At 51.6% G+C, this 115,343-nt stretch carries 102 protein-coding genes, 2 pseudogenes and 1 riboswitch (2 of these 105 running past the window's edge); of the genes and pseudogenes, 44 read left to right on the top strand and 60 right to left on the bottom strand.

All coding sequences use genetic code 11. From position 1 onward, the window contains the following. Both ddpX and SANT_RS24400 read left to right on the top strand, forming a co-directional pair. A protein-coding gene (ddpX, locus tag SANT_RS22165) for a D-alanyl-D-alanine dipeptidase (RefSeq protein WP_025424416.1) crosses the window boundary here: on the top strand, positions 1 to 167 show its 3' portion. The gene continues 406 nt to the left of window position 1, outside the view; 167 of the gene's 573 nt are visible here — the last part of the coding sequence; the start codon falls outside the window, past its left edge; its stop codon occupies positions 165 to 167. A 1,017-nt stretch (positions 168 to 1,184) separates the two neighbouring features. Further along, positions 1,185 to 4,187, top strand: coding sequence for an inverse autotransporter beta domain-containing protein (locus tag SANT_RS24400; protein ID WP_148296383.1), 3,003 nt, complete (start codon positions 1,185 to 1,187; stop codon positions 4,185 to 4,187). 1,058 nt (positions 4,188 to 5,245) lie between these two features. On the opposite strand, the gene eno is transcribed toward SANT_RS24400, so the two are convergent. From eno to SANT_RS22140, 4 genes are all read right to left on the bottom strand, one after another. After that, positions 5,246 to 6,535, bottom strand: coding sequence for a phosphopyruvate hydratase (gene eno, locus SANT_RS22155; RefSeq protein WP_025424414.1), 1,290 nt, complete (start codon positions 6,533 to 6,535; stop codon positions 5,246 to 5,248). A gap of 16 nt (positions 6,536 to 6,551) precedes the next feature. Beyond that, positions 6,552 to 6,977, bottom strand: a complete 426-nt coding sequence (locus SANT_RS22150) for a universal stress protein (RefSeq protein ID WP_025424413.1) — start codon at positions 6,975 to 6,977, stop codon at positions 6,552 to 6,554. After that, complete coding sequence (locus SANT_RS22145) at positions 6,974 to 7,882, bottom strand: DHHA2 domain-containing protein (RefSeq protein WP_025424412.1); 909 nt, start codon at positions 7,880 to 7,882, stop codon at positions 6,974 to 6,976. Before SANT_RS22145 ends, SANT_RS22150 begins: the two co-directional genes overlap by 4 nt. 77 nt (positions 7,883 to 7,959) lie before the next feature. Beyond that, positions 7,960 to 8,026: riboswitch (Fluoride riboswitch) on the bottom strand. A gap of 415 nt (positions 8,027 to 8,441) precedes the next feature. Next, entirely contained in the window at positions 8,442 to 8,915 is a 474-nt protein-coding gene (locus tag SANT_RS22140; protein ID WP_025424411.1) for a MarR family winged helix-turn-helix transcriptional regulator, read from the bottom strand. A 28-nt stretch (positions 8,916 to 8,943) separates the two neighbouring features. Between SANT_RS22140 and SANT_RS22135 the strand changes: the two genes are divergently transcribed. From SANT_RS22135 to SANT_RS23690, 7 genes and pseudogenes are all read left to right on the top strand, one after another. Then, positions 8,944 to 10,464: a uracil-xanthine permease family protein gene (locus tag SANT_RS22135; protein ID WP_237234706.1), complete on the top strand. Its 1,521-nt coding sequence runs from the start codon at positions 8,944 to 8,946 to the stop codon at positions 10,462 to 10,464. Beyond that, positions 10,461 to 11,090 (top strand): cysteine hydrolase family protein, encoded by a 630-nt coding sequence (locus SANT_RS22130; RefSeq protein ID WP_420480365.1) that lies wholly within the window; start codon positions 10,461 to 10,463, stop codon positions 11,088 to 11,090. Before SANT_RS22135 ends, SANT_RS22130 begins: the two co-directional genes overlap by 4 nt. A 698-nt stretch (positions 11,091 to 11,788) precedes the next feature. Beyond that, positions 11,789 to 12,481, top strand: a complete 693-nt coding sequence (locus SANT_RS23705; RefSeq protein WP_071882093.1) for an Ail/Lom family outer membrane beta-barrel protein — start codon at positions 11,789 to 11,791, stop codon at positions 12,479 to 12,481. Positions 12,482 to 13,507: 1,026 nt separating this feature from the next. Beyond that, the gene (locus SANT_RS24565) at positions 13,508 to 13,768 is read left to right on the top strand and encodes a hypothetical protein (RefSeq protein ID WP_025424407.1); all 261 of its coding nucleotides are present in this window, start codon (positions 13,508 to 13,510) and stop codon (positions 13,766 to 13,768) included. Between the two features lie 97 nt (positions 13,769 to 13,865). Next, complete coding sequence (locus SANT_RS23695; protein WP_420480364.1) at positions 13,866 to 14,033, top strand: DNA polymerase III subunit theta; 168 nt, start codon at positions 13,866 to 13,868, stop codon at positions 14,031 to 14,033. 1,008 nt (positions 14,034 to 15,041) lie between these two features. Further along, positions 15,042 to 16,019, top strand: a complete 978-nt coding sequence (locus SANT_RS22110) for an Rpn family recombination-promoting nuclease/putative transposase (protein WP_025424405.1) — start codon at positions 15,042 to 15,044, stop codon at positions 16,017 to 16,019. A gap of 199 nt (positions 16,020 to 16,218) precedes the next feature. Then, positions 16,219 to 16,717: pseudogene (locus SANT_RS23690) on the top strand (transposase); the annotation flags it as partial. 70 nt (positions 16,718 to 16,787) lie between these two features. On the opposite strand, the gene SANT_RS22100 reads toward SANT_RS23690, so the two are convergent. The 3 genes from SANT_RS22100 to SANT_RS24390 all read right to left on the bottom strand — a co-directional run bounded on the left by SANT_RS22100 (position 16,788) and on the right by SANT_RS24390 (position 18,839). Then, complete coding sequence (locus tag SANT_RS22100) at positions 16,788 to 17,510, bottom strand: hypothetical protein (protein WP_025424402.1); 723 nt, start codon at positions 17,508 to 17,510, stop codon at positions 16,788 to 16,790. 85 nt (positions 17,511 to 17,595) lie between these two features. Further along, positions 17,596 to 18,327 (bottom strand): hypothetical protein, encoded by a 732-nt coding sequence (locus SANT_RS24395; protein ID WP_148296382.1) that lies wholly within the window; start codon positions 18,325 to 18,327, stop codon positions 17,596 to 17,598. Positions 18,328 to 18,575: 248 nt separating this feature from the next. Next, the gene (locus SANT_RS24390) at positions 18,576 to 18,839 is read right to left on the bottom strand and encodes a hypothetical protein (RefSeq protein ID WP_158500182.1); all 264 of its coding nucleotides are present in this window, start codon (positions 18,837 to 18,839) and stop codon (positions 18,576 to 18,578) included. Between the two features lie 121 nt (positions 18,840 to 18,960). On the opposite strand from SANT_RS24390, the gene SANT_RS24385 reads away from it, so the two are divergent. Both SANT_RS24385 and SANT_RS24765 read left to right on the top strand, forming a co-directional pair. Continuing rightward, a complete protein-coding gene (locus tag SANT_RS24385; RefSeq protein ID WP_148296380.1) occupies positions 18,961 to 19,617 on the top strand; it encodes a hypothetical protein in 657 nt (218 codons plus the stop codon). A 298-nt stretch (positions 19,618 to 19,915) separates the two neighbouring features. Beyond that, positions 19,916 to 20,131 (top strand): annotated as a pseudogene (locus tag SANT_RS24765) (hypothetical protein); the annotation flags it as partial. Here SANT_RS24765 and SANT_RS22085 read toward each other — a convergent pair. The 5 genes from SANT_RS22085 to SANT_RS22065 all read right to left on the bottom strand — a co-directional run bounded on the left by SANT_RS22085 (position 20,079) and on the right by SANT_RS22065 (position 24,413). Continuing rightward, positions 20,079 to 21,041, bottom strand: coding sequence for an Rpn family recombination-promoting nuclease/putative transposase (locus tag SANT_RS22085; RefSeq protein ID WP_025424399.1), 963 nt, complete (start codon positions 21,039 to 21,041; stop codon positions 20,079 to 20,081). The pseudogene SANT_RS24765 and the gene SANT_RS22085 sit on opposite strands and share 53 nt — an antisense overlap. A 125-nt stretch (positions 21,042 to 21,166) precedes the next feature. Then, entirely contained in the window at positions 21,167 to 21,550 is a 384-nt protein-coding gene (locus tag SANT_RS22080; RefSeq protein WP_025424398.1) for a MerR family transcriptional regulator, read from the bottom strand. 123 nt (positions 21,551 to 21,673) lie between these two features. Further along, positions 21,674 to 22,114, bottom strand: a complete 441-nt coding sequence (locus SANT_RS22075; RefSeq protein ID WP_040133609.1) for a carboxymuconolactone decarboxylase family protein — start codon at positions 22,112 to 22,114, stop codon at positions 21,674 to 21,676. Positions 22,115 to 22,537: 423 nt separating this feature from the next. Then, the gene (locus SANT_RS22070) at positions 22,538 to 22,777 is read right to left on the bottom strand and encodes a hypothetical protein (protein WP_025424396.1); all 240 of its coding nucleotides are present in this window, start codon (positions 22,775 to 22,777) and stop codon (positions 22,538 to 22,540) included. An 820-nt stretch (positions 22,778 to 23,597) separates the two neighbouring features. After that, the gene (locus tag SANT_RS22065; protein ID WP_025424395.1) at positions 23,598 to 24,413 is read right to left on the bottom strand and encodes a fimbrial protein; all 816 of its coding nucleotides are present in this window, start codon (positions 24,411 to 24,413) and stop codon (positions 23,598 to 23,600) included. 1,580 nt (positions 24,414 to 25,993) lie between these two features. On the opposite strand from SANT_RS22065, the gene vapB reads away from it, so the two are divergent. Together vapB and SANT_RS22055 are read left to right on the top strand one after the other, a co-directional pair. Further along, complete coding sequence (vapB, locus tag SANT_RS22060) at positions 25,994 to 26,224, top strand: type II toxin-antitoxin system VapB family antitoxin (protein WP_025424394.1); 231 nt, start codon at positions 25,994 to 25,996, stop codon at positions 26,222 to 26,224. Beyond that, positions 26,221 to 26,637, top strand: a complete 417-nt coding sequence (locus SANT_RS22055) for a PIN domain-containing protein (protein ID WP_025424393.1) — start codon at positions 26,221 to 26,223, stop codon at positions 26,635 to 26,637. The genes vapB and SANT_RS22055 overlap by 4 nt, the downstream gene beginning before the upstream one ends. Positions 26,638 to 26,705: 68 nt before the next feature. On the opposite strand, the gene SANT_RS22050 is transcribed toward SANT_RS22055, so the two are convergent. Then, positions 26,706 to 27,053, bottom strand: a complete 348-nt coding sequence (locus tag SANT_RS22050; RefSeq protein WP_025424392.1) for a hypothetical protein — start codon at positions 27,051 to 27,053, stop codon at positions 26,706 to 26,708. A 637-nt stretch (positions 27,054 to 27,690) separates the two neighbouring features. Here SANT_RS22050 and treZ point away from each other — a divergent pair. Continuing rightward, complete coding sequence (gene treZ / locus SANT_RS22045; RefSeq protein WP_025424391.1) at positions 27,691 to 29,487, top strand: malto-oligosyltrehalose trehalohydrolase; 1,797 nt, start codon at positions 27,691 to 27,693, stop codon at positions 29,485 to 29,487. After that, positions 29,484 to 32,021 (top strand): malto-oligosyltrehalose synthase, encoded by a 2,538-nt coding sequence (gene treY, locus SANT_RS22040; protein WP_025424390.1) that lies wholly within the window; start codon positions 29,484 to 29,486, stop codon positions 32,019 to 32,021. Before treZ ends, treY begins: the two co-directional genes overlap by 4 nt. A 109-nt stretch (positions 32,022 to 32,130) precedes the next feature. Here the strand turns inward: treY and SANT_RS22035 are convergent, their stop codons facing one another. Further along, positions 32,131 to 33,117, bottom strand: coding sequence for an SDR family NAD(P)-dependent oxidoreductase (locus SANT_RS22035; protein WP_025424389.1), 987 nt, complete (start codon positions 33,115 to 33,117; stop codon positions 32,131 to 32,133). A gap of 59 nt (positions 33,118 to 33,176) precedes the next feature. Further along, entirely contained in the window at positions 33,177 to 33,941 is a 765-nt protein-coding gene (locus tag SANT_RS22030; protein ID WP_025424388.1) for an SDR family NAD(P)-dependent oxidoreductase, read from the bottom strand. Positions 33,942 to 34,104: 163 nt separating this feature from the next. Here SANT_RS22030 and SANT_RS22025 point away from each other — a divergent pair, with 163 nt between their 5' ends. The 3 genes from SANT_RS22025 to SANT_RS22015 all read left to right on the top strand — a co-directional run bounded on the left by SANT_RS22025 (position 34,105) and on the right by SANT_RS22015 (position 37,540). After that, positions 34,105 to 34,704, top strand: a complete 600-nt coding sequence (locus tag SANT_RS22025) for a TetR/AcrR family transcriptional regulator (protein ID WP_025424387.1) — start codon at positions 34,105 to 34,107, stop codon at positions 34,702 to 34,704. 341 nt (positions 34,705 to 35,045) lie between these two features. After that, positions 35,046 to 36,380: a hypothetical protein gene (locus SANT_RS22020; RefSeq protein ID WP_025424386.1), complete on the top strand. Its 1,335-nt coding sequence runs from the start codon at positions 35,046 to 35,048 to the stop codon at positions 36,378 to 36,380. A gap of 347 nt (positions 36,381 to 36,727) precedes the next feature. Beyond that, positions 36,728 to 37,540 carry an SDR family NAD(P)-dependent oxidoreductase gene (locus tag SANT_RS22015; protein WP_025424385.1) on the top strand — a complete coding sequence of 271 codons (813 nt, stop codon included), beginning with the start codon at positions 36,728 to 36,730 and terminating at the stop codon, positions 37,538 to 37,540. Between the two features lie 288 nt (positions 37,541 to 37,828). Here the strand turns inward: SANT_RS22015 and SANT_RS22010 are convergent, their stop codons facing one another. Then, positions 37,829 to 38,179 (bottom strand): hypothetical protein, encoded by a 351-nt coding sequence (locus SANT_RS22010; protein ID WP_040133572.1) that lies wholly within the window; start codon positions 38,177 to 38,179, stop codon positions 37,829 to 37,831. 1,345 nt (positions 38,180 to 39,524) lie between these two features. Next, a complete protein-coding gene (locus SANT_RS22000; protein WP_025424383.1) occupies positions 39,525 to 41,201 on the bottom strand; it encodes a thiamine pyrophosphate-dependent enzyme in 1,677 nt (558 codons plus the stop codon). A gap of 176 nt (positions 41,202 to 41,377) precedes the next feature. On the opposite strand from SANT_RS22000, the gene SANT_RS21995 reads away from it, so the two are divergent. Next, positions 41,378 to 41,842, top strand: coding sequence for an Lrp/AsnC family transcriptional regulator (locus SANT_RS21995; RefSeq protein ID WP_025424382.1), 465 nt, complete (start codon positions 41,378 to 41,380; stop codon positions 41,840 to 41,842). Positions 41,843 to 42,233: 391 nt separating this feature from the next. Here the strand turns inward: SANT_RS21995 and SANT_RS21990 are convergent, their stop codons facing one another. Further along, positions 42,234 to 43,247: an NADP-dependent oxidoreductase gene (locus SANT_RS21990; RefSeq protein WP_025424381.1), complete on the bottom strand. Its 1,014-nt coding sequence runs from the start codon at positions 43,245 to 43,247 to the stop codon at positions 42,234 to 42,236. Between the two features lie 89 nt (positions 43,248 to 43,336). Between SANT_RS21990 and SANT_RS21985 the strand changes: the two genes are divergently transcribed. Beyond that, a complete protein-coding gene (locus SANT_RS21985) occupies positions 43,337 to 43,930 on the top strand; it encodes a TetR/AcrR family transcriptional regulator (RefSeq protein WP_025424380.1) in 594 nt (197 codons plus the stop codon). 206 nt (positions 43,931 to 44,136) lie between these two features. Here the strand turns inward: SANT_RS21985 and SANT_RS24640 are convergent, their stop codons facing one another. Beyond that, positions 44,137 to 44,634, bottom strand: coding sequence for a hypothetical protein (locus SANT_RS24640; RefSeq protein ID WP_200867314.1), 498 nt, complete (start codon positions 44,632 to 44,634; stop codon positions 44,137 to 44,139). A 1,088-nt stretch (positions 44,635 to 45,722) separates the two neighbouring features. On the opposite strand from SANT_RS24640, the gene SANT_RS21975 reads away from it, so the two are divergent. Further along, positions 45,723 to 47,756 (top strand): S8 family peptidase, encoded by a 2,034-nt coding sequence (locus tag SANT_RS21975; RefSeq protein ID WP_025424378.1) that lies wholly within the window; start codon positions 45,723 to 45,725, stop codon positions 47,754 to 47,756. A gap of 148 nt (positions 47,757 to 47,904) precedes the next feature. Here SANT_RS21975 and SANT_RS21970 read toward each other — a convergent pair whose 3' ends face one another. Continuing rightward, a complete protein-coding gene (locus tag SANT_RS21970) occupies positions 47,905 to 48,714 on the bottom strand; it encodes a sulfite exporter TauE/SafE family protein (RefSeq protein WP_025424377.1) in 810 nt (269 codons plus the stop codon). A gap of 105 nt (positions 48,715 to 48,819) precedes the next feature. Here SANT_RS21970 and SANT_RS21965 point away from each other — a divergent pair, with 105 nt between their 5' ends. Further along, the gene (locus tag SANT_RS21965) at positions 48,820 to 49,587 is read left to right on the top strand and encodes an AraC family transcriptional regulator (RefSeq protein ID WP_025424376.1); all 768 of its coding nucleotides are present in this window, start codon (positions 48,820 to 48,822) and stop codon (positions 49,585 to 49,587) included. A 252-nt stretch (positions 49,588 to 49,839) separates the two neighbouring features. On the opposite strand, the gene SANT_RS24380 is transcribed toward SANT_RS21965, so the two are convergent. After that, positions 49,840 to 50,544 (bottom strand): hypothetical protein, encoded by a 705-nt coding sequence (locus SANT_RS24380; RefSeq protein ID WP_148296379.1) that lies wholly within the window; start codon positions 50,542 to 50,544, stop codon positions 49,840 to 49,842. A 731-nt stretch (positions 50,545 to 51,275) separates the two neighbouring features. Between SANT_RS24380 and SANT_RS21955 the strand changes: the two genes are divergently transcribed. The 4 genes from SANT_RS21955 to SANT_RS21940 are packed head-to-tail and all read left to right on the top strand — an operon-like array spanning position 51,276 to position 55,296. Beyond that, positions 51,276 to 52,259 (top strand): TRAP transporter substrate-binding protein, encoded by a 984-nt coding sequence (locus tag SANT_RS21955; RefSeq protein ID WP_025424374.1) that lies wholly within the window; start codon positions 51,276 to 51,278, stop codon positions 52,257 to 52,259. 8 nt (positions 52,260 to 52,267) lie between these two features. Beyond that, a complete protein-coding gene (locus SANT_RS21950; protein ID WP_025424373.1) occupies positions 52,268 to 52,768 on the top strand; it encodes a TRAP transporter small permease in 501 nt (166 codons plus the stop codon). After that, a complete protein-coding gene (locus tag SANT_RS21945; protein ID WP_025424372.1) occupies positions 52,765 to 54,051 on the top strand; it encodes a TRAP transporter large permease in 1,287 nt (428 codons plus the stop codon). The genes SANT_RS21950 and SANT_RS21945 overlap by 4 nt, the downstream gene beginning before the upstream one ends. Positions 54,052 to 54,075: 24 nt before the next feature. Further along, positions 54,076 to 55,296, top strand: a complete 1,221-nt coding sequence (locus SANT_RS21940) for an aspartate aminotransferase family protein (RefSeq protein ID WP_025424371.1) — start codon at positions 54,076 to 54,078, stop codon at positions 55,294 to 55,296. Here the strand turns inward: SANT_RS21940 and SANT_RS21935 are convergent. The 5 genes from SANT_RS21935 to SANT_RS21915 all read right to left on the bottom strand — a co-directional run bounded on the left by SANT_RS21935 (position 55,277) and on the right by SANT_RS21915 (position 61,968). Continuing rightward, positions 55,277 to 56,167, bottom strand: a complete 891-nt coding sequence (locus SANT_RS21935) for a LysR family transcriptional regulator (protein WP_025424370.1) — start codon at positions 56,165 to 56,167, stop codon at positions 55,277 to 55,279. The two genes, SANT_RS21940 and SANT_RS21935, sit on opposite strands and share 20 nt — an antisense overlap. Positions 56,168 to 56,417: 250 nt before the next feature. Beyond that, the gene (locus SANT_RS21930) at positions 56,418 to 57,128 is read right to left on the bottom strand and encodes an SDR family NAD(P)-dependent oxidoreductase (RefSeq protein ID WP_025424369.1); all 711 of its coding nucleotides are present in this window, start codon (positions 57,126 to 57,128) and stop codon (positions 56,418 to 56,420) included. Between the two features lie 261 nt (positions 57,129 to 57,389). Then, the gene (locus tag SANT_RS21925; RefSeq protein ID WP_025424368.1) at positions 57,390 to 58,763 is read right to left on the bottom strand and encodes a hypothetical protein; all 1,374 of its coding nucleotides are present in this window, start codon (positions 58,761 to 58,763) and stop codon (positions 57,390 to 57,392) included. A 248-nt stretch (positions 58,764 to 59,011) separates the two neighbouring features. Next, positions 59,012 to 59,962, bottom strand: a complete 951-nt coding sequence (locus SANT_RS21920; RefSeq protein ID WP_040133606.1) for an Rpn family recombination-promoting nuclease/putative transposase — start codon at positions 59,960 to 59,962, stop codon at positions 59,012 to 59,014. 1,118 nt (positions 59,963 to 61,080) lie between these two features. Beyond that, the gene (locus SANT_RS21915) at positions 61,081 to 61,968 is read right to left on the bottom strand and encodes a LysR family transcriptional regulator (protein WP_025424366.1); all 888 of its coding nucleotides are present in this window, start codon (positions 61,966 to 61,968) and stop codon (positions 61,081 to 61,083) included. Positions 61,969 to 62,557: 589 nt separating this feature from the next. Between SANT_RS21915 and SANT_RS24375 the strand changes: the two genes are divergently transcribed. From SANT_RS24375 to SANT_RS21895, 4 genes are all read left to right on the top strand, one after another. Further along, positions 62,558 to 63,391: a hypothetical protein gene (locus SANT_RS24375; RefSeq protein ID WP_148296378.1), complete on the top strand. Its 834-nt coding sequence runs from the start codon at positions 62,558 to 62,560 to the stop codon at positions 63,389 to 63,391. A gap of 334 nt (positions 63,392 to 63,725) precedes the next feature. Continuing rightward, the gene (locus tag SANT_RS21905) at positions 63,726 to 65,081 is read left to right on the top strand and encodes a lytic polysaccharide monooxygenase (protein ID WP_051440262.1); all 1,356 of its coding nucleotides are present in this window, start codon (positions 63,726 to 63,728) and stop codon (positions 65,079 to 65,081) included. Positions 65,082 to 65,160: 79 nt separating this feature from the next. Then, positions 65,161 to 65,496 (top strand): phage holin, lambda family, encoded by a 336-nt coding sequence (locus tag SANT_RS21900; protein ID WP_025424363.1) that lies wholly within the window; start codon positions 65,161 to 65,163, stop codon positions 65,494 to 65,496. Further along, positions 65,480 to 65,917: a lysozyme gene (locus SANT_RS21895; RefSeq protein WP_025424362.1), complete on the top strand. Its 438-nt coding sequence runs from the start codon at positions 65,480 to 65,482 to the stop codon at positions 65,915 to 65,917. The genes SANT_RS21900 and SANT_RS21895 overlap by 17 nt, the downstream gene beginning before the upstream one ends. 391 nt (positions 65,918 to 66,308) lie before the next feature. On the opposite strand, the gene SANT_RS21890 is transcribed toward SANT_RS21895, so the two are convergent. From SANT_RS21890 to galB, 4 genes are read right to left on the bottom strand one after another with little or no spacing between them, the layout of a single operon-like run. Next, positions 66,309 to 67,178 carry an NAD(P)-dependent oxidoreductase gene (locus SANT_RS21890; protein ID WP_025424361.1) on the bottom strand — a complete coding sequence of 290 codons (870 nt, stop codon included), beginning with the start codon at positions 67,176 to 67,178 and terminating at the stop codon, positions 66,309 to 66,311. Further along, complete coding sequence (locus tag SANT_RS21885; protein WP_025424360.1) at positions 67,175 to 68,275, bottom strand: 4-oxalomesaconate tautomerase; 1,101 nt, start codon at positions 68,273 to 68,275, stop codon at positions 67,175 to 67,177. The genes SANT_RS21890 and SANT_RS21885 overlap by 4 nt, the downstream gene beginning before the upstream one ends. 1 nt (position 68,276) lies before the next feature. Further along, positions 68,277 to 68,990, bottom strand: coding sequence for a 4-carboxy-4-hydroxy-2-oxoadipate aldolase/oxaloacetate decarboxylase (locus tag SANT_RS21880; protein WP_025424359.1), 714 nt, complete (start codon positions 68,988 to 68,990; stop codon positions 68,277 to 68,279). Further along, the gene (gene galB, locus SANT_RS21875; protein WP_025424358.1) at positions 68,987 to 69,727 is read right to left on the bottom strand and encodes a 4-oxalmesaconate hydratase; all 741 of its coding nucleotides are present in this window, start codon (positions 69,725 to 69,727) and stop codon (positions 68,987 to 68,989) included. Before galB ends, SANT_RS21880 begins: the two co-directional genes overlap by 4 nt. Positions 69,728 to 69,894: 167 nt before the next feature. On the opposite strand from galB, the gene SANT_RS21870 reads away from it, so the two are divergent. Together SANT_RS21870 and SANT_RS21865 are read left to right on the top strand one after the other, a co-directional pair. Then, the gene (locus SANT_RS21870) at positions 69,895 to 71,106 is read left to right on the top strand and encodes a LysR family transcriptional regulator (protein WP_051440270.1); all 1,212 of its coding nucleotides are present in this window, start codon (positions 69,895 to 69,897) and stop codon (positions 71,104 to 71,106) included. A gap of 115 nt (positions 71,107 to 71,221) precedes the next feature. Continuing rightward, positions 71,222 to 72,109 (top strand): LysR family transcriptional regulator, encoded by an 888-nt coding sequence (locus SANT_RS21865; RefSeq protein ID WP_025424356.1) that lies wholly within the window; start codon positions 71,222 to 71,224, stop codon positions 72,107 to 72,109. A gap of 81 nt (positions 72,110 to 72,190) precedes the next feature. Here SANT_RS21865 and SANT_RS21860 read toward each other — a convergent pair whose 3' ends face one another. From SANT_RS21860 to SANT_RS21825, 8 genes are all read right to left on the bottom strand, one after another. Beyond that, entirely contained in the window at positions 72,191 to 73,057 is an 867-nt protein-coding gene (locus tag SANT_RS21860) for a fumarylacetoacetate hydrolase family protein (RefSeq protein WP_025424355.1), read from the bottom strand. Between the two features lie 350 nt (positions 73,058 to 73,407). Further along, positions 73,408 to 74,754: a carbohydrate porin gene (locus SANT_RS21855; protein ID WP_025424354.1), complete on the bottom strand. Its 1,347-nt coding sequence runs from the start codon at positions 74,752 to 74,754 to the stop codon at positions 73,408 to 73,410. A 30-nt stretch (positions 74,755 to 74,784) separates the two neighbouring features. After that, the gene (locus SANT_RS21850) at positions 74,785 to 76,062 is read right to left on the bottom strand and encodes a dicarboxylate/amino acid:cation symporter (RefSeq protein WP_040133571.1); all 1,278 of its coding nucleotides are present in this window, start codon (positions 76,060 to 76,062) and stop codon (positions 74,785 to 74,787) included. Between the two features lie 130 nt (positions 76,063 to 76,192). Further along, on the bottom strand, positions 76,193 to 77,101 hold the full coding sequence (locus tag SANT_RS21845) for an amidohydrolase family protein (protein WP_025424352.1): 909 nt from the start codon (positions 77,099 to 77,101) through the stop codon (positions 76,193 to 76,195). Between the two features lie 47 nt (positions 77,102 to 77,148). Continuing rightward, a complete protein-coding gene (gene pckA / locus SANT_RS21840) occupies positions 77,149 to 78,798 on the bottom strand; it encodes a phosphoenolpyruvate carboxykinase (ATP) (protein ID WP_025424351.1) in 1,650 nt (549 codons plus the stop codon). Positions 78,799 to 79,530: 732 nt separating this feature from the next. Then, positions 79,531 to 80,010: a DUF1348 family protein gene (locus tag SANT_RS21835; RefSeq protein ID WP_025424350.1), complete on the bottom strand. Its 480-nt coding sequence runs from the start codon at positions 80,008 to 80,010 to the stop codon at positions 79,531 to 79,533. Between the two features lie 42 nt (positions 80,011 to 80,052). Next, positions 80,053 to 80,634 (bottom strand): TetR/AcrR family transcriptional regulator, encoded by a 582-nt coding sequence (locus tag SANT_RS21830; RefSeq protein ID WP_025424349.1) that lies wholly within the window; start codon positions 80,632 to 80,634, stop codon positions 80,053 to 80,055. 464 nt (positions 80,635 to 81,098) lie between these two features. Further along, a complete protein-coding gene (locus SANT_RS21825; protein WP_025424348.1) occupies positions 81,099 to 82,007 on the bottom strand; it encodes a LysR family transcriptional regulator in 909 nt (302 codons plus the stop codon). Positions 82,008 to 82,107: 100 nt separating this feature from the next. Between SANT_RS21825 and SANT_RS21820 the strand changes: the two genes are divergently transcribed. Genes SANT_RS21820 through SANT_RS21810 form a run of 3 tightly spaced genes read left to right on the top strand, consistent with a single transcriptional unit; the run spans position 82,108 to position 83,973 of the window. Beyond that, positions 82,108 to 82,848, top strand: a complete 741-nt coding sequence (locus SANT_RS21820; RefSeq protein ID WP_025424347.1) for an SDR family oxidoreductase — start codon at positions 82,108 to 82,110, stop codon at positions 82,846 to 82,848. Then, entirely contained in the window at positions 82,845 to 83,735 is an 891-nt protein-coding gene (locus SANT_RS21815; protein ID WP_025424346.1) for an SDR family oxidoreductase, read from the top strand. The genes SANT_RS21820 and SANT_RS21815 overlap by 4 nt, the downstream gene beginning before the upstream one ends. Before the next feature lie 25 nt (positions 83,736 to 83,760). Then, the gene (locus tag SANT_RS21810) at positions 83,761 to 83,973 is read left to right on the top strand and encodes a tautomerase family protein (RefSeq protein WP_025424345.1); all 213 of its coding nucleotides are present in this window, start codon (positions 83,761 to 83,763) and stop codon (positions 83,971 to 83,973) included. A gap of 118 nt (positions 83,974 to 84,091) precedes the next feature. Here the strand turns inward: SANT_RS21810 and SANT_RS21805 are convergent, their stop codons facing one another. Beyond that, complete coding sequence (locus SANT_RS21805) at positions 84,092 to 85,132, bottom strand: zinc-dependent alcohol dehydrogenase family protein (RefSeq protein ID WP_025424344.1); 1,041 nt, start codon at positions 85,130 to 85,132, stop codon at positions 84,092 to 84,094. Positions 85,133 to 85,224: 92 nt separating this feature from the next. Here SANT_RS21805 and SANT_RS21800 point away from each other — a divergent pair, with 92 nt between their 5' ends. Then, complete coding sequence (locus tag SANT_RS21800; protein WP_335328945.1) at positions 85,225 to 86,157, top strand: LysR family transcriptional regulator; 933 nt, start codon at positions 85,225 to 85,227, stop codon at positions 86,155 to 86,157. Positions 86,158 to 86,336: 179 nt separating this feature from the next. On the opposite strand, the gene SANT_RS21795 is transcribed toward SANT_RS21800, so the two are convergent. The 9 genes from SANT_RS21795 to SANT_RS24555 form a co-directional block, all read right to left on the bottom strand. After that, positions 86,337 to 87,035 (bottom strand): HAD family hydrolase, encoded by a 699-nt coding sequence (locus SANT_RS21795; RefSeq protein ID WP_025424342.1) that lies wholly within the window; start codon positions 87,033 to 87,035, stop codon positions 86,337 to 86,339. Between the two features lie 67 nt (positions 87,036 to 87,102). Beyond that, positions 87,103 to 88,014, bottom strand: coding sequence for a tagatose-bisphosphate aldolase (locus SANT_RS21790; RefSeq protein ID WP_025424341.1), 912 nt, complete (start codon positions 88,012 to 88,014; stop codon positions 87,103 to 87,105). Between the two features lie 34 nt (positions 88,015 to 88,048). Then, positions 88,049 to 88,588, bottom strand: a complete 540-nt coding sequence (locus SANT_RS21785) for an ATPase AAA (RefSeq protein ID WP_025424340.1) — start codon at positions 88,586 to 88,588, stop codon at positions 88,049 to 88,051. Then, positions 88,585 to 89,022, bottom strand: a complete 438-nt coding sequence (locus SANT_RS21780) for a PTS sugar transporter subunit IIA (protein WP_025424339.1) — start codon at positions 89,020 to 89,022, stop codon at positions 88,585 to 88,587. The genes SANT_RS21785 and SANT_RS21780 overlap by 4 nt, the downstream gene beginning before the upstream one ends. A gap of 6 nt (positions 89,023 to 89,028) precedes the next feature. Then, positions 89,029 to 89,301: a hypothetical protein gene (locus tag SANT_RS21775; RefSeq protein WP_025424338.1), complete on the bottom strand. Its 273-nt coding sequence runs from the start codon at positions 89,299 to 89,301 to the stop codon at positions 89,029 to 89,031. 65 nt (positions 89,302 to 89,366) lie between these two features. Beyond that, a complete protein-coding gene (locus SANT_RS21770; RefSeq protein WP_025424337.1) occupies positions 89,367 to 90,704 on the bottom strand; it encodes a PTS sugar transporter subunit IIC in 1,338 nt (445 codons plus the stop codon). A 15-nt stretch (positions 90,705 to 90,719) separates the two neighbouring features. Further along, on the bottom strand, positions 90,720 to 91,010 hold the full coding sequence (locus tag SANT_RS21765) for a PTS sugar transporter subunit IIB (RefSeq protein WP_025424336.1): 291 nt from the start codon (positions 91,008 to 91,010) through the stop codon (positions 90,720 to 90,722). Positions 91,011 to 91,019: 9 nt separating this feature from the next. Then, positions 91,020 to 92,000: a 6-phosphofructokinase gene (locus SANT_RS21760; RefSeq protein WP_025424335.1), complete on the bottom strand. Its 981-nt coding sequence runs from the start codon at positions 91,998 to 92,000 to the stop codon at positions 91,020 to 91,022. 853 nt (positions 92,001 to 92,853) lie between these two features. Continuing rightward, a complete protein-coding gene (locus SANT_RS24555) occupies positions 92,854 to 93,036 on the bottom strand; it encodes a hypothetical protein (protein ID WP_158500181.1) in 183 nt (60 codons plus the stop codon). A gap of 61 nt (positions 93,037 to 93,097) precedes the next feature. Between SANT_RS24555 and SANT_RS21755 the strand changes: the two genes are divergently transcribed. The 7 genes from SANT_RS21755 to SANT_RS21725 are packed head-to-tail and all read left to right on the top strand — an operon-like array spanning position 93,098 to position 101,337. After that, positions 93,098 to 94,489 (top strand): ABC transporter substrate-binding protein, encoded by a 1,392-nt coding sequence (locus tag SANT_RS21755; protein ID WP_158500180.1) that lies wholly within the window; start codon positions 93,098 to 93,100, stop codon positions 94,487 to 94,489. A gap of 37 nt (positions 94,490 to 94,526) precedes the next feature. After that, complete coding sequence (locus tag SANT_RS21750) at positions 94,527 to 95,321, top strand: class II aldolase/adducin family protein (protein WP_025424333.1); 795 nt, start codon at positions 94,527 to 94,529, stop codon at positions 95,319 to 95,321. Between the two features lie 23 nt (positions 95,322 to 95,344). Next, positions 95,345 to 96,610, top strand: coding sequence for an acyl-CoA dehydrogenase family protein (locus SANT_RS21745; RefSeq protein WP_025424332.1), 1,266 nt, complete (start codon positions 95,345 to 95,347; stop codon positions 96,608 to 96,610). Positions 96,611 to 96,624: 14 nt separating this feature from the next. After that, on the top strand, positions 96,625 to 97,974 hold the full coding sequence (locus SANT_RS21740) for an LLM class flavin-dependent oxidoreductase (protein WP_025424331.1): 1,350 nt from the start codon (positions 96,625 to 96,627) through the stop codon (positions 97,972 to 97,974). After that, the gene (locus SANT_RS21735) at positions 97,975 to 99,312 is read left to right on the top strand and encodes an LLM class flavin-dependent oxidoreductase (RefSeq protein ID WP_025424330.1); all 1,338 of its coding nucleotides are present in this window, start codon (positions 97,975 to 97,977) and stop codon (positions 99,310 to 99,312) included. It abuts the gene before it with no gap. Positions 99,313 to 99,319: 7 nt separating this feature from the next. Further along, positions 99,320 to 100,522: an acyl-CoA dehydrogenase family protein gene (locus tag SANT_RS21730; protein WP_025424329.1), complete on the top strand. Its 1,203-nt coding sequence runs from the start codon at positions 99,320 to 99,322 to the stop codon at positions 100,520 to 100,522. Between the two features lie 11 nt (positions 100,523 to 100,533). Continuing rightward, the gene (locus tag SANT_RS21725; RefSeq protein WP_025424328.1) at positions 100,534 to 101,337 is read left to right on the top strand and encodes an SDR family oxidoreductase; all 804 of its coding nucleotides are present in this window, start codon (positions 100,534 to 100,536) and stop codon (positions 101,335 to 101,337) included. A gap of 19 nt (positions 101,338 to 101,356) precedes the next feature. Here the strand turns inward: SANT_RS21725 and SANT_RS21720 are convergent, their stop codons facing one another. The 10 genes from SANT_RS21720 to ehuB form a co-directional block, all read right to left on the bottom strand. After that, on the bottom strand, positions 101,357 to 102,988 hold the full coding sequence (locus SANT_RS21720) for an ABC transporter ATP-binding protein (protein ID WP_025424327.1): 1,632 nt from the start codon (positions 102,986 to 102,988) through the stop codon (positions 101,357 to 101,359). A 20-nt stretch (positions 102,989 to 103,008) separates the two neighbouring features. Continuing rightward, positions 103,009 to 104,163, bottom strand: coding sequence for a mandelate racemase/muconate lactonizing enzyme family protein (locus tag SANT_RS21715; protein WP_025424326.1), 1,155 nt, complete (start codon positions 104,161 to 104,163; stop codon positions 103,009 to 103,011). A 63-nt stretch (positions 104,164 to 104,226) separates the two neighbouring features. Then, positions 104,227 to 105,837 (bottom strand): rhodanese-like domain-containing protein, encoded by a 1,611-nt coding sequence (locus SANT_RS21710; protein ID WP_081730529.1) that lies wholly within the window; start codon positions 105,835 to 105,837, stop codon positions 104,227 to 104,229. Between the two features lie 3 nt (positions 105,838 to 105,840). Then, positions 105,841 to 106,710, bottom strand: coding sequence for an ABC transporter permease (locus tag SANT_RS21705; RefSeq protein WP_025424324.1), 870 nt, complete (start codon positions 106,708 to 106,710; stop codon positions 105,841 to 105,843). Continuing rightward, on the bottom strand, positions 106,707 to 107,693 hold the full coding sequence (locus tag SANT_RS21700) for an ABC transporter permease (RefSeq protein WP_025424323.1): 987 nt from the start codon (positions 107,691 to 107,693) through the stop codon (positions 106,707 to 106,709). Before SANT_RS21700 ends, SANT_RS21705 begins: the two co-directional genes overlap by 4 nt. A 121-nt stretch (positions 107,694 to 107,814) precedes the next feature. Next, positions 107,815 to 108,597 (bottom strand): amino acid ABC transporter ATP-binding protein, encoded by a 783-nt coding sequence (locus SANT_RS21695; RefSeq protein ID WP_025424322.1) that lies wholly within the window; start codon positions 108,595 to 108,597, stop codon positions 107,815 to 107,817. Beyond that, the gene (gene ehuD, locus SANT_RS21690; RefSeq protein ID WP_025424321.1) at positions 108,590 to 109,243 is read right to left on the bottom strand and encodes an ectoine/hydroxyectoine ABC transporter permease subunit EhuD; all 654 of its coding nucleotides are present in this window, start codon (positions 109,241 to 109,243) and stop codon (positions 108,590 to 108,592) included. Before ehuD ends, SANT_RS21695 begins: the two co-directional genes overlap by 8 nt. Next, positions 109,233 to 109,907: an ectoine/hydroxyectoine ABC transporter permease subunit EhuC gene (ehuC, locus tag SANT_RS21685; protein WP_025424320.1), complete on the bottom strand. Its 675-nt coding sequence runs from the start codon at positions 109,905 to 109,907 to the stop codon at positions 109,233 to 109,235. Before ehuC ends, ehuD begins: the two co-directional genes overlap by 11 nt. 34 nt (positions 109,908 to 109,941) lie before the next feature. Continuing rightward, positions 109,942 to 110,910: a succinylglutamate desuccinylase/aspartoacylase family protein gene (locus tag SANT_RS23110; protein WP_081730528.1), complete on the bottom strand. Its 969-nt coding sequence runs from the start codon at positions 110,908 to 110,910 to the stop codon at positions 109,942 to 109,944. A gap of 18 nt (positions 110,911 to 110,928) precedes the next feature. Next, on the bottom strand, positions 110,929 to 111,816 hold the full coding sequence (gene ehuB / locus SANT_RS21675) for an ectoine/hydroxyectoine ABC transporter substrate-binding protein EhuB (RefSeq protein ID WP_025424318.1): 888 nt from the start codon (positions 111,814 to 111,816) through the stop codon (positions 110,929 to 110,931). 524 nt (positions 111,817 to 112,340) lie between these two features. Between ehuB and SANT_RS21670 the strand changes: the two genes are divergently transcribed. Further along, positions 112,341 to 113,939, top strand: coding sequence for an ABC transporter substrate-binding protein (locus tag SANT_RS21670; RefSeq protein WP_025424317.1), 1,599 nt, complete (start codon positions 112,341 to 112,343; stop codon positions 113,937 to 113,939). Positions 113,940 to 114,252: 313 nt separating this feature from the next. Here the strand turns inward: SANT_RS21670 and SANT_RS21665 are convergent, their stop codons facing one another. Together SANT_RS21665 and SANT_RS21660 are read right to left on the bottom strand one after the other, a co-directional pair. Then, positions 114,253 to 115,071, bottom strand: coding sequence for a MetQ/NlpA family ABC transporter substrate-binding protein (locus SANT_RS21665; RefSeq protein ID WP_025424316.1), 819 nt, complete (start codon positions 115,069 to 115,071; stop codon positions 114,253 to 114,255). A 19-nt stretch (positions 115,072 to 115,090) separates the two neighbouring features. Further along, a protein-coding gene (locus SANT_RS21660; RefSeq protein WP_025424315.1) for a methionine ABC transporter permease crosses the window boundary here: on the bottom strand, positions 115,091 to 115,343 show its 3' portion. Its footprint extends 416 nt past the window's final position; only the last 253 of its 669 coding nucleotides appear in the window; its start codon lies beyond the right edge, outside the window; its stop codon occupies positions 115,091 to 115,093.

The following is a 115,343-nucleotide window of genomic DNA, read 5'->3' as shown; positions in this document are numbered from 1 at the left end:
TCGCGCAGGAGGCGCAGCGTCATCGTCTAATGTTGAACGCCGTTATGTTGAATGGCGGATTCGTTGGCATGCCGACCGAGTGGTGGCATTTTGAATTACCTGAAGCGGCAGAATATCCTTTACTCCCCGAGCAATTTTCTTGTGTTAGACGTAAAAATAATGTCTAAATTAATCGCTGAAAACCCCTCGATAATAGGGTGTTTATCAGCGATTAGAACTTACGCTTTGGTGATTCCATTCAGAGGCCGATGATGCGTGCGATAGGCTTGAGAAGATAGGGTCATTTGGTTTTATCGTATTCAGAGTCAACCCCAAGACATCTTCACCCGTGTTAAGATACTTTTCCTTCTCCGTCTTGCCCTCCAAAGTCTGTCTTGTTTAACCTTGCCTGCAATCGAATATCAATATGTAGCATCCCATGCGGTGGCCCCTGAATTTACTCACGGTGCTGTGAGGAAAGACATTCAGAATATTTTTGAGCCGAATACGGTCACCTCTATGTCGTCGTTCTTAGATACCGATAATGGCTTTGGGTCTGTTAACATACTGTGGCGGGTGTATGAGGCTACAAGGATGTTATTGGTCTAATATCATTGAGCACCCGCCTGTGACACTGAGCGGTCGAGCTCAAAAATAAACAAACACAACTTTATTGTGAAGAGGTAACAAAAGCGCATATCACCAAAGATATTTAATGTTTATTCATCACGGCGAGCACAATGAAATAAGTGTTTTTTGCAATTAGAGAGCAATAATTTCTTGTATTTTTTTTCGTTAGCGATGATGAAAATATTCCACAGTGTAGTCGCCATACCCGTAAAAAAATTAAGTAACACTCTATTTTAGTTACAATTGTCGAAGTCTTTCTGGTAAATAAAATCATTTAAAACAACGGGTTATTGATGGGTTTCCGCCTGATGGCATTTTAGTATAGGACGGCGCTAGGCCTTGCTTAAGCGCTTTTTTCATCAAAGCGTTATCGCGAGAAACACAACTTAAAAGTACCTTATTTCAATCAATGGAGAGCTCGGATGGATAAATGACAAAACCCTGGTTCGATGGTTATTGGTGAAGCCCTTTTTGGCCGTAATAAAAAAATTACGGACAGGACCGCTTTACTTGTTTTATTTAAACGCATACCGGGTTAACCGGTAATTATCAATTTTTTATAAAAGTCAATAACTATGCGAAAATTTGTAGGATATGTCTCAGCCTTAAGTTTAGCCACCTCATTAATTAGCTGCAATAAATGGTCGAGGAATAGTGAGATCAACGCTACCACTAACCCTAATCAACATAATCATAACGCGTCAGCTGAATCAGGGCGTCGAAAGAATAGCTCGTCTTCCTCGTTGGGTCCTCCTATGCCTCCCGCAGGAAGACCGACGCAACCTAAGGATAAAAGAGCCAACGATAACAAAGCGGCTGGCGAAGCGCGGGTACACCTGCCCTTATCGGATAGTCAAATTTCGAGTGGATCATTGGATTTACTTTATCCCTTATACGAGGACGATAGAAGTTTATTGTTTAATCAGATCGGTTTACGCCGAAGCGAGAACCGCAATGTGCTTAATCTCGGTTTCGGACAGCGGCATTTTGGCGCCGGCTGGCTGGCGGGGTATAATGCTTTCTACGATGCGCAAATATCGGGTAGGGCGCATCAACGTCTCGGATTGGGTTTCGAGTATCGTCGAGACTACCTTCATCTTGCCGTAAATGGCTACTACGGCCTTACCGGCTGGCGCGCTTCACACGCCCTAGCGGAACGCGATGAGCGCGTGGCCCCTGGCTACGATGTTCGAGCGCAAGGTTGGCTCCCTTCATTGCCGCAACTTAGCGGAAAATTGAAATTTGAACATTATTTTGGTGAGAGCGTCGCTTTTGGAAAGCATGCTTCACGTGGCCGCAATCCTTATGCGCTGACGCTAGGTATTGGCTATACGCCGGTGCCATTAATTACCTTTGGCCTTGATAACATCTTCTATCGCTATAACAAGAGTGATACCACTTTCGGGCTGTCGCTGAATTACCAACTCGGCGTTCCACTAGCCCAGCAATTAGACCCTAGCAAGCTGGCAACGAAAGGTAAAGTGGCCGATGGCCGTTACCGTTTAGTGGAGCGCAATAATCACCTCGTTATGGATTACCGTCAGGCGAACCTGCAGCCCGAGTTTGCGCTTCCCCCGACGATAGAGGGATATCCAGGCGAAACGAAACTGCTCAAATACACTTTCCGTAGCGCTTTTAAACTTAAGTCTATTCATTGGGATGACCACGCGTTACGCGCCAGGGGTGGGGATTTAAGGCAATTGGGCCAGCACGCCTATGCCATCCATTTTCCCCATTATCAGCCTGCAGGGAGTAATCAAATAATAGTTTCTGCCGTGGTGGATGATGAGCGTGGCAATACCTCAAACCGCAGTGAGATAACCGTGTCTGTCTTGCCATTACAGCAGCCTGGGCCACTGATACGCAATGACGAGGTTTCTCAGGAGCAGCCGAACAATAGCAGCCTCTCTTCTCATACCCAACACCAATCCAACGGCGGCAATTCCTCAAACCAGGAGCAGCAGACTGACAGCAGCCACACTACTACGCCGACTCATCAGGGCAGCGATAGCACCACCGAGGATCAACCCTCGTATAACGATAGCGGCGAAGAGGCTATGCCCACGCCTGAGGAGGATGTCAGCGCGCAGAGCAATAAGGCAACTCAAGGGGAACATGAAAGCATACTTACTCAAGGAGAAAAGTCCAATGATGACACGCCATCAAAACCGCTCATTTCAGTAAGCAAACCCTCAGCTGTTGGTCCTGCGGAGGATAGCAATGCATCATTAGGCCAGACTCAAAACAGGTCCAATATTTCACCTAATGAACTACCGCCACCGCCACCGCCACCGCCACCGCCACCGCCACCGCCGCCGCCGCCACCACCGCCGGCCCCTATGACACAACAGGCCCCTATGACACAACAGGCCCCTATGACACAACAGGCCCCTATGACACATCAGGCCCCAATGGCACAACAGGCCCCAATGGCACCACCGGCGTCACCTCTCGCTACGGCACTTCCGGCAACTCCAGATGTGAGTTTTGAGATGCCAGAACAAGCAAACCCGCTAAAAAACCCAGCCGATCATAGCGGTCAGAAGCGGCCTCCTGAATCGCTGGCAAATAGTCCCGCACAGGAAGGTGAAATTGAAGCCCGAGATGCCTCTCATCATGGTATGGATGAGGAGAACGGACAAAATAGACCCACCCAAGGGCGAGAGTACACTGATAACGAACCGCTAAATCCGATCCCTTCAGAAAGCCGCCAACCATTAAAAGAAGGTTCTCTGGAGGATAGCCATTCATCATTAAGCCAGCCGCAAAAGCGGTCCGACATTCCGCCTCATGAGCCGCCACCGCCGCCCCCACTACTGGCCCCAATAGCACAGCCGGTATCACCTGTAGCTACGCCACTACCAGCGCCTTCTGAACCAAATCCTGAGCTGCCAGAACAATTAAATACGCTAAAAAAAACAGAGGATCTTAGAGGTCAGAAACAGCCCCCTGAATCGCCGACAGTCGGTTCCTCTATCAGAAACGATCTAGGATCACGGCGTGCCGCGATATATGGTAGCGGAGATGAAGACGATGACAACAGATCCAACCAAGAGCGAGAGTACCATGATCACCTGCCGCTCAACCCTCTCGCTTCAGAAGGCAGCCACGCATCAGAGGCTAATTTTCCGGAGGTTCGCAATTCATCATTAAGTCAAACTCAAAACAGGCCCGATATTCTGCCTAATCAGCCACCGCCACCGCCACCGCCACCGCCACCGCCACCGCCACCGCCACCGCCACCGCCATCGCCACCGCCACCGCAGCGGGCCCCAATGGCACAAGCGAGCTCACAACCGGCTCCCCCTATAGCTGAGACACTACCGGCATCTTCTGCAATAAGTTCTAAGATGCTGCAAGAGCAAATCAATAAACTAAAGAAGCCTGGAGATCGCGCAATTTTGCAACAGTCTACAGGATCACAGAACAGCGCCTTATCAAACCCAAGTCCAAAAAATATTGCCGAAATAATCGCACGACAGGTAGAAGCAAGGGCATCCAACAGTTCAGATGAGGACGGGTCAGATGATATTATCACTGATACCGATGATGCGGAGGAGTGGGACGGTGAATCTTGAGTTAACGCTTAGGCGATATCGAACGCGATTATAAATCAGCGTATTACCCGCTGTCTGTCACTCAGCGGCATCGTCAATACCTGCGATGCCGCCTGGCACAACAGCTAAGCCCCTTTCCCTAAATTTTGATGGGTCATGCTCTCGCTACTTCTCTGGCCTGCGAGGGTAAACCACGCTAAACAGGCAAGGCGGTGGTGACGCATCGATAGAGCCGGAAACATTGTGACAAAGCGAAAAGGGTCACGCTAATGTGTGCTGTCAGCTTTAATAATAGACAGTTACTGTCGTCTGGGGCATAGGCCTCCGGCAGAAGCATGACACACCTATTATGCCCCTCTTGAGATGTGGCAGCCTAAGTATACAAATGTTAATTTCCGCCTAATAGCCGGGTTGTTTCACAGGAGTTGACAGGCGGGTAAAAAACAGTTTATGCGAAAATTAATGACAAAACCTTGCACAAAACAGGGTATAGACGTCGTTACCTTCACATTTACCCACTGCAATCACTGCGAAAATTAGCTGTTCGTCAATCACCAGGTACATCAGACGAAAACCCGAGGCCCGAAGCTCAATTTCGCAGCAGATCTTTACCCTTCGCAACTTTGCCAAGGGCGAGTGTGGGTTTTCACTACATTCTTTCAGTATATTTGAACAGCTGTTGTTCAGGGGCTTTTATCACTGAGTCATGACCCTGATACCTGCAGCAGTCAGGGTTAATGCGCCAATTACGACAACCCGTACGGAAACCGCGCCACCGGTATCGATTCCTGTTTGAGAAGTGCAAAGCTTTTCACGGAAAGAGTCGAATATGTTGTCCGTCCACCGCTAAGGCCGTGAGTTAGCAGCAATCGCTCGGCGGTGCTTAGGCTTACGCTTAGTCCCAGCGAATCATGCAGCTCGATGAAGTGTGATAATACAGGCAAAAAGCGGATTCACAGCAACGACACATCAAAAAAATATCAGTACAAACAGGGAGGCTATGAGCCGGCGATACCTCAGTCAGGTAAAGGTGAAATCGTCATATTAGTGCGATTCACCTTCACCTGAAACTTCTTTGCCTAACCGCGATGGACAAATGTCTGGAAGCCCGCGTAGTGAGCATTATTTCCCAGCGACTGTTCAATGCGCATCAGCTGGTTATACTTTTCAACCCGCTCTCCCCGGCAGGGCGCACCGGTTTTTAGATGACCGGCTCGCAAAGCCACGGTAAGATCGGCAATGAAAGTGTCCGTGGTTTCACCGCTGCGGTGCGACATGAAGGTTCCCCATCCGTATTGATGGCAGAGCGCAACCGCGTCAAGAGTTTCACTAAGCGTACCAATCTGGTTAAGCTTAATCAGTGCGGCGCTGGCAAGCTCTTCTTCAATACCCCGGCGGATGTATTTGACATTAGTGACGAACAGGTCATCTCCGACCAGTTCTGCACGGCTGCCAAGCTGCTGGTACAGATATTTCCATCCTGCCCAGTCATCCTCGGCGAGACCATCTTCCAGCAATACAATGGGAAAATCATCCATCAATCCGGCGTAGTAATCCGTCATTTCTTGTGCGCTGAGGGCACTGCCTTCACTGTGCAGATGATAACGGCCATCCCGGTAAAATTCACTGGATGCGGGATCTATACAGATGCTGATATCCTCACCGGGCCGGTATCCCGCCTTCTCTATGGCATGAACGATAAATTCCAACGGCTCCCGGTTTGACGAGACGGATGGCGCAAAGCCTCCCTCATCCCCTACGGCTGTCGACAGATTCTTTTCCAGCAAAAGCAGGCGCAGCGCCTGATATACCTCATTCCCCTGACGTACGGCCTCAGCGAGCGTCGGCGCGCCGTGGGGCGCTATCATGAATTCCTGGAAATCGGCACCCTGGCCGCGGGCGTGGACGCCACCGTTAATGATATTCATGCAGGGTACGGGTAGCAGATTTGCCTGCAAGCCGCCGAGGTAGCGCCAGAGCGACTGGCGAGTATTCTGTGCAGCCAGTCGGGCCGCTGCCAGCGATACGCCGAGAATGGCGTTGGCACCCAGTCGGCTTTTATTTTCCGTACCATCGAGCGCCAGCAGCAAGTTATCCAACTGACGCTGCTCGCGAACGTCCGTACCCTTTACTGCCCCGCATATTTCCGTGTTCACCGAGTTGACGGCATCCCGTACTCCCTTGCCCCCAAAACGTTTCTTGTCGCCGTCCCGTCTCTCCACCGCTTCGCGGGAGCCGGTGCTGGCGCCGGACGGCACCGACGCCCGGGCCATTTGGTCGTCAGAGGTAAAGGCTTCAATCTCAATGGTGGGGTTACCTCGCGAATCAAGAATTTCGCGGGCTGTCACTTTTTCCAGAACAAAGCTCATGTTTATCTCCTCTGAATCAGTGGTGGAGGTGTCTGATAAGGACGTCCACACTGAGGTGGTTTATATATTCCGCTGAACGGGAGGTAAGTGCTCCCATAAACCGATTTCTGTGGCCGGCGATGACGAGGTCAACGCCGAGCTCGGCAATGCATTTCTCCACATCCTCAAATCGCCGCAGGGTCACCAGTTCACGTGTATCCACTTTTTCAGGCGTGGAGGCGGCCAGCTCGTCGAGCAGCGCTTTAGCTTTGATGATGTCTTCCGACACCACATCGTTCATCACGCTGTCAGACACATAATTCATTACACGATAGTCTTCGCTGACGTGAGCAAGGGTTATTTTCATCTTGAGCGGCTCCGCCAGCGCAACGGCCTGCGCAAGCAGGGGAATACCATCATCCTTACCGTGAACGAGTATCAATGCATGGGTGTAGACTTTCATAAATGACTCCTGCTCAGGTGGAGTTGGGATTCCAGCCACGGCAGAAGCTGCTTCTTTCTGCTGAGCATGCCCGGTACCGAACAGGAGGCCGCGTTAGCACTCTCCCGACCGGCGAAATAAAGTGTTAAAAAATTGTGAGAAATGTCGGTTATCATCAGCACCACAAGGCCTGCACCACTTTGTTCCGCCAGACAGGTCATTGCCTGGTGCAACTCTTTCATTAAGGGTGAAACCTGGTCAGGGGAGTGAACTTCCAACTGGGCAATACGTACATCCGTACCGGCAATCACAAACGCCTTGAGGTCCCTGTTTAGCAGCTCTTCTGCAGACAGGCCGGTGATGTCTGTTTTTGCACTCAGCAGGCGGTAGGCAAAAACTTTGCGGTTCACGCCTGACAGTACGCTGAGCTCCGTGGCCGAGCGGATATCGGCCTGCGTGGTGGTAGGGGAGCGCAGGTTGACCGTGTCGCTGAGCAGTGCTCCCAATAGTAATACAGCGTGTGCGGGCGGAAGTGTTCGCCGGCTGTCATCTTCCATAATCAGCCACAGCTGCGTGGCGCTGCTCCCTACCGGTTTTATCCAGACCTCAGGAGGCATTTGCGTCACGATACCGCCCAGCCGGTGATGGTCGATTATACCGGTGATGTCGCTCTGTAGCAGGTCGACAGGTCCTTGTGCCGGTTCGCTAAAGTCGACCAGCCAGACCTGTTTGCCGTTGAGGGGGATAGTGAGTTGAGGAGGCAAATCCATGCCCGCGAATTCAAAAATAAAGCGGGTTTCTGGATTTGCGCTGCCCAGGCGCCATGCGCTAGCGGGACGCTGCTGAGAGGTAAGCCAGTATGAGGTTACCAGAGCGGTGCAGATGGCATCGCTGTCAGGATGGGTATGTCCGAAAACGTGAATCACGGCTGCGTCCTTCTAGAAGGGAAGTACGCAGGCGGAGGAGACTTCAGACAACCCGACATACCTCCTGGATTTCAAGAGTTATGACAGGCGTCATCAGCCCTGAGGGCGGTTAAGGTAAGGTGGAACGCCATCACCTTATGAAATGAGTTTAAGGTGGAAAAAAAAGAGTGCAAGCTAGCACGCAGTGATGACAGCTAAATTTTTAGGCGAAATGATTTGCTGTGTCGGCTTTCAGGCTGTTGTGCATACCGTTTTAAACGAAAACCGGTTACTCCTGAGCATCTTGTTTACCCCATCGCTGCCGAAGGGTAGGGGTTGTTGAATTGCTGACTGTGCATTTTTGCTCGCAGAAACTACCGAGGAAAGTAGTAGGGATGTTCTCCGTGTTTAGTTACAACACCCTAAAGACGTTCACGCAAATAATTATGCATGGCCGAGAGACATTGCCATCCGTAACGAAAGGAAGCTGCTAAGAGCGATGTAAAAATTAATCTGCTAAAAACGATGTAAAAATTTTATGCTGTAACCGGTAACAAACTAATCGTTTTTTGCCGCGGTGCTACTCGAAATACTTCACCGAAACGCGGGTAATGTGATTATTTCCCTCTACCAGCACCTTCATCATGGCGACAAATTGCCGCCGAGCTTCCGGCGGTAACGGGGCGAGCAATTGCAACTGGGCGTCGTGCATCTGTTGCTGGGTTTTCTCCAGTAGGCGCTTACCTTTGAGCGTGATGTTGACCACCTTTCGCCGTCTATCGCTGAAATGGGTATCCCGTGACAATAGCGCGCGTTTCTCCAGCAACTCAATGGTAGCGGCCAGGGTAGTGCGGTCAGCACCCAGCTCTACGGTCAGCGCGGTCTGATCCAGCCCCTGTTGGGTGTTAAGCACGGTGAGCAGCCCGTATTGCAACGGCGTGATTTCCCCGCTCAACACATCATTGAAAATTGCGTGATGAATCTGGTTCAGTCGGCGAATCAGGTACCCTGGTCGCTGCCAGATATTCGCCATATCCAATTCTTCGTCGGTCATCTTCCATCCTGGTGCAAAGACCGCAGGCATGCATGTTGTCGGTGCATGGCTAGCGTTTAGTCTTCTGGATAATTGCAGTATATCAAATATAAATCATCAGATATCATATAAATATCTACTATTCGTCAGTATACGGCATAGTTTTTGCCTGTCAGAGAGGGCCAGCAACATAACAAAAACCATCGCATCTTTGACAGGTAACAGCATGTTCAATACATCAGAAGAAACATTGTCAGTAGGGATTGAAGATAAGCTGCCTCGCACACAGACCCTCATGCTCGCGCTGCAGCATCTTCTCGCCCTTACCGGTATCTGGGTTTTCCCGGTGATTATCGGCTCAGCTTTGAACCTTAACAGCCAGCAGACAGGTATGATGGTGCAAGCCTGCTTTTTTACCACCGGCATTGTCACTATTTTGCAATCCGGCCGGCTGCTGCGGCTGCCGGTGGTTCAAGGTCCTACGGCGGCTTTTATGGTTGCGGTGCTAGGCTCGGCCCATTCGGTGGGGCTGGGGACGACCTTCGGTTCCATGTTCGTCGCGGCGCTTATCTTTGCCGCGCTCTCTTTGCCCCTAAAGCGCCTGGGGGTTGTCGGCCTGCTTATCCGGTTCATTTCCCCGCCCATCGTCTTCGGTTGCCTGCTGGTCATTATAGGTGCACAGCTGGCCAGCATCGGCCCTGGCGGCTGGTTTAGCACGGCAAGCGGCGGCACTGTTGGCACCAGTGCGATGGCAGCGCTGGTGACGGTATTGACCGTTATCGGCTGCATGGTCTTTGGCCGCCTAGAGGTGATAAAACGCGGGGCGTTGCTGTGGGGCATTATCGTTGGCGTGCTGGCGTTTAATATCCTGACGCCCTGGCAATTGCCGAACTTCGCCCATACGCCGTTGGTCTCGCTCCCCGGTTTCTTCGCCTTTGGCTTTGGTGTTTCGTTTCCGGTGGTGTTGTTGATGATGTTAGCGTTTTTGCAGGCTTCCGCCGAAGCCATGGGAATGTATTCGCTGCTGGCTGACTGGGGAGGGCAGACGCTGACAACTCAGCGGGTTAACCAAGGGCTGTTTACCGAATTTGTGGGCTGTGCGATCGGTGCGGCGGCAGGGGGACTTGGCACCACCTCGTATCCGGAAAACGTAGGAATTATTCGTGTCTCACGTGTAGGAAGCCGCTTTGTCACTTTAACCGCAGGAGTAATGGCTCTGGCGCTGGGGATGTTGCCACAGGTGGGGCTGCTGCTCGCCAGCTTGCCCGGCCCAGTGCTCTCTGCCGCGTCATCCATCCTGTTTGGCATTATCGCCATTAGCGGGGTCCAGATGATGGCACGCATTCATTGGGATGAACTGAATCTTGCCGTCGCCGCGCCTGCTTTTATCCTCTCTATGGGAAGCATGTACTTGCCTGCCAATGTGCTGGCGTTACTGCCGGATGCGGCCAAAGGTATTGTCGCACAGCCGATGATGATGGGTGTTATCCTGCTGATTTTATTGAATCTTATTGTCAATGTTTTTATCCGTGAGAGCCGCGTGTTGATGAGAGATGGAGCAGTAAAATGATGAAGAAAGTGACCTGGGAGATTAATCGTAAACGTACGGCGCTGATTGTAGTGGATATGCAGAGGGTTTTTTGCGTTGAGGGTGAAGGGCTGTACGTCCCGACTACGGCCAACATTATCGATAATATTGCCAGTTTGAGCGCGCTGATGCGCCAGCACGCTATGCCGGTCATATACTTACGCCATGTGGTACGTGGTGACGGCAGCGATACCGGTCGGATGCGGGATCTCTATCCGAACGTGAATGAACTATTGGGGCGTGATAATCCCTCAGTTGAAATAATCGACGCACTTTATCCGCAACCGGGCGATATCGTGGTCGATAAGCTTTTCTACAGCGGGTTTCACAATACGGATTTGGACGCTATTTTGCGGATGAAAGATATCGATACCCTAATAGTGTGCGGTACGGTAACCAATGTTTGTTGCGAAACTACCCTCCGTGACGGCGTACATCGGGAATACAAAATGATTGCGTTGAGTGATGCTAATGCCGCCATGCCTTATCCGGATATGGGGTTTGGCGCAGTCAGCGCTGCGGACGTACAGCGTATTTCGTTAAGTGCGATGGCCTATGAATTTGCCGAAGTCACCACGACGGCGGATATCATGAGCCGTATTGAGTAATCCTATTCATCGGGACGCAGGCACAAGGCGCGTGGCTGTGACAAATAAGCGATGGTAGCATCTTACGTCACGATTGAGCTTTAGGGGTGGCTAAGGCTCAATAGAGCGTAAACTTGCGCTAACGAGCAGGGCGGCAACTGTGTTAATTCGTGATAGAAAGCAGACCCTCATCGGCGACTAACGTGTTAAATCGCCACGGATTTAACATACATCTCATAATCATTTATGGACTGCCCTTATGTCAGTAAATGATCCTGCCGTATATTGGAGTGTCCCAATGAGTGCCGACCACTTCGATATGTGTAGAAATAAAAGTGTATGCGGGTAAATCCCTTAGTTTAGAAAATTTTTTTGTATTCATTAGAATTCAGAAATCATATTCGGCAAATAGAAGTAAATCGAATTGATAGTAGATATGAAATAAATATTTGCAAATCTATGATACTTTGGTAATTTATATATGTTCACAATAACCTAATAAATAATATTTAAAATAATAATTTTATTAGTAATCTCTGCCAATTTCTTAATTTACAATATGACAAAAGTGTGCGACGACGTTAATATAATACTTGCCCTTTCAATTAAGTTAGCGCTGTTTATTCAATATTTAAAATAAATATGTATTATTTGCGCGCAAGTCAGTCATAACTATCTGTCATCTTAATAAACTTAACGAAGTAATTGGAATATAACTAATGAATGATAAAGTTAAACTACCTTTCCTATGCGCCGTTCTACTATTTCCTTTATTCGCTTCTGCGGAGAATCATAGCATATCTGTTGGTTATATGTGGAGTAACATCGGCTTAGGGAGTGGTAATGAACCCAATGGGAATGAACAAGACATCATTGAGCGTAATTTGCCTAAGTTAAACGGATTCAATATCAAATATCGGTATGAATGGGATTCTCCCCTTAGCCTGATTGGTTCGCTTAGTTATAGTACGGGTTCTTCATCTATACCGATTAATGGGCAGGTTAATCATTTAGAAACAGGGCCTTCAAATCCACACAAAATAAATGTAGATTATTCTGTCAAGAAGTTTTCACTTTTAACAGGGCCGGCTTATCGAGTGAATGATTATATATCCTTCTATGGCTTGGCGGGAATTAGCCATTATAAAGGTGATATTGATATTAAATCATCAATAAGCGCTGGAAATAGTTCCTTGGATAAGAACGTAAACCTCAACCAAAGCGGCACTGGGCTCGCATATTCAGTGGGGGTGCAAATCAATCCGATGCCGAATCTTGTTGTTGATTTGAGTTATGAGGGTAGCCGTAATAAAATTGAAACTAAAGGCGAGGTTCCTATCTTTGGTGATGTTAAACAATCAAACGCCGGAAATACTAATGGTTTTGTTGTAGGCATCGGCTACCGTTTTTGATGACGTATGATCAGTATAGCTATCTAAATTAATAGCAATAGTCAATGATTCCGGCGACTCTTTACTTAGGAATTCATTATATTCGCTAGTAAGAGAGCAAATTCAATGACTCAAGATGAAAGCGTGAAAGGCTAAGAAATGCATACCATGAATGATGGTTGGGATCATTTTAATTATACATGCATGGTTCATAATATTCAATAAAATTACTTTTATTGATATCATTATTGGAAATTTTACGTTTTCATCATTATTGTCAGTTGTCTGTTTTTGCTAAAGCAGGAGCGTATTTCCCAAAAAAAGTAAGGCGGCGATGATATGAAGATATAAGTATAGCATCATAGGATAACATCTCGGTCTGGCCAGAATCGAAATATTATAATAAAACCAACTTAGTAAAGGAAGAATTCCAATATTTACTCATCAGCTGTTGTCACACGCGGCTCTGCATTTTTAGTAATATGAGAATTCTAAACATTAGAGTATCGCTAGTTACAATCTATATAAGAACTAGTTTGGAAAAAAACCGCCTGGATGATAATGCTGCAGCCTAGGACGCCCATCACAAGGCCGCTTAGTGTTATAAAAACACCATTATAGTATTTTGCAAGAGGGCAAATAGCTCATGAGAGAAAACCTTTTCAGCATCTTCTTGATACTATAATGAACTAGATGTTTTTTTCTGCCATACCTTTTTGGAAATGATTTTCACAATGCTGAAATGTAGGTTTCTGCACTTGCCGAACGAATCATCCTCTACAACAGCGGATGCTGGCGCTTCAAGCGTCTGACGGGAGGAGGGGGCACATGATGCCAGAAGGTGTCCGCTTGATAGTTGTCAATAATGAAAAGGGTTTAAGTAAAGGGTGTGCGCGAATGACGCGAACATTATCCTGACGGCATTAGCGATTAATCGCCGTTTCTGGGCTCATCATGCATGCGGCAATACCATGCTGACGTGCTAATTTACGTTACATGATATTCAGCTAAGGCAGTTTATCGGTACGCATACAAAATGTGACGCGATTGGCGCTGCGCCGGATTGATTTCATCCCGGAGCGGCAGGTCTGCCTTGTTTCTGGCGTCGTTAGTGAGAAAGTGAGTATTTCTCTCTTCTGCACGCTCACCCAGGGCAGGCTGCGCCTGCCGGTGAGGCGAGTCGCCGCGCCGATGGCTCTGTATCTCGTGTTAAGCTTTATTTATTGCCACCGGGGCAGGCTGTTATATGCGGTTATTCTCTATTTTATCATTATTGGAGTTTATGATGTTAACGTGGGATATCGTTGAATTGTCGAGCGAATAACAAGAGCAGGTGGCTGTCGACCTGGCGGCGGTCGGCGTCGCCTATAAAGAGCGGACGATGCTGCCGGTATTGGCGTAAGCCGTGGCAAGGCAACAGCCTGAGCATTTCAGGGCCTATTTTGCGGCGCGTTTGGCTCATTATCGGCAGCGAAGTCAGCAGCTGCCCGATGCAAATGATGCACGTTACACGGAATTGGAAGAATCAGGTAAAAAGGGTAATGTGATGCCCCATTTGGTAAATGTATTTTAATTATTTTTGCGAGGTTGTCCGCTGAGGTCTGTCGTTTCATTTCTCGCAGGGCCACCAGACGAGCTGGTCGACTCTGGTTTGTACCCACCACGCTGTCTCTCCCCAACGGGTGCTCGCCCCCTGACGCGAGGCTAGTTTAAATATAAACCTGATAAGGCGTTGTCTGGCTGTCTTCTGGTTAGACCCGCGTAAGGGATTAAACAGGCAGATTATATTTGCGGATGAGTCGATGATGTATTTCCTTAAATTAATTTATTGTATTACTTCTGGGTGTGAGTGGACTTTTTCAATATTTTATATTATTTTTTTTAAAACAATCAAAGTGATTGAATTTAGTTTTCGCATGAAGCATTCAGTTTCACAACCATTCGCATTTAAACTAATAAAGTAGGAGTCTGTTAAGTTGATAAGCAAACTATATTTTGATTGTTTCAAGGGTTTCAGGTATGGTACGTTGGGACGGATAAAGTACTTTTCCTATAGTGTGCTTGTTCTGATCATACACTTATATTTAGCAAATTATCTCTCCAAGATCGTTGAAGATTTCTCGTTAATAGGCAACGTTAAGTTTGTTATTATCTCTATTGCAATACTTTTCTGTATTTATGTCACTATTCTTCTTACTGTAAAAAGAATGAGGGACTTGGAGATAAGATACCCAATAGCTATAGCTATAACGACTTTTTTTCTAAATATTCTATTCTTTGATATATGTAAAAATGACCTGTCAAACGACGCGCCTGATGGCATGGATTTATTGGTCGGACTCATTCGTGGAATTCTATTAATCTTTGCTCTTTACGTTATTTTCGGGAAAAAGGTCAACCTCAATCTAGCTTAGGACAGTTCGAGGTCAAAAATAGGGGTGAGTTAATCATAATCTAAGCAATTAAAGTAAATAATTGATTGATTTAGAATATGAAGGTTCCACGTCGTTTTGTTGTCGGCAGAAGTTACGCTTGATTTATGATAGAGTCTGTCCGTTCCAGCAACGCAGCGACGACGCATATGAAGAAAAAAAACAGTACGCCTACCCCACATGACTCCACGTTCAGGCAGTTTCTGACCCAACCGGCCATTGCCCGTGACTTTATGGAAATCCATTTGCCCGCAGAACTGAGGGCTATATGTGACCTGAACACGCTTAAGCTAGAATCTGGGAGTTTTGTCGAGGAAGATCTACGTCAGTATTTCAGCGACGTGCTGTACAGTTTGAAGACCACCGCCGGTGATGCCTACGTCCATGTGCTTATTGAGCATCAGTCGACACCGGATAAACACATGGCGTTCAGGTTGCTACGCTATGCGGTGGCGGCGATGCAACGTCATCTGGAAGCGGGGAACAAAACGCTACCGTTGGTTATCCCGATACTGTTTTATACTGGCCGGCGCAGCCCGTATCCCTATTCCACCAACTGGCTGCGGGAGTTTGACGACCCTGACCTGGCTGGTAAACTCTATAGCGGCGATTTTCCGCTGGTTGACGTGACGGTCATCCCAGATGATGAAATAATGACTCACCGGAGCATGGCGGCGCTGACTCTGCTGCAGAAGCATATTCACCAGCGCGATTTGGCGGAGCTGACCGACAAACTGGCGACGTTGCTGATGGAAGACTGGCTGGCTTCGCCCCAGGTGATTTCGCTGGTATACTATCTATTGCAGGCCGGCGAATCCTCCGATGCCGAAGCCTTTGTACGCGACCTGGCACAGCGAGTGCCGCAACACGGGGATCAACTGATGACCATCGCACAACAGCTCGAACAGAAAGGGCTCGAGAAAGGGCTTGAGAAAGGGCTTGAGAAAGGGCGGGCTGAGGGTATCCAACTTGGTGAACAACGTGGTGAACAACGCGGTATTGAGAAAGGTGAGCGTGAAGCTACCTTAAAAATTGCCCGTACTATGATACAGCGCGGCATTGATCGCGCGACAGTCATGGAAATGACAGGTTTGTCCGACAATGACCTGCAACAACTGCGTCATTGAACCATGCTTCCTCAGCATCGAAATTTGGCACGCATCGAGCAACTGTATTTTATGCCGAATGCCGGTCAGCGCTCACGCGGCGCAGACCGGCAGTTCGTGTTCCGCTAACCTCATTCTAATTGTAGTGAATGGCTGTTAAGTCTATTCACCGTTATCATAAAAATTATACCTACGGTGGTCCTGCACCGCCGCCCGCGCAGATTATCCGGTCTTTTATTAAGATGAAGTGGATATTTACCTCAATCCAAAAATCGATGCAGACTGGCAACAGCGCGGGCAGCAAATACGCTGGTAGCACGGGGCAAAATGAAAAATATCATCTGGCAGGAGCGCTGCACAACGGAACGGGCAAAGTCAGTTACGCTGGCGGCAACAGCAAAAATTCGGTGCTGTTTATCAACCTGCTGTAGCTACTGGAGGCGGGTTATCGCCGGACAAAAACGAACATGCTGATTGTCGATAACGACATCATCCACAAAAGCCGCGAAACTCAGCGCTGGCTGAAATCAAACCCGAAGTTCAGGGCCATTTATCAGCCTGTTTACTCACCGTCGGTGACCCAGGGTGAGCGGTTATGGCAGGCGCTGCCCTACATTGTAACCCGTGACTACCATTGCCGTTCAATGTGGCAGTTGCTGAGCAGGGTTCCTCGTTTTATGGAAGCCGTCAGTTCGTTCCCTGGCCTTATAAAAGTGTAGCGGTATTAGGCGCGGCTATAAACAGTGATGCTTGAGACTCTTTAAGTTAGTCTTTCTTTTACAGCAGTATTCAGAGGAAATAGGGATGTTCAAGCCGATCAGGCTGCCATAGTATACCGCCCTCAAGGCCGTCAATAGCACGGGTTTTCACTATTCCATATTTATTACAAAGATCTGTAAGAGGTTTTCCTTCAGAAAGTTCTTTTCTCATTGGCCCTGCATTTATAGCTATTATTTCCAAAAATCGACGAGCGCTTGATTTTATCACCAGATCTTTACAAACACTGTCACAGGATTCTCCATCTTTAACTCTTTTTTTTCCAGGGCCGAAGATTGAATAAACTTCCAACCTTTTACCATCATCACGGCTTAAGCCATGATCATTTGCGACCTTATCACAGGGTTGACCGTGCTCAACTCGGATAATAGCTATTTGTGATGCCATTACGGGATTATTTTCAACAGTTACCTTAATAAGCTTATTATAGAGTTGTTTTTTGATTTTCTTTCTTACAGCTGGAGCCAAGGCATTTTTATCCTCAAAGAAGGATACGACAGCGTTCACATTTACGTTATCAGATGATTGTAGTTTATTGAATATGATTGTAGATATTACTTTGGCCGACATTGACTGCAATGATAGTTTATTGCTATCCGTCATTATATTTCTCACCGTAATTATTTCTCTTATAATGTCATTATTATTACAACATTCGCCAGTTGTCGGAAGGGTGACGCAGCCATTGCTCTTACCTAAGAAAAAAGGATGAATGGGTATGATCATTTTTTTCATGCCTATTTTTATTTATCTTTGATATGCTCCCCGCTTTAAAAGACAAGGAGAATGTTAGTCTTTTTGGAAAAACATGAGAAAAACGTCACGTACGGGGATGCCCATTTTCAATTGCAATTGCTATGAGTTTTAGAATAATATCTTTTTCTCGTATTCCTTGTTCTTCTGCAAGGACTTGAAAGCTTTCGCCGTTTTTAATGCGCTCTCTAAATTTTCCGCAAATTGCTGCCATTTCAAGTGTTTCTCGTTCTTTTTTGGTGATGTTGCTCAAATTGTATTCCGTCATGATGTCATTAATATTTTTTCCATCGCTAGCCATTTTCAATAATGTTTTGTTTTTAGACATCAGCATTGATGCTTTCTTATAAAGACTATGCTCGTTAATTACTCGTTCATTTCTATCGTTACGTTTGTAATAGTCCGAATAAAATCCGTGACCCTCCATCATAGTAGAAATATGCCATGGATGTTTTCCTTCAGCAGAGCAAAAGGCTAGATATTTTGCAAAATCTAAACTTTCTTCTTTTTTAAACTCTATCAACGCGAGGCATAGAGCATCAATTAATTCTTTTTCTACTTTTTCATTTAAAGAGAGAGATTCTGTTAAGTTTCTTACTTCTGTTATCTTTGAGAAGATGTCATTATTTGATAAAGATTCTGAAGAAAATGAAGTAAGTGATGGAACAGTGTTTCTTACATTGATTGGTTTTATTAATATGTCGCTATCCATAACCTTTCTAATAAAACCATCATTTTTTCTTATGAAACCATCAATGTCTATATTATTATTTAATTGCTGCATACGGCATTCAATCATAGCTGATATTACTCCTAAGAAATTTTTTTATTTTTATAGCGCCTAATTTATAGCATTGTCAATTTAAAATTTTCAATATCTAGGGCTTGTCATCAAATGCTTGGGTAAGCGTGTATGATTGCCTACTTTAGCCCAGTTAATCATCCCAGATAAAATAGAGGTTGTACTTTAAAAGTTTAGGTCTCTATAACAATGACTAAACGATACGCAAGCGCAGTGCGCTGTCATCGGCAGCAACTGAACGATATCTAAACTAACTGCTGCTGAGCCGTAGCGCAAAACAGGATTGTCTTTCGGTGGCGCCATATCGGGCTTGTAAATCCCTGACCCATTCGCGCAGGCGTACCAGCGTCAGCTCTTTTTGCCAGCACGTCCGGCAGCATCGCCTTGTCGAGGCTGAGATCGGCAACCAGCCTTTTCAGTTGCAGATTCTCCATTTTTTTTCGCCGCTTGAGGAGGTGAAAGCGCCGGATGAGGAAAACGATTGGTGAACTTTTCATTTTAAAATTCAAATTTATCCTAATTTTATTATATGTCATGCAACTAAATTCTGAATCGTAGTTTATTGATGATTTAAAAAACCATTGAATAAAAATATTAACTTCAGGTATAACAGAGGTAGAAAAAGAAGTATTGATTAACAAAGAAACCATTACTCTTGAGGTATATATGAGCGGAATAACAACATCGGCATCTACACTAAATTCAAATGTTTACACAACAAGTAGATGCGATAAAAAAGACACAAAACTTTCAACTTCGACTCCTTTAAAATTCTCTGGCCCCTTTTCTGGTGTTAAAAACACACCAACTCAACAATCATCAAATCCATCTACATCTTCTTCCAGTCTGCAATCTAACAGCAAAGAAAAGACTAAAAAATATTCAAGTTTAAATGAAGCCATGAGAAAAGATAAAGGCGTAAAAACAGAAAGAAAAGGTCATATCACTACTACAACAATACCTGGTGGATTTGCAATAGCACACAGTAAAAATTCAAAATCATCTGTCTTATTTTCAAAAGAGAAAAGCATACCAAGTCAATATCTATCTAGTAAATTAACAGTAAAGTCAACAACAGAACCCTACACCGTTTCATTTAGTGGACCCTCTGGTAGCAAAGAAAAGGCTAGGGGATATACAAGTCTTAAAGAGGCAGCTAAAAAAGAAGAAGGCGTGAAGATTGAAAAGAAGGGAGGGAAGACAAAAGTGACAATATCTGGAGCTTCTGGATTCCACTTAGGAACAACAACAACACATAAGTTCACACCAAACGAAAAAACAAGATAATGAATCGATTTGGCCTGCTGAATTCAAGAAACCTTATTGAAATGATTAATTAGGTCAAAAGTCTACTATTTTGGTTAGATTTAACGTAACGCCAGACAGGGATGCCATCAAACAGTGTTGAACAAGTAATAAGTTATAATATATCTTTGTTACTATATCTTTCTTGATGTTTTTTTAAAAAACCAATCTTGTTTAGTTACTCAACAGCACTCTCTTGCCGAAATGCATTAAACGTAAAGGCGATGGCCATTATCTTTAAGGAAAAGGCATTGGGATAGGCATTCGGAGATGAAAGTAGAACCAAGGTAGACCGACAAATCCGCTGATGGCTCGCTGGAAGGGCAATGTGACAGGTGTAATGAAGCTGTTTAATCGTTGCGGCTGGCAGGTAAATGATGAGTGTGATGCCTCCCCGCCCCGGCAGTATTCGCTGATGCCCGGGCAGGGTGGTCAGGAAAGGATTAGTGCCGGATCTGCGCCAGGTCGTTTTCAGTCAGACCGGTCATTTTCATGACCGTGTTGCGGTCAAGACCGTTCTGCAGCATGGTGCGGGCAACTTCAAGTTTTCCTTCATTTCGACCTTCCTGCCGACCTTCCTGCCGACCTTCCTGCCGACCAAGCTGGATACCCTTCTCGATGCCCTTTTGTTCAAGCTGTTGTGCGATGGTCATCAGTTCATCCTCATGTTGTGGCACACGCTGTGCCAGTTCACGTACAAAGGCCTCTGCGTCTGAAGATTCGCCTGCCTGTACGAGGTAGTTTATCAGTGAAGTCAGTTGTTGTCCCGTCATGTGTTCTGTCAGCAGCAGGGTGGCGAGATTGTCCATTAGATCGGCCAAATCCCTGCGGTGAATATGTTTCTGCAGCAGCGTTAGTGCTGCCATGCTGCGGTGCTCCATGATCTCTTCGTCAGGTATCACCGTAACATCGACCAGAGGGAAATTACCGTTGTAGAGCTTTCCGGCCAATACGGGATCGTTGAATTCGTCCAGCCAGCGGGTCGAATAGGGGTAGGGACTGCGCTTTCCCGTATAGAACAACACGGGTATGACCAGGGGCAACTTTTTATGTCCTGCGTCCAGGTGACGTTGCATGGCGGCAACCGCGTAACGAAGAAGTCGGAAAGCCATGTGTTTGTCAGGTGTGGACTGGTGCTCGATGAGTACGTGGATATATCCCTCATCACCGGTTGTGGTTCTCAGACTGTAGAGCACGTCGCTGAAATAGGGGCGTAGGCTATCCTCGACAAAGCTCCCTGATTCCAGTTTGAGGGTACTGAAGTCGCAAACAACCTGCAGTTCAGCCGGCAGATGCAACTGCATGAAATCCCTTGCGGTATCGGGATGCGTCAGAAACTGTTTAAATGCCAGGTCATGTGGGGTCGGTGTGCCATTCGCTCCGCCCTTTGCTTTTCTGTCAGCCATGCCTTTCTCCATGTCCTTATTTTTATCCGGATTGTACCGGATCGCCAGCCTGTCAGCCCGGCGTTTATGGCATCTGGCCACTGATATTTAATGATATCCGGATAAATTTCGTCAATCTTTACGTATCAATTTCCGGTTGAGGGTGACCGTTCCAGTTGATGGTAGTGCTCTATCTTCTCCTGTAATGCGCTGGCAGCCAGGCGCATCTTTTCAATCTCTGAAAGAACACCTACCAGATGTTCTTCCAGCATCTGGCGCCGGTCCGGTACCGTACAGTCACCCGCGCCCCGTAGCTTGGCAAAAACCAGCATTTTATGGATGGGCATTTTCGTCGTTCTGAGACGCAGCAAAAACGCTATCCAGGCCAGGTCTGCCGCTGAATAACGCCGTTGCCCTCCTGATGCACGGGAGACAGGCGCGATTAACCCAATTCGTTCGTAATAGCGAAGGGTGTAAGCTGTCAGACCCGTGCGGCAGGAGACTTCCTCAATAGTCAGATTGGATTCCATAGAGTAATCCTGGAACGGTGTATATTATCGGTCAGTCACTTTATGCCCGAATGAATTGCCGGGCAAGAAACGCGGCGTCACGGATTTATCCCCGCATCAGACCGATACGAGGATAAACCGGTCTCATGAATGGTTTTTTTCCAACGCTGTGGCCGGCATTTTTATATCGCGTTTTTCAAAAACCTCTCTGGCTGCGCTGATGCCGTTCAGGGCGCTTGGAAAGCCGGAGTAAACCGCCATCTGAGAAATTATTGCCACGATTTCGGCAGGTCCGCAGCCGACGTTCAGAGCCCCTTCTATATGCACTTTAAGTTGAGGCTGTGCGTTGCCGAGTGCAGTGAGTCCGGAGATAGTGGCAAGTTCCCGGGTGCAGAGTGAAACCTGAGTATCAGAGAAAACATCTCCGTAGGCGAAATCAATAATCCAGTTCCCCAGTTCTGGAGAAATATCTTTTAGGGAATCAATAACCTTCTTTCCTGTCGGTCCGGTTATTTTTTCAAGCGTTTCTTCACCCCGCGCACGTCTTTCATCAGCCTCAACCGCATACGAAGAAGCAGCGGCCATGGCTCCCACCAGTAAAACACCGGGAGAGATCAACGACTTTATCATTTTCATTACACGTCTCCTGTTAATTCCCGTTCATTTGTCTGAGGCAGACATAGTTAAGCCTCACAAACAGGCTACTTGTTTGAGTGCGCTCTAAGTCAAGAGGAGACCGGGACATATTTAGGGATAACCAGAAGGCCGCGAACAGTGCATTAAGCCACTCCTCGAAGCTGTAACCCTTTGTGATGGTATATCCGGCTATAACAGGTTCAGGGTTATCCACAGAAACGGTGCAAAACCCTGTGAGTTGATGTCTGGTATATCACCGCCTACTGCTACATTTATGAATTGGCCTGTCTACAATGTAGCCAATGTTGCAGATCTTGAGCATTATACTTACGTTCAACCTGAGATCGCCAAAATCCCACTTAAATTAAGAGGCTATTTATAAAAGGTTTTTTTACTGTCTATTAACTGTAGATGCTGTAATGTATCATTAATTGCATTCAGTAAACCTAACTCTCTTTTATCTAGGTCTCCGTTCAATGCGCTACGTAACGCAATGAAAAAATCAACTTTCCCTGATGATACCTCGTCTAACTTATTGCCTTTATCGATAATTCTTTGCGCTGCAGTATTAATCTGTCTTTCTATAAATTCTTTCAATGTTTCATTTGTCATATGTTAGTCTCCGAGTTAGTTGTAAACCTAAAGCACTGCAAATTTAGCATAGAAAAATGTAGATAACCATCAGCACAGGTTTTGGATATTAAAATGAATTACCCTACATTGTACATATATTAAGACATTCCAGCAGTGTATTCCTGCCATATGTCCGTAGTTGCCTTTTCAAAACGAACTAAACCATTACTTATTTGTAACTTAATAAGGTTGTGTTACAGCTACTATTATTGGAGGAAATTTTTAAGGCCAAGGGCTGATCGCATGTAATACAGAGTTTTCACTCCTTAGTCCATGACTATTTAACATAATGCACATTATGCGTACTGAAGCTGAAGGTCCAAAGTAGATACTAGCATGTTGTAATGAGATAAAGATGTCACTTAAATACGGCGCGTACCCTCTTTTTCTCGAAGATCTTTGCCAATGCTGGTAACCATGCCGAACAAAGCGCTGCACCGCATTCCCGTCATTCACGCAGTCATCAATAATTCTCTTCGCCTTCGTGATGCGGCCTTGCAGCTTGCACTTAGCGAGCCCTCAGGTTAAGCGGCTATTGAACCGCTATCGCAAGTCTGGTGCCGCCGGTCTCGCTGACGCACCCCGCGGCACTACGGCTACCCATCGTATTGATGAGCTCTGCATCATCCCATATTAATGCTGCTACGTGAAAATTTATGCACATCATCATTGAAGAGTATAAAGCAACAAGCGTAAGGGAAGCCGGGATTTATAGTATTTCAGCCGCTGGTCAAGGCGTAGAGGCTTAGCGGAGAAACACTATACTTCTGTGAGACCGCCACCTTCCGTACCGTTTACCTTATTCTATCGTGATAGTGAGTGTCAGAGGAACGGAATATGCCCCAGGAGCAATTTTATCAATGACTTCCGGCGTAACACCTAATGTAATACTCGACTCGTTAGCATCAGGTATGTAAATATCACCGCCAGAAACAGACATATCGATCTTATTCCCATCATTATCTAGACAAAATAGCATACCTGCACTCGTTGCCGGACAACCGTTCGCTATAATGGGCGTTGTCAGCGCTATTTTTGCCGTTCCGCCGCCGCAATTAGAATTAACAGTGAACGTTTTTCTAAAATCATTCGCGGCGCGGCCTGGGCGCAAATCACTTGCGGGGATACTGCCTAAGTTCACCTCGGAGGGTACACTAATGGTACATGCTTGTTTAGCTGGGAAGGTGCCATTAATATACACATATTCCAGATAAGTAGGTTCGGACCCCTCGGCTAACATTGCAAGAATGTAATTATTTAATTCAATAGGTTGGCCGCTATTGTTCACAAGGGTAAAACGACACCCGTTCACACGGGTAACGGAGCCTATCTGTTCAGGAGATTTAGTCCCCAGGTTCCATGCATCGGCAATATTGCCCATTGCTGGCGTCGTATCACACTGAGCCGAAAAACTCACGCCGGGTATAGGTACTATTGGTAACGTGTCACCACCTGCAGTAAAAAGGTAAAATTGAAATTCTTTTTCGGCAGAAAAACTAAAGGGCACCACCGCGTCTATGCGGCTGTCGATTGGCGTGATAATGAACGCGCTTACCCATCCTGAATAGCCTGCAAGGAAGCCAACAATAAAAATTAACCAAACCTTAATTTTCATGATAATCCTCAGATTGCCCACAGCAAGGCAAAAGTCTTAATTATGCCGTCATGGTGGTAACACGAGTTCCCAACAACTACCCCCGGTTGTGGAAACACCCAGAGTCAAACGGCTGCATCAAGGGATAATAGCGCTCCGCATAGGTGCGAAGATTGTGATGTCGGCGATAACTGTATTGAATGCTTGGTTTTTGCCTAACACGGTGCCGCCGTAGATAGCCACCAATAAGTTTCTACGGCACGTTAACGTTGATGATGAAACGGCAGGTCCCGGTAAAGCTATTTTTTCGGAACTGCCCCAGAGCTACGGCCTGCCCTTCACTCTCAACAGCTATGCACTAGGCGCATCTACGATAGTTCCAGTAAAACTAATATTTCCGCCGTTAACAGTAATAGACGCGGCAGGTATTGGATCTGTATCGTCTGCTATTGCCTCTTGTGGCCTTTGATATAGCAAAAATGAAAAAGCCAACGACAATAGTGGGTAAAGACGTTTATCAATCAATAATACCCACTAATACATTATTGAAGTTGATATAATATTTTCTCATTTTATTTTTGTTGATTTATATCACTTGATATCGATTTCTAAAAATAGGTTTTGCAAGTCGAAATCAGCCAATTAATAGTATCTGCCTATTGAATAATTTTACTTGTCGCTGCATTTGATCATTTTATTTAACATCATACTTGTAAAGCTATAGCCGTCAAAGAAATTTATTCCTGCAAAAAGGATGATTATGTCGCTAAAGATAACATTCTCTTTACAATCAAAATACACAAAATACAATGCTGGAAAATGTCGTTTAGATAAAACCTTGAGATTGTTTAACGTGTGTTTAAGACAGGCTGTTAAAGAAAAGAGGTGATAATCACTTGAAGGTACAGATAATAGCTAAGGTGGTTTGCGGTATGACCGCTACTCTTTGATAGAAGGCTGAATATTTAACAGCAGCCTCAACGCAGACAGCAATAGCAACATTGAGTTGTCCCCGTAGGATTAGCCCGTTTATACAGACAGATTACTCAAAGCGTAGCTGTTAGTGAGCATGAGCCTAACAAGCTAAATCTTATTCCCATAATAATTAAGTTGTGGCAAACCCTCTTATACTACAGCCAACGCTTTGCCAAAGCGGACAACTAACAGAAGAGCCTCCCTTATTGGATCAGCAAATAGGCGGCAGGACTGGATGGATTTTCGCCTAGCAACAGCTCTGAACGGTGCGTAATCACTGACATTCATGACAATAAAACTTCTTACCGCATAGACCCAATGGTGGAAACCACGCAAAGCGCCAGCGAGAATAGTATGGCTTATGACCGTCCTAATGGCACGACGTTCTTCAAATACGACTGGCTAAACGGGTTTACGATAAGACGGCTTTCGTTGCCCAAGGTGCTTTGCCTAACCGTCAAGCGCTTTTATTAAATTAAACCACCCAAGATTCAATAGGATAAGCGATAACGCCATGGCAAACCTATGCCACGCATCTGCATAGGCTATACCTATGCAATCAATCCTAAAGGGCCTATACTTTGCCTATGCTTAAAGGCACGCTTTATAGTAGAGGTAACCAAAATATGAGAATTGTTTCCGTGTTTAAAAATGGCAATAACCGGGCTATTCGGCTTCCCCGAGATTTGGATTTTGCAGGCGTCAATGAGCTGGAGATCCTCCGCGACGGCGATATGCTTATCCTTCGGCCAGTAAAACCCACCTGGGGATCGTTCTTGCAGCAGGAGAAAGCTGACGCAACCTTTTTGGCCGAACGAGAGGACGTGATAAGCGATGAGGGGAGATTTGATTTTTGACTAAGACGTTTATGTTGGACACCAATATTTGCTCCTTTATCATGCGCGAGCTGCCGGTCGGGGTGATCACTCGTCTGGAACAAGCGGTACTCCGCCGTCAGCGAGTTGTGGTATCGGCCATCACCTATGCCGAGATGCGCTTTGGCGCCGTGGGTAAAAAAGCCTCGCCGCGTCATGCGCTGCTGGTTGAGTCGTTCTGCCAGCGGCTGGATGCGGTACTGGCTTGGGACCGGGCCGCGGTGGATGCCACTACCAACATTAAAATCACGCTGGCGGCGACCGGTACGCCGATCGGAAATAACGACGCGGCAATTGCCGGCCACGCGATTGCGGCCGGTGCCGTGCTAGTGACAAATAATACCAGGGAGTTTGAGCGGGTACCGGGGCTGATTATTGAGGATTGGGGTCTATAAATATAACGCAAGGCCGCGGCGCTGCGGGTTATAAGGAAAAGCAGCAGCAAAAGTAAATGCCTCTGGTGTTAAAGATCATTCACGCCGATACATGAGCCAAGCTGCCGCACAAGCTTTGTCGCCGCACCTTTATGAGATCTTTCATTGCTCATGACGTATTGCATGTTTTCCATATCCAGCAACTGATTTTTGATGAGAACAACTCTCCTGAGCCCTACGCACTCTTTATGGCCATTTAGCGATATCTTTCTGCTAGCGACCGAAACAAGTTTAGTGGTGTAATTTTCAATTGATTCAAGATAATTCGTTAATTTTATAATTGCTGTTTTGTTTGTAGAGTTACGACTGATATACAGATAGGGATAATTCGCATTCCACTCTTTAGACAGCGTTGGAACAAAATAAATGGTTTCCATGATATCCTCTTTTATTAAACGCTATATAATCTAGCAAAACCTTAAAAATATAGATTTCTAAATTAGCTTATGCTCACTTCACCGCAAGTAAATTAAGCGTTTATCCTCGCCAGCGCGGCTTCAAGATCGTTCAAATCTGTTCAATATTAGCGCTGCGGACTCAGTTTTTTGGCAATATTCAAACCAGTATTACCCAACATTAATGAACCAATGGGGCCTGATGGGGCAGCGCCTGTATCAACTATTTGCTCCCCTCTTTGTCGAAAGCTATAGGTAGACTGGTTTGAAAATGACCTTCCGATAATATGCCTGTTTTGACCATTCATTATTCAGCGGCAATGCCCCGTCGGCGCATTTATTCTAGGGCTAATTAGCGGTTGCGCTTATCAAAATTGTCTACGTTGAGGAAAATGTAGTCTATGATTATTCTTCGTGGACTCCTTAAAAGCGAGACATTACGCCTGCGCTTTGACCTTGTAGTTCAAAGGGTACGGCAACGTTTGACGCGTATCGCGACGAAAAGCCCTTACGGGTCCCAATGATGTCTACAATTTCAACTTTTGGAGCTGAAATGAGCAAAATCGACCACAGCGCGCTGTCGTCCATTGTCTAATTTTAGGTTAAACGAGGCCATTGAATGGAATCCAGATCATTCTCTAAAAGTTGGGGAGCTGAATATGTGGCCGAGGGCCAAGTTCGCTTTCGTCTCTGGGCGAGCGGCCAAGACAGCGTCGCGCTCAGGCTTTCTGGCGAAGACACGGCGATGACCCCTTGCGGCGCCGGCTGGTTTGAAGCGTTGGCAAGTGATGTTGCCCCTGGCGCGGAGTATCACTTTGTCCTCGCCGATGGCACAGCGGTGCCGGACCCCGCCTCTCGCGCTCAAAAGGCGGATGTTAACGGCCCTTCCCTTGTCATCGACCCCACCCGCTATGCGTGGCGGAATACGTCTTGGCGTGGCCGCCCGTGGGAAGAAACGGTGGTCTACGAGATGCACGTCGGCACGTTCACACCCGAGGGGACATTCCAGGCGGCCATCGAGAAACTGCCCTATCTCGCCGCCCTCGGTATCACCATGATCGAACTGCTGCCCCTGGCGCAGTTCGGCGGTAACCGTGGATGGGGCTATGACGGCGTACTGCTTTACGCGCCACATTCCGCGTATGGCACGCCCGAAGATGTAAAAGCTTTCGTCGATGCGGCCCATGGTCATGGTCTATCGGTCGTGCTCGATATCGTTCTCAACCATTTTGGCCCAGAGGGCAATTATCTGCCGCTGTTAGCGCCTGATTTCTTCAACAACAAACGAAGCACACCTTGGGGCGCAGGTATCGCCTATGACATTGAGGCAGCCCGCCGCTATATTGTCGAGGCGCCGCTATATTGGTTACAGGAGTATTATCTTGATGGCCTACGTTTCGATGCTATCGACCAAATCGAAGATAATGCCGCCAAACACGTGTTAATTGAGATTGCCGAGCGTATCCGCGCCGAAATTACCCATCGTCCGATTCATTTGACCACCGAGGACAGTCGCAACGTCATTTGCCTGCATCCGCGCGAGGCAAATGGCGCTGTGCCGCTCTACAGCGGTGAGTGGAACGATGATTTTCATAATGCGATTCATGTCTTCGCCACGGGCGAAACGCACGCGTATTATCAGGATTTCGCGAATGAACCGGAACAGCACATTGCCCGGGTCTGGGCGGAAGGCTTTGCCTATCAGGGCGGCGTTTCTCAGCAGACCGGTAAAAAACGCGGTGTGAAGAGCGCCGGCCAGCCGCCGGTCGCTTTCGTGGATTTCATTCAAAATCACGATCAGGTGGGCAACCGGGCGCAGGGAGAACGGCTTATTACGCTGGCCGGCGTCGAGCGCACCAAAATCTTGCTTATCGCCCTGCTCTTCTCCCCGCATATTCCGCTGCTGTTTATGGGCGAGGAGTATGGCGAGACGCGGCCTTTCCTGTTCTTCACCGATTTTCATGGCGATCTTGCCAAAGCCGTTCGCGAGGGCCGCGCCAAAGAGTTTGCCGGCCACGCCGGCCATGAGGGCGAAAAGGTACCGGATCCAAATGCCAGGCAGACCTTTGAGAGGTCTAAGCTGGACTGGGACAAGCTGCGTAGCCATGAAGGCAATGAGTGGCTGACGCTGACACGAACGCTCTTAGCGCTGCGTCAGAAATATATTGTGCCGCTGCTGGCCTCGTCTGGCGGAGAGGTGGGTAAGGTTCTGAGGACGGCGGAGGGTTTTATTGCCGTGAGTTGGCGCTTGCCGAAAGGGACTTTATCCCTAGCGTTAAATATCGGGGCTACGCCGCAACCGCTTCCCTATCTCCAGGGCGAAACGATTTATGCTTGGCCGAAGGTAACAGACGAGGCGGATGGTCTGCCGCCCAATGGCCTGCTCGTCCGCCTTGCCTCGGGAGACAAACCATGAACACGCCGACCGGTACCTACCGTATACAATTTCGTAACGGCATGACCTTCGATCGCGCCGCGGGTCTCGTGCCCTATCTGAAGCGGCTTGGCATAAGCCATCTTTATGCTTCGCCGGTATTTACCGCCACTGCCGGCTCGACCCACGGCTATGACGTCACCGATCCCAACGAAATCGAGCCCTCCCTCGGTGGCCGCGAAGCCTTTGACCGCATGGTAACAGCGCTGAAAAAGGCGGGTCTTGGGCTTATTCTTGACATCGTGCCGAACCACATGGCCGCCTCCTTGGAAAATGCGTGGTGGCGTGATGTGATCGAAAAAGGCGAGAACAGCCGTTACGCCCGGTATTTCGACATCGATTGGGCTCGTCCTCTAACTTTGCCCTTCTTGGGTGATACGTTTGACGCCGTGCTGAAAAACGGCGAGATCGCCGTCAAGCCGGATCCCAGGACAGGTCGACCCGCTTTGGTGTATTACGATAGCGCCTATCCACTCGCCCCTGAGACCTGGGAAGGCCGCGAGGCGGAGATTCTTCGACTCACCGACAAAGCGGAAATCGACCAACTGCACGCGCGACAACCCTATCGGCTCATGGCGTGGCGGGATGCGCCTCATGACCTTTCCTACCGCCGCTTTTTCGAGATAACCGGCCTAGTGGGCGTACGGGTTGAGGACAGCGTTGTCTTTGACGATACTCATCGTTTGATCCTGGAGCTCGTTCATTCCGGCGTGGTCGACGGCCTGCGCGTGGACCACGTTGATGGCCTTGCCGATCCCAAGGCCTATCTTGAGCGTTTGCGCCAGGAAGCCGGGCCGGCGTGCTATATTACGGTTGAAAAAATCCTGGCCGAAGGTGAGTCTATTCCGGCGGACTGGCCGGTGTCCGGCGCCACTGGTTATGAATTTATGGCAACGCTACCGGATGCATTGGTGAACGGCGAGAAAATCGGTGCTTTGCGCACGGCCTATGATGATCTCTTGGGCAAGCCGGTCGACTGGCAGGCCGAATGGCGGGCCGCCAAGGTGCTGATGGCGGATAAACATTTCGCCGGCGAATTCACCACGCTGGTGATGCTCGCCATGGCCATCGTCAAGCTTGAGAAGGTAACACTTGACGAGACGGTCATCCGCTCAGCCTTGCGCGAGCTGTTAGTCGCTTTCCCCGTCTATCGAACTTATGGCACGGCTAGCGGGTTGCCGCCAGCAGACCAAACACGGTTGCAGCAGGTGGCCGACAAGGTGAGAACCGACGTTAACGCTCCCTCTCCCGAAGCGCTCGATTATCTTCTTCGTCTTCTTGCGGGCGCGGTCTCTGAAACCGCCATGAGTGATGCGACCGCTTTTCGGGTACGTTTTCAGCAACTAACGGGCCCGTTAATGGCAAAATCGGTTGAGGACACACTTTTCTTTCGCCAGCATACGGCGCTGGCTCTCAACGAAGTGGGGGCCGAACCGCTGCCCCGCGCCTTTTCCCTTGACCGCTTTCATAAAGCAATGAAGGCGCGGCTCGAACGGCAGCCTAATGCGCTATCAGCCACGTCGACGCATGACACCAAACGCGGCGAAGACGCTCGCGCTCGGCTTTATACGCTGTCGGAAGCGCCGGAACGCTGGGCCGCATGCGTCTCCCGCTGGCGCCAAATGCTCCGCTCCCATGTCACGCTGCTGGATGACGGCCCGGCGCCGGAGCCCGCCGTCGAATGGATGCTCTATCAGACGCTGGCCGGCGTCTGGCCGGCAACACTGCAGGTGGGGGACGAAAAGGGTCTGAAAGCACTGAGAGAACGGTTTCTCGCCTTCGTTGAAAAGGCGCTGCGGGAAGCGAAGCTGCGTACCTCTTGGGGTGACAATAATGACGCCTATGAAAAGGCGGTGCGCGATTATGCTTGTGACATGCTGTCGCCGCATAACCCGCTCTTTTTGGCGGATTTCTCCTCAGCGCTACAACCCTTTATTCGTGCCGGATGGGTAAACAGCCTAACGCAGACGATCATCAAGCTAACGGCGCCGGGTGTGCCTGACATCTACCAAGGTAGTGAAGCACAGGATTTCAGCCTCGCCGACCCCGACAACCGCCGTGAGCCGGATTTTGCCGAGCTGCAAAGCCAGCTTGAAGGGTATGAAAAGCCGGGTTTAACGACGGGTGATGATTGGCCCAATGCACGACTGAAACAGCATGTCATCGCCAAGCTGCTGCACCTGCGCCAGCAATGGCCGTCGCTGTTTCGCAGGGGGGACTATTTGCCGCTTACCATTACGGGGAGATGGTCGGGAAATATGATTGCCTTCGCGCGACAAGAAGGTGCAGAGGCGCTGATTGTTATTGTCCCTCGCCTGCTTTTCGATAGCGATGCAGACTCAGCTGCCAGTCGCCCGTCGTTAAGTTGGTCGGGAACGGAAATCGCGCTGCCCGCGTCGCTTGCCCATCGTCATTATCGCGAGGTTTTCAGCCAGCAAGAATTAACGTTGACCGACCGCATCGATTTGGCATCGATTGATGAGACATCGTTATTCTTGCTTCTGAAGGGAGAATGATCTGGCGAGATCTCCCTCTTTTATAACAGAAAAACCGGCCACCCATAAGGCTTAGCCTGGTGGCTTATCCATTCTACTTACTGCGTCGTTTCATTAAACACGAACGCCGTCACACGGCGCCCGGTGATCGGGCTAAAGCCGCGCTTAGCCACTCTTCGCTTCGCGTCCATAATTGTTGTGCCCTTTCAGCATTAAGCGCATAGGATCTCACGCCGTCGGCATAGGGATTGGGCATATCATTGACCGGCGCAATGGCGCAATCTTCTAGGTAAAGTCCCCCAATCTCATTGTTGTCCGCCACCACTGTCGCCCAAACTGTGGTTGCCGCCGCCTGCGAAATGTCTTTCAGCTCGGCGGGCGGCAGGCCGTCTTCGGCGCGTGCTTTAGCGACGTTCCCAAAAAGGGTCTGCAAATCTTCAGGGGAGAGGTGGCGTGGAAGTTCCGTGAAGCTATTGCCTGGCATCACCGAAGCTGCGCGCATGCCGCGCGGGCGATATCGTCTGTCGAATTCCACCGCGAAGAGCGCCATGGCCGTTTTCGACCGACCATAGGCGACCCAGGGATCGTACGTCTGCTGGTCGAAATTCGGATCGTCCAGGTCAACATCGGCCATGCGATGCGCTTGGGACGACAGCAGCACCACGCGTCCATTCGCGGCGAGGAGCGATGCAATCTGCCTGATTAACGCGAAATGACCTAAGAAGTTGGTCCCGAGCTGGCGCTCGAAACCCTCAACGGTCATACCGAACGGCGTGGCCATCACACCCGCGTTTGCGATGATGGCATCAAACGGCTGCCCCTCCGCCAGCAGACGCTCCGCGCAAGCATAAACGCTTGGCAGCGAAGCAAGATCAAGCGTAATCAATGCCAGGTTCCCGCCCTGCGGCGCCGTTTGATGCATTGCAGCCGTGGCCGACAACGCTTTGGCCTGATCTCTGACCGCGCCGATAACGGAGGCCCCGCGTGAAACGAGTGCCCGGGCGGTTTCAAGCCCTATTCCCGACGAGACGCCCGTTATGAGAAATCGCTTTCCGGTGAGATCCACGTCGCTTAGCACGTCATCGGCGGTGGATGTCGCACTGAATGTTTTCGTCATGTCATCTACCTAGGTTGCGAGTGCGATTATTAGGCCATCAAGGTATTTACGCGCGGCGCTTAGATTTGGTATCCGCCCGCTACGTCCAGGACGCCGCCGCTGATGTAGTCAGCTTTGGGACCCGCAAGGAAACACACTGTCGCCGCCACTTCTTCCACCGTCGCTATACGGCGAATGGCATGGAGATCCATCACCGATTCGGGTAAATTATGGGCGGCGGCCGTCGCCATATCCGTCGGCATGATGCCGGGCTGCACGACATTGACGGTAATATTGCGCGGGCCAAGATCACGCCCTACGCCTTTGGCATAGCCGACGATAGCCGCTTTGGTACCTGCATAGTCCGCCACACCCGGGAACGCGACGCGGGCGCCAAGGGCGGAGCCGATAAAAATGATACGACCTCCATCGGTGAGATTTCTTGCCGCCGCTCGCGTGGTTGCCACCGCACCGAGTACATTGATGCGCCATTGTTGGTCCAGCTCATCAATATTGAGTTCAGGATCGTCCACCCGTTTCCCCTGAACGGCGATAGCGGCATTGTTGACGAGAATATCGAGTCCGCCAAAGTGCGACACGACGGTATCAACCAGATGCGCCGCAGACGCCGGATCGCCTTGATCGCTCTGAATGGCGAGCGCGCGTACGCCCTCTTTTTCCAACGCTGTCACGACCGCCGCCGCTTTCTCCTCCGATGCGACGTAGCTGATGGCGACGTCGGCCCCCTGAGCGGCCAACGCCAAGGCGGTAGCGGCACCCAGGCCGCGAGATCCACCGGTAACCAGCGCAATCTTACCCTTCAAAACATTTGACTTATTCGACATAATCGCCTCTGCGGTACATAATCCCCTTGTCGCTGGTGCAAGCGACGGTGTGGCGTTAACGTAACAATCATTACGATAACGGTTGGTATGAAATCTATGAAATGTTGGCCCATGCTGTCAAGCATTTTAGTAACGGCCATTATGAAAACCACGGGTGAAGTTCATGGGGCGCCATCGCGAATTTGACGTTGAAAGGGCGCTCGACGCCGCATTATGCGTCTTTTGGCGCAAAGGCTACGAAGGGGCGACCTACGCTGATCTGACTGAGGCCACCGGCGTAGAGAGACCTGCTCTGTATTCTGCGTTTGGCAACAAAGAGGCGCTGTTCCGCCGCGCGCTGGATCGCTACTACGACCGGTATATGGCTTTCATTCCCGAAGCGCTTCAGCGTTCAACCGCGCGGGAGGTTGCCGCGCACATTTTGTACTGCTCCGCTGAACTCAATACCCGTTTTCCCGATCATACCGGGTGTCTTGGCATTAACGGCGCATTGGCGGGTTCTGATGAAGCGGAACCCGTGCGTCAGGCGCTCATTGATTTTCGCGCGGTCGGTGAAGCGCAGCTTTGTGCACGTTTTGAACAAGCCAAGACCGAAGGCGATTTACCCAAGACGGCCAAGCCCGCGGTCCTGGCGGCCTTCGTTATGACGGTTGTTCACGGCATGGCGGTGCAGGCAAAAGCCGGTTTTAGCCGTGACAAGCTAGATGCTGTGGCGGAGCAGGCGCTTGCCTCATGGCCCATGAGCGGTTCAAAACCTGTTTAAAAGACCTCCTGGCACCCGCTTTTGAGCGACGCTGGCGAGACACTCGTTTCGCCATATTGACCTATCCTCCTTCTCGAAAAATGCCGGCCTAGTTTATGTGATGTCAGCAGTGCTTATTCCAAACCTCTTTGCTCGATCTTGCTAATAAACTTCTTATTAATGGCGATGAAAACGAAAAAAGGTGAAATTTTAAAAGTTTTATCATCCCGACATACGAGCATTGTAGAGCTTGTTGTATTTAGAATAGCGAAAAAAGGATTATCATTGAGCATCCATGATAAAACCGCAACCACCAAGTGTGCAAGAAGGTGTGTGGTTAACTATCCAAATGGAGGAATGGAATGAATATTGAAATCAGTGGTACGGCGGGAAGAAAAAAGGAACTGATAGCAAAAGACTGCTTCTCACATAAAATTGAGGTAGCTGAATATACATTAGATGAAGCCTATAAAGCCGTTATTTTCCTTAATGAACATATGCCTTCATCAAAAACACGTTTAGAAGCGTATATCTATTCTGGCTTCATTGCGGCGGCCACTCATGCAGCGGAAACCACCTCCCTGTTCGAGAAAGCCATGCAAAAAAACCATAAAGAAATAATGTTAGCTGAAGAAGTGATTTCGCAGGAGATGAATGATAAATTTATAGAGAATTACAATAATATAATGAGATTCTCCGCTTATGCAAATTACTTAGCCAGTATTGTCAGCGATGCGCTACAGACCTTGCAAAGCGACTTTTTGCGAGGAGAAGACTTGGGGAAAAGCCTCCGGGATTTTATTAAATTAAAACTTTTCAGCATGCTTGACACGTATGGCAACGCGTCTGATAAATATAGAAATAACATAGAGATAGAGGAAATTGCTTCTATCGCTAAGCTGGCGACGGAACGAGAAAGATTAACTGGCGAAAAGGATCAGGTGGGCCAGGAAAAACCGCCATTGAATAATGCGGCAATCTCGACTGAAACAGCATTAATTACAGCAGGCGTGGTCGCCGGCACGGGAGTGGTCGCGCTGGGCGCAGCGGCCGTTGGAAAAGCCGCTGCTAATAAAATTGCGGCCGCTGGTGCGAGTGCTATGTTAAGTGTCTCCGAAGGAGCGGTAGGGGCTTATTCAAATTCTTCCCAAAAGAGTGACAACACTCAGCATGATATCGCCGCTCTGGAAAATTTACCTCGAGACGATATTTCGATTGTGATGGATCAACCTGAAAATAGCGCCGGTGTAGCAAACTCAGACACGGGTCTGATTGAAAATGAAAAAATGGCGTATGAAGATCATTCTTTGACAGACAGCGAACAAACCGCAGAGGCGGCCGCAACATCGGCTTCGGATGAGGAGGCAATAAGAGTAATGGTTGACCGATTAAGATCCCTGAGAAAAGATCTGGCCGCGGCTAAGGCCAACGTCAGCTCCCGTGCTCAAGAGGCTGACCGGGCTTACAATCACCTCAAAGAGATGACCGGTAGAAGAATGGTTTATGGCGAAAAAATTTACAGTTCCGAAAGCAATAAAAAAGCGTTTATCAACTATCGTTCTCTGTATGAGAAATACAGACAGGCGAATATAGAATACAGTGAATTGAAAGAATTGGAGCAAAAAATTCTCTCTATAATCGATGAGCTTAACCAGGACACCTCTAGCGCGACTGATTTGTCCTCGAAAGCCTTATAGTTAATTGCTCGAGCTTCGGTCGTAACCAACGTCAGTCGCCTCCTTCTTCAACGCTCTGCTGGGCCTCTACGACATCGCCTGGGTGCTGCTCGGCCAAATCTTGGAACGCTACAAACCGCGGCTGCCATGTCTTTTTTTAAACAGGTAATCGCCGATTCGACCTTAAGGGGGGAAGGCGGGGTGACGCTGAGTTTGACCAGCCGTTACGCTCCAGCGGGCGAAGTGTCGCGGATGGGGGTCTCCATGAAGATACTTGGTATACCTCAGGTGCCTAATTGACATCTAGTATACGCTCTATACCATCAACGATGTCAGTACCGACAAAACACAGCTCCGAGGAGGTTGGCTTGAAGGTTAACAACAGCAACAAACCGGGTACGGCGGTCGTTACCGGCGCATCATCCGGCATCGGCAAGCTTTATGCGGAACGGCTCGCCGCGCGCGGCTATGATCTTATTCTCATCGCGCGGCGGGAAGATCGTTTGCAGGCAATTGCAAACGATTTAGAGAAACGCTTCGCGATCAAACCTGACGTATTCGTGGCCGATCTTTCTCAACCGGCAGGACTTGCTACTGCGATCGCACGGATTAACACTGACTCATCCCTCTCTTTTTTGGTCAACAATGCAGGATTTTCCGCACTTCGGCCTTTGTCGGATACGCCATTAGAATTGATCAACAGCATGATCGCGCTCAACATTACCGCATTGACGGCGCTGTCAAAAACGGCGCTGATGCGTTTTCGGGAGCGTAATGCCGGCGTCATCGTCAACGTGGGCTCCGGCGTCGGTTTCGCCCCCTACCCCGATGTGCCAGTTTATGGCCCCACCAAGGCTTATGTCCTGCAATTTACCCAGATTCTTCAGCACGCTGTGGAGGGCTCGGGGGTTCGCGTTCAGCTCGTTTTGCCGGGCGTCGTCATTTCCGAAGGTTGGGATGTCGCGGGCGGCGCGGCTCTTGACCCCCTGCCTGAAAGCATGGTTATGTCGACCGAGAATTGTGTCGATGCGGCGCTATCGGGTTTAGACCAAGGTGAATTTATGACCCTGCCGTCGCTGCACGATGAGTCTCTGCTGCTTGATTATCAGGCTGCGGCAAATAAACTTCTTCAGGGAGTGTTCAACAGAGAGCCCGCCGCAAGGTATAACATACCTACGTAAGCTACCTTGCCTATTGGAAGCCATTTCACGCTATATCGTAAATTACCCTTACGGGCTAACGCGGTTGTAATGGAAAAGAAGGCAAGCGACGCTTAAAATCTATCGGGCACCCAGCGCAGCGAATAGTAGCGTAAAGACGGTATGAGTTTATTCATCTTTCCGGCCTTGAATGCCCTATGCGGCAATAACCGTCCAGAGCGTTGGCCCCAGGGATTATAAAAGCGCTACATCAAACGCGCTGGGGCCGTTTTTTATGTGCATTACCTCAATATTTCATCCGGGTTCTTTTTAAAGCCATTTAATTTCTTTTTCCCATCCTTTTTGGCGCATGCACCGATAAAACTCGCTGTTCCGGCTGTCTTTATTGACATCCATGACATAGCTTTCCGTTTCTGGACGTTCTATGGTTGTATATTTTTTACCATCACAATCCTCTTTCTTTTTACACTTCTCATAGTGTTGTGAGTAAACAGTACGCTGTGCCACCTCATTTTTGACAGGAAATTTGCTTTCAGACTGTGCTTCACAAGCATATCGTGCAGAAGAAAAATCTTCGGCCGTTGGCCTGTTCATGATCCATTGGCTAGTACATCCGCTCAATTGGAACAGGGATATTACGATTAGTAAATCTTTTCTCATCTAAACCTCAAGTTGCACTCATCCCAAAAAAAGAGATTGATATTCAATGTATTAATGATGTGTCGCTTGTGTTATCATTGCCGCGTTATCGAAGCGTTAGGCGTTCCCCTTCCCCCAGACGTGCATAATTTTCAGACTGTCATTGATTAATTTTTCAGCGGGAATGGTCCTGCCGTTTGACTTTTCTGCTGAAGCTGGGTTCCTTCTTTTTAGCCGATGAACCGGTAATGATTCTGGCAATCGACGTTATGCGCTAGACCTTATCTTAATAAAAGAGCGAGTAGCGCTGCTGCGGTTTTAAACCCGACCCTACCTATGATTACTGCCGTCAAAACCTCTACAAACATCGAGTTCATGAACGTAATCGCAAACTCCTTTAGTGGTATCACCCCTAGCGCTTTTATTAGTGAGCAGTTTACTGTAATGACGTGGATCAGCATCTGGCCGCGGCTAGCCTAATCGTTCAACCTATGTCATAGCCGCGAAAGCATACACGTCTGTTTAACCCTTAGTTTTATATCCGCCATCGGACAATAGTTGGCAACAGCACTATTAAACTAAATTTAAACAATGATGAAAAAAGGCTAACATAACGACAGTGATAGGTTGTTTTGGCTAATAATTAGCCTTACCACTTCATGTGGTGACACCGTAACTTAAAGAGTTATTCTTCATCAGGCCAGCGCACGCTCCTCGCTCGCAATACGGCCATAAGACGATGCACTGAACACGCAAGTGCCGCCTCGTGCCTGCCACGGAGCGTAAGTGTACGCAGTACGAGCTGTAACATCCACATCATTGAAAGTCATGATAAAGTGACCAGCACTGAGCGCTCCCGCTCGGCTGAATTGCCTTATGTTTTCGCAATGCATAATCTATGACAACCGCGTTATTTACGAAGCGGGTTGCGCGTATTGTGGTGTAAATATTATGCTCTACTGTCTTGAAATTCAGCAAAAATATTTAGTATGTTGTAACTAATGACAGCGTGCGATAACGTCTTACATTACGTACTAATTATGACGATGATCATGCTGGTGCCTTTCGCGTCGGGCCCCTAGTTTGCTGGGTCTCGTGAGGCAAGGAAATGCAGTTCCTTCCCCTTTCTATGCTTACGGGATTGCGGCTCAAGTTATGGCCTAGGCGATATCCGTAAGGGGGTCTTCTTATGTAACTCGATAATAACCGGCCCGCACGCCGAATCTATTGCCGTCAGCAACCTGCGTCGAATGCCGTTGCCCAGGCCGTCACCGCCTATGGACCATGAGAATGATCCGCTGGTGCAAACCTAACCAGTAAAGGTCCGGTAGATCTTCACCGCGCATTACCTGCAATCATTCGCCTATCATTCTGCGCCGATAACAATTTCGATGAGGCGAGGTTCGAGAGATGCGACGGCTTCCCTCACCGCGTCACTGATCTCTGAGCTTAAGGTCACCCGCCGCGACTTCACCCCCATCGCCGTAGCCAGCGCCCTATAATCGATGGCTGGATCATTGATTTCCATGCCCGGGATCGTACCCGCTTCGTAACCTTGAGCAACCGAATAACGCTTGAGAATATTGTATTCGGCATTGTTCATAATAATGAAAGTCACCGGCAGTTGCTGCTTTGCCGCCGTCCAAAGCCCCTGCGGGCTATAAAGGGAAGATCCATCACCGAGCAACGCGACCACAGGCGCACGTTTACGACCCAATGAAACACCGACGGCTGCGGGCAGTCCCCAGCCCAAGATGGCGCTGCGCATAAAGAAGTAGCGTTGTATTGCGTTGCGCTCAAGGAAGGCTCGAACGTGATACATCGTGGCGGGGGATTCATCGACAATGGCGACATTAGCGCCGACGGCAGCTAGCACTGCTCCGGCCGCGACGAATGGCGTGATCGGGGTACAGTCTTTCTCAGCGAGATAGCGCTCTTCCATTGCCGCCAATCGCTCACGGCGCGCGGCCGAGGCTTCCCGATAGAGTGACGCGATTTGCTTACGATGTACCGCCATCTTAGCCGTTAAGATAGGCAACAGCGCGCATAAGGAAACCTTGAGGTTGCCGACGCAGGCCATATTAGTCGCAAACGTTGTTCCCGGCTCGCCGCCATCTTCCGTAAGCTGGAACAATGCACAGTGGGCAGGGACCGAGGGGCCGTCGGTATACAGGTATGAAATGAAGGGATTAGCGCCAACCACGAACACGGCATCAAACTCTGACAGCACTGTGCGCATTCCGGCAGCATCTGATGGCAGATTCCCCTGCCACAACGGATGGGTTGGCGCAAACGCCATAGAACCAGGCCACGAAGGGCCGAATACCTTCGCCCCCAACGCAGCGACGACGCTGTCAAACGCCGCGTTGGCCGCACTCTGTGTAATCTCATCTCCCGCAATAATGGCAAGCCGAACGGGAGAAATGTCTGCCAATGCGCTGGCCAATTCCTCCAGTCCCCCGGCGACGCTGTCCCGGTTGATACATGAGCCCTTTCCGGCGCGGACGTTAACGGGTCGGTTAAGGACATCAACGGGCAGCGAAAGAAAAACCGGACCGCGTGGCACGGTTTGGCTGTCCTGGAGAGCACGCCTTATCAAGGGAGACAGTTGATCCGGATGCGAAACCTCGCGGGCCCACTTCATGGCCGGCGCGGCGACGCCGAGAACATCCCCGTGCAACAGCGGGTTGGTGAAACCGTGCCGGGTATCCTGCTGCCCCGCCGTGACGAGCAGAGGCGTCTTGGCGACGTGCGCATGTAATAACGCCCCCATGGCGTGGCCAAGTCCGCCGGCGGTATGCAGATTGATGAAAGCAGGCTTCCCGCTGGCCTGGGCATAGCCGTCGGCCATCGCGACCACCGCCGTTTCCTGAAGACCTAAAATATATTGCAGTTGCGGGTGCCCCTTTAGGGCGTGCATCAGTGGCATTTCAGTGGTACCGTGATTTCCGAAAATGAATTCAACACCTTCGGCAGCCAGGACATCAAGCAGCAGCGCCGCGCCGTTGCCGCAACCTTCAGTTTCCTCAGTGAATTCTTTCATTACTAAAGTCACTCCGTACACGTGAGAGAAAAGCAATGAACCGTGATGCAGCCTATGACTCGATAAACTCACGGGTAATTTTACTGCAAATATGCCCACAGCAGATTGCGAATTTCCCTCACCTGGCGCCATTATTGGCATTCAATTTCACACAATACCTATTTCAAGGGTAATCTATGCCAACTGGTCTGGATAAGATTGATCGCGCCATTCTCTGCGCCCTGCAGGCCGAAGGGCGCCTGCAAAACCAGGATCTTGCCGCTCGTGTCGGCCTTTCCCCATCGCCCTGCTTGCGCCGGGTAAAACGTCTGGAAGACCAGGGCATTATCAAAGGATATGTAGCATTACTCGATGCGGCTAAGGTGGGGATTGGCCTTACCGTTTTTGCCCGCATTTCTCTGGTAGCCCAGGACGCCGAAACGGTCGGTACATTCGTCCAGGCCATGAGAGCGCTCCCGCCCGTGGTGGAATGCCACATCATGGCTGGAGAATGCGATGCGCTGCTCAGGGTGGTCGCGGAAAATATGGAGGGTTATCGAACCTTTCAAATGGCTCATCTCACCCGGCATAACGGCGTACAGAATGTCAAAACCGACATTCCGATGCAGACCGTAAAAATATCGACTGAATTGCCCTTGTAGAGGCGTCTCTGCACGCGCAATACCGCTCGCGTTGCAGGCGATCAGAACCTTTTATTGCTAATTGCGCTTCATTCCGCGCTGGCCCAAGTCAACGTTGTCCCGAGCAGCCGCTGGCGATAAACCCTATCGGCGAAATATGGCATAGCCATTATCGTTAAGGGGATAGGATACCGATCGTTTGTGACAGAATACACGGACATCATGACACAGGCCCATCACGTATCGCCGGTGAATCTCCTCTCACCTAGGGCCGGCGCGGCGCGCGCACCTTAGGATACCGTGAAGGAATCGGGTTGAAAACGCCCTGTCAACTTGCGTGAATCCAAGGGGCTTAAAGCCGCCGCTCGCGCATTCAAGCCGGCGCACGTTAAACGTGTTGAGCAACCTTGATTCATCCGACCGTAAGCACGATTTTGCCCTGAATGTGTCCTCGCGCCGCACGCTCATGTGCTTTTCGCGCATCCGCCAGCGCAAACATGCTATCAATAGCGACGCGAAGCGTCCCCGCCGCAAGCCGTTCTCCCAAAAGCGCGAGCTGGGCACCGCTCGATCGCACTTGGGTCGCCGACACCGTTATACCCCGCCTCGCCGCCTCGTCGGCACCGGAAAAACCGAGAGGGAACACCGGAAACAACACGCCGCCGCGCTTGAGCGTGCGCAAAAACCGACCCGTGGTTGGACCGCCGAGCGTGTCGAGGACAACATCAACATCTTGCACGATCTCCTCGGGCGCGACCTGGGTGTAATCGATGACCTGGTCCGCGCCGATTTCCCGCAGGAACGCCGCATGGGCACCAGAAGCTACCGCGATGACGTGCGCCCCTTTCCATTTCGCAATCTGTACCGCAAAGTGCCCGACACCGCCCGCGGCACCATTTACCAGCACCGTCTTGCCATCAAGCGCTACCGGCTGATGTACCTGCGCCTGTAGCGGGTTGGGTTGATTATGCCCGAGCTCAACTAAAAACTGCCACGCGGTCAGCAACGCCATCGGTGCTGCCGCGGCATGCACATGATCAATGCCGGCGGGTTTGCGCGCCAGGTCAGACGCCGGCGCAGCAACATATTCGGCGTAGGCGGCGCTTTCCCCATAGCTCGGGAAACGAATCATGCCAAAAACCTCATCGCCCACGGTGAAATCTCGAACATCAGGGGCGATTGCCTCGATGATGCCCGATATGTCCGAGCCCGGAATGGCCGGCAGGGGGATAGACGGACGCCACTCCGGCGGTAGCGTTTTGTATCCTTCGCGCAAATACCAGTCAGGCGGATTGATACCCACCGCATGAACACGAACGCGTATTTCTCCCGGCTTAAGCCCAGGCAAAGGGGCTTCCTCATAGCGCAGCACATCCGGGCCGCCATAGGCATGTAATCGCACCGCCTTCATTGTCTGAATTGGCATGGCTTTCTCCCTCGACATAATTAGGTTAAGGTTAACGGAACAGCGCTCCAAATATATGGAGCAGTGTTCCGCTTTGTCAAGTGAAGGTTATGAGAGCAGACGCTAGAAAGAACTACGACCACCTACTTATGGTCGCGCGGGAGGTGTTCACCGACCAGGGCGCCCATGCATCGCTGCGCGACATCGCCCGTAAGGCCGGCGTCGGCCTCGGTACGCTCTACCGCCACTTTGCAACCCGCGAAGCACTCCTTGAAGCTTTGTTACGGGTAAGTTTCGACGCACTAACGGCCAGGGCAGAGGTTTTAGAGACGTCGAGTTCAGCCGACGATGCGCTCGTGTTGTGGTTGCGTGAAACCGTCGCGGTCGCGCATAGCCACCGCGGCGTCATTGCTTCCATGGTGGCCTCCATTGAGGACCCGGATTCCGCGCTTCATGCTTCTTGCGTTACGATGCGCGCCAAGGGGGCGCGCCTTTTGGCCCGCGCTCAGGCCCAGGGAGTGGCGCGCGGCGATATCGACGGCGCCGATCTGTTTGCGCTGGTAGGCGCCCTCGCGTGGATCAATGACCAACCCTCGCTTGCGCCGCGGGTAGATCATCTGTTCAATGTCATCGCGAATGCGATTTTATTAAATGGAAATTGCGCCAACGCTTTAGTAAACGACACCCACAAACTGGCAGAGTGACTTTGCCAGGATTCCGCTTTTTGAGGGGGTGGAGGCAACATCAGTTTGAACCTGAATTATGCCCCCCTCTCTACCGCGAAACGGGAGTATTCATCATCCCGAATATTGGTGAATGGTAACGAGCCTGAGAGGCTAAAACGATCCGCATGTGGGAAATATGATTCAAGACGTTTCGATGGTTTGCCAAATCATGGGTAACCCGGTCATTAAGGGGTAGTGGCCTGGGACGTACTCGTATCAGCCGGCGTAGTGGTGGTCTGCGACGTGCTAGTGTCGGCCGGTGTGGAAGTGGCCTGGGACGTGATAGTATCGGCCGGCGTCGTGGTGGTCTGCGACGTGCCTGTGTCGGCCGGCGTCGTGGTGGTCTGCGACGTGCTAGTGTCGGCCGGGGTGGAGGTGGCCTGGGACGTGCTAGTGTCGGCCGGTGTGGAAGTGGCCTGGGACGTGATAGTATCGGCCGGAGTTGCTTCCGTCGTGGCCTGCGTCGCCGGCGCGGCTTCAGTTGCCTTCGGTTTTTCTTGGGGCTGGGGTAGCGGCTCGTCAGGCAATTCAGTAAATGTCGGCTTGGTGGCTTTCACCGTATAGGCCACGTGTTTCATGCTTTGGCTGGTGGTGGTAATTTCCACCGGCGGGACGGAAACGTGCCCAACCAGCGAGCGGGCATATCCTCCAACCTGGTGTTTACCCGCGGGTACATGCAGCACCAGGCTATCTCCTCTGCCTAACGCGCCAGCATCGTTACCATCGACGGTAACATAAATAGAGGAGCCATCGGCAGAAAGGGCTTCGAGATGGGTGACATTGACAACCGTCGCACCCTTGGAGAAATCGGTTGCTGGCTTGTCAGCAGCCGTTTTGGCACAACCCGTCAGGGCAAAAGTTGCCGCAAAGGCGACGAAAATGAAACGGTTAATCATCAGGCGTATACATCCTTTAATGCTGTAACGGTTTTAAACCAATATAACAGATATCAATATCGAGATGAATGTGTCAAATTCCTAAAGAGCCTAATGCGGTGTGATCACGGATTATCCTTTAACATCGTAAAAGGGGAGAGAGTAAACTGAATGAAATGCCCGCAGCAATAACAGGCATTGAGTATTCCTGATAAACGCTAAGGTTTTCGCGGCAGAAGTAAAACATCCTTTTTTGTCGTTATTTTGTTAACTAATTCTGGATGTAACACTATGTAAGGCGCGACATTGCAGCATCAGCATTGATTAATGAGGTCAATGCTTACACCACAAACCTGTTTTAGATGTCTCGGCAGCACCCTTTTATCTTCCACTGGCATGAAAGCGCTCTCGCTCTGATACCATCAATAAAACATGGCGGCGCCTACTGTGCTAAAGAGAGACCAATTTAGGATCTGTGTTTAAATGGCGGTAGGTGTAGCGACTTTTCATTACCGATTATCCGATTACGTTTTGACTACAACGAATGGCGGTACACAAAGATGCTAAATTCGACACCTTTAGGATGCATCACTCATCCATCGTGAGGCGACGCACTTTATTTTCAATATACATGGCTGAATCGTCATTGATGTTATCGCCTCCTTTGCTTGAGCCATTGCTTACTTAAGGCGCTTAAAATTATTTTCTTTTCGCGTGCAGTATGGCATTGACCTCGGATTTTTTGTGATCTTTCTTCCTCATATGACCGGTTCGCCTCCCTCTTTTTTACATTAAAACAGCGCGACTTCATGTGCGGTTAGACAACCAACATCATCCTAAAGATTGCAACTGATAAATATGAGACTGTCATGTTTTTAACACACAAGGAGTGTCACATGAAACAGCCTTCACTTTATATTTATCATAGCAATATCTTTGACGGCAACATCTATGTCAAAGCAACGGGTTTGGGTGAGTGTGAGAGTTGCATGATCACCTTGCAGAAACATGGAAGTGATGTTGCGACCCTGAAAGGGCCAACCTGTGTATTCAAAAACCAGGGTTATGGTCAATATGGCGCCATTGCGACGACAAATATTAATCATAAGCTGTCCGTCATTTTGAGATCTAATACTATTGATGTGTCGCCTTCAATTGCACTACAACCAAATGGCTCAAATAGCATCACCACAACCAGTAAATTGACAAAAGAAACATACAAACGCTATGACGGCATAGACAAATACTATTTACAGGTAAAATTAGAAAAAGAAAGTGATTTAGAACGTTTGAAAGCAGAAATGACAAAATTTACCTCTGTAACCTTAAGCTTAAGTAACATTGTTTTCTCTAAACTGAACTTTAATCATCTATTAGGTGATATTTCACCCAACGTTTATAAAACAGCGCCTTACCGTGAATATGATACGCTTGTCCTCATTGCTCAAGAACTAGAGTTACTCGATTACGTCACTTATTGCAGTGTTGTCCCAGACATCCAAAATATCACTCCCATTAATTTAGCCCCGACACTCGTTACCCTAGACGAAGGTGGCGTTAATGAGAAATCAGAAACAGATTATTATAAAACGCCTTGTTTTAATCACTTACAAACATATTTAGACCCAACGTCTGCAAACATTAAAGGTATGAATGTTCGTACAGTTTGGGATGAAGGTGAAAATGGTCAAGCCGCCACGGTGAGACATCTTGATTTCGGCGTCTATGCCAACCATGAAAACCTGAAAGGGAACATCACCGTGGTTCATAGCCGGAGTGAAACAGAAGACTGTAATCATGGCACTGCTTCCACTGGTTGTATTGCCGCAGCTAAAAAGGAGTTTGGCGTTACGGGTATTGCTTATGGGTCCGACTACTATTTCTATGACACAGGTGACTTAGATCTTATCGTTCGTGACGCCATTCCAGGGGATATTGTGAGTTTAGATATTCAATTGCAGGTAGGAGATAAATTGGTTCCGGTGACGGATAGCAGAGCATGGTGGGATAGAATTAATTCATTAACCCACAATGGGGTTGTCGTCATCTTGGCTGCGGGCAATGGTGGTTTAGATCTCAGTATGGCTTTAGGTAATATGAATCAGTATGGAGACAATGGAAGTACGCTTATCGGCGCATCTGCCCATCATGATGGGAGTCGATGCAGTTTTTCAAACTATAATCATTCAAGCTCACTCATCAACTCATGGGGTGATTGGAGCGTAGTCACGACAGGCTACGGCTCGCTACAAAAATTACCAGGCAATGATCGTAATTATTCAAAGGATTTTTCGGGCACCTCAAGCGCGACGCCATTAAGCTCGGGAGCGTTAGCCTTAATCCAATCTTATGCGATAGGTCATCTGGGCATTTATCTTAGCTCACAGGAAATCAGGCAACTGATCAAAGACACAGGCTATGCGGAAGGGGCATCCTACCATATTGGGCATAGGCCAAATGTGAGTGCCGCAATTCGTTACTTAAAGGAAAAGAACCCAATCATTAAGGCCGTAATCGACGGACCAACCGCGGCAATTGAAAATGAAAAAATAGTCTTATCGGCTGCGAAATCAACCTCAAATGTTGCTGATATAACCACCTATGATTGGGACATACCGGAATGTTTCGAGGCAGAGACACTTAATCAGTCAATATTACATTTTAGCGCACCCGCCGTCACACAATCACAGGACTTCACTATGAAGCTTACCGTCTCTGACTCACTGGGTAATCAAGCTAGCGTCACTCATAATCTCCTCGTTACTCCCGATCATTCAGCAACCTATCCAATCTGGGACCCCAAAGAAATTTATGTCGCTCATGACAAAGTGAGTTGGAAAACTAAGAACTGGGAAGCAAAATGGTGGAACCAGGGAGTCGAACCCGTGAAAACTGATATCATCTATCCCGGGCCCTGGAAAGAGTTATAATAGCGTCTTTAGGTGATACTTGAGTTGACTCTCATTTTCGGTCGACACTTCCCTCACGCCATGTCTTCTGTGCGCAGCGGATGAAAACATGAGGGAAGTGAACAAGAGGGTCTCGTCGTTTCCTTTTGCACCCTGCCCCGTCATTTGTCTATGTCGTTAACAGCACGACAAACATCAGAATCAATAAAGCGAGATATAATCGCGCATGCGCACCATCTGGTATTTTGCTTAGAAGCGGGGCTCCCAGATAAATCCCGCACCACGACCCCGCGACAAGGACTGCTAGTGCCGGTAAATTTATGTAACCCACGAACCCATTTCCTAAGGACTGGCCGCGCCACGCTAAAAAAACATAAACCAACGTTCCCGCCACTGCCATGGGTAACGACACCGGATTGGCAAGAGCACTTGCTTCAGACATGGACGCACCGCGTCGGCGCATCATCGGGACACTCATTACACTACCGCCTACGCCGAGAAAAGCCGCTACCCCCCCCATTGTTAGTCCCGCGAAGAGGTTTGCCCGAGCGCTTAATGGCCGGAACCGGGCGTGTGATTCGTGAATAAACCCTGGACGCAATACTGCATCAAAGACGGTAAGGCCGATATAGACCATAAAGCACCCTTTGATCCATGGGCCGCTGACTGCCGCCGCCGTTACCGCCCCGCCTGTTGCGCCGACAGCCAGGGGTATTAATAATGGCCGTACATATTTCCATCGCAATTGTCCCTCCTGATGGCGCCGCAATGTGGCTAAACCGGCCCCAAAAATCATGGTGGCAGTCGATGTCGCTACAGCTATGTGCATCGCCGATTGCCCGATGAGAGATCCTGATGGATATGACAGCGTGGTGAGTGCAAACAAAAGCGGCACCGCAACAAAACCACCACCGAAACCAAATAACACCGTAGTCATCCCAGAGAGAATGCCAAATACAATGAGCAGAAGCCAGAACATGAGTTGCCCTTAAATGATGAAATAGGGGTAATGTAAGGGTTTCATCACTGGCTGACATTCGCAAATTAGACAATAATAGGTGAGTTTCAGCCAAACGGATTAATAATGCGTAATATCCCGCTTTCGGAAGTGGATGCTGTGGAACGATCGGTGCTGGCTATCGGCACGGATTATTTACCCAATACCTTACTCGCCCGGCATAGCCACCGACGGGCCCAGTTTCTGTACGGGATTAGTGGGCTGATGGAAGTGGAAACGGATGATGGCGCTTGGGTCGTGCCTCCTTTTTCTGGCGTATGGATCCCAGCAGGAAGACGACATCAGGTACTGATGCGGGGCGTCAGTACTCGCAGTTTGTATATCGAGAAAACGCTCGAGGTGCGTGATACTCATCAATGTGAAGCTTTGACAGTGTCGCCGCTGCTCCATCAGCTCCTGCTGGCAAGCGAGGACATTCCGGCATTATACGATGAATACGGCCGGGAAGGAGATATCCTTCGTCTCGCCCTCTATGAATTACGCGCTGCTTCAGCCTTACCGCTGTTTGCCCCCCTGCCGCAAGATGAGCGGTTGTCTTTATTATGCAGGGAGTTTCTAAAATCCCCCCGTATTACTCTGCCAGCCGACGCATGGGCTGACAATTTACATTGCAGTCCTCGGACTTTCTCTCGACTGTTTCGCCAACAGACAGGAATGTCCTTCGGGAAATGGCGTCAGCAGGCTTGTATTATGGCCGCCGTAACACGCCTGTCATTAGGTGAATCCGTCACCAGCGTGGCGCTGGATCTGGGCTACGACAGCCCGGGGGCCTTCTCAAGTATGTACCGACGTCAGACCGGGATGACGCCAAGTGCTTATCGCAGGGGCCCATGATAGGCGAAATAACCTTCATTACGATTAGCCGCTCAGCGCAAGCTGACGTGAAGCCCCTTAGTCCTTGTAGGCCATAATTTCTGATGCCTATAGGTGAGATTAGGACGGCAATAACCGCGACGCGAAGGCAGGCTTTAGCGTGGGCGGCTTCCAGCTTAAGAGCACGGGTTTACGCCCGCCCGCGAGGATCTCCTAACCCGAAGATTAGCGGTCCTTTTCCATGCTTTAGGCGTCCTCACTTCACGAGTGATTTCACCGTTTTTGTCTTAATGAATTGAACGCTTTTTGAAGATCATCAAGCAGATTCTTACTCCAAAGGGTACCCTCAGAGGATTGCGTCGGCTTGGAGTGAAACTTGGCTGTTGATCCGGTATTCACATCGGCGTCTTTTGTCTCCAATATTGAGGTATGTTTCACGACCGGCAAACTATCCATCCAGGGCGGCGGAACGGGCACACCTTGGCCGTCCATTTTCAGCGGCGCTGGAGAAACGGCCTTTGATAATTGGGGTTGTGCCCCTAGGGTGCGCTCTACATTCGCAGTATTAGGTTTGTTTATTGCCTCGGCCGAATGAGCTTTATTTTCCTTTATTAAGGACAGCACCTCACTGGCTGATTTATTCCCTATGCATTTCTCTATATGGGCAAACTTGGCCATATTTAATTTGCCTACCGATGCTCCGTTGCCTTCCCGGTTGGTTTTCGCCAGTGAAGCGGCATTGGATCCGTTTTGGGTGGTGAATACATTGGCAATACTTTGCTTAAGTTTGGACGGCAATTGACTCTTTACGCCACTATTTTCTGACTTCGCTGAGCTCACAGGCTTGGGTGGCGCAGCAGAAGTATTATCAATTCGCCCCACTAATCTTAAGACACCTCCAGAGCTTTTTTTCGCTGTTGTCGGAACTGGCAGTCTGTGCAACAAGGACACAACATTTCTCGCAATATCTAATCTCATGTAATTCATCCTATTATGTTAAATTTATCTGCGCTGGTGGCAAAAAAAAATCAATGATTGGGTCATCTGTAAGGTCAATAACCGTAAAAAAAGTGACGCTGTTTGAGCGCTATCCCTTATCCGTTTCGAGGGTTGCCGACAAGAGGCAATATAGAGAATGGGTTGAACGGCATATATAAAAAAACGATTCACTCGCGCGATGACCCGTCTAGGTATTCGCGCTCGCCCAACGCCCCTCCCTTCTACTTCCCCGTTGCCGCATGCACACACTGCCTGAGACATAACATCTTCCCCTGGACTACAGATACGGACGGTGAAAAGTCATACACACTTATGAACAGGCGCAATAGTGCGCGGCAGCCCGGTCGATCGAGGTATCGCACCCAACAACTTACGGCCATGTTGCTTTTATCAGCTGCACGGGAAATTAGACAATGATGTTGTGACATAACGTTAGTTTTAGCCCAGATGCCGCGCACAGCGTGACGTCGGTTGACCCTTTCGCCGTATATCCTCCACGCCGGATAAAATTTGTCTCGCTACCCAGACTGCCGCGGCTTTTATCGCGTGCTGGGGAAATCATCTAGGTCGATAGGGGCGCTTGAGAAGACATAGCAAAGGCTGCATAAATTTTTAGCATGCGCCATTAAAACTCTTTATTTCTCATTCCGACCTGTCCACTTTATGCTGGCAACATTCATAACCTAGGCACAAATGTAAGAGGACTCATAATGGCTGCATCCCTGCGTTCTTCACTCCGTCATGGCGCGCTGGCGTTAGCGCTTTGCAGTGCGGGATTTATGGCACATGCCGCGGAAACCCTGCGGCTGGCCCACGCGTCAAGCAGCGACAGTCTGATAAACCAGGCGATGGTCCGTTTCGCCGCCGAGGTCAAGAAACAGTCCCATGACCAATTAGAAATACAGCTATTCCCTGATGGACAATTGGGCGATGAAGGGGCTATCGCTGACGCCACCGGTTCTGGCGCCATTACCATGGGACTGGGCGGGGTAGTGGACGCCATTGATCCTCGATTGAATGCGGTATCGCTGCCTTTTTTGTTCAAGGATGCCGATGCGGTGCATCATTTCCTCGACAGCGCTGAAGGCAAGAAATTTCTCGCCATGGGTGAAGCGCGCGGCTATGTGATGCTGTCAGCGCTGGATTCCGGCTTTCGCCAGTTCGCCACGCAACGCGCTATTACCACACCTGCGGATCTCGCCGGGCTGAAACTCCGCACCCCACCCAACCCTGTCATTCTGGCCACCATCAAACAATTGGGAGGGCTGCCCCAGTCTATTCCCTTTGGTGAAGTCTATACCTCGCTGCAATCGGGGGTGGTTGACGGCGTGGAGCCGGAATTACGTGATTTTAACGATCAGCGCTGGTATGAAGTTGTGAAACATGTCTCGATGGCGAATTATATCTGGTCTGCCAATTTTTGGTTCATGAATAAAGCAGCTTTCGATGGGTTGAGCGCAGAGAATAAACAGGTGCTGGAAAGCGCCGTGGCGGATATCACCCTTTGGTACCGAGCCCAACTCGACCAGGTTTATGCCAACGTAACACAACAACTAAAAGCTAAAAACGTCGTATTCAGTGATGTGGATCGCGCGCAGTTTCTGTCTAAAGTGAGTCCGGTTTATGACCAGTTCAGTAAAGAATGGGGCGCGGATTTCGTCAAGCAGTTGCGCCATGACGCGGCCAGCGAGTAAGGGGCATCATGTCTGAGGTCAACAACCTGGCGGTAAGCGGCCCGCGAATTGTGCTGGCGGCGCTGAAAGTGATGGGTTTGGTGCTGTTTCTTATCACGCTCGGGTCCACGCTGTTGGGCATCGTGGCACGCTATTTCGGTTGGACCGGGTTGGAATGGACCTTTGAAACCGCCGAAATCGCCTTTATCTGGGTCACGTTCATCGGTGCGGTGCTGGCGGAGATGCGCGGCGAAAATGTGCGCTTCACCAGCGCTGTCGCCCTGCTGCCGGCCAAAGCGCGACATTGGTTACAGTTGGTCACGATGTTGGTTCTGCTCGCTATTTGCCTGTGGTTGCTGACGAGCGGTATCGCCGTTTGGCGTTCTTCCGCTTGGGTACCGACACCGGTATTGCGGTTGCCAAACGGCATCATTACGCTCTCACTCCTAAGTTTTGCCGTTTTATTAAGCTTTCTCTCCCTGTGGCGTATTGGCTTCTTTTTCTTTTCACGTGCGGGAGCGGGAAAATGACGGTCATTATCCTCATTTTGGCGTTTCTGATATTGCTGTTGATCGGCGTGCCTATCGCGTGGGCGATCGCCGGCGGCAGCATTGCGGCGCTCATGCTGGGCGATTTTCCCATGCCCATCGCCTGGCTGGCGCAACAGACGATCCGCGGCGCGGATACCTCATCATTAATTGCCATACCGTTGTTTCTGTTCGCAGGGGAATTGATGAACCGGGGCGGATTGACCCATCGCATCATGCAGGTCGCTGAGCATTTATTCGGCCATTTCCGCGGTGGATTAGGTTTGGTGAACGTGGCAACCGCCTTCGTTTACGGCGGCCTAACCGGATCGGCCACCGCCGATACCAGTACGGTGGCCAAAGTCATGATCCCGGTAATGGAAAGCAAAGGCTACCCGCGCGACTTCTCTGCGGCGGTGACGGCGGCATCGGGAACGCTGGGCATTATTGTGCCACCGAGCGTGATCTTATTGTTGTATGGCGTGCTGACCAATACCTCAATCGGCGGTTTATTTGTCGCCGGCATTGTGCCGGGATGCTTATTGGCGTTGGTGTTTATGATCACCGCGTATGCTATCGGCGTTCGCGAACGGTTCCCTCGTCTGGAGGGCCGCTTTCAATTTCGGGTATTCTGGCGCGATTTCCTGGCGGCGCTACCGGCGATGTTCATGCCGGTTTTCGTGTTAGGGGCAATCATTACCGGCTTTGTGACGGCTACCGAAGCGGCGGGGCTGTCCGTGGTTTATGCCCTAGTGGTCGGCGGCGGCTATTACCGGGAATTACGCTGGCGCGACATTTTCCCTGCCATCATCGAGTCGGTTGCCATTACCGGTTCGGTCATGATTATCATGGCGGTGGCGGTACCCTTTGGCTGGTTATTAACCGTCACGCAAGTACCCCATCTTGCCGCACAGTGGATCGCCGATTTGCATGCTGGGCCGCTGATGACGATGTTGTTGATTATTGTGGTGTTAAAAGTGGTTGGGTTCTGGCTCGATCTTGGTCCGGCGATGATTATCCTAGCGCCTATTCTGGTGCCGATTGCCAAACATGCGGGATTCGACACGCTACAAATTGGGCTGATTTTCACGCTAACGCTCGGCTGGGGATTATTCACACCGCCCATAGGCACAAATATCTTCGTGGTTTGCAACGTGGCCAAAATCGATATTGGGCCGGTATCAAGACGTTTAATTCCTTTTTGGTTCGCGACGGCTTTCGCCATTTTATTAGTGGTGATGTTTCCTTCGCTGACCGGGTGGCTCCCTTCTCTTTTAGGCTACTGATTGACAGTGTGTCGGGACAATATGATGAAACATTTAGTTGGTGGAATATCCAGCGCGGGCCGTGCTTTGCCTGAATTTAACGGTCAGCCGTTAATGATTGCCCGTGCGCAAGGGGCCTATTTATGGGATGTCCAGGGCAATGCTTGGCTGGATACGGCGCTGGGGTTCGGCGCAACCTTGCTAGGCCACAATCCTGCTGCGGTGGTTGATGCGGTGTCGCAAACGCTGGGGAAAATGATGATGCCCGCGTTCTCCCATACTCTGGAAGAAGAAGCGGCACGGACGCTGACCCAGTTTACTGGGGAATTGCAGAAAGTCATTTTCGTCAACTCCGGCAGTGAGGCGGTACACCTGGCCTGCCGAGCGGCGCGAGCCTGTACAGGGAAACGGAAAATCGTCAAATTTGCGGCGGGTTATGATGGCTGGTTTGAGCCGGTGGCGTTTGGCAATGCCGGTTCGCTGGATGCACAGATGAACGGCCAACGGCCGGAACGTGACGGCACCCTGCTATTGAAATATAACGACATCGCCGATGTGGATGCCTTGTTTGCCCAGCAGCAAGATATTGCCGCGGTGGTGATCGAACCAGTGATGGCAAATGCAGGCTGTATCGAGCCTGCCGAGGGTTATCTCGCATATCTCGTGGAACAGGCGCACCGCTATGGTGCAAAAGTAATCCTGGATGAAGTGCTCATGGGCTTCCGATTGCATTGCGGCTTAACCGGCCACTTATTCGGCATCGACGCCGATTACGCGACCGTTGGCAAAGCAATCGGTAACGGTAGCGTGGTGGCGGCCCTCATCGGGAAACCGGAGGCGATGGCGGTGTTTGAACAGGGTAAGGCAAGTCATGCAGGCACTTACAATGGCAACCCGCCGGTTTGCGCCGCGGTCATCTCCACGCTTACGGCGCTGCAATCAGCTGATTATACGGCGTTATTAGAGCGCGGTGACCGACTGCGCGCGCAGGTTTGCCAGCAGGTCACTGGGCCACTCAGCAGCAGCGGATACGGTACCGTGTTCACTTTCTGGCCGCACGCCAGCGCGCCGCACGGCTACGATGACGCATTAGCGAAAGTGGATCGCCTGTGGACACGCCAACTGCATTTCCAATTACGCACGCGTCAGGTGCTGATGATGCCGCCGGCGTTTGGGCGCTTTTATCTTTCCTTTAGCCATGATGAGGGCACCGTTGATCGCTTAGCAACCGCCTGTATCGAATCCATCAACGCAGGGCAGGCATAAGCGACGGGGGTGTCTCAGCGAGCGGACGCGCCGCTAGTTCCCGAATAAACTGGGCCAGCCGGCGCGTACCGATATGCGCATCAGCCGGTACTTTAAGCGCGAGATCCAATGCCGGCAGCGCCGGTAGTTGTTCATTCGGACCTAGGATCCGCCAATCATTCGGGATCACCGAGGCAGGTAGGACGGTCACCGCTTGACTAACGCGTACTGCGGTTTGCACACCGGAGAGATGCGATGAGCTACACACAACACGCCAACGAAGCCGCGCCTGCGCCAACGCCGCCAACACCATTGGCCGAGAGCGGCAGCCTTCTGGGAATAACACCAGGGGCAGCACGTTACGAGATTCTGGCGCGCACCCGGGCGCGGTGCACCATAGTTGTGCTTCCTGGCGCAAGAATTCGCCGCTGATATCCCCCGGCAGGCGCGTCAAAATGGCCATTTCCAATAGCCCCGCATCCAGCATTTTCTCCAATTTCAACGAAAGGTCGCTGACTATCTCTATTTGGAACTGGGGATATTTCTGCGAAAAGTTTTCAATCAAAGCGGCGCCAATAGTGCCAAGGTAGTCATCCGGCATGCCGATGCGGATGCGTGTCTTCGCGTCCAGACAACCCAACGCGGCCAGCGTTTCTTCTTCCAAGGCCAGTAGTCGCTGGGCATAACCTATTAATTTTTCACCCGCTTCGGAGAGGGTGATGCCATGACGGGAGCGTTCCAATAACCGCTGGCCGAGCTGTTTTTCAAGCCTGCGCAACATTAAACTCACCGCCGCCTGCGTTTTGCCCAATTGGTTAGCCGCCTGAGTGAAACTGCCGTAGTGGTAGATGGCAAGGAAAGCGGCTAAGGTATCGGTGTCGAGATGGCGCATAGGTTCCTCCTGCGGAAGTATTGCAAGTATGCAAAATTGATTCCAAATTGAGAATTGATGGATTTATTATGAAAATCATCACCACACCGACCCGCCTCTTCTGCTAACCCGGCTCGCTTGTTTATAGCCAGAAATCGAGCGGTGCGCAACCGCCCGCGCCCGCCGCCAAAGGTTCAGCTTCGCGCCCTGCTGTGACGGCGTCACGTATTATCCATACTCTTCAATTCTAATTAACGTCTTCACCCTTGTCTTACCAAGGCACCGTACGACCGCGATAATCAAGGTACTCCAGACCTGGCTTTCCTTGTTTCTCCAATAAGACACTCACCAAGCTGGGAATAGCGTCCTCTATTGTCAACGGGGCTTCAGGTCCCCCTAATGCGGTGCGGATCCATCCAGGGGCCATCACCGCCAGCGCACGTCCGTTACCAGACTGACGTGCTGCGAAACTTCGCATAAACATATTCAATGCGGCTTTACTGCCTCGATACAGTTCGCGTTGACCGGTTTCGTTATTACTGATGCTGCCCTGCCCCGAAGACATCACACCGATTAGGCCCGAAGCAGAGACATAATTTTCTAAGCTTTCGATTACACGCATCGGCGCCAGAGAATTGGTCAGCATAACCTCAATGAATTCCTCGGTGGACACGTCGCCAATTGTTTGTGTCGGATCCTTATTGGTGGTACCTGCGTTGACAAATAACATCTCAAAAACTGCACCTGTCAACTGATTCTGCAGTGCGTTAAGTTGTACGGCGTCGCAGATATCAAGCTCTTCAATCCTAACCCGGTCACCATATTGCCCCGCCAGCTCATGCAGCAGCGTTTTCGCGTGCTTGTCACGAACCGTGCCTACAATGTTCCATCCATGTTTGAGAAACTCAACGGCCATTGCGTAACCAAGCCCGCGCGAAGCGCCAACCAACAACACAGTTTTGGGTGTTTCAGTTGTTAGCATAGATTAACCCTCAGACAAAATGGAGATGCGTTCTGCGCCTATAACATCAGGGGCATCATTGAAAACTATACCGGCGCACGTTGCCGGGCGGAAGACGCATCAGCTGCATTGATAACCTGCACTAAACGCCATACTTGACGTTAAACATCCGCCGGACTGGGGTAAAATTACCAGCGTGGTCAAATGAGAAATGGATAGTCTGAATATATCAGTTGCGCAATTATCGGCATTGTACCGGTTCAATTTATGATCAACAATCTATTAAAGCGAGGAACTCATGGATAAAACAGCATCAGGCTCCTCCAATTCTGATAATATTCCACCTTTGAGTCGGTTGATCTTTAGTAATAAATCTTTTTGCATTTTTAATTCCGCCTTATACATTGAGACATCTCTTTCCATTTTGGCCGTTTTTGTCGCATAATCTATAAAACTTTCTTTTATGCGCAAAGTGTTATTGCCGTTTTCAGCGCGCACTACTCCTCGACCCAATACTGTTTTCATCTCATCGAGAGCGGCATCGGCATCTCGGACACTTGATGCTGCGAGTTCTCGGGCCGCGCGCACGTTTTCTCTCATTTGTTCCAAACGCTGCGACAATTGTTGTAGAAGGGTAACTTTATCCAGACCCTCTGTCGTTTCAGCCGTCGTCGGGTCTGTTTCATCCATCTCAGTGATGTCTGACGCGGCAGGCACTTGCACTGCGTGGTCCGCATTAATCGACATTATTTCTGTCCCGCCACGCGTCATTTCATTCACGCTAGCGACGTTTTCTATCGAAGAATGGTCAATAGAGGCAATGCCCTGTAGCGTCCCCTCACTGTCAAACGACGAAAATACCCTTGATCTCAGCGTTTCCGATAGGTCGGCAGCGCCTTTGAGAAGACCATTGGTAACAGCTTCATTCGGTCTTCCACCGGATTCAATCGCCGCAGCGCCTAAACAAGAGGCTGCTACTGCCAATGCCGTGGTGGTGATGACGAAGGCCACGATCCCTGATGACGGCATGACATCTTTCTCTGCATTTTTGCTAAGTCCTTGTTGTTGTCCGTCTGAAATGTAATCATTAATAGTATCATTTTCTTTCTCAGCCGTGATTCTGGCCAAATGCGCTAATTGGTTAATTACCGTGAGTTGCGCTTCACTAGGTTCGATTTTTACAAAATCCTTTATCATGCCAGTCATTTTTCGTTGGATAAACTTCTCTAAACTCACCCCGAAATTATCCCCCTGCCCAACCGCGGTGTGCATAGCCCGCTTCGCCTCTTCAAGTATGCTGGTCAAATAGTTGGCAAAACTGGAATACATTAATATATTATGATAGAAGTGGTTAAACTTAACTTCCAGACTATGGATATTGTCAAATTCTCGCAGCTGCATATCTTCATAAATTTTCATGATGGCATCGACGCTCCTATCTGTCTTATTCGCGGCAGATTTAATGGCTTCGAGCATACCAAGATAGGTACTATACTTAATACCAGACCGTATAACCGGTTGTAATTTGGCTGCAATATTTAACGCCGCAGACGATTCTCTTTCTGTATATTCGACTACCGTCATACGTCCCGAAAAATAGCGCGCCAAGCCTATTTCTTCTTTGGTCGAATCTTTATTATATTGATTGTCGGTCATAGAATTCCCTCCTTTAAATAGTCGCAATCCTTAAGTCTTCTTAGTTAATTAATTGAATCGGAATGTAGTAGATGATGAGCGTTGACATACACCCCTTAGTGTAAAGACCCGCTTAGTGGGATAGCTATACGGCATTGGCCTATCTGGGGCGAAATAAAGAGAAAATCACTCTAATGATACAATAAACCTACTTTCAGCTCATAATATGGCCTTCTCTTGCTCATTACTGTGTAACTTAAAACTGCAGCTTACGGCTTTAGCCATGCCGCGTCCAACTCATTATCAGACAGACCGGTAGAACGTTTTGTCACTTCTCGTTCTATGCCGCTGTTGATAAGCTGGCGAGCTATGTCAAGGCGCATTTCTTGACGGCCGAGAAGGAGCCCCTTCTGCTCGCCAAGCTCAAGGCCTTTTTGCAACCCCTCTTGTATCCCTTTTTGCAATCCCTTCGCTTCAAGCTGTTGTGCAATCGTCATAATGTCCTCCTGATAATCCGTTGCTTTCTCGGCCATCGCCCGCAGAAACTCTTCCGCGGCCGACGTCTCTCCCTGCATGACAATATAATAGACCAGACTGCGAAACTGGGCCGCCGATAGCGGCCAACGTTTAGACAACCTGGCGATGTCATTTACCATCTCCAGCACATCCCGCGTTCGGATATGCTTTTGCACCAACTCCAGCAGCGCCATGCGTCGGTGGGTCAGGATTTCATCATCCGGCATCGCCGTGATATCCACCAGCGGGAACGCCTGCATATACACCGATTCTGCCAGCTCAGGGTCGGCAAAGCAATCCAGCCAACGCGTGGTGTACGGATAGGGCGACGAACGCCCATGGTAAAACAGCAGCGGCACCACCACCGGCAATTGTTCGTGCCCCTGATCAAGGTGCTGCTGCATCGCCGCCAGGCTGTAGCGAAGCATACGCTGCGGCATCAGCTTCTCAGGGCGCGACTGATGCTCTATCAGGCAGTAGATATACCCTTCCCCGCTCGCGGTTTTCACCGAGTACAGCATATCGGAAAGCTGGCTGCGTAAGTTCTCCTCGACGAAACTGGCCGGCGCTATCGCCAGCGTTCGCAGATCGCATTGACGGCAAATTGTCGCCGGCAAATGGATAGCCAAAAAATCCCGCGCCACGGCGATATCCCCGAGGAACCGTTTAAACAACGCGTCGTGCTGGCAATTAACCTGTAATATAGCGCCTCCCTGGCAAAATTCCGCCGCATCATAGCGCCCGCGATCCGTGAAAACTATACTGGTGCAACTAACCCCGCCCAAATTCCCTTACGGCTCAAGGAACAAGAGGGAGGCGTTTTTGCCGGTCCCCTTGTCCAAAAGTACCCTTGTCTTTATCCCATGCTCGTTTTACAGACAAGGAATGATCTTCCAACTACCTCAACATGATTTAGCTCCACTCAGTGAGTCCCGCGCCGGCACAACCGTAAACGGCGTTACCAGCGGCCGCTGTCATTTAAGCCGCATGCGTGAATACTCGAGGGTTTGGTGACAACACATTTTGCAGCGCTTTAATGATAACGCTACGACACACTCGACGGCATCCCTCCGATACCGAGGCAGCTAGTTGTAATGCATTTATTTTCAAAGCGTTTGAAATGACCGAATGAAAATAAGCTCACGATAGACTTTACACGCTCGGGATCGCCATAGATCATCCGCTTGGCGAGCCGGCTAATGGCAACTTAAGCGATGAATTTTTTAAGCACTCATTGTTTCTTGTCAATGGATAATGCTCAGGAAACACCGGAGTGCTGGCGGGAGGAATATAACGATGACAGGGCAAATTCTTCACTCAATGACGTAACTTGGGCATAATTTTCACGATCTCATCCAAAGCGGAAAATCTCTAAACAAATCGAGGTGAGGATAGAGGAAGAGGTTACTATGCGATAACCTCTATGGGGCAACGCACACGAATTAAAGATTGAGGTCAGTGGCAGGATCAGGCAACATTCCAATTAACCGCATGTTCTATTACGATGCTTTAAGCAACGGATCCTCAAGAAAAAAAGCGGGCGCAGTCAAACTGACCTGAATTACCGCAGTGTTGCAGACCATCAGCACGCCGATGCTGTCACTGCCAAAAGGTAGACAGAATAAGTAACATTTCGCGCCCAGAAGCTATGAAATTGATCGCCTTGAACAGAACTAAATAAGCTAATTAGTATAGTCCGAAACATTTTATAGAACGAGAGATATCAGACGAGTCATGTCAAGAGTAAAATGCCTAACATTATCGAGATTTCAAATATTATCATTTAGGAATTTAACTTTGTGTTAAAACACTAAAATTTCATTTATGATGCCATCCCCACATTCTGCTGGATAGTAAATTCATCTCGAAGGTTCTTAAGAATCTCTTCTTGTTCCTTCAAACAATAAATATATGCTTTTAGCTTTGGAAAAGAGGGATCTATGTTGTAATCAACCTCTCCACAAAGAGAGTGCTTTTTTTTATAAAACGAGGCCATGGATTCACTCATCAGACCAACCGCATCGCCATTTTCAATTAAGAAAAGATAATTTTCAACATCATCGACAATGATGACCTGAATAGTCGAAGAGAGGGTAATGATTTTCCTGTGTGCGATTTTGATATAGCTATCGTGGAAGCCATTTTTAGGAATAATAATTGGAAGGCTTTTCATATCGCCGAGTTGGGTATACGCAATACCTTTAGCCATAAGATAACAAATAGGTTCACTGTAAAACTCCGTTGAAATGATGTTACTTTCGCTCATTTCTCTATGTGAGATTACCGCCTGAATTTCTCCTGAACACAATGATTCAAATGAATTACAAGCGTCGCTAGAGCAATATGATATGCTCTCGATATTTTTTCTATTGTTAATCAATAAGTCAAACATAAAAGGGTTGATATTCTCCACCCCTATCATAATACTTTTTTTTATAATCAATCGGTTGTTTTTCTGAGAAAATATTTCTTCTAATTCAGATATTTTTGCATAATAAGGGATGATTTTTTCGTAAAGCTCCCGTCCTTTTTTGGTTAGCGTAAAATTATGCTCAGTACGGTGGAATAGCTTGTACCCCAACTGCTCCTCGAAAATCTTTATCCTTCTTGATATAGGGGAGGAAGTAACGAAGAGAGTTTCAGATGCTTTCTTGAGGGACTTTTCTCTAGCCAGTACTATGAAACACTTTAGATTAGAAGAAAAAAACATACATCCTCCTTATGGGAAGTTCGCGTCAGTTTCGTGAGTTGAAATATTAACATACCACACAAATATCATTATTAATAATAAAGAAAGCAAAATTTTATAATATTTCTCAAGTTAATCAATATGATGCTAATTTTTGAAACGTGGTTTTAAAATTTATTGTTGCGATTTCATTCAACACAACGCAGGATTAGAAATTTCCCATGGAAGTACTTTCGATAACTCATACTTGAAAGTTCGCGAAGCGGAACGCCTCTTCAAGAGGTTTATTCACTGTTCATTGAAATCCAAGAATTAGAACACTCCGTGGTAGCAGCATGCTAGTGATAGTGAATAGCCCCCCTTGGCTATGTCTGTTGTTTCTCAGTTCTCGTTTTAGGGTTTTAATTTTAAGGACGAAAACTTCAGATTCATTCAATCAGTTACCAATTACGTTATCTGAGAATGCAATAATTGAAATTGATTATAACACCTGTACAAGTAAAACTAAGTCATGCAAAGCAATCCGCTGCAGAAAATGGCTTTACTTCACTGAGCTCTTGCGCCGTGAAAAGCAAGGTTACGTAATAACTCTGATCGTACAAAAGGTGTGATGATGCCCAATACAATAAAATCATTACGGAGTAATGAGAATAAACTTGCCATGGGATTTTGTCAGAACGGGTCTTCAGAATCAGAGCAGGGCTATAAACTTGGCAGATCAAACGAGATGACTCTGTCGAATATACCTGTGCGATACCATGCACCTGCTGTAGCCTTTATGAATTTTTCTCACCAAGCTGGTCGTAACCTTGATTCCAAGCAGTATAAAGGCACAGCAGACATACTTTTTCATCTCATCGCTCTGATTTATGCACAGTGCCGTAAAGTGCTTATTTTTCTCGACGCTTCTGATGCACCAATTACTCTACTTAGCCAGTCTGATGTGACGCTGGGAAATCGCATCATAATACTGCCCAAGCAATACATTATTGACGATTTGGATAATGATTTGGCACAGGCCGCGATCACTGCTAAAGATAATCAGGCCGTTATCTCCAGAGAGTTGAAGAGGAAGAAAAATTATTTCCCATCTCAGAGCACAAATTTCATCTACATTATAGCGCCAGGATCCCCCTATTTTTTATTCCGGGGCGGAAATATAGTCTCGATATCAGCATACTTGACGATAATTACGATTACATTGCTCCACAATTTTATAATCAGGGCAGCGACGGTATTGACGTCGATGGTGTGGGCTGGCTTGTGCAGAATAATGACAGCCAGAGAGAAAATTTTATGTACTTCCCGAGAGGGAATCTGGTCTCCAGTCCCGATAGTTTTGGCAAAATTCCTTATGACAAATTTTTTGTCTACCCGCCAGCGAACAAGATTGCCGCGACTACTACTTATGTCGTTAACCGCCAAAATATCCGTAACACACTGAGGCGACCCGAAAAGGCAGGCATGGGCATTCTTAGCTTGATGAGCTGGTCCGAAAACTAAGACGCCAGATTTACCAAAGATGGCAAATTCCCTGCCTGGGAGTTCCTCAATCGCTATGGCTATCTCGCTGGCGATGGCACGGTCCCGGGACCTGAGCCGGAATATGCGCAGTGAGCGACAAGTGTCCGCTATAGCGAGGGCGATCACATTTATTGGCAGTCAGAAGGCCATGCCTGCGTGATGGAACATTTCTCCAATATTTACTGGTCACCGGATTTAGCCACGACCTGCTGACAGCAGGCCGCAATTAATTAACCACAACAGGAGTAAATGCAATGACAACCACCATTATCAGCACCAAAAAGAACGGACCGGGTTTACGCCACGGACATGTTTCCACTCCAGAGTCCCGTGCGTATTTTGCCTGGCAAGAAGGTCGACTCAATTCCGGGCAACTCAATCAACGGGAAGCCGGTAAGTTCTTCCCTGCCACCGCCAGTGGCCTGACCGATAGCGTTGCTCCAACGGATTCGACAAATATGCTTCCGCCTCCGGATGGCAAAATCGCTAGCGCCAATCAAGGCGATGGTGAATTCCTCGACGAACCGGGCACACACTGGAAAAAGCACAGCGTGGAATCCGCCGAGCTGTTGAAAGTGACCTGGTATTACTCTGCGCCGCACGCTACTCGCCGCTGGAATTATTTCATTACCCGTGAAGGTTGGAACCCGAACATGCCGCTAAGTCGTGCACAGTTTGAGGATAAGCCTTTCTATAAGGTTGAACTGGAAGAGCAGCCTTTCTGGAGCCATGCCGCTGCGTTGAATCCACCGAATCCGACCGAACATTTGGTGATGTTACCTCAGCGTTCCGGCTATCATGTGCTATTGGCCGTATGGGAAGTAGCCAATACCGGCAATGCGTTCTATCAGGTGATTGATCTGGACTTTATCGGAGACGTCAGCCCAACCACGCCTGTCGCGCCCGGCGGATTACGTGCGTCAGCCAGCACCACCAGCAGTATTACGCTGAAATGGAACGCCGCAGCCTCTGCAGCCGAATATCGCCTCTATCGCAATAACACGCTGATCTATTCTGGCGACCAATTGAGTTTTACCGACAACGGCTTGCCGGAAAATACAACCTATAGTTATGCTGTCAGCTCGGTCAACGAGGCCGAGGTTGAATCTGCTTTCAGTCAGCCAATTACTGCTTCCACCAGTAGCGATGTCAATCCGGACACGCCGCCTACAGCACCGACCCATCTCCACAGTATGGGCATTACGACGAACAGCGTCAGCCTGATGTGGGGCGCATCAAGCAGCAGCGTTAAGCTGAACGGGTACTTGGTTTACCGTGACGGAAATGAAATAGCCCGTGTCAATGTTGCTCAACTGAGCTACACCGATACCGGATTGCGACCCGCAACCGCTTACCGCTATTTCGTTGTGGCCGAGGATATTCAGGGCCAGCTGTCTGGGACGAGCAATGTGCTTTCCGTCTCAACTGATAAAGATGAGGATGATAGCGGCGGCGGCACGTATCCACATTGGATCCTGGGTGAGACCTACCATGCCGGAGACATTGTCAGCCATAACGGTAAAAACTGGGTAAGTTATGTGACCCACGTCGCTCACTCGCCTGACTGGGCACCGGGCCTGGCACTTTCGTTGTGGTACGAGTTGATCTGAATCTGACTTAAAACTGATAATCCCTGGCCAGAGGTTTCTGGCCAGTATTCAGTTTCGCTTAAGTTATCTAAGGTAAACAATGTCAACTGTCATTCCCATTATTATTGCTCATTGCTCTGCATGGGTTGTTGATTATTTACCGACGGTATTTTCATCTATTTCCTCTCTGCTAATTGCTTTTTTTATGGGGATTTACGATGGAAAAGCGGTCTGGAAAACCATGGCGGAAGCATTTATATGCGGCATCTTTACCTTGTCGATTTCCGGCTCACTGGAACAACTCGGACTCCCTGACAATGCGGTCAATTTGCTCGGTGGGATTATTGGTTTTGTCGGCGTTGAAAAATTAAGAATTTTGATTGAAGGAAAATTGTATAAACGCTTGGGGGTAAAATCTGATGAAAATAAGCCATGATGGAGTGATATTTATTCGGAAAGAAGAGGGTGAAAGATTAAACGCCTACCTGGATATTGCGGGGATTCCAACTATCGGCGTCGGCCATACCGGATATGTTAATGGTATGCCAATTGCTAAAAATACGCTTATTTCGACAGAAAAATCGATGGAGCTATTGAAGAAAGATTTAGAGACCGTTGAACAGGCGATTGAAAAAAATGTAACCGCGCCACTCTCGCAAAATCAATACGATGCACTTTGTAGTTTGATCTTCAATATTGGCGCAGGCGCTTTTGCCGGTTCATCGGTAAAGCGTAAACTGAACGCCCACGATTATAAAGGCGCGGCAGACGCCTTCCTGATGTGGAAATGGGCAGGCAACGCTAATGACGCGCTATTGTCTCGCCGGGAAAGGGAGCGACAACTATTTCTGTCTTAAGCAATGATCTTCCAACGACCTCACCATGATTTAGCACCACTCAGTGAGTCCCGCGCCGGCACAACCGTAAACGGCGTTACCATCAGCCGCTGTGATTTAAGCCGTCATGCAAAGAAAACTCGAGGGTTTGGTGGCTATCTACTTCGTGATGCTTTGTCGCGCGCGTCAAAAAGGCACCATGGGGCCCACTGGCGGCAAAAATCGAGGTGCGGCTTTTGGCGGGAGCCTGTTCGGCACTGGGACGAGCGACGAGACGGGCTAGTGTTCGGCATGGATGCCAGCGACTCGGCAAAATGCTGTTCGGCATTGGGGCGAGCGACGAGACGGCTACTGCTTGATATTGATGCCAGCGGCATAGCGGCCACCCGCGCGCAGGGTGGCGTTTAGTTCCTCATTGCAATTCGTCAGCCAGCGTTTGCCAATCAAACGGCTCCTGGTGGCAATATACAAGGCCTTTCGTCGCCATTTTTTGCGGCAGTTGCCGTTGGCTGGTCGCGGTCGCTTGGCTCATAACAGCGCCGGTTCCCACCTCTCGCAATGTTTTAACCACCTCCTCCATTTCCTGGCTGCGTCGGATCCCGTGTTGTGCCACACGGCTAATCAGATAGCCGGGAAACGCACCGTTCCAGCCAAGACTGGGAAAGCTGGCGTGCAGGGCCGCCAGGACGTCTTTCTCCACGCCATACTGCCGCGCAGCGAACAGGCACTCGGTCGTCAGCGCTTCTAGGCCCTTAATGATGACGCTACGACACATTTTGACGGCGGAGACTTTGCCTAGCGTAGCGTCACCAAATTGAGCCTTCAATCCCAGACCCTGCAGACGGGACGTCAAGTGCTGCGCCTGTGGTCCCCCTATCAGCAACGGGGTACGCAAACGCGCCGGCGGAACCGGCGCCATTACGGCCACTTCTACAAATATGCCAGGAAGAAAAAACGCCGCCGCCTGTCGTTTGGTCTCGGGTGCCACCGAGTTAAGGTCAAGAAAGAATTGCCCTTCCCGCAAACGCGCCCCGCTTTGCTGTGCCACGTCCAATGCCGAATCCGCCGTAACGGTGGAGAAAATGAGCGTCGCATTTTCTATCGCCTCCGCGAGCGACGCGGCCGCGCGTACGCCAGCGCGGCGTGCCTTATCCAGCATTGTTTCACGCTCAGCGCCGTCCAATTTGCAATCCCACACTATGACCGGATGGTTCTTCGCCAGATCGGCGGCGAGGATCCCCCCCGCTTCACCATAGCCGATAAAGGTTATCTTTTCCGTCATAGCGGCCTCTCGTTCGGCCAGATCTTGCTGGGGATATAGACCTCACCGGAAAAAAGCAATCTGGCGGTGCGAACCAGCCCACAGCCGGCCAGTTCGCCCTCGGCGTCATGGCGCAAGACAACGCTGAATTCACCCGTGGGATGTTCTACGCTGAGCGTTTGTTGCCCGTCGCTGTTGGGAGTATCGACACGGGCGAGGCCTTCCGTCACCGATCCTGGAATCAGGCAGGCGCTTGCCACACTGACGGCGCCAAATACGCCGATGGAAGCATGACAGCGGTGAGGAATAAAGGTTCTGCTACTGATGGCGCCGCCGTGACGCGGTTCGGCAATCAGCGTCATTTTCGGCACCGTACGCTGCGCGACATCGCCCAAATTCATCTGTGGCCCCGCCTGAAGGCGTATCGATTCCAGCCGTCGCTTAAGTTCTTCATCGCCGTCCAGTTCTTCGCGCGTTTCATAGCCGGTACGGTCGACATCGCGCGCCCGGAGCAGAATAACCGGCATGCCATTATCGATACAGGTCACACTGATACCATCAAATCGATCGGCGGCATGCCCGGTGGGCAACAGGGCACCGCAGCTCGAACCGGCTACATCGAGAAAATTGAGCAAAATCTTGCTTGCGGTACCCGGCACGCCATCAATGCGCGTTTCGCCGTCATACACAACGCCCTGGTTATCGCAGGGCACGTCAGCGATGGCGATCTGCCCCGTATTTTCCATATAGATGCGAACCTGAGAAATCGGCGATGCGCCACGCACCATGCCTCTTTCTAAAGCAAACGGCCCTACCGCGGCTAAAATATTGCCGCAGTTCTGACCGTAATCGACGCTGGCCTTATCCACATTGACCTGGGCAAAGAGGTAATCGACATCCGCCTCCGGGCGTGCAGACGCACGGATAATCGCCACTTTGCTGGTTAACGGATCAGCGCCGCCGATGCCGTCTATCTGACGGATGTCAGGCGACCCCATCACCGCCAGCAGTACCGCATCACGCTGTGCCCGATCTTCGGGCAGATCGTCCGCCAGGAAACACGCCGCTTTAGACGTGCCCCCGCGCATCAGAAGGCAACGAATTGCACGCTGTGCCATATTAGCTCTCCGCTTCGTCTGCCGAATCGAAATAACGTAGCCCTTTTTCCGCCAGGCGTGGACGCATGGCATAAATATCCAGGCCAAGTTCGCCATTGTGCAGCCGCTCACGTTTCGCCGTTTCGTTGGCCATACGACTCTCGGCACGCGTCAGTACCGTGCCAACCTCAGCATGGCGGACAACGACCACACCGTCATCATCGGCAACGACCACATCGCCGGGATTGACCAGTTGGCCGCCGCAAATGATGGGAATATTCACCGATCCAAGGGACTCCTTTACGGTCCCTTGGGCATGGACATGCCGCGACCAAACCGCAAACCCCATGTCGCGCAACGTTTGCGAATCACGAATGCCGATATCCCCGACCAGACCTACGACGCCGCGGGCCTGCAACGAGGTCGCCAGCAGATCACCAAAAAAACCGTCGCCGCAGGGCGAGGTTGGAGCTACCACCAGGATATCTCCCGCCTGGCATAGCTCCACGGCGACGTGGAACATCCAGTTATCACCGGGTGTAACCAATACCGTGACGGCATTCCCCGCGCGGGTCAGCCCTTGCTGAATCGGGCGGATCCCGTGGTGCAACAGACCTTCGCGATTCTGTGCCTCATGAATGGTCGCCACCCCTGCCGTTGCGAGTTTTTCTATCATTCCGTGTTCCGCGCGCGGGATGTGACGAATGGCGATACCCTTCTTATTGAGTAGGCTCATGCTAAATTCTCCGTCACGCGAGGGAATATACTTTGGAACCCTTCTGCGTGTGTAATGGCACGCGTCGCGGTAATTCCTACGTTACGTTTTGCCTGCACGCCGCGCTGCAGCGCCACGCGGGTGTAGTATTCCCACAGATGCTCCTGGCCCTGCATGCACTGTATGGCCTGATATTTTTGTTGCCAAACGCCGGAGATATCCAACAACACATCCGGTTTCCAGCTGCATTGTTCAGGCTGATGCGGTTCAAAACAGTACACCGGCGGCGCCTCGACGACTTTTTCACCCGGAAGATACCCCTCTGCCTGAGCGATAATGCGTGCTTCCTGCGCCAGATTTGACGCCAGGGGATGGTCATAGTTGTAAGGGTCATGCATAGAATGCGTCAGCACAAAATGGGGTTGGATGCGTCGGTACACATCCGCCAGGCGGAATAATGTCTCTTTGTCCGCCCGCAGGGGATAATCGCCAATGTCGAAAAACTCTACCGTCGCGCCAAGAATATCCGCTGCGGCTTGCGCCTCTTTTTGACGATGCGCTTTAACTTTATCCTCGGTCATATTTCCTTTACGCCACAGTTTGGCCGATTCACCGCGCTCACCGAAAGACAAGCAAACGATGTGAACCTGATAACCCTGCTGGGCATGCAACGCTATGGCACCGCCGGAACGCCAGACAAAATCGGCCGAGTGAGCGCTGACGACGAGGGCACTTTTCGGGGTAATCGAAGAAGACATATTTACTACCTCAGTTGTTGTTTTTGCCAGCATGGCATGGACTGAGAAAGGCGGGTAATTCATTAACTTGCATTGGGTATGATTTTTATTTATGTTGTTAATTTCTCGTCCCTTTACACCATAAGGTGGCCTCAATGCCGGAGCATGACATTAAATTCATCAATATCATGCAATTAAGGTGTTTTTGCCAGGTTGTCAGATGCGGAAGTCTATCCCGCGCAGCCAATGAGTTATTCCGTACTCAGTCCGCCATCACTCGCGCCATCCGCGACCTGGAAACGACGCTTGACGCTACCTTGTTCGAGCGCCACTACAGCGGCATGACGCTCACCGACTATGGCAAGTGCATTCTGCCGCGCGCTTTACGCGCCATTAACGAGCTTCAAACGATCCCCGCACTGTTAAGACGATCCAATGATCGTGCCGGAGGACAAAAAGAGCAGCCCGATCCAGGCTGGCTTTTCAATACCCGACGGCTACGGGTTTTTTTGCATCTTTATCATGTCAACCATAGCCAAATCGTGGCCGCGCATTTGGGGGTGTCGCAACCGGCCATTAGCGCCGCGCTGAAAATACTGGAGAAAGGGGCAGGAATAACGCTTTTCCGCCGTACCGCGGAAGGGGTAAGGCCGACGACGGCGGCGGATTTAATTTACCCCAATATCAGCCGGGCGCTTAATGAACTCGAACATATTTGGAGCGATTTGGCCGCCCGCCGCGGTATTTTAACGGGCAGCGTGCGCATTGGCGCCCTCCCCCTCAGCCGCGCTCAATTGCTGCCCCAGGCTATCGGCGCCTTTTTGGCGCAGCATCCTGGCATCACGATCATGACAAACGAAAGCCCGTACGAATCGCTGGTTTCAGATTTGCGCGCAGGCAATATTGATTTCATTATCGGTGCCCTACGACAGGATGTGGATCTCAAAGATTTGACTACCGAAGCGTTGTTTGAGGAAGACATGTTAATACTGGTGAGAAACCAGCATCCGTTACTTAGCCATGTTGTACCAGTGGCGCAATTGGGAAGCGCCGAATGGATACTTCCCCGCTCCAATACGCCTTCGCGTTATCTCTTGGACAAAGCCTTTCTGTCGATGGGCGTAGTGTTACCCAAACCGGTGGTTGAGACAGGGGATGCGGCGCTGGTGAGAGGGTTACTGCTGAGTTCAGACCGCCTTGCCGCGGTGTCGGCCAGTCAGATGAGCTTTGAAATTGAACAAGGAGTGCTAACCGTATTACCGGTGACACTTCCCGGCACTGGAAGGCGCATCGGCCTTTCCTTTCGTAAGGGGAATTTGCCTTCACCCGCCACCGAAGCATTGCTTCAATTTATTCACAATCACCTGCACGAGCAGGAAAATGTTCAGGCCATTGGATGAAGTTGATGACACAAATTTTGCACTCAACCACATTTATACCATCTGACTTTTACCCGCGGCCTGCCGATCATTACGATAGCAAATCGATGCCATTAACCTCATTTTGGGCCTGAAGATGGACATTAAGCAATTGGAGTACTTTATCTGTGTGGCTGAGTTGGGGAGTTTTACTCGTGCCTCGATTACCTTAGGCGTAGCGCAACCGGCCCTGAGTCGGCAAATACGCCAGCTTGAGGTCGAATTATGTCAAAGCTTACTGGTACGTAATGGCCGCGGCGTTTATTGTACCGAGGGGGGAACAATACTTCTGGAGCATGCGCGGGGTATCATGCATCAGCTCGCCCGCGCCCGTGGCGAATTAGAGAGGCTCCGGGGGATTCGCCACGAAAGCATTGCCGTTGGTTTACCGCCGACGCTTGCTCGATTTCTGACGCTTCCGCTGGTCACGGCTTTCCATTCACGTATGCCGGACGCCACTATCTCAGTCGCGGAAGGATTGAGTAATCAGATTCAGGAACTCCTGATAAAAGCCAGACTTGATATCGCGCTGCTTTATCACAGCCAGCCGTCACCGGATATTGAAGCGGTAATGTTTCACGAAGAGGAGCTTTTTTTAATAGAATGCACCGATGTGTCTTACCAACCGGTGGTCACTCTCGAAGAGCTCGCGGCGATCCCGCTAGTCATGCCCAGCCGTCAGCATGCTTTCAGAATTCTTCTAGAAGAGGCCATGAGCGCAAGCCATTTAATGCCACGCTATGCCGTCGATGTCGACGGCGTAAGTACCATTCTCGAACTGGTGACCCATGGCTTGGGGAGCGCCATTTTGCCGAAAAACGCTATCTCGAATTTCGCACAGGCCAATGAGCTGCAGCTAAGACGCATAGGGCCGGAAGGACTATTTGCGCGTCTCTCTCTTGCAACAAGCACCCGAAGGCCCCATACCATGTTACAAAAAGCCACGATTCAATTAATCAAGGAACTCATGACCACCCCCTCCTGATAGGGGCGCCTTCGCGGTATCCAGCCGGGTTGCGAGAATGCGGATAAACAGTTGACACGTGTTACTCCCTCACCGAAGGCGTTATTGGCTCGGCGCCAACGCGCTAGAAAGCGTCGCCACCTTATTGATCAACCGACCTATACCGCTAATTTCGACCTCAATTACATCCCCTTGCGTCATAAACAGCGGCGGTGAGCGTTTTTTACCTACACCGCCCGGCGAACCAGTAATAATGACATCCCCTGGCTCTAGAGGGCTGAAGCGGGAGATATATTCTATCAGCGTGGCAATAGAATGAACCATATTGCGAGTAGAATCATGCTGCACTCTTTGCCCATTGAGGAAGGTGCTTATCCACAATTCCTGCGGATCGGCAATTTCATCACAGGTCACCATCCACGGGCCGAATGCGCCAGTTTTACGCCAGTTTTTGCCGGACGTGAACCAGGTAAACTGCATGTCGCGAACTGAACCATCCATGAAACAGCTGTAGCCGGCAATATATTGCAGGGCATTCTCGCGACTAACATTATCGGTATGTTTGCCAATAATAACGGCTAACTCACCTTCATAATCAAATTCATTGCTGCTGTCGGGCTTACAGACATTTTCACCGTGCGCGGTAAGTGAATCCGGGAACCGTACGAACAGCGTCGGCGCGTCGATAGTTTGTCCGAATTCAATGCGCTTTTTCCTGTAATTCATACCAACACAAAAGATTTTTCCCGGATTATCAATTACCGGCAAATAGTGAATCTCGGCGGCAGCAAAGTCGGGCACTCCAAGATTAACCCCGGTTAAATCGGTGATGGCGTTTCCCGCCAGCGCTGATTTTATATCAGGAAAATAATGCGAATACCGTTTACCTAAGTCATAAATCCGTTCGCCCTCAATGGCGCCCCAGGTTTTCTTTCCCGTATTGGGATTGATAAAATTGAGTATTTTCATTGTCGTTTCTACCATGACGGATAGATATGCCGTCATCACCTTTTCAATAAAGTTGATTGTTCATTGTTCAGCCTACATCCAGGACATCTGTTATCACGCCGGGCGCTCGCTCCGCGGGCGCCCTTTGATCTATAGCGTCAAGAAAATATTTGTTCTATTCCCTTTGTGGTTGCGTTAACCCAGGCGCGGCAACAGTATTAAGCCTTATGCTGAGCCCTCGCCGCTGGACGTATCTCCCACCGCGATGTGAAAGGGTGGCTATCGGAACTGCTTTTATTTTGCATGAACTCTATTTAACCGGCTAAAGATTCCCCTACCCTGTATCGGTTGCGCATAATCTACGTTTGTGTTCAGAATGAAAGGGTGGTTTGCGCGCCTAATACCCAGGCATCTTTCACTTCGCGGACGCCGCCAGGATGAGCAAGCCACTGTATATTGGGACGAACGGTAAACCAGGGTGTGATCGCCGCGCTATAATGCAATTCCGCAGCGTATTCAGCGCCCCTCACGGGTTGATACGCGGGATCATCATAATCACTAATGCCTTTACTGCTGTTGACCAGTTCAGCGCGATGGGCTAGCCGGCTGTTGACGTGCATTTTACTGGCGCCCAGCCCAACAAAATCATTGGGCCGTGAAGCAAAAGGTCCTTTGAAAATAGCGCCCACTTGTGTTTGGTAATCCATGGTTGATGTGTCTTTATCGTTCGCAGCCAGATGCACAAATAGAGACAGACCTCGATTTTTATTATCCCCCACCATGGTTACTTGTTGTAACAAATAGAGATAGCCGCCATAGCGTCCATCATGCATGCGGGCGGATTTATGTGAGGTCACATAATCATTACCGTCATCGTCTTTGAGCACATCCGCCGCATCAACTGTATTGTACCATCCGCCGATCTTATAACTGCCTGGCAATTTATTGACGCCTAATTGGCTCAAATATCCCAGTTCGCCGACATACATATTTCCCGTCCGGCCGCTGAGGTTCATTTTGAAACTCCCCCTCCTGGTCAAATAGGAAGGATTGTGCAAGAATGCGCCAACCTGCGCATAGTAAGACTTATCTATATTAAGCCTGATGCGTGCGCCCCACTGACTCACCGGCGCATTATACCAAACTCCTGAACCGTGACCCGCGAGAGATCCGCACAGGGACAAATTTTGAAAAAAACAGCCGCTATTATCGAAATCTTCACCAATCGGCATACGTCCCAGTTTCACGTCTAGCTTATTGTCTAACCACTGTTGACGGTACCATAATTGACCAATATGCCAGGTCTGACCGCGGCCATAGTTGCTTTGCACGCCGGATCCAATCACGGGAACACGGGGATCCTGAATTCTGTCCGCCGTCAGATCGCGCCCGTTGCGATCATTAAGCGAAAAAACAAACTCAGCGTGAGGAATGCCCGCAATTTTCTCCAGATCAAGTTTGGTGCCGAAGGTGTATTGATCGCTGTAACGTAATGTTTTATTACGATCATAACCACCCGCCACATTAGAGGCAACCATTGACGAATAATCCAGAGAAAACACGTAACCTTGTTGCGCCAGGTCGCTACGAAGTCCCCCCCAGTCCCCGGTGAGATGTTTCCCTGTCGGTGAAAACCATTGATCCTCAGCAAAGGAGGGGGCAGCGATCACAGAGGCCAAAATCAACAGCGTACCGGATTGGCAAATAAATTTTTTCATGGTTATTACCTTAAAAATTTAATATTATTTTTAAGCTATTTCTTGCCCGGGATTTCTGATTTCATGGTCAAGTTTTTTGAAATCAAGTTCTTTTTCCCAAGCCGAGACGACAAGGCAAGCAACGCCATTACCGACCAGGTTAGTCATGGCTAAGCCTGTCCCAAGGAATCGATGCACGCCGAGAATAAGCACCATGCCCTGAACAGGGACAATAGGCACAATTAATAGCGTACTGGTCAACATAACGAATGCCGCGCCGGCAATGCCGCTTGCGCCTTTAGAGGTAAGCATGCCAACACCGATAATGATGAGTTGATCGGTTAAACTTAAGTCAATATTCATTGCCTGCGAAATAAAGACGACCGCCATCGTGAGGTAAAGATTTGTGCCGTCGAGATTGAAAGAGTAACCGGTAGGAATGATCAGGCCGACTGCCGATTTGGAACAGCCCAGTTTTTCCATTTTAGCCATGATCTGCGGCATGACGACTTCAGAGGAGCTGGTCCCCAGCACGATTAATAGTTCATCTTTGATGTAGTTGACGAATTTGAAGATACTGATATGGCAAAGATGGCACACGAAACCCAGCACGACGATAACAAAGAAGATGCACAGGACATAGAAACCGCCTACCAATTTCATCAATGGCCCCAGCGATCCGGCGCCATATTGCCCAACGGTAAAGGCAATCGCGCCAAAGGCCCCAATAGACGATAAACGGATAATCATATTGACAATTTTGAAGAAAACTTGCGAGAAACCGTCGATAACATTAAAGACCTGACGGCCCGCTTCGCCTAACGTGGTTAACGCCCAGCCAAATAAAACCGCTATCAAAAGAATACTGAGAATATTACCCTGGACGAATGCGCTGACGACGCTATCGGGAATGATATGCATTAGAAAGCTAACAAAGTCAAGGTGTTGGGCTTTTTCAATATAGCCTTGTACTAAAGAAGCATCCAGACTTTCTGGTCTGACGTTAAAGCCTTTACCGGGATTAAGGATATGCCCACCAATCAACCCGATCAGTAATGAAAAGGTGGAGATCACCTCAAAATAGATGAGCGCTTTACCCCCAACACGCCCCACCTTTTTCATATCACGCATCCCCGCGACACCGGTTACGATAGTGCAGAATACAATGACGCCAATCATCATTTTGATGAGCTTGATGAAACCTTCCCCCAATGGAGCCATTTTCACCGCTAATGATGGCCAAAAATGCCCTAATAAAATGCCCAGTACTACACCGATAAGAACCTCAAAATAAATGGTTTTATAAAAAGGTTTTTTTGTTTTGTTCATGATGACCTCAGTTGTAGGGTTGTCTATCAACCAAATACTTTCATTCTTGCTGTCAAGCCGGCGTTTATCTTTTTTATCGCCGATGACGTATCCTTACCAATAACGGATTTCCTCTGCTGGAAAAGCACACTCATTCTGGCCAATAAAGACGCATTGGATTATCAACCAGGAGTTTATGTTGCAGTTCTGCTGATGGCGCGATGAAGGGGATGTAGTTAACTAACAATCCGTCATCCGGCATATGTCCTTTCAAATTAGGATGAGGCCAGTCGGTACCCCACAATACCCGGTCGGGAAAGTGCGCCACTAAATATCGGGCAAAGGGGACGACGTCTTGATAGGGGCGCTGCTGCCCTTCTACCGCAGCCGGTCCCGTATGGGATAAACGTTCGGGACAACTCACTTTGCACCAGATATTCTCGTGTTCGCGCATCAGTGCGACAAAACGCTGGAATTCCACCCCTTCCACCGGCAATGACACATCCGGGCGTCCCATATGATCGACGACGACCTGGGTCGGTATCGAGGTAAAAAAGTCCCATAATTCGGCCAAATCAGCCGCTTCAAAATACACCACGATGTGCCATCCCAAGGGCGCGATACGATGCGCGATTTCAAGCAATTCATCTTTCGGTGTAAAATCCACCAGGCGTTTGACAAAATTAAAGCGAACCCCGCGCACCCCGGCTTGATGTAACGCAAGAAGTTCTTCATCGCGAATAGTGCGTTTCACCGTTGCTACACCCCGGGCCGTGCCGTCCGCCGCCCGCAGGGCATCAATTAACGCGCTATTGTCATCGCCGTGGCAGGTGGCTTGGACAATCACGTTGCGACGAAAACCCAGCTTGTCACGCAGTGCAAAAAGCTGCTCTTTTGGCGCATCACAAGGCGTATATTTCCGTTGCGGAGCATAGGGAAATGTTTCCCCCGGGCCAAAAACATGGCAATGCGCGTCCACTGCGCCTTCCGGCACAACAAAACGCGGCGTTGATGGCGCGGGATGAAAATCTAACCAACCCGGGGTCTTAGTGAACTTCATTGCGATCTCCTTTTGTTCATTCTAAATGTGCAGCACAAACGCCAACTTTATTTGCCTGCTTTACCGTTGCGCGATTCCGTTAACATTGGCCCGGCCGCCTGCAAGGCTTTGCCCGTTGGCGTATCGGTGAACTGTTCAAAATTCTGGATAAATTTTCCTGCCAGCGCTAACGCTTTTACTCGCCACTCTTCCTCACTGTTCCAGGCGTTACGCGGGTCGAGCTTCTCGCTGGCAACGCCGGCAATATTTTGCGGCATAGCCAGATTAAAAATGGGCAGGGTAATGAACGACGTATTTTTTAACTCATCAGTTAAAATGGCACGAATGATTTTGCGCGTGTCGGATAATGAAATACGCTGATGCCTGCCGTTCCACCCCGTGTTCACCAACCAGGCCTCAGCTTTCGCTTCTCGAACTCGTTCAAGCAATATGTCGGCATACTGCGTGGGATGCAGCGAAAGGAAGGCCGCACCGAAACAGGAGGAAAATACGGGCCGGGGCTCAGTCACGCCGCGCTCGGTACCGGCTAGTTTGGCGGTAAAGCCTGAAAGAAAATGGTATTGCATTTGCTGCTCTGTTAAACAACACGCGGCGGGAAGAACGCCGAAGGCGTCAGCCGTGAGAAAGATGATTTTTTTGGCGTGGCCGGCTTGAGAAGAGGGACGGACAATATTTCGGATATGGTGAAGAGGATAAGAAACGCGCGTGTTTTCGGTTTTAGACGTATCCTCAAAATCAATATTTCCCTTTTCGCCAATGACGACATTTTCCAAAAGAGCATCACGACGGATAGCCTGATAAATCTCGGGCTCATTGTCCGCGCTGAGCTTAATCACCTTCGCGTAACAGCCACCTTCATAGTTAAACACGCCGCTTTCGTCCCAGCCATGTTCATCATCACCGATTAAAAAGCGCTCAGGATCGGTTGAGAGCGTGGTTTTCCCGGTGCCGGAAAGACCGAAGAACAGCGCGACGTCACCTGCCTGTCCGACATTGGCTGAGCAATGCATGGAAGCAATACCTTGACGGGGCATTAGGTAATTCATTACCGTAAACAGCCCTTTTTTCATTTCACCGCCGTACCAGGTACCGCCAATCAGCTGGATATTTTCACTCAGATTGAACGCAATAAAATTTTCGGAGTTTAGACCTTGTTCCTTCCATGCGGGATTGGTACATTTGGCGCCGTTCAGCACCAAAAATTCGGGTTGGAATTGATCAAGCTCTTCCGCTGTGGGGCGAATGAACATATTCGTGACGAAATGCGCCTGCCAAGCGACTTCCGTGACAAAGCGGACCGCAAGCCGGGAATTTTTACTGGCGCCACACCAGGCATCCACGACGTATAATGTCTTACCCGAAAGCTGATGGGTGACACATTGCTTCAAATATCGCCAAACTTCGCTAGTGATGGGGTTATTATCATTTTTATTTGTTTCACCCTCATGCCACCACAGCGTATTTTTGGTGTTATCATCCTTGACAAAATATTTATCAGCCGGCGAGCGCCCGGTAAAAATACCTGTATCTACAGCGACGGCCCCCAGATGAGTTAATGTAGCGCGTTCAAGCCCGACCAGTTCGGGCGCGGTTTCATGTTGGTATAATGCGTCATGACTCGGGTTATAATGGATATGTATGGGGTTATCTATACCTGCGCCGCGCAAATACCGGACTAAGTGTTCCTGAACATCCATCACCTCACCCCCCTTTTTTTAAAAACAAAAAATGTTCGGACGACCGCGTTGATCATTAGCAATAAGGCGTAGGTGTGTTAGAGCGCGCGCCGATATTTTCCGCATTGTTCCCTGCCAGAAATTTTTTAATGACGCTTTTCTTTAAAAAATTATCGATTGTTAACATCGCTTTATCGTTTAATTTTCAACGCATCTCATCATCAACGTGGTGCCAGTATGGCGATAAAAGCGGGGGTACGCTACTGGCATGCAAATCTATCAGATATGCCAATACGGTATTTCGTGACGAAGTACAAACATTAGCGGCAGGAAGAGGGGATAAGGCAAAAGGGGCGAGATAAACAGGGTTTGAACATTACAACAAATATGATAATTAATTAACATTGACTATCAAACATGACATCATTTAACCGCACATCAATGTCATCATTGGTCAAAGTATGTTTCTGACTCTGTGGCAATAGTTTGCTCTTCGCCGCCGGTCAACGGACCATCGTGCCGCAGAATGAAAATAGGCCGCTGCGTTCGTGGAGCGCTGACGCCAGCGGGCGCCTGGATTGCTGAAGCTATCGCTCCGCTACGACGCTTCCGCCCTTCCCCTCACTATGCCGGCCTAACGCGCCGTGACGCCCCGACGGCGCCAGGGTGCATCATCGGCAAAGCAGCATTGCCCGCGCGGATAAGGCGCGCCCCGCCGGCGACAAAAAAAAGTCGCAGGAAAATGGCCGCCGCTCAAAGCCCCAGTTCGGTCAAGCCGGGATGGTCATCAGGGCGGCGCCCCAGCGGCCAATGGTATTTACGCTCATGCTCTTTGATAGGGAGGTCGTTGATACAGGCAAACCGCCGGGTCATTAAACCGTCTGCGCCAAATTCCCAATTTTCATTACCGTATGAGCGGAACCAGTTTCCCGAGTCGTCATGCCATTCGTAAGCGTAACGTACGGCAATACGGGAATCGGTGAAGGCCCACAGTTCCTTGATAAGCCGATAATCCAACTCTTTTTTCCATTTGCGGTCAAGAAACGCCCGGGCCTGTTCCCGGTTGTTGATGAACTCGGCGCGGTTGCGCCACTGAGTGTCATCGCTGTAGGCAAGGGACACCTTTTCCGGATCGCGGCTGTTCCAGCCATCTTCCGCCAACCGAACTTTCTGCACCGCAGAGGCATGCGTAAACGGCGGTAGCGGTGGGCGTATTAACGTATCGTGCGACATATGAGACCTCAGTGAGATGATGAAGGATGGAATAACGCAATTTCAGTCTGCCGGCGGCGGGCATGCTTGTGCTAGCAGCGTACGGGCCGTGTCCTTGGCGATATTCGCCGCATCAAGCGCGCCCATTACCCGGGCAAGCGTTATCGCGCCCTCGATCAGGAGCAACAGTTGTCGGGCCAGCCGCGCCGGCTGCGGGCATGGGGTCTGCTCGCAGAGATGGTGGATATACGCGAGTAATTTCTGCTTATGCCGCTTGCTGATCACGCGGAGCGGCGCGTCGGCATCCCCTATTTCCCCCGCGGTATTGATAAAGACGCAACCGCGAAAGTCGACCGACTGGAACCAGAGGGATAACGCATCAAACATCGCCAAGAGGCGCAATTGAGGCGTATTCGCGGTTTCCGTTGCGGCACGAAACCAGGCTAACCAGCGTGCGTCTCTCGCGGTCAGCGCTGCGGCAGCTACGTCATCCTTGGTGGGAAAATAGCGGTAAATGCTTTTTCTGGCGACACCCGAGGTTTTCACCAATAGATCCATGCTGGTAGCCTGAATGCCCAATTGCGCAATAAGCTGTTCAGCCGTGTTGAGGATTTTTTCACGTGTGTCGGACGTTGTCTTTTTCATATTGCCGAATGTAGAACGATCATTCTACCTTGTCAATGGCAGGATGACACAGCCTCAGCCGCAGGCGTTACTTCCAGCCGGCGCAGCGCCTAAATGGCTTTGCACCGCCGCTACCTGCCTGTTGACGGCGACTTAACGCCAGTCTGGTGCCAGGGCCGCTACACGTCACGCCAACAAGATGCCCGAGGCGCTGTCGTAGAGTGCAGCTTTCGGTCACTTTGCTTGACTTTAAATCAATAACGCTTCATGTCACCGTAGCCGCAAGGCAACCCATCGCGCGCGGTCAGATGTCACCATGGCGACACGGCATAACCCGATCACTTGCCAGGACCGTCGGCAACGCGGCGATCGCTATCGACTGCGGCAATCCCCCGCTTTAACGCCGCCGTCCTCTTCTACTGGTGCGAGCCCAGCGGCGGCAACGATCCATCAGGCTAGGTGCGTTTGCCGCGCGCGTCAGCCGGTTACTGACGGGATAAAGCGACCTGCGCCGAGAAACCAATCTCTTGTAGCCAGTCCAAGAACACCGATAGCCGGCGCGACATCTGGTTTTTATGGGGATACACCACATTGAGCGGCATCGGTTGCGGTAACTTATCGGCGAAGACTTCAATCAGCTCGCCGTGCGCTAATTCTTTTTCAAAACGGTAACGCGGTGCCTGAATTAAACCAAAACCCATACGGGCGAGGTCGGCCACGGTATCGGAGTTGTCCGCCGTGACTAAAGCGGGGATCGTTCTGATTTCACGTTTTCCCTTGTGCATAAATTCCAGCGGCATTATTTGCCCGGTGCGTGACGAAACAAAACCCACCATATAATGCCCTTTCAGGTCATCAATGCTGGCCGGCAAACCATATTTCTGGAAGTAGGCCGGGCTGGCGCAGGTAACTTCCTGCAATGCGCCAAGCCTGCGGTAAAACAGGCCGCTGTCGTTGAGTTCGCCGGCACGAATCGCACAATCAATGCCGTCCCGTACCAAATCGACCAGGCGATCGGTTTGGCCGAATTGGAGTGTCAGGCCGGGGTACTTCATCATAAAGGCGGGTAAATGCGGAACGATAAAGGTCCTGGTCAATAAGCCGGGGGCTTCGATGCGTAAATGGCCTTTCGGGTCGTGTTCTTTGAAGGCGCCGCAGGCTTCGTCAAGCTCCGCTAAAATTGTCCGTATGCGCTGATAAAACGCCTTTCCCTCGGGCGTCGTTGTCACATGTCGCGTTGTTCGAGTTAGTAGTCTGACCGACAGCTCTTTTTCCAGCCGCTGGATAGTCGACGTCGCGGTGGACCGTCCGATTCCCATTTCCTGCGCCGCCTTGACGAAACTATGACTCTCAACGATGCGGACAAAAAGCTGCATGCGTGTGATGCGATCCATTTTGATTGTTCTCTACAGGAGAATAATGATGTCAGATGACACTGTATTGTTTTCAGAAAGCGTTTGTATAGTATTTTCATCACCACTTATGGAGGGCACTATGAAAACCAATCACTCAAAAGTCGCTATCGTCACCGGCGCTTCGCGCGGCATCGGCGCGCAGTTGGCAAAATCATTGGCAGAGGACGGTGTACGCGTGGTGGTGAATTATGCCCAGCATGCCGCAAAAGCCGATGAGGTTGTCGATCGTATTAACTCCGCGGGGGGACACGCGATTGCCCTGCAGGCGGATCTCTCCGAGCGCGGCGGCGCGGTGGCGCTGTTCGACGGCGCGGAACAGGCATTTGGCCCTGTCGATATTCTTATTAATAACGCGGGTATCATGCATCTCTCTCCCGTCGCCGACACCGCTGACGACGCCTTTGAACAGATGTTGAACCTTAACCTTAGCGGTTCATTCCGTACCATGCGCGAGGCGACCAAACGTTTAACAGAGGGAGGGAGAATTATCAATTTTTCCTCAAGCGTCGTGGGCCTGTATCAACCGGCCTATGGCAGTTATGCCGCCACCAAAGCCGGTATCGAAGCGATGACGAAAGTTCTGGCCAAAGAGCTGGGGCCGAAACGCATTACCGTCAACGCAATCGCGCCGGGGCCGGTGGCCACCGCGCTTTTTATGGCCGGGAAAAGTGAGGAGCTCATCGCAAGAATCAAAGGGATGAACCCTTTTGGCCGACTCGGGGAGCCTGAGGATATTGCCCCGATCGTGCGCTTCCTAGCCAGCGACGAGAGTGGTTGGATCAACGGTCAAATTATTCGCGCCAACGGGGGAGTCATCTGATGGCCCGGATACTCATTACCGGCGCTTCCAGCGGCTTCGGGGCAATGACGGCAGAAGCCCTTGCCAGAGCGGGGCATCAGATCTTTGCCACGATGCGCGATCCCAAGGCCAATGACGGTGCGGCGGCGCGAAAAGTCACCGAGCTTGCCGCAGCAGGTTGTGCTATAGAGGCCATCCAGCTTGATGTTACGGACGAGGCGTCGGTGATGGCAGCGGTTGAACACGCTCTCACCGCTTCCGGCGGCATTGATGTCGTTATCCATAACGCCGGCCATATGGCTTTTGGCCCCGCCGAAGCCTTCACCGCGGAGCAATTCGCCGCGATTTACGATGTCAATGTGCTGGGTACCCAGCGATTAAATCGCGCCATCCTCCCCTCAATGCGGCGCAGGGGGAATGGACTGCTTATCTGGGTAGGTTCAAGCTCCAGCCGCGGCGGCACGCCCCCTTTCCTCGCCCCCTATTTTGCGGCGAAAGCGGCCATGGATGCGCTGGCACAAAGCTATGCACTAGAGATTGCCCGCTTCGGCATCGAAACGACCATCATTGTGCCTGGCGCGTTTACCGGCGGGACAAATCACTTTGCCCATGCCGGCCAACCCGCAGACGTCGAGCGCGCGCAAGCATGGTGGCAAGGCCCCTATCACGCGACCGACAGCCTGGTGCTGGAAGGATTGGCGCGCCTGGAGCCGCAGAATGCCGATCCGCAAGAGGTAGCCCGCGAAATTGCCCGCGTCGTCGCGCTTCCCAAAGGGCAACGCCCCTTCAGAAGCCATATCGATCCCTCCCGCGATGGCGCTGAAATTGTCAATGCCATGGCTGACCGGGTACGCGAGCAATTATTGGAACGAATCGGGCTCGCCGATTTACTGAAGCCCGCCTGTTAACCCAGCTTAATAAGAGGAAACGACTATGCCATTCGTGAATATCAAAACCCCCGAAGCCGCACTGAGCTCGACGCAAAAGGCTGAAATTGGGCACCGGATAACGGATCTTCTGGTGGAATATTTTAGTGAAGCGGCCAGGGCGCATACCATGGTACTGATCGAAGAAGTTAAAGACGGTGGCTATTATCGCGCCGATCAAACATTCAGTATTCCCGCAGCCTATCGCGCCAAAGACTAAAGCGGCAATGGCGGACGGACGGGCCGCTCCCCGCCCGTTCCTCCTTGTTTCGACGCGCTGATGGCGATGCGACACCTACGGCCGGATTACCGGTCTGTACGGTTCAACCGCGCGGCGGTCAGGTTGAAACCACCTCCTCACCGACGCTGATGACAATTTTGCCAAAGGGGCCTTTCGCTAAATGGTCCAACGCAGCCGGCAACGCCTCTAGCGGGTAGACAGTATCGATCACCGGCGCCACTCCGTTGGCGTCGAACGCCGCGCACATCTCCTCTAACGCACGACGATGGCCGGTGCCGATGCCGTGAATAGTCAAATCTTTAAATAATAGCGGTTCGAGGGGCGATGAGACCGCAAATCCCTCCAGCGCGCCAATGAGATAGATTTTGCCGCCAACGGCCGCCATGGCCGCCGCTTGCCCCAAATGCTCCCCTCCTGCGATCTCCAGCACATGGTCAACGCCCTTGTCCGCCGTCAGCCGCAGTACGGTTTCAACCACGTCCTGGGTAGTGCGATCGATGACCGTATCAGCGCCCAATTGTTTTACCGCCTGCACTTTGCCCGTACGGGTGACCACGATGACCCTCGCTCCGCGCAGTTGCGCTATTCGCAGGCCAAACATCGCCACGCCCCCCGTGCCTTCGAGCAATACCGTCTCACCGGGTTGCAGATGCCCGCGTTCAACGAGTGCGAACCAGGCGGTAAGCGCGGCACAAGGTAAGGTGCTGGCGGCGTGATGACTGAGCGAGGCGGGTTTAGGGAGTAACCACGCCGGGTTCATGACGACATATTGCGCCAGTACGCCGGGATAAAAGCCGCCCAGCGTCCGATATGCCAGCTCGCGGGCATTGCCGGGCCGCAAACCGTCATGCCAATCGGGGGTAAATAGCGAGATAACGTCATCGCCCGCAGCTAAGTGAGTCACGTTGATCCCGGACTTCACAATACAGCCAGAGAGATCGGAGCCTGGCGTAAAGGGAAACGCCAGCGGGAGGCCCCGTCCGCTTTCAATGACCATTTTGTCGCGATGATTAAGGGCAACCGCCATCACTTTTACCAGGACTTCGTCCGGGCCTGGCTCGGGTATCGGGACAGCGGCGTTTAGCGACAGCGCCGCGCGCCCGATATCATTCATTTCCCAGCGTTTCATGGTATGCATCGGTTTTAAATTCCTCACTGTCCTATCAAAGAACGCATTCTGCACCCGCCGGTAATGAAGAAAAATACATTACAATCTGCATGAACTAATGAATGAGTAGCAATAATATGAATAAAACCGATTATGCTGAGTTAATGGCCTTTTTGGCGGTGGCCGAAGAGAATAACTTCCGTCGTGCGGCGCAGCGGCTGGGCCTTTCGCCCTCGGCGGTGAGCCACAGCATTCGCGCGCTCGAAAGCCGGCTGCGCGTCAGATTATTTAACCGTACCACGCGCAGCGTGTCGCCGACCGAAGCGGGCCGGGTATTCATGGCGCAATTGATTCCGGCGGTCGCGGCGTTAGAGAGTGCGGTGCTGAATGTGGGGGAAACGCAGCTTACCCCGCGCGGTAGCCTTCGGATTAATATGCCTCGGTTGGCCGGTCGCCGGGTCATGCTGCCCGCGCTCGAACGATTTATGAATCGCTTCGTGGATATACGCCTGGAGTTGGTCATCGACGACAATCTGGACGATGTGGTCGCAGCGGGCTTCGACGCCGGAATTCGCGCCGGCGACCGGGTGCCAAAGGATATGATTGCCGTCAGACTGACGCCGGATTTGGCTATGATCATCGTGGCCTCCCCCCGCTGTTTCGCCGACCGTCCACCGCCGCTCTCTGTGGATGAGCTGGCACAGCACCGCTGCATCAATTACCGGTGGGACGGCAGCGGCGCGCAATATCGCTGGTTGCTCAGCGGCGAGGGGAAGACGGTTGAGGTCACCCTTGCCCCCGCGCTAACGGTTAACGATATAGACATACTGCTGACCGCGGCCGAGGAAGGCGCGGGGCTGGCGCTGCTGGAGGAACAAAGCGTGGCGGCGGCTCTCAAGGCGGGCAGACTGGTGCGCGTTCTGCCCGAGTGGCGCAAGCCGGTATCCGGTTTCCATCTATACTATCCGCGCAATGCCTTTATGACGCCGGCGATGCGGGCCTTTGTCGATTTTATGCGGCAAGAGGCGCGCGCTGACTCTTGCTGCGGGCAATGATAACGCGACCATCGGCGGGAGGCGGGACAAGTGAAACACTATCGGGTCGCCGAAATAGCCCTAGGCTAGGCACACGCCTGTCACGCGGCTTACGTTTTTGCTTTTTGCTTAAAAAGACGCCGCACAGGCGCCGCCGGCGACAAACGCAAAAACCGCTACCCTGCCCAGGGTAACAGCGTTCAGGAAATCGCTTTGCCCGCGCCCAAACGATAGCGTTCGATTTCCTCCGTTAATAACGACATGGCGTTTATCACCACATCAGCGCCCGCAGAGGTGAGCCGCGCCTGATGATGGGGGGTGGTATGCGCTCCGCCGGTAAACCCTATGACATACATGCCCGCTTTTTTCGCCGCCGTGACGCCGTGGACAGAATCTTCCACGACCAGAGTATTTTCAGGTAAGACATTCAGTACGTTCGCAGCATGGAGAAAAATATCCGGCTGCGGTTTGGCCCGCCCCGGTCCTAAGTCCACCGCTGAAAAGATGTGCGGAGAAAACAGCGATTTCAAACCCACTCGCGACAGCATGAATTCCAACTGCTCTGAGCTGGAATTGGAGCAGACGCACTTGGGGGTTAAAATGGTGCTAATCACCTCATAAGTGCCGGCAATTCGGGTTAACTTCTCGGAAAAAGTCGCCATCAGTAAAGGGTAAAACCGCTGGCTGATACTGGCTGGGATATCGACGCCTTTTTCAATTTGCACCTTGGTGAGCAAATCATCCCAGGCCAGCCCGCTAAATTCACGGGTAAATTCATCAAACCCGATGTCCACCCCATACTCCTGTAGCAAGGCGATCGTCAGCTGTATGCCGATGATCTCAGAGTCAACCAGCACCCCGTCGCAATCAAATATAATCAGATCCACTCTGTTGTTCATTGGCTCCCCCGGAAAATATTACTGGCCGTACAGAATAAATCCGCCGGCCAGTAATTCAAAGCCCGCGTTATGCGCTTACGGCTTGTTTTTTATATTTCACCAGCAGCTTTTGAATGTCCCGCAGCCGCGACACCGCAATGGAGGAGAGCTTTTCTTTAGACACATTGCGGTCCAGGGAGATGCAATCTTTCCACAGTGAACGGCCTGCGATGACCCCCGAGGCGCCGTTGCGCAACGAAATATCGACCTGTTGCAAGAAGGTGGGGTGATCTACCCCGGCCGACAGCACCGCCCAGGGGATATCCCCGCAGATTTCCGTCACCTTGGCGCAGGCCGCTTCCGTACCCGGATACGGGATTTTGAGCACTTTGGAACCACAGTCGATACAGGCCTGACAGCCATCTTGGATAAGCTGCGGAATTTTATTTTGATAGTCCTCTTTACTCTCATTTTCCAGCGGGTAAGTAAGAAATTCAACCACCAGAAATACATCCTCGCGGGCAAAATCAGCAATAACACTACGCAAGGTCGCCAGGTTTTCGGTATTAGCCTCCGGTGTGTCCATGCGCAGGTAAATCATGATTTTGCCGCCGGTCGCACCCAGTTCTCGCACCTTACGGGCATTGATGCCGTCAACCATTTTCGAGATGCGATAGCCTTGCGGCGAAGTATCCCAGCCGGAGGCGTCGAGCCCGACCAGCAGGCCGGTATCCCGCGGCACAACGCCCTCATCCACGATGCCGGGTACGGCGCAAATGGGATCGACCAACACGCATCCCGCTTCCGCAGCCAGATAACGGGTAATATCGTATTTGGTTTTCCCCAAGGTTTCATTGCTTATTTTGGCCTGCTCTTCCGGGCTGGCGGCGAGCAGCGTTCTCATGCCGCCACGCTGATCGCAGGCCACCACCATCATTGAACCTGTTGTATCGCAGATCATTTGATATCCACGACGCTCTGCGGTTGTCATCTTATTCATTGATTTATTCCTCATACAAAAAAAAGAGATTGGGTTAACTGTGATGCAGACGGTTTTTGATCCACATAATCAGGTCGTCGTTCTCTGCGCCTCGGTCATGGTCAAGGGTATAAACATCACCGACGCCCATGGGCTGAGCCTTTTCCGCCAAAGCGATTAATTCCGGGATATATTCCTCACCGGGATGACCTTTAACCCGGCAGCTGCAACGTTGTTTGTACCTTTGCGCCACCAGCGTGGATGAAACTTTATTCCATATTTCAAAAACGGCTTGGCAATGGCTAATGGCGAGATAATCTTGCAATACCGATTTTTCCCTGAAGCCAAACCAGGCATCCATCACAAATACCGTATTATCGGGTGCGCTCTTGACGATATTGAACATTGCCTCATAGGCCGCATAACCCAGCTTACGATTGAGAGGCCTGTCGATAATGTCTGAGAACTGAACCATAAAGGGTTCTTTGATCTCGTCTATACTTAAGACTGGGAAATTGAAATAATCTGCAATCGTTCGAGCAACGGCGCTTTTCCCAGATGCCGGCACCCCGTTCACTAAAATAAGTTTTTTCATAGCAACTCGAGAATCTCATCAATGGTTGTGGCCCGCCTGATTTGAGACAACGTATCCTCTTGTTCCAGCAGACCCACAATTGATGCGATACCGTCAGTGATATGGGAGTCTTTATCGACGCCGCCAAACATGACGATAATGTCCACCGGTTCGCTACCGTTTATTGACATCGGTGCCGCTAGGGTCACCATGCTAAAACAATTGTTTATCACGCCGCATTCGGGTCTCGCATGGGGAATAGCGATGCCTTCATCAAAAACATAGTAAGCACCATATTCCATCGTATTGCTTATTACGGCTTTTGGATATTCAGCCGTGACAAACCCTCCCTCAATAAGCGGTTTGGCGGCTTGCTCGATGATTTCTTGCCATGAGCTCACCTCCATCCGAACCTGAATATACTGACTCTGTGAAAGGAACGCTTTTATGCTCATATCACCTCATATATTTCTACGAATGGTATTTCTTAGCTCATCCATCTTTACGAAGATACCGTCAACGCGAGAACGGTAATGTTTATCGCCTGAATACACCTTGACAGCCTGGTTATATTTCACCATTAGCTGCTTCTGGATAGCATTATCAGCCGGGTTCTGTTGCAATCCGATTTCAAGCTGGATAATTTCAGCTTCAATATTTTCTGCCGCCTCGCTATTTTGCAGCTCTTCCTTAGGACGTTCAGAATTTAACAGTTGTTTTAACTTAGCAAACATAATGCCTCCTCACATCTGTTGAGAATGTGATGACTACCTTTAAACTCAGTGAGCCGCGATGGCGCTTATTTACTCAGCTTTCTATTAGCAAACCAGACAACGACGACGACAAAAACAATAAAACCAATCACGAATGGCCAGTCGCTTTGGAATGCATGACCCAAGACCAAACCGGTACTGATAACATCTGAATCACTGAAGGTGACGCCTTTGAAGCCAAACGTTTCGAGTAAAGGCACCAAAATGGCAGGCAATAAGGTGATAAATAACCCATGTATTACCCCGCCGATTATCGCCCCTCTTCTTCCTCCCATCGCGTTACCGAAAACCCCAGCAGCGCCGCCGGCAAAGAAGTTGGTCAATAAACCCGGCAAAATCATGGCAAGTCCGAACATCGGGAAGACGATCATTCCGATAATCGAGCCGACGGTAGTAGCCAAGAAGCCTACAATGACCGCATTAGGGGCATAGGGAAATAAGACCGGGCAATCCAGTGCCGGTTTGGCATTGGGGACCAGCCGCATCGCAATGCCGCGGAACGCCGGCACCAGTTCATTCAAGAGTAAGCGCACCCCGCTGTAGAGTACAAACACGCCCGCGACAAACTGCATCGATTGCATGAAGGCATACATCAGGTAATTGGTTTCGCCTGAAAATTGCCCGATGAATTCCGGTCCGGCGAATATGGCCGGGATGATATACATCGGCACCATGATCACCGCCATGGATAGATAGGTGTCTTGCAGAAACTTAAAGTTATCGGGTAGTTCCAAATCCTCTGTGGATCGCGAGTTTTTCCCTATGGCACGGGCTACGGCGGCCTGCACCAGGTAGCCGATAGTACAGAAATGCCCTAACGCCACATCATCAGAATCAGTGATTTTCCGTACAATCGGCTGGGCTATAGCCGGCATCAATACCGCCATGAAACCGCCAAAAATGCCGCCGGTGAGTATCAATGTGGCGCCCGTTAGCCCCGCCTTATAACCGATGACGGTGCCAATGGTCGCCATCCATAGCAGCGCCTGTCCCGTGAGAAAGATATATTTGAAAGGCGTAAGCCGGGCGATAATGATGTTTACGGCAAATATCACCAATAGCGTGAGCGCCACCTCGGAACCGAGCTCGCGGTTTGCCACGCCGGCTATCGCCGCGACATCCGTTATGTAGCCCTGCATACCAAAACCGCTGGTAAAGATGTCATTGAGAAAGGTTAAGGCAGCCACAATGATATTGATGCCTGCCATCATTATCAGAAATCCCAGCAGGGTTTTAAACGTGCCTTCAACGGTCTTACCAAGAGATTTTTTTTGCAGTATCAGGCCAAGCATAGCGATAAGCGCTATCAATATAGCCGCCTGCCCCAAAAAATCTTTAACGATAAAATGAATAATTGCGTCCACTTACCACCTCTTTTGTCAGTTCGCATTCATGTAGGCGAGGATTTTTTCTTCGATTTCTTTTTTGTCGGTGAGCTTATTCAAAATGATGACTTTTTTCTTATCCTCCTCGCTGGCGTCCGAGGTCAAAATATCGGCAAACATTTTCTGCGTGAGAATAATGTCATATTTATAAGAAGACGCCTCTGACACCGTTGTATGATCTATCGAGGCATCGATGCAGAGTTTTTGGAGTACGGCTTTGGCGCTCATTTCAATAGCAAAGCTGGAGCCCAGGCCGCAGCCACATACGCAGAGTACTTTAAGCATATTATTACCTCAGATAAGGTTATTTACTTTAGCCAGTTTGTAAAGATTACTATCTTCATCCACTAAACGTTTGCCAGAATCTTCAAGGTCAATCGGTATGGCTTTATTATTGTTATTGATCACAATGATCTTATTTGTGAGTCCGCTATTGATACATCTTACGACTTCTTCAGCCAGAATCGCGCCTTGTATAATTTCCTCACCCGTTGGTGTTCCATTTCTCAAACCGTATCCCAGTATCGTTTTCCGGATTCGGATACCTATTTTATGCTCGATTTTGCCGATCATCGTATCGATAGCACCCTGGAAACCGGGGGTATACTCTTTGGTGTACCCCTCAGAGCATAAAATGATTACGCTGTTTTGAACTTCAATTTTTTGCTTTATCTTTTCGGCCAACACATCAATAGGCCAGGGCGCTTCTGGTATAAGCGCGATGTCGGCATTACTTTTCAGCGCGGCTTGTAATGTGAGTTCACCGCAATAGCCGCCCAATAGTTCAATCATAAAGATTCGGCCGGGCAATCCTCTGCCGGTGTTGCGCAATTTCCCCACTTCACCGATAACTTGCTCGCAGGCGGTAGAAAAACCAATAGTATAGCTGTTACCGGTAATATCATTATCGATGGTCATCCCCACGCCATAACAATTTACGCCATAACCGCTGAGCGCTTTGAGGAATTGAAAGGAGCCATCCCCGCCGGCCATTATCAGGCAATCAAGCTTTTTATGACGGATGTTCTTGACGATTTTCTCATAGTCAGATTTTTTACATTTGTCTTCTTTTCGGCCTGAAGAAATTAACGGTACCGACGAGATAGAGTAATCCACCAGATCGCGGCGCGGGATGTCCTTGAACTTATTTTCAATCAGGCCGTTAATGCCGCCGTCAAAGATCACTATTTCAGACTCCATCATCCTGTTAACCTGAAACAGAAAGTTGTTCATCCCGCTGACATCACCACCACTTATCACTAATCCTATTTTCATGGTTGGCCTCAGGTTAGTCTGTACCGCTCTAATGTAAGAATGATGGTAATGATACGTTAATTAATTTTTTTGAAGTTGATCACATTTATGTAACGTATTTAGCGGATTGAAAGTATTGACACCGTTTTTTTAGGCTAAATATTGTGATATGCATCACTATTTAAAGAGGCCAAACAACGCCATGATTTTGTAATATGCTGTTTTATATATTATTAATTCCTTCCGCTGACTTTTGTCCCTGACGCGAGGATCAGCGCATCGGCCGATGTTTGATTTGTGATAGTTTTCACATTTATTCGGGTGTTTATCGGCCTCCCTATACCCTTGGACATTTTTTTGAGGGCATTACCCCTTAGATAAAGACGCGCAGATAGCCGGTGCGATGAGATAAACAAACTGCCGTAGACCTAACCGGCCAGCAAAGCGCCGGAGCAATAGCGCTGCTAACAGTGGACATGGATGGGTAAGCCAACGATGCATTTTCTGTCTAGGGTGAAAAGGATGAACCTCTTAACGCATTGCCAACGCTGGCGGTCAGCGCCGAATAGCTTCCTTTGCCACAGGTGAGCCTTCTTCATCACCGCGGCCCCGCCATCGCCGCGTAACTTGCCCCGTCTTGCGCGAGAGCAGCAGGTCATATCACTATCGCCGATAGCACTCCCCGCACTGGCCGCGCAAAAAAGGATAACAGCGCAGCGATTCCTGCCTTACATAGCGAGATCATCAACGTCGCGGGAGCGGCCAGAGTTTAGCAAAAATCACACTATGCTATCCCAAACATATTACTTAAGGATTACCTTTTATTAACGCTACTATCTGGTTACTCCATTAATTCATTATCAATAAATATGATTTACTCATCTACGGCCTGCCAAAGGAGCAAGTTCACTATGTTGCGGTTCTTTTTGCGCATTCTCACTTTTTCTTTTTTTCTAGGGCAACCGATCTTTTCAGCCAATGCAGATGACAATGCGACCCAGCCCGTTAAAGGCGGGACGTTAATTGTCGCCATTGATCCTGAACCCAGTTCACTCACTGCCACCTTTAATAATCAATACTCAAACCGGACTATCTCGGCGAACCTATTTGATGGGCTGTTGACTTACGATAATAATTATCAGCCTCAGCCCAATTTGGCTCAATCATGGACGGTGTCGCCAGACGGGAAAAGTATCACTTTTAGGCTGCGCCATGATGTTAAATGGCATGACGGTCAACCCTTTACCTCGACCGATGTACGCTACTCCGCCCTGGAAGTCTGGAAGAAGGTGCACTCCCGCGGTCGTTCCACCTTTGCCACGCTTATAGATGTGGAAACCCCGGATCCCTGGACGGCCATTTTCCGCTTAAGTGCGCCCTCGCAGGTCATTCTAAATGCTTTTGATGGCGCGGAATCACAGGTTCTGCCGGCGCATATTTTTGCGGGTAAAGACATTCGCACCAATCCGGCGGGCGCTCAGCCTATTGGCACGGGCCCATTCAAATTCAAAAAATGGGAACGGGGACAATACGTAGAACTCGAACGTAATCCTGATTATTGGGATAAAGGTAAACCCTATCTGGACAGAATTATTTATCGTTTTATTCCCGATGCGTCAGCCCGCAGCGCCGCGCTGGAATCCGGCGATGTGTCCTATGTCCCGTTTGCCGGGGTGCCGTTCGCCGATATCGCGCGTTTAAAACAAAATCCGGCATTGGTTTTTGATTCGCGCGGCTATTCCTATGCCGCACAAACCTACTTTCTCGCTTTTAATCTGCGTAATCCTTTTCTGGCGCAGCAAAAAGTGCGTCAGGCATTCGCGCACGCCATTGATCGCCAGCGTTTGATTAACACCGTCTGGTATGGGCAGAGTAAACCGGAATACAGCGTCATACCCTCATCGTTAACCCGTTACGTTACCGATGATATCCCCCATTACGACTACAACCTCGATAAAGCGAATCAACTGCTGGATGAGGCCGGGTTTCCGCGTAAGGCGGACGGTTCCAGGATCACGCTGCGTCTCTACACCGACCCGGCCTCAAGCCAGGCGTTATTGGTGGGGGAATTTCTGCGTCAATCATTTAGCAAAATCGGTGTGACGCTTAAGTATACGCCGCTGGATAATGCCACCTTCACCCGCCGCATCTATACCGATTATGACTTTGATGTGGTATTCCAGGGCTGGGGGATCATGCTGGATCCGCAGATGGGTCTGACCCGCGTCTATGACTCTAAAGCACAGACGCCGGGGGTGCCTTATGCCAATGCCTTTGCCTACAGTAATCCGGCGATGGACGCCATTATCCACCGCTATGAACGCGAAGTGGATCCGCAAAAGCGCGTTGAGGATTTCCATGCGTTTCAACGTCTCGCGATGACCGACCTGCCGTTGATCCCGGTCATGCAGGCACCGTTCTTCACCGCGTGGAATCGTCAATTGCACGGGGTGGATCTTTCGCCCGCCGGGGCGCATAGCGGTTTCCGTAACGCCTGGCTCGCCCGCTGATCCGTCGGCGATGACGACTTACCTTCAGGAGACTGTGATGACCGAGTTAACTCTTAATCCCGTATCACGACATGAGGTTAGCGCGGCGGAATGGGAGGCGCGTATCGACCTTGCCGCTTCGCATCATTTTGCCGATCGCAATGGGTTCAGCCAGGGGATCTACAACCATCTGACGCTGGCGGTCCCCGATGAACCGGCCTTTTTGCTGCTGCCTTTCGGGTTGCATTGGTCGGAAGCGACCGCCGGCGTTTTTCTCAAAGTGGGCTACGACGGTCGGCTGCTGGCAGGCGGCGGCCAGATCCAGCGCTCGGCCTATTGTATTCATGCGCCGATACATGCTTTCGCCACACAGCATGCGGCGGTCTTTCACACCCATATGCCCTACGCCAGCGCCATCGCCCGTCTGGCAGACCAGCGGCTTCTGATAACGGGTCAGGCCGAAGCGCTTCTTAGCGATGACATCGCTTACGACAATGATTATCAGGCCCTAGCGCGCGAGCCTGCGGAAGGCGAGCGCCTGGCCGAGTTGTTACAATTAAAATCCATCCTCTTTATGGCAAACCATGGCGTGGTGGTTACCGGCGCGACGGCGGCGGAAGCCTGGGACCGCCTGTACGCCCTCGAATATGCCTGCCAGGTCCAGCTTTATGCGCGTTGGACGGGAGAGCCGCTGCGTGAATTGACCCCGGCATTGCGTGAGAAAGTCCGCCATCAGATAACCCGGACGCCGCTGCATGATGGCCGCACCGGCGCGTATCAGCCGGGTCATGTTCTTCATTTCAACGCGCTGAAACGATTGCTGGACCGAGATGGCGTGGTTTACCGGGATTAACTGGCGATAGGTAGGAGATAAACATGACCCAACACATTTATCCGGATGAGCAAGCCCATGCCACTGGCCATTTTGCTTTTCCGGTAGTTAACCGGGACACCCCAGCATCGACGCTGATCCAGGCAGCGGAGCAATTAACGCCCGCGCTGGCCGCCGAGGCGTCCTTGCGCGATAGACAACGCCTCCTGCCCCATGACGCGCTCGAATGGGTGCGTAAGGCCGGCATTACGGCGGCGCGGGTGCCGCGGGAATGGGACGGGCCCGAGCTGGGGTATCAGGAGCTGGCGCATATCATGATCGCGCTAGCCAAAGGGGATCCTAATGTCGCCCAAGTGCTCATTCCTCACTTTACCTCGGTTGAGCGCCTGCGTCTGAACGGTCATTCAGCGCAGCATACGCGTTATTTTGCCGGACTGCGCCACGGCGATGTCATCAGCGGCGCGACCGGCGAACGCGGCGGCAAGTTTGTTACCGACATGACGACCCAACTGGTCAGTACATCCGACGGGTTGCGGCTGCGGGGGAAAAAATTCTACAGCACCGGCGGGTTGATGGCCGATTTGCTGCGCGTGACGGCCAAAAACGACCGCGGCGAAACGGTCTCCGCCCTTATCCCGCGCGATCGCGAAGGGGTGGTGCAACATGACGACTGGGACGGCATGGGACAGCGCCTGACGGCGAGCGGCAGCACCGACTTTAATAATGTGCAGGTACTGCCTGGCGAGGTCATGTTCTATAGCAGCGCGGAGAACAAACGTCGCAATTATCAGCCTGCGGCGACGCAGATGCTGCACTCCACCATTGAAGTCGGTATCGCCTTTGCCGTGCTGGATGAGGCCGTGGAGTGGGCCCACCGCGGCGCGCGTCCCCGGCCGGAATCCGGCGTCGAGCGCTCGGTGGACGATTGGTATGTGCAGCATATCATCGGCAACATTGCCGCCCACGCCCATGCGGCTCAGGCCACGCTGCTGCGCGCCGCCGCGTTGGTGGACGAAGCCGTGTCGGGATGGTACGGCGATCTTGACGAGAAAACACGGGAAAACCGGCTGATAGCGGCCTCCATCGCGACCGCCGAGGCGAAAATTATTTGTAATGGCGCGGCGCTGCGCGCGGCGGAACGGATTTATGACGTAGGGGGCTCTTCCGCGACGCTAAAAGCGAACAATTTTGATCGCCACTGGCGTAACGCACGAACGCATACCACCCACGATCCTATCCATCATCGCTATCGCGTCGTCGGGCGTTACTATCTGGACCAGACCCCCCCGCCCATTACCATGTACGATTAATCAGGGACTCTATTATGCGCAGCACCCAACCCGCCCAGATGCACCTCGGGGCGTTTTTGCAGGATGCCGGACATCATATCGCCGCCTGGCGCCATCCCGACGCACCGGCGGGCGCCGGCATGAATTTCGACCATTTCCGCTATCTGGCCCAGCGCGCCGAGGCCGCGAAATTCGATATGATCTTTCTTGGCGATCAAATGACTTTTCAGTACGAAGAAGACGAAACGCTGGGCCGCACGTCCCGTACCGTTAATTTTGAGCCGTTGACCCTGCTCTCAGCGCTGGCGGGATCCACTTCGCGCATTGGTTTAATCGCCACCGCTTCCACCAGCTACAACGAGCCGTTTAACGTGGCGCGCAAATACGCTTCCCTCGACCATATCAGCCACGGGCGCGCCGGTTGGAATGTGGTGACCAGTTGGACCGGAGGGGAAGCGCGCAATTTTAACCGCAGCGAGGTGATGGAACATGGTCTGCGTTACCGCCGTGCGCAAGAGTTTGTCGAGGTGGTGAAGGGACTCTGGGACAGCTGGGACAGCGACGCCTTGCTTGACGATCGCCAGCAGGGCTATTTTTTCGATCCGGCGCGCCTGCATGTGCTCGATCATCAGGGCGAGTTTTTTCAGGTTCGTGGCCCCTTGACCATCTCCCGATCGCCGCAGGGACATCCGGTGATGGTGCAGGCGGGCTCATCTGCCGATGGCCAGACTTTAGCTGCGCGGCATGCCGAGGTGATCTTCACCGCCCAGCGCCACCTGGCTGAAGCGCAGAGCTTCTACCGCACGGTGAAGGAGCAATTGGTCAGCGCTGGCCGCACGCCGGAGAGCCTGAAAATTATGCCGGGCGTGTTCCCGGTCGTCGGTGAAAGCGCCGCACACGCGCGGGAGAAATTTGAACAGTTACAGGCGCTGGTGAACCCCGAAATTGGTTGGGCGGTGCTGGCACGTCATCTGGGCGGAGTCGATTTATCCCGCTATTCCCCGGACGATCCCGTCCCTGATCTGCCGCTGACGCAGGGCAACCAAAGCCGACAGGCGCTGCTGTTGGCGTTTGCCCGCCGCGAAAATCTGACGATACGCGAGCTGTATTGGCATGTCACCGGCACGCGCGGGCATTGGTGCGTGTTTGGCACGGCGTCCGAGATTGCCGATGTGCTGGAAAGCTGGTTCACCCAAGGCGCCGCCGATGGATTTAATATCATGGCGCCATGGCTGCCCGGCGGACTGGATGAATTCATCGATGAGGTCGTTCCCGTCCTTCAGCGCCGGGGGCTATTCAGGACCGATTATCAGGGGACAACCTTACGCGATCATTTAGGGCTGGCGCCGCCGCGCAGCCGCTATGCCAACAGGGAGGCGCGCTAGATGGCCCGTACGCTGCATTTAGGGGTGTTTGTGGAAACCACCGGGCGCCATCTTGCAGGGTGGCGTCATCCCGATGTGGATCCCCATGCGCCGATGCGCTTGGCACATTATCGCCAGTTGGTGACTATCGCCGAGCGCGGATTATTCGACCTGTTTTTTCTCGCCGATGGATTGGCCGTCAGGGATCGCGCGGCGGAACAGTTGGGACGCACCCCCAAAGCGCATCTGGAGCCGCTGACGCTTCTGGCCGCGTTGGCACCGTTGACACAGCATATCGGTCTGATTGCGACGGCATCGACGACCTTCAACGAGCCCTGGCATTTGGCGCGCAAATTTGCCTCCCTGGACCATCTAAGCGACGGGCGCGCGGGGTGGAATATTGTCACCTCCTCCAGCCAGGCGGAGGCGGATAACTTTTCCATGGCGGCGATCCCGGGGCCTGAAACGCGCTATCGCCGCGCCGAAGAGTTTGTCGAGGTGGTACGGGGGCTGTGGGACAGTTGGGATGATGATGCCATTCTGGCCGACCAGCAGCAGGGGCGTTATTTCTCACCGCATCGCCTGCATACTCTAGACCACCAAGGGGAATTCTTTTCCATCCGCGGCCCGCTGACGGTGTCCCGACCCCCGCAAGGTTACCCGCTGCTGGTCCAGGCGGGCTCTTCGCCGCAGGGCATCCAGTTGGGGGCGCGTTACGGTGAGATCATTTATACGGCGCAAACCACGCTGCACGATGCCCAGCGTTTTTACCGGCACATCAAAGCCCAGGCCCAACAGGCCGGACGGCACCCTGACGATTTGCGGATACTGCCGGGCCTGTTCCCCGTCGTCGCGCCCAGCCGCAGCGAGGCGCAGGAAAAATTCGAGCAATTGCAGTCGTTGCTTCACCCGGAGGTGGGCCTAGCGCAGTTGGAACATCATCTCGGCGGCGTCAGCCTGGCCGGGTTCGACATTGATGGCCCCCTGCCTGATCTGCCGCCGGGTAAGGAATATACCAGCCGGGCTGAGCTGCTGATAAACGTGGCGCGCCGCGACAACCTCACCCTGCGGCAGCTTTACCAACAGGTCGGCGTAGCGCGAGGGCATCCCTTACTTGTCGGCACACCGACCGACGTTGCCGACTTTATGGCCAGTTGGTTTCACGAAGAAGGGGCAGATGGATTTAACATCATGCCGGGGTGGCTTCCGGGGGGCCTGATCGATTTCGTCGATCTGGTCGTGCCGGAACTACAGCGCCGCGGCCTGTTCCACACCGCCTATCGGGGAAAAACGCTGCGGGAACGTTTGGCGCTGCCCCGCCCCTCGAGCCGTTATGCCGCCACCAGCCATAAGGATTGATCAGACCGTGAACACCACTATTGCCGTGCTCAGTCCGCAACAGGCGTTGGCCCGCGCTGACGCGTTTCGCCAGCGGTTTGCCGCCGGCAGCAGCCAGCGTGACCGTGAGCGACGGCTGCCCCGAGAAGAGATGACTGAGCTTAAACAGAGCGGCTTGTTGGCCCTGCGGGTGCCGCGCGCCTTTGGCGGCGCTGAAATTGATATGGTCACCTTCAGCCGGGTGCTACGCTTATTGGCGGCAGGGGATCCCAACATTGCCCAGGCCATTGCGCCGCAATTCACCAATCTGGAAAAATTGCGCCTCTACGGCAGCGCCGAGCAGCAAGCGCGCTATTTCGCCCACACCCTCGCCGGCGGGTTAATGAGCAATGCGGCGGCGGAGAAAGGGGGCAATTTCATTGGCGACATCGCCACGACTTTACGGCGCGAAGGGGCAGGCTGGCGCTTGAACGGGCGCAAAGCGTACAGTACCGGCAGTCTGTTTTCGACGCTTATCCTGGTCACCGCCCGCCATCCCGACGGGGGGAGAGCGGCGGTGTTTGTGCCGGTGGACCGTGCTGGGGTGCATATGTTCGACGACTGGGACGGCATGGGCCAACGCACTACCGCCAGCGGCACCACGGAGTATCATAACGTCGTCATCAACGAGGACGAAATTCTGCCCGTACCCGCCTTTGGCCATCGCCGAACCCACGAAGGCGCTTTTGCCCAATTAATTCACAGCGCGGTGGACGCCGGTATTACCCAGGCCGCGTTGGAAGACGCCTGCCGGTACGGTCGTGAGCAGGCGCGGGTGCTACGGGACAGCGGCGTCAACGCCGCCACCGAAGATCCCTATGTGCTACAGACCGTTGGGGAGATGGCCATCATGACGCACGGCGCGGAGGCCTTGCTTGAGCGCGGAGCGCGTCTGCTGGATGACGCGCTTGAGGCCAGTTATCACACCGCCCCGGACGCCGACCGCCGGCTGGCAGAGGCCTCGATTGCCATCGCCGAAGCCAAATTTGCCACCACCGAGGCGTCCTTGCGGGTGAGTGAAATGCTGTTCCGCCTGGGGGGCGCCTCAGCCACCCGCCAAACGCTGAATCTGGATCGCCACTGGCGCAATGCCCGTACCCACACCACGCACGATCCGGTTGCCTATAAGGCCCGCGCGGTGGGGGACTTTTATCTCAACGGCAATCTGCCGCCGATTAACACCAAAATTTGAGGCGCGTGAACATGGATCTTGAACTCAACAATAACGGGGTCGTTGTGACCGGCGGCAGTAAAGGCATTGGCCTCGCCGTCGCGCGGCGCTTTCTGGAGGAAGGGGCGCGCGTGGCAATCGTTTCCCGCAGCGAAGAACATCTGCGCGCGGCGCGGGCGAGCTTGGCGCAGGGTGAAGATCGGCTGATGACCCTGTCGGCCGACTTACGGGATGCGCAGCAGGCGCGTGGAGCGGTGGATCGTGCCGCGGCCTGGCTTGGTGAAATTGACGTGCTGGTCAACAGCGCGGGGGATGCGCAGCGGCGCGCGCCGGAAGAGCTTGACAGCGACGCCTGGCACGCCGCCATGGACGCCAAATACTTCACCTATATTCACGCCCAGGACGCGGTGCTTGCCCGCTGGCGACAGCGGACGCCGGACAGCCGCGGGCAGCGCGGAGCCATCATCAATATCGTCGGCACCGGCGGGCGGGTACCTAATCCCTCCCATGCGGCGGGCGGGGCTGCGAATGCCGCACTGTTACTCTCAACCTTAGCGCTGGCACAACATTATGCACGCTTGGGCGTACGGCTAAACGCCATCAATCCCGGGTTTACCCTCACGGATCGTATTCATCGCTCCATTGAGCATGAGGCCAAACGTTTGCAGCTTACCCCGGAGCAGGCGCTGGCGAAAATGGAAGCGGAGCTGCCGTTAGGACGTTTTGGCGAGCCTGAGGACATCGCCGACGCCGCGTTATTCCTCGCCAGTCGACGCGCCAGCTACATTACCGGCGCGGTGCTGAGCGTTGACGGCGGACAAAAGCCGATCCTTTAAACGCCATTGCCCGCGCGGCTTACGCAGCGGGCAGGGCCAGGCGCGGCAATGCCTGCGCGGCTTCGACCAGCGTCCGGGTGTAGGGGTGGCGGGGTGCGGACAATAAGCGCAAAGCCTCGCCCTCTTCCACTACATCGCCTGCCTTCATCACCAACACATGGTGCGCCATAGCGGCTACCACCGCCACATCGTGCGTGATAATCAAATAACTCAGACCGCGGTCACGCTGGAGTTGCTGTAACAATTCCACCACCTGTTTTTGCACGGTGACGTCCAGCGCGCTGGTGGGCTCGTCCAGCACCAGAATATCCGGCTCGACGATAAGCGCCCGGGCGATCGCGATACGCTGCCGCTGGCCGCCGGAAAATTCGTGTGGGTGACGTTGTAACAACCCGGGAAACTGCGCGGGGTGTAGGCTGACCTCGTCCAGCCGCGCCAAAATGCGTCCTCGCCGTTCAGCCGCGGAAAGATGGGGAAAATGATATTGCAGCCCCTCGCCGATGATTTGCTCTATCGTCAGGCGGGGCGACAACGAGGAGTAAGGATCTTGAAACACCGCCTGGATTTTGCGGCGTTGCACCTTGCGGGTCGTCGCTCCACCTTGCCGGGCCTGCGCCCATGAAACCCCATCCACCAGCAGCGTTCCCTGATGGCCAATCAGACCCAGTACGGCGTTGGCCAGCGATGTTTTACCTGAACCGGATTCGCCGATAATGCCGACGGTTTGACCTTTTCTCAACTCAAGCGTGGCATTATTTACCGCCTGATGCCATCCAGGACGCAGCCAATGAGCCATTCCCCGGTTAATGCGGGGATAGCGTATCCGCACCCCTTTGGCAAGCAGCTGGGGCGGGGCCTGGTTTACGCTCGCCGCAACCGGTTCAACCCGACGCGTCGGTTGGCTGGACAGCAGCTTGCGGGTGTAAGGATGCGCGGGTGAACGAAACAGTCGTTCCGTTGGCGCATCTTCTACCAAGACGCCGTTTTCCATTACCAGCACCCGATCGGCGAACCGCCTGACCAAATGCAAATCATGGGTTATCAATAATATTGCCATACCGTTACGCTGTTGCAGTTGGGTCAACAGCGCGAGGATCTGCTGGCGTAGCGTGACGTCCAGCGCGGTGGTGGGCTCGTCCGCCAATAACAGCTGGGGTTCGCCGGCCAGCGCCATCGCTATCATGACCCGCTGGCGCTGCCCGCCGGAGAGCTGATGCGGATAGGCGTAGGCCCGTTGCTCAGGTTCGGCGATGCCGGTTTCCCGCAAACCCTCAACGGCGCGTTGCCAGGCGTCCCGGCCGGTGATGCCGCCGTGTAAACGATAGCTTTCCGCAATCTGTTCACCGACGGTTTTCAAAGGATTGAGCGCCGTCATCGGCTCTTGGAAAATCATGGCGATATCCCGGCCGCTGATGGCGCGGATCTGCGCCGGTTTCAACGTCAATAGATTTTCTCCCGCAAAGCGGGCTTCCCCCGCAACCTGCGCGCCCGGCATCAAATGCAGCAGGCTCATGGCCGTAATGCTTTTCCCCGAGCCGGACTCCCCCACCAGCGCCACTTTTTCATGGGCTTCAAGCTGGAATGAGACGCCCTGCACCCGCGTTTTTCCTGAGAAACCGATACGCAAATCGCGGACCTCTAAAAGACTCATGATTTCCTCCTGGTGTGGTTTCAGCGACGCTGCCAACGGGCGATTTGCGCCATATCCAGCTCAACGCCCCAGCCCGGCGCCGTACCGAGCCTCAGCCTGGCGTTGTCCACCCGCACCGGCTCGGTCACCACATCGGCGACCAGATCGTGAGTGACGCTTTGGCTAAACGGCGACGGTATCAGCGTATGCGGCCAGGCCGTCGCAAGGTGCGCGACCGCCAACGTCGCCAGCGAGGTCGCGGGATGATTGCCCGCTCTCACCTGCCAACCCGCCGCGTGGGCGAGCTGCCACAACGGCCGGCTATGCCAGATGCCGCCATTCTTTGCCGTTTTGGTATGTAACGCATGCGCGGCCCGCTCGGGGATCCACTGCAACAGATCGGCCTGGGTCGTTATGCTCTCATCGAGGATTAGCGCAACGGGACTTGTTGCCGCCAGCGCCGCTAACCCGTGTCGATCGTGGAGGGCAAGCGGCTGCTCCGCGGCGTCTACTGCGAAAGGTGCAATGCCGTGCAACAGGCGGCGCGCGTCGTCAAATGCCAGTGCCGCGTTGGCATCCACCAGCAGGCGCGCCTCATCCCCCAATGCATGGCGCAGAGCTGAAACCGCCTTTATATCGCGGCGAATATCCAGGCCCGCCTTGATGCTGAAGTGCCGATAGCCCTGCTGATAAAAGGCCAACGCTTCGTCGAGCGTGTCTTCAAGCTGGGCTCTTAGCGTCAGAACCGCGCCGGTTTCTATGGACTCGCGCGCCCGTCCGCCGAGCAACTGCCACACCGGCACCCCCAGCAGGTGCCCCTGGGCATCGTAAAGCGCATCCAGCAACGCCGCTTTGGCCGCCAGCCTTCCATACAGTACCTCATCAAACCGAGCGGCTATCGCCGCCAGGTCGAAGACCGACTGGCCGATCATTTGCGGTATCAGCAACGTTTGCATGGCGTCAATCAGGCCGACCAGGGTTTCACTGCTTCCCTGCCGCCGCCAGGCCTGCGTCTCACCTAACCCGTAGACGCCCTCCTCGGTGACAAGCCGTACGATAACCACATCAAGGGATGGCCGCTTCTCGCCCACGGCAATTTGCAACGCCCCGCGTAACGGAATGCGCAGCGGCCAAATTTCCACCTGACGAATGATCCCCCTCTGCGGCGGCGGCAGGTGTGTAGCTTCAACCGTCATAGTCGCGGCCTCCGTTGTCTGTGATGCAATCGCCACCGGGGCGGCTCCCGTTTTCGCTGTGCTTCAATCGCCGCTCTCCTCGTTGGTGCGGCCACCGGGGCCGAGCCGTCGAAAACCATGTCCCCCTTCGCGCGCCACCGCGGCCGGCAGGCTGGCTTCCCAGGCGAGGTAATCGCGCGATGCCTGCAAATTGCCGCTGTGTCGATCGTGCAGCCAGAAAAGAAAATCGCTACGCTCGCTCTCCGCCAGCGAAGCGTCATCTTCAACAAGCGGCCAGCCGGCCGCCTGCCAGGCAGCCGCATCCCCCGTCACCACCTGCGCGGCAATGCGGAAGCGGGTGCGCAGATCCCACGCCACGGCGTGGGCCAGCTCGGTCTGTTCAGCACATACCCACACTGGCTTATCGGCAGACAGGCGCTCGACCGCCTGCGCTAACCGGGCGCGATTGACCCAGCGGGCGCCCGCGATGTGCCGTTGCAAATACGGCTTACTGCGATCGGCGCTTAGCAACTGCACCTCGGGCGTCAGCTGCGCGCGCGCCTTACGGGCGTCCAGCGTGCCGATGTCAGGGAAAAGCGCGCTAAGATCGGGCTCCCGGGGCGTCGGAATGACCAAGTCGCCATCGTCCAGACACCGGCTGACCGACCAGCCGAGCTGATAGAGCCACCAGGCGGCAAATTGCGCCCGCTCTCCGGCAGGATCAAACACCACCAGCCGCGCGCCCCGCGTCGCGGCATACTCATCAAGGGTCTGCACCAATTGGCCGCCGGGCACCCATAACGCGCCCGGCAGGGTTCCTGCGAGATACTCTTCGCGGCTGCGCACGTCGAACACATAGGTGGTGACACTTTCATCCGCCTGCCATTGCGTCAAAGTCCCCCGACTGATGTCAGGGATCGCCGGGGCGTCCAGCGCCGACGGCCGGTTTCCCTGCGGCGGCAACCGGGGCGGCAGCGGCGTCTCGCCACCGCTCAACAGCGGCTGCCCCGCGATACGCCACGCCTGGGTGCCCCCCGCCAACGCCGCTACCGGCTGCGGCACGCCCGCATCAATCAGTGATTGCGCGCCGATAATACCCCGGGTGCGCCCTGCGCAGGTAATCACCACCGGCAGATCCGCGGGGAAAGACTGCTTTTTCAGCCAGGGTAGCAACTCCGCGTTCGGGCAGTTAATGGCGCCGGGTATGTGGTGTTGGCGAAACTCTTCCGGCGTGCGGCCGTCGAGCAACAACAGCGGCTTGCCGCTCAATTGCCATTGATACACCGTCTCCGCCGTCAGGGAAGGGGTTTGCGCCTTATGTTCCAGCCACTCAGAGAACGCCTTACTAAGGACGTTAACGCCGGGAAATAAAGCATAACCCGCCTGCCGCCAGGCAATGACCCCGCCCAGCGCCAGATAAACCTCGCGATAGCCCAGCTGCTGTAGGCGCAATACCGCCTGCCCTGCTCGATCCCCGCCCTCCTCATCCTGCACTACCACGGTAGTGCCGCGGCGCGGAATCAGCCGCGTGACGTTCACTTCCAACACGCTCCAGGGTAAATTGACCGCCAGCAGGGCATGCCCGCTACCGTACTCACCGGCTTCGCGAATATCAATCAGCGCAATTTCATGCGGCTTACGCAAACGCGCGTTAAGGGTAGCGACATCCATTGAGGGAAAATCAGCTCTGGCCATGGGTCAGGACTCCGTTAAGCGTGGATTGAATAGATCGTTTAAGCCATTCCCTATCAGCATGAAACTCATCACGGTGAAAAAAATGGCCAGACCGGGGAGCGCTGCCATATACCAGGCCGTACGTAACACCTCCCGGCCCGCGCCCACCATCGCGCCCCACGAGACCAGACTGGGATCGCCCAGGCCCAAAAAGGAGAGCGAGGCTTCGGATAAGATAATTTGCGCAATCAATACCGACGATGCCACCATCACCGGCGTCACGCTGTTAGGCAGAACGTGGCGGAAGATAATGCGCCTATCGCCAATGCCGATAGTCGCGGCGGCGCGAATAAAGTCCTGTTCACGAATCTTCATGGCTTCCGCGCGCACCAGTCGGGCGATTTGCGGCCACGACGTCGCCCCGAGCGCCAACGACAGACTAAACAGCGTCGGCCCCATGACCAGAATGATGGCGATAGCGAACAGCAGCCGCGGCATGGTGAGAAACACTTCGGTGAAGCGCATCAGTACATCGTCAATCCAGCTGGGGGCGTAATAGCCGGCGATAACCCCGATCACCACCCCCGCGATCAGCGCCAGGGCGGTGGCGATGAGGCCTATCGCCAATGAGGCACGCGCGCCGTAGAACAATTGCGCCATGACGTCGCGGCCCATCATATCGGTCCCCAAGGGAAAGCCGGCCGCGCTACCGGGCCATTGATTGGGCGCCCCGACCATTTCCCGCGGATCATCGGGAAACAGCCAGGGTGCCAGCAGCGCACAGACAATGATGGCAACCAATAGCGCGAGACCTATCAGTAAGGAGGGCGAACGTTTGGCGCGCCCCAGGCCGGCAAACAGGCTACGCGCGGGGCGAAGGGTCATCGTGGTCATGCGCGGCGCCTCCCGATACGCGGATCGAGCACCACATACAGCAAATCAATCAGCAGGTTCATTGCCACCACCAGTAGCGAACTCAGTAAAAAAATACCCAGCAGCAGATTAATATCCCGTTGCAATACCGCGTCATAGGCCAGGCGTCCGATCCCTGGCCAGCCGAACACCGTTTCAATCACGACCGATCCGCTAAGCAAACCGCCAATTTCCAGCCCGGTTAGCGTGACGATGGGTAAAGCCGCATTGCGCAGCATATGGCGAAAAATGACGCGCCACTCCGTCAGACCTTTGGCCCGCGCGGTGCGGACATAATCCTGGTGATAAACATCCAGCAGAGCGGAACGGGTCAAACGAACGTATACCGATAAAAAAAACAGGCTTAGCGAAAAAGCGGGCAAGATAAGGTGATGCAGCACGTCCAACAGATACGCCCAGCGGTTGGGAAAATCGGCCCCCACGGTGGCGAACCCGCCGACCGGCAACCAGCGTAACCAGAGTGCAAAAACCACGATAAACAGTAAGCCTATCCAGAACAGCGGCGTGGCGAAACCGATGGTGGAAAAGACGGAAATGAAACCATCAACAAAAGAGCCCCGATAGCGCGCCGCCACAATGCCCAGCAATACACCCAATACCAAGGCAAATAATATGGCCGTTAACGCCAACAATAATGTCGCCGGCAGGCGGCTGAAAATTAATTCGGAAACTTGAGCATTATATAAAAATGAATAGCCCATCTTTAGAGTGAAAAGTGACTGCAAATAGTGCCAAAACTGCTGCCAAATCGGAACATCCAGCCCGTATAAGTGGCGCATTTCATTCATGTATTCTGCGGAAGCGCCGCCCGATTGCGAGGCAATAACATCCGCCATATCGCCAGGGGCGAGTTTCATCAAACCAAAAGCCAGCAAGATAATGATAATTAATGTGGGTATAACTTGAAGGACCCGCCAGCCGACATAGTTAATGGTACTATTCATATTGTTTCCTCCGTTTGGCATCATATCGATAACCATTAGGAAACAAACAACATTATCCTCATAAGGACATACACTGAATGAGATAGGATGATACCGACGTGGCAGACCCTATTTTCGGCGCTTAACGTTCCGTCAAAATATTAAGAAATTGGCGGGTCCGCGGATGACGCGGCGATATCAACACGGTGTCCGGGGAGCCGTCATCAACGATTTTCCCTTTTTCCATAAACAGGACGCGATCGGCGACATCGCGGGCAAAAGACATCTCATGAGTGACGAGACACAAGGTCATATTGCGCTCATGAGCAATGTTGCGGATAACGTTAAGCACTTCCCCCACCAATTCCGGGTCCAGCGCCGACGTCACCTCATCAAATAACATGATCCGCGGCTGCATCGCCAGCGCCCGCGCTATCGCCACCCGTTGCTGCTGGCCGCCGGACAGCGTGGCGGGCCAGGCTTGGGCTTTATGGGCCAACCCCACTATTTGCAGGTAATCGTGCGCCCGCGCCCGCGCCTCATCGACGCTCAACCGTAACACCTGACGCGGTGCCTCCATGATGTTCTGTTCCACGGTCAAATGGGGAAACAGGTTGAAATGCTGAAACACCATACCGACTTGATGGCGCACCGGCCGCCGGCTAAACCAGCGACGGCGCCCACGGTCCGCCGCTACCGTTTCCCCCTCAATCATCACCGTACCGCTGGAGACCGCCTCCAGACCCTTGATTAGCCGCAAAATGGTCGATTTACCGGACCCGCTAGGGCCAATCAGCGCCACCTTTTGTCCAGCGGGAATGGCCAGATTGAGGTGGTCCAGCACGCGGGTCTCAGCGTAATCTTTGACTACCTGGGCAAAAGAAATGAGCGGTGTCGTCTGGAGAGAGGAAGCAGGATTAGGCATGAGCGCGTTTTTTTTCCCAATAGCGAAATAGCAACGAGGTCGGCAGACTGATCGCCAGGAACAGCACGGCCATCAGGGTATAGGGTTCGTCATAGCGATAGGTCATACCGGCGATTTGCTTGGCGGCCTGAAACAATTCAGGAATGGTAATGACCGCCAGCAACGGCGTTTCTTTAAACATGCCAATCAGGTAGTTGCCCAATATCGGCAGCATCGGTTTTAAGGCCTGAGGTAAGATAATCCGCCGCCACAGCACGGCGGGCGCGAAATCCAGCGCCTGCGCCGCTTCCCATTGACCGGCCGGTACATCGTTGATAGCGCCGCGAAACGCCTCAGCGATATAGGCGCCGTAATAGAGGCCGAGACCCAATACCCCGGTCGCCATCGCCGGCAGACTCAGGCCGCTTAGCGGCAGGGCGAAAAAGAGAAAGTACAGCTGCACCAACAGCGGCGTGAGACGAAAAAACGTGGTATAGGCCGTGCTTATCACACGGAGACCCCGTAGCGCGCTGCCGCGCGCGACGGCCATGACGCCCCCTACTAGTACCGCGCAGCAAAATCCCGCCAGCACGACGTTAAGCGTAACCCACAATCCGGCCAGTAATGCCGGCAAAATTGACCAGGCAAATTCCACATCAAATTCCATACTGTCCTCCGGTGCGGCGGTGGCGGGCAAGGTGACGTTCGTAACGTCGCACCAGCAGCGCCAGCGGCCACGACAGCAGAAAATAGCAACCCAGCACCACACTCCAAATCAACGTTTGATGCCCAAGCGTGGTGATAACCGTCGCACCGGAAAATGTCAGATCGCTGAGGGTGATCATTGACACCAACGAGGTGGATTTGAGCAGTTCCACCAGCAGATTGCCCAGCGGGGGGAGCATAAACGGTAGAGCCTGCGGCAAGATAATACGCCGCAGCGCGGCAAAGGGAGGGAAGTCGAGAGCGTACAAGGCGTCCCGCTGCCCCTGGCTAACGTTAATCAGCGCGCTGCGGACAATTTCCGCGCCGAAGGAAGAAAAATTCAGCCCCAGCCCGATGACCGCAGTGGTCATCGGCGCCAGTGAAATACCCAATAGCGGCAAAATAAAAAACAGATAAAACAGCTGCACCAGCGCCGATGTGCCCCTGAAGAATTCAATATAGCCGAGCGCGGCAATCCGCACCGGACGCCAGGGCGACAGCCGCAACAGCGCAACGATAAACGCCAGCGCCAGCGCCAATAGCGCGGCCAGGAAAGTAATTTGCACCGTGACGCCGACACCTTTCGCCAACTGATGCGCAATAAACGCCAAATTTTCGCTATCCATTAACCTCAACGCATCTCCGACCCATGTCTGGCGCTCAAGCCTCAAGCGGCGCCAGACTTATCAACCACTCACCCTCGGAGGTGATATTGTGATTAACGATCATCAATACCAATCCGGCAAACGGGGCGACAATCTCCCCCTGCGGGGCGCCGAAAATATCGTCGACTCTGCCTAGCCGCTGTCCCTGACTGACAATGTCACCCGCCGCCACGTCGAGATACAGCCGGCCGCTGCGCGGCGCTTGCACTTTGAAGAAATTGCTTACCACACGGTTGCGACGGCGGCGCGGCGTCAAACTTTGATCGGTCAGCCCGAGATAACGAGCGATATTCGCCACCCCATGAAAATGGAATAGGGTGTTTTCTTCATCCAGAATGCCGTTGGCGCCACCCTCGGACATGACCGCATGGCGGCCGAGCCAGGGTAATTCATTGGTGGCCCGGCCGCGGTTATTGGTCTGATCGGCGGCGAATTCAACAATGGCATCGGCATCAAACTGATGCGCCAGTTCGCGGGTACGGGCATCAAATTCCGGCTGGCCCGTCAGTTGGCACATTACAAATTTAGCCACTTCCTCGCGCAAATCGCCGCCGTGCAGGTCCACCAGCACCGCGGCGTCTTTTGCCCAGACATTCACTATCTGATCAAGCAGCACTTCACTGAAGCTGCCCTGCGGATCCCCCAGCGAGAGAAAATTCATATTCTTATTGTCCACCGGACAAACGAACTCGGCATGACTGTACAAGCCCGGCATATTCACTATCGGCAAAATAGCCACACTGCCCCGCCGCAGATGGTCGGCGAAATAGCTCGTTAGCCGCAGAGCGGCCTCCATTGCCGCCACTTCGTTGGGATGCATACCGGCGATAATGGCAAGCTCAGGTCCGGGTTCGGCGGCGGTAATCTCAAACCAGGGCAATTGCAGAGCGGCCACCAGCGGCGGATGAAAAGAAAGATTCCCCCACCGCAAGCGACCCTGCTGCCCTAAAGTGTGTTTAATCATAGGCGTACCTGCACCAAATCATTTACCGGGGGTCGCGCAAAGCTGACTGGCCTGAATATCTTCCGGCGGCAGCTCGTTGGCGGTATAGCCATACTTTTGTAATATTTTCAACAGCTCGCCGGAGGCGCGCAACGCTTTAAGCTGCGCGTTAAACGCGTCAATAAAGGCCCGATCGTTTCGCGGCAAACCAAAGGCATGATAGTTATAACCCGGCTGTCCGTGCGCATCGGGTATCTGCTGGAAGGGTAACGCGCGCTCCACGGTGGGATCGGCTTCTTTTTTCAGTAGGCTGATTATTTCCGCATCTGGGAAATAGACCGCATCGATACGCTTGGCCTTTAACGCCGCCAATGCCTCCGTATCTTTGTCAAACAGCACCACATTGGCGGTGGCGATGCCGCTGTCTTTCGCTTCCTGGATTTGATTCGTTCCGTTTTGCGTACCCAGACGCGCCTGCGGGTTAGCGGCCACATCCTTTAAACTATGCAAATTAAGCGGATTGCCTTTTCTGACAATGAAGGCGCCGCCGGAACGGGTGACCGGATTGGAAAAGCCGATCACTTGGCAGCGGGCATGATTGATAAACAGCCCGGCGCCGATGACGTCAAAGCGTTTGGCCGCCAGGCCCGGCACCAATGCGCCAAAATCCACGATAGGGGTGTCAATTTTCGTCATTCCCAAAGGCTTGAGTACCGCGCGTAATACTTCGATATTGGCGCCGGTGGCTTTACCGTCGGGCCCGATATAGCCATAGGGCTGCTCATTGGCGATACCCGCAACCAAAGGTTCCTGGCTTTTGGCTTTATCAAGCAAGCTTTGTGCCGAGGCCGGCAGAGCCAATACCGCGCCAAGTAAGACAACGGTGCTGACCACCCCGGCGAGAGAGAATGTAGAACTTGATTTCATGATTTTTCCTGGGAAGAACGCATTAAGGATCCCGGCCAGAACGGGGGCCGCTACGGCGCAAGATCGTATGCAAACCGGAATGAGATAACCGTGGAAAAAGTAGACCATGGCCTACGCCGTTCGCTAAATAACATTTTCAGCATACGATAGACAGAAACTGACGACCCGCTGTCAGGGATAAACCGTTAACCCTGCGGAGGTTTTTGCATGGCATTTAACCTAATAGCTGGCGGGAAGATAGTATCCGTCCCGCCAGCCAGTGCGCGCTGCGGTGCGGGCAAGGGCCGTGTAGTGCCGTGCCGTGCTGTGCTGTGCTGTGCTGTGCTGTGCTGTGCTGTGCTGTGCTGTGCCGTACCGACGTTGGACGCTTTTGCTTCGGCAAGCAACCCTTTCATCTTGCCGCCCGCGCTTATAGCCAAATTGCAATCCTTAAGAAGGATATGATTTTTAATGTTAACCCCCTCGCCGTTTATACTGTCGCGGTCAATAATACTTCATAATTCACATCATTAAGGCAAGGAAAAATGGACTTCAGGAAAACGTTTCTCGCACTGTTTATCGGCTCCTTATTACCGACCAGCGCGGCGCTCGCCGCTGCCAACCGGACGTTGGTCTATTGCTCGGAAGCCTCGCCGGAATCCTTCAATCCGCAAATCGCCAGTTCCGGTCCGTCTTTCGTCGCCAGTTCCCAAGTGCTGTATAATCGGCTGGTGGCCTTCCGTGAAAGCGACAATGTGCCGGTCCCCTCGCTCGCCACCGCTTGGAAAATCAGCCCGGACGGCAAAACCTATACCTTCACCCTACGTCAGGGGGTGAAGTTCAATAGCAATTACTATTTTACGCCCACCCGTGATTTCAACGCCGATGATGTCATTTTCTCCCTTATGCGGCAGAAAGATGCCCAACATCCCTATCACAATTTTTCCCACGCGGCCTATGAATATTTTAACGACATTGGTCTGGGCGCAATGATCCAGGACGTCAAAAAACTGGACGATTACCATGTGCAGTTTACCCTTAGCCATCCCGACGCCACCTTTCTGGCCGACTGGGGCATGGACTTCGCGTCGATCCTCTCGGCGGAATACGCCGACGCCATGCTAAAACAAGGAACGCCGGAACGGGTGGATACCGATCCTATCGGCACGGGCCCGTATAATCTGAAGGAATATAAAGTCGATTCTATTATTCGCTATGAAGCCAACCCGCATTACTGGCAAGGTGAGGTACCCACCAAGCGCCTGGTTTTCGCTATTACGCCTAATGTCACCACCCGGCTTGCCAAGATTGAGAAGAATGAATGCCAAATTATGCCGGCCCCCAACCCGGTGAACTTCGATGAGATCCGCAACGATCCCAATCTGACCCTCCACAGCGTGGACGGTATGAATGTTGGCTATCTGGCGTTTAATACCGAGAAAAAACCCTTTAACAATGTTCTGGTACGCCAGGCGCTAAATTACGCGGTAGATAAAAAAGCCATTATCGATGCCGTATTTCTGGGCTCCGGCGCGGTAGCGAAATCCCCTATCCCGCCCAATATGCTCGGCTTTGACGCAGCGCTTGCCGATTACCCATACGATCCGGCCAAGGCGCGGGCATTGCTGAAACAGGCGGGCTTCGAGCAGGGCTTCACCACCGATCTATGGTCGATGCCGGTACAGCGCCCTTATAATCCCAATTCGCGCCGTATTGCCGAGATGATTCAAAGTGACTGGGCTAAAGTGGGCGTCACCGCCAAAATCATCACCTTTGAATGGGGTGAATATCTGGCCGGCGTTCGCAAGGGCGAGCATTCATCCGCATTGTTCGGCTGGGTGTCGGATAATGGCGATCCGGATAACTTTGCCAATGTTTTATTGGGTTGTGACAGCATTAAAAGCGGTTCAAATGCGGCACTGTGGTGTGATAAGCACTACGACGCGTTGGTGCAACAGGCCAAGACCATTAGCGATCCCGCCCTGCGCGCACCGCTCTACCAACAGGCACAAGCGGTGTTCCATCAGCAGGCGCCCTGGATACCGCTGGCCAACGGCAAAACCTTCTATGTTACCCGCAAGAATGTCACCGGCTATAGCGTCAGCCTGAACGGCAGCGATTTCGCCAAAGCCAAACTAGACTAACCTGTTAAGGCCGGCGGCTAAGCCCCCTTTCCGCTGGCCCTGCCGCTGGACCGGTAGCCGTGTGCCGTTTCGTCGGGCCTGCCGTTGTATCGACGGCCATGCGCCGATTCTGCCGGGCCGGCGGCCAAGCCTTTTTTCCCGCTAGCCTGCCGCTGGGCCGGTGATCGTGCGCCGTTTCCGCCGGGTTGCCAATGGGCCGTTGCATGGCATAGCGCACGGCGCGTCAACCCGTGCGCTGATGTGTTCCGGCCGGCCGCGAGACCGGGGCGGCTATGCGTTATAAGCCATTCTCGCCCCCACGCCGCAAAACCGCTCAGCCATTTACCGGAATCACGGCCCCTTTATATTTATTACGAATAAAATCCTGAATCGCTTTGGAATGTAGCACTGCGACTAAGGCTTTAATGTCCGGCTTGTTCTCGTCCCCGCGATGCACGGTGATAATATTGGCGTAAGGGTTATTCTCGCCGCTTTCCACCGCGATAGGATCGTTAACCGGGTCGAGACCGGCATCAATGGCATAATTGGCATTAATGACCACCGCATCCCCTTCATCGTTATTGTACATTTGCGGCAACAGCGACCCTTCGATATTCGGCAAGAACTGTAAATGTTTCGGATTATCGATAATATCGGTGATACGCGCATCTATCTTACTGACGCCGGGTTTAAGCTTGATAACCCCTTCCCGCTCGAAAATTGACAATATCCGCCCCTCTTCCGCCACGGCGTCACGCATGATGATCTTGCCGTTTTGCGGTAGCGCTTTCAGGCTCTTGTAGCGTTTTGAATAAATACCGATGGGTTCGATATGAATAGCGCCGGCGCTGACGAAGTCGTAGCTTTTATCCCCGGCGTGATCCTTAATGACGCTATTGAGATAGGGAATATGTTGAAAATAATTGGCATCGATATCACGGCTCGCCAAGGCGGTATTGGGTAAAATATAGTCCTGGAAGGGGGTGATCTTAAGTGTAATCCCCTGTTTGGCCAGAATGGGTTTAGCCTGTTCCAGTATTTCAGCGTGCGGTACATTGGATGCGCCAACCCGGAGTACAGCGGACCAGGCGGAAGCGGAAAGGCTAAGCGTTACCAAAGCCGCGGCGGTCAGCAAGGTTAATGTTTTTTTCATCGTTTGTCCTGAGGTGAGTTTAACGTTTATCGAGCAATGAAGTGACAATGTCACCTAATAATTGAATGGCAAAAACGATAATCAAGATCATCGCGGTTGCCACGAGCGTGACGTCATTATGGTTACGCTGGAACCCTTCCAGATAAGCCAAATTTCCCAATCCGCCGGCACCGATGACACCGGCCATAGCGCTGTAACTGACCAGAGCGATTAATGTAACGGTGATACCGGAAACCAAGGCCGGCGAAGACTCCGGTAGCAACACGCGGAAA

Source organism: Sodalis praecaptivus (assembly GCF_000517425.1).
GTDB lineage: Bacteria > Pseudomonadota > Gammaproteobacteria > Enterobacterales > Enterobacteriaceae > Sodalis_A > Sodalis_A praecaptivus.
Note: the sequence above shows the minus strand (reverse complement) of the source record. Positions and strands in the feature narration are given on the sequence as shown.

Coding starts and splice junctions, on each gene's coding strand:
- SANT_RS23705 (WP_071882093.1), top strand. CDS start 11,789: ATGAATGATAAAGTTAAACTACCTTTCCTATGCGCCGTTCTACTATTT.
- SANT_RS21965 (WP_025424376.1), top strand. CDS start 48,820: ATGCGTAATATCCCGCTTTCGGAAGTGGATGCTGTGGAACGATCGGTG.
- galB (WP_025424358.1), bottom strand. CDS start 69,727: ATGTCTTCTTCGATTACCCCGAAAAGTGCCCTCGTCGTCAGCGCTCAC.
- SANT_RS21835 (WP_025424350.1), bottom strand. CDS start 80,010: ATGTCGCACGATACGTTAATACGCCCACCGCTACCGCCGTTTACGCAT.
- treY (WP_025424390.1), top strand. CDS start 29,484: ATGAACACGCCGACCGGTACCTACCGTATACAATTTCGTAACGGCATG.
- SANT_RS22065 (WP_025424395.1), bottom strand. CDS start 24,413: ATGAAAATTAAGGTTTGGTTAATTTTTATTGTTGGCTTCCTTGCAGGC.
- SANT_RS21740 (WP_025424331.1), top strand. CDS start 96,625: ATGCGCAGCACCCAACCCGCCCAGATGCACCTCGGGGCGTTTTTGCAG.
- SANT_RS21665 (WP_025424316.1), bottom strand. CDS start 115,071: ATGAAAAAAACATTAACCTTGCTGACCGCCGCGGCTTTGGTAACGCTT.
- SANT_RS21720 (WP_025424327.1), bottom strand. CDS start 102,988: ATGAGTCTTTTAGAGGTCCGCGATTTGCGTATCGGTTTCTCAGGAAAA.
- SANT_RS21860 (WP_025424355.1), bottom strand. CDS start 73,057: ATGAAAATACTCAATTTTATCAATCCCAATACGGGAAAGAAAACCTGG.
- SANT_RS21985 (WP_025424380.1), top strand. CDS start 43,337: ATGAGAGCAGACGCTAGAAAGAACTACGACCACCTACTTATGGTCGCG.
- SANT_RS22000 (WP_025424383.1), bottom strand. CDS start 41,201: ATGAAAGAATTCACTGAGGAAACTGAAGGTTGCGGCAACGGCGCGGCG.
- SANT_RS24375 (WP_148296378.1), top strand. CDS start 62,558: ATGATGCCCAATACAATAAAATCATTACGGAGTAATGAGAATAAACTT.
- SANT_RS22135 (WP_237234706.1), top strand. CDS start 8,944: ATGCATGTTGTCGGTGCATGGCTAGCGTTTAGTCTTCTGGATAATTGC.
- SANT_RS21775 (WP_025424338.1), bottom strand. CDS start 89,301: ATGTTTGCTAAGTTAAAACAACTGTTAAATTCTGAACGTCCTAAGGAA.
- SANT_RS21850 (WP_040133571.1), bottom strand. CDS start 76,062: ATGAACAAAACAAAAAAACCTTTTTATAAAACCATTTATTTTGAGGTT.
- SANT_RS22030 (WP_025424388.1), bottom strand. CDS start 33,941: ATGTCGAATAAGTCAAATGTTTTGAAGGGTAAGATTGCGCTGGTTACC.
- SANT_RS21800 (WP_335328945.1), top strand. CDS start 85,225: ATGAGTAGCAATAATATGAATAAAACCGATTATGCTGAGTTAATGGCC.
- SANT_RS21780 (WP_025424339.1), bottom strand. CDS start 89,022: ATGAGCATAAAAGCGTTCCTTTCACAGAGTCAGTATATTCAGGTTCGG.
- SANT_RS24380 (WP_148296379.1), bottom strand. CDS start 50,544: ATGAGATTAGATATTGCGAGAAATGTTGTGTCCTTGTTGCACAGACTG.
- SANT_RS21760 (WP_025424335.1), bottom strand. CDS start 92,000: ATGAAAATAGGATTAGTGATAAGTGGTGGTGATGTCAGCGGGATGAAC.
- SANT_RS21700 (WP_025424323.1), bottom strand. CDS start 107,693: ATGAATAGTACCATTAACTATGTCGGCTGGCGGGTCCTTCAAGTTATA.
- SANT_RS21900 (WP_025424363.1), top strand. CDS start 65,161: ATGTCAACTGTCATTCCCATTATTATTGCTCATTGCTCTGCATGGGTT.
- SANT_RS21810 (WP_025424345.1), top strand. CDS start 83,761: ATGCCATTCGTGAATATCAAAACCCCCGAAGCCGCACTGAGCTCGACG.
- SANT_RS21895 (WP_025424362.1), top strand. CDS start 65,480: ATGAAAATAAGCCATGATGGAGTGATATTTATTCGGAAAGAAGAGGGT.
- SANT_RS21955 (WP_025424374.1), top strand. CDS start 51,276: ATGGCTGCATCCCTGCGTTCTTCACTCCGTCATGGCGCGCTGGCGTTA.
- SANT_RS22050 (WP_025424392.1), bottom strand. CDS start 27,053: ATGGAAACCATTTATTTTGTTCCAACGCTGTCTAAAGAGTGGAATGCG.
- SANT_RS22075 (WP_040133609.1), bottom strand. CDS start 22,114: ATGGCCGCTGCTTCTTCGTATGCGGTTGAGGCTGATGAAAGACGTGCG.
- SANT_RS22020 (WP_025424386.1), top strand. CDS start 35,046: ATGAATATTGAAATCAGTGGTACGGCGGGAAGAAAAAAGGAACTGATA.
- SANT_RS21995 (WP_025424382.1), top strand. CDS start 41,378: ATGCCAACTGGTCTGGATAAGATTGATCGCGCCATTCTCTGCGCCCTG.
- SANT_RS21990 (WP_025424381.1), bottom strand. CDS start 43,247: ATGCCAATTCAGACAATGAAGGCGGTGCGATTACATGCCTATGGCGGC.
- SANT_RS21880 (WP_025424359.1), bottom strand. CDS start 68,990: ATGAGCCTACTCAATAAGAAGGGTATCGCCATTCGTCACATCCCGCGC.
- SANT_RS21830 (WP_025424349.1), bottom strand. CDS start 80,634: ATGAAAAAGACAACGTCCGACACACGTGAAAAAATCCTCAACACGGCT.
- SANT_RS21905 (WP_051440262.1), top strand. CDS start 63,726: ATGACAACCACCATTATCAGCACCAAAAAGAACGGACCGGGTTTACGC.
- SANT_RS21710 (WP_081730529.1), bottom strand. CDS start 105,837: ATGGCCAGAGCTGATTTTCCCTCAATGGATGTCGCTACCCTTAACGCG.
- SANT_RS22080 (WP_025424398.1), bottom strand. CDS start 21,550: ATGGAATCCAATCTGACTATTGAGGAAGTCTCCTGCCGCACGGGTCTG.
- SANT_RS21745 (WP_025424332.1), top strand. CDS start 95,345: ATGACCCAACACATTTATCCGGATGAGCAAGCCCATGCCACTGGCCAT.
- SANT_RS22010 (WP_040133572.1), bottom strand. CDS start 38,179: ATGAGAAAAGATTTACTAATCGTAATATCCCTGTTCCAATTGAGCGGA.
- eno (WP_025424414.1), bottom strand. CDS start 6,535: ATGAGCTTTGTTCTGGAAAAAGTGACAGCCCGCGAAATTCTTGATTCG.
- SANT_RS21805 (WP_025424344.1), bottom strand. CDS start 85,132: ATGCATACCATGAAACGCTGGGAAATGAATGATATCGGGCGCGCGGCG.
- SANT_RS22025 (WP_025424387.1), top strand. CDS start 34,105: ATGGGGCGCCATCGCGAATTTGACGTTGAAAGGGCGCTCGACGCCGCA.
- SANT_RS21725 (WP_025424328.1), top strand. CDS start 100,534: ATGGATCTTGAACTCAACAATAACGGGGTCGTTGTGACCGGCGGCAGT.
- ehuB (WP_025424318.1), bottom strand. CDS start 111,816: ATGAAATCAAGTTCTACATTCTCTCTCGCCGGGGTGGTCAGCACCGTT.
- SANT_RS21715 (WP_025424326.1), bottom strand. CDS start 104,163: ATGACGGTTGAAGCTACACACCTGCCGCCGCCGCAGAGGGGGATCATT.
- SANT_RS21940 (WP_025424371.1), top strand. CDS start 54,076: ATGAAACATTTAGTTGGTGGAATATCCAGCGCGGGCCGTGCTTTGCCT.
- SANT_RS21970 (WP_025424377.1), bottom strand. CDS start 48,714: ATGTTCTGGCTTCTGCTCATTGTATTTGGCATTCTCTCTGGGATGACT.
- SANT_RS22140 (WP_025424411.1), bottom strand. CDS start 8,915: ATGACCGACGAAGAATTGGATATGGCGAATATCTGGCAGCGACCAGGG.
- SANT_RS21945 (WP_025424372.1), top strand. CDS start 52,765: ATGACGGTCATTATCCTCATTTTGGCGTTTCTGATATTGCTGTTGATC.
- SANT_RS21705 (WP_025424324.1), bottom strand. CDS start 106,710: ATGACCACGATGACCCTTCGCCCCGCGCGTAGCCTGTTTGCCGGCCTG.
- SANT_RS22035 (WP_025424389.1), bottom strand. CDS start 33,117: ATGACGAAAACATTCAGTGCGACATCCACCGCCGATGACGTGCTAAGC.
- ehuC (WP_025424320.1), bottom strand. CDS start 109,907: ATGGATAGCGAAAATTTGGCGTTTATTGCGCATCAGTTGGCGAAAGGT.
- SANT_RS21695 (WP_025424322.1), bottom strand. CDS start 108,597: ATGCCTAATCCTGCTTCCTCTCTCCAGACGACACCGCTCATTTCTTTT.
- SANT_RS21765 (WP_025424336.1), bottom strand. CDS start 91,010: ATGCTTAAAGTACTCTGCGTATGTGGCTGCGGCCTGGGCTCCAGCTTT.
- SANT_RS21885 (WP_025424360.1), bottom strand. CDS start 68,275: ATGGCACAGCGTGCAATTCGTTGCCTTCTGATGCGCGGGGGCACGTCT.
- SANT_RS21890 (WP_025424361.1), bottom strand. CDS start 67,178: ATGACGGAAAAGATAACCTTTATCGGCTATGGTGAAGCGGGGGGGATC.
- SANT_RS21670 (WP_025424317.1), top strand. CDS start 112,341: ATGGACTTCAGGAAAACGTTTCTCGCACTGTTTATCGGCTCCTTATTA.
- pckA (WP_025424351.1), bottom strand. CDS start 78,798: ATGGATGTTCAGGAACACTTAGTCCGGTATTTGCGCGGCGCAGGTATA.
- SANT_RS22130 (WP_420480365.1), top strand. CDS start 10,461: ATGATGAAGAAAGTGACCTGGGAGATTAATCGTAAACGTACGGCGCTG.
- SANT_RS21950 (WP_025424373.1), top strand. CDS start 52,268: ATGTCTGAGGTCAACAACCTGGCGGTAAGCGGCCCGCGAATTGTGCTG.
- SANT_RS21735 (WP_025424330.1), top strand. CDS start 97,975: ATGGCCCGTACGCTGCATTTAGGGGTGTTTGTGGAAACCACCGGGCGC.
- SANT_RS22150 (WP_025424413.1), bottom strand. CDS start 6,977: ATGAAAGTCTACACCCATGCATTGATACTCGTTCACGGTAAGGATGAT.
- SANT_RS21795 (WP_025424342.1), bottom strand. CDS start 87,035: ATGAACAACAGAGTGGATCTGATTATATTTGATTGCGACGGGGTGCTG.
- SANT_RS21930 (WP_025424369.1), bottom strand. CDS start 57,128: ATGCTAACAACTGAAACACCCAAAACTGTGTTGTTGGTTGGCGCTTCG.
- SANT_RS21820 (WP_025424347.1), top strand. CDS start 82,108: ATGAAAACCAATCACTCAAAAGTCGCTATCGTCACCGGCGCTTCGCGC.
- SANT_RS24395 (WP_148296382.1), bottom strand. CDS start 18,327: ATGATTGAATGCCGTATGCAGCAATTAAATAATAATATAGACATTGAT.
- SANT_RS21925 (WP_025424368.1), bottom strand. CDS start 58,763: ATGACCGACAATCAATATAATAAAGATTCGACCAAAGAAGAAATAGGC.
- treZ (WP_025424391.1), top strand. CDS start 27,691: ATGGAATCCAGATCATTCTCTAAAAGTTGGGGAGCTGAATATGTGGCC.
- SANT_RS24400 (WP_148296383.1), top strand. CDS start 1,185: ATGCGAAAATTTGTAGGATATGTCTCAGCCTTAAGTTTAGCCACCTCA.
- SANT_RS21935 (WP_025424370.1), bottom strand. CDS start 56,167: ATGCGCCATCTCGACACCGATACCTTAGCCGCTTTCCTTGCCATCTAC.
- SANT_RS22100 (WP_025424402.1), bottom strand. CDS start 17,510: ATGAAAAAAATGATCATACCCATTCATCCTTTTTTCTTAGGTAAGAGC.
- SANT_RS22070 (WP_025424396.1), bottom strand. CDS start 22,777: ATGACAAATGAAACATTGAAAGAATTTATAGAAAGACAGATTAATACT.
- SANT_RS22085 (WP_025424399.1), bottom strand. CDS start 21,041: ATGGCTGACAGAAAAGCAAAGGGCGGAGCGAATGGCACACCGACCCCA.
- SANT_RS21865 (WP_025424356.1), top strand. CDS start 71,222: ATGGACATTAAGCAATTGGAGTACTTTATCTGTGTGGCTGAGTTGGGG.
- SANT_RS21845 (WP_025424352.1), bottom strand. CDS start 77,101: ATGAAGTTCACTAAGACCCCGGGTTGGTTAGATTTTCATCCCGCGCCA.
- SANT_RS21855 (WP_025424354.1), bottom strand. CDS start 74,754: ATGAAAAAATTTATTTGCCAATCCGGTACGCTGTTGATTTTGGCCTCT.
- SANT_RS21750 (WP_025424333.1), top strand. CDS start 94,527: ATGACCGAGTTAACTCTTAATCCCGTATCACGACATGAGGTTAGCGCG.
- SANT_RS22110 (WP_025424405.1), top strand. CDS start 15,042: ATGAAGAAAAAAAACAGTACGCCTACCCCACATGACTCCACGTTCAGG.
- vapB (WP_025424394.1), top strand. CDS start 25,994: ATGAGAATTGTTTCCGTGTTTAAAAATGGCAATAACCGGGCTATTCGG.
- SANT_RS23110 (WP_081730528.1), bottom strand. CDS start 110,910: ATGATTAAACACACTTTAGGGCAGCAGGGTCGCTTGCGGTGGGGGAAT.
- SANT_RS21790 (WP_025424341.1), bottom strand. CDS start 88,014: ATGAATAAGATGACAACCGCAGAGCGTCGTGGATATCAAATGATCTGC.
- SANT_RS21785 (WP_025424340.1), bottom strand. CDS start 88,588: ATGAAAAAACTTATTTTAGTGAACGGGGTGCCGGCATCTGGGAAAAGC.
- ehuD (WP_025424321.1), bottom strand. CDS start 109,243: ATGGAATTTGATGTGGAATTTGCCTGGTCAATTTTGCCGGCATTACTG.
- SANT_RS21825 (WP_025424348.1), bottom strand. CDS start 82,007: ATGGATCGCATCACACGCATGCAGCTTTTTGTCCGCATCGTTGAGAGT.
- SANT_RS21975 (WP_025424378.1), top strand. CDS start 45,723: ATGAAACAGCCTTCACTTTATATTTATCATAGCAATATCTTTGACGGC.
- SANT_RS21870 (WP_051440270.1), top strand. CDS start 69,895: ATGCAATTAAGGTGTTTTTGCCAGGTTGTCAGATGCGGAAGTCTATCC.
- SANT_RS21915 (WP_025424366.1), bottom strand. CDS start 61,968: ATGTTTTTTTCTTCTAATCTAAAGTGTTTCATAGTACTGGCTAGAGAA.